At 47.6% G+C, this 96,203-nt stretch carries 72 protein-coding genes, 2 rRNA genes and 1 riboswitch; of the genes, 70 read left to right on the top strand and 4 right to left on the bottom strand.

Annotation, left to right across the window (positions count from 1 at the left end; all coding sequences use genetic code 11):
• Positions 1-76 (top strand): 5S ribosomal RNA (gene rrf / locus G9G57_RS26470); the annotation flags it as partial.
• A 235-nt stretch (positions 77-311) separates the two neighbouring features.
• Complete coding sequence (locus tag G9G57_RS22780; RefSeq protein WP_013368653.1) at positions 312-731, top strand: hypothetical protein; 420 nt, start codon at positions 312-314, stop codon at positions 729-731.
• Between the two features lie 372 nt (positions 732-1,103).
• Here the strand turns inward: G9G57_RS22780 and G9G57_RS22775 are convergent, their stop codons facing one another.
• On the bottom strand, positions 1,104-1,631 hold the full coding sequence (locus G9G57_RS22775) for a hypothetical protein (protein WP_016818935.1): 528 nt from the start codon (positions 1,629-1,631) through the stop codon (positions 1,104-1,106).
• 400 nt (positions 1,632-2,031) lie between these two features.
• On the opposite strand from G9G57_RS22775, the gene G9G57_RS22770 reads away from it, so the two are divergent.
• The 10 genes from G9G57_RS22770 to rsmI all read left to right on the top strand — a co-directional run bounded on the left by G9G57_RS22770 (position 2,032) and on the right by rsmI (position 10,051).
• Entirely contained in the window at positions 2,032-2,217 is a 186-nt protein-coding gene (locus tag G9G57_RS22770; RefSeq protein WP_016818933.1) for a sigma factor G inhibitor Gin, read from the top strand.
• A 144-nt stretch (positions 2,218-2,361) separates the two neighbouring features.
• On the top strand, positions 2,362-3,945 hold the full coding sequence (locus G9G57_RS22765; protein WP_019685729.1) for an aminotransferase class I/II-fold pyridoxal phosphate-dependent enzyme: 1,584 nt from the start codon (positions 2,362-2,364) through the stop codon (positions 3,943-3,945).
• 103 nt (positions 3,946-4,048) lie between these two features.
• The gene (gene tmk / locus G9G57_RS22760) at positions 4,049-4,696 is read left to right on the top strand and encodes a dTMP kinase (RefSeq protein ID WP_019685730.1); all 648 of its coding nucleotides are present in this window, start codon (positions 4,049-4,051) and stop codon (positions 4,694-4,696) included.
• A 74-nt stretch (positions 4,697-4,770) separates the two neighbouring features.
• Positions 4,771-5,100, top strand: coding sequence for a cyclic-di-AMP receptor (locus G9G57_RS22755; protein WP_007427998.1), 330 nt, complete (start codon positions 4,771-4,773; stop codon positions 5,098-5,100).
• A 197-nt stretch (positions 5,101-5,297) separates the two neighbouring features.
• The gene (locus G9G57_RS22750; protein WP_013368659.1) at positions 5,298-5,741 is read left to right on the top strand and encodes a YaaR family protein; all 444 of its coding nucleotides are present in this window, start codon (positions 5,298-5,300) and stop codon (positions 5,739-5,741) included.
• Between the two features lie 248 nt (positions 5,742-5,989).
• Positions 5,990-6,985: a DNA polymerase III subunit delta' gene (holB, locus tag G9G57_RS22745; protein ID WP_016818930.1), complete on the top strand. Its 996-nt coding sequence runs from the start codon at positions 5,990-5,992 to the stop codon at positions 6,983-6,985.
• Positions 6,986-7,123: 138 nt separating this feature from the next.
• Positions 7,124-7,924, top strand: a complete 801-nt coding sequence (locus G9G57_RS22740; RefSeq protein ID WP_013368662.1) for a PSP1 domain-containing protein — start codon at positions 7,124-7,126, stop codon at positions 7,922-7,924.
• Between the two features lie 27 nt (positions 7,925-7,951).
• The gene (gene yabA, locus G9G57_RS22735; protein WP_016818929.1) at positions 7,952-8,326 is read left to right on the top strand and encodes a DNA replication initiation control protein YabA; all 375 of its coding nucleotides are present in this window, start codon (positions 7,952-7,954) and stop codon (positions 8,324-8,326) included.
• A gap of 88 nt (positions 8,327-8,414) precedes the next feature.
• Positions 8,415-9,173: a tRNA1(Val) (adenine(37)-N6)-methyltransferase gene (locus G9G57_RS22730; protein WP_016818928.1), complete on the top strand. Its 759-nt coding sequence runs from the start codon at positions 8,415-8,417 to the stop codon at positions 9,171-9,173.
• The gene (gene rsmI / locus G9G57_RS22725; RefSeq protein WP_016818927.1) at positions 9,170-10,051 is read left to right on the top strand and encodes a 16S rRNA (cytidine(1402)-2'-O)-methyltransferase; all 882 of its coding nucleotides are present in this window, start codon (positions 9,170-9,172) and stop codon (positions 10,049-10,051) included. Before G9G57_RS22730 ends, rsmI begins: the two co-directional genes overlap by 4 nt.
• A 125-nt stretch (positions 10,052-10,176) precedes the next feature.
• On the opposite strand, the gene G9G57_RS22720 is transcribed toward rsmI, so the two are convergent.
• Positions 10,177-10,431: an AbrB/MazE/SpoVT family DNA-binding domain-containing protein gene (locus G9G57_RS22720; protein ID WP_007428005.1), complete on the bottom strand. Its 255-nt coding sequence runs from the start codon at positions 10,429-10,431 to the stop codon at positions 10,177-10,179.
• A 331-nt stretch (positions 10,432-10,762) separates the two neighbouring features.
• On the opposite strand from G9G57_RS22720, the gene G9G57_RS22715 reads away from it, so the two are divergent.
• The 13 genes from G9G57_RS22715 to G9G57_RS22655 all read left to right on the top strand — a co-directional run bounded on the left by G9G57_RS22715 (position 10,763) and on the right by G9G57_RS22655 (position 23,348).
• Positions 10,763-12,046, top strand: a complete 1,284-nt coding sequence (locus G9G57_RS22715; protein ID WP_017427068.1) for an HD domain-containing protein — start codon at positions 10,763-10,765, stop codon at positions 12,044-12,046.
• Positions 12,047-12,088: 42 nt separating this feature from the next.
• Entirely contained in the window at positions 12,089-12,859 is a 771-nt protein-coding gene (locus G9G57_RS22710) for a TatD family hydrolase (protein ID WP_019685732.1), read from the top strand.
• Between the two features lie 200 nt (positions 12,860-13,059).
• A riboswitch (cyclic di-AMP (ydaO/yuaA leader) is annotated at positions 13,060-13,339 on the top strand.
• 271 nt (positions 13,340-13,610) lie between these two features.
• A complete protein-coding gene (locus G9G57_RS22705) occupies positions 13,611-14,759 on the top strand; it encodes a 3D domain-containing protein (RefSeq protein WP_016818924.1) in 1,149 nt (382 codons plus the stop codon).
• 146 nt (positions 14,760-14,905) lie between these two features.
• Positions 14,906-15,451: a ribonuclease M5 gene (gene rnmV, locus G9G57_RS22700; RefSeq protein ID WP_016818923.1), complete on the top strand. Its 546-nt coding sequence runs from the start codon at positions 14,906-14,908 to the stop codon at positions 15,449-15,451.
• A 7-nt stretch (positions 15,452-15,458) separates the two neighbouring features.
• Entirely contained in the window at positions 15,459-16,343 is an 885-nt protein-coding gene (gene rsmA / locus G9G57_RS22695; protein WP_164965580.1) for a 16S rRNA (adenine(1518)-N(6)/adenine(1519)-N(6))-dimethyltransferase RsmA, read from the top strand.
• A 55-nt stretch (positions 16,344-16,398) separates the two neighbouring features.
• Positions 16,399-17,295, top strand: coding sequence for a sporulation peptidase YabG (yabG, locus tag G9G57_RS22690; RefSeq protein WP_025363644.1), 897 nt, complete (start codon positions 16,399-16,401; stop codon positions 17,293-17,295).
• A gap of 199 nt (positions 17,296-17,494) precedes the next feature.
• On the top strand, positions 17,495-17,776 hold the full coding sequence (gene veg / locus G9G57_RS22685; RefSeq protein ID WP_013308120.1) for a biofilm formation stimulator Veg: 282 nt from the start codon (positions 17,495-17,497) through the stop codon (positions 17,774-17,776).
• A 165-nt stretch (positions 17,777-17,941) separates the two neighbouring features.
• Positions 17,942-18,121 (top strand): small, acid-soluble spore protein, alpha/beta type, encoded by a 180-nt coding sequence (locus G9G57_RS22680; RefSeq protein WP_007428013.1) that lies wholly within the window; start codon positions 17,942-17,944, stop codon positions 18,119-18,121.
• Between the two features lie 144 nt (positions 18,122-18,265).
• A complete protein-coding gene (gene ispE, locus G9G57_RS22675; protein ID WP_025676573.1) occupies positions 18,266-19,120 on the top strand; it encodes a 4-(cytidine 5'-diphospho)-2-C-methyl-D-erythritol kinase in 855 nt (284 codons plus the stop codon).
• A gap of 181 nt (positions 19,121-19,301) precedes the next feature.
• The gene (gene purR / locus G9G57_RS22670; RefSeq protein WP_013368673.1) at positions 19,302-20,141 is read left to right on the top strand and encodes a pur operon repressor; all 840 of its coding nucleotides are present in this window, start codon (positions 19,302-19,304) and stop codon (positions 20,139-20,141) included.
• Positions 20,142-20,304: 163 nt separating this feature from the next.
• Positions 20,305-20,592: a septation regulator SpoVG gene (spoVG, locus tag G9G57_RS22665; protein WP_007428016.1), complete on the top strand. Its 288-nt coding sequence runs from the start codon at positions 20,305-20,307 to the stop codon at positions 20,590-20,592.
• Positions 20,593-20,937: 345 nt separating this feature from the next.
• Positions 20,938-22,335 carry a bifunctional UDP-N-acetylglucosamine diphosphorylase/glucosamine-1-phosphate N-acetyltransferase GlmU gene (gene glmU / locus G9G57_RS22660; RefSeq protein WP_164965579.1) on the top strand — a complete coding sequence of 466 codons (1,398 nt, stop codon included), beginning with the start codon at positions 20,938-20,940 and terminating at the stop codon, positions 22,333-22,335.
• Positions 22,336-22,394: 59 nt separating this feature from the next.
• On the top strand, positions 22,395-23,348 hold the full coding sequence (locus tag G9G57_RS22655) for a ribose-phosphate diphosphokinase (protein WP_013308125.1): 954 nt from the start codon (positions 22,395-22,397) through the stop codon (positions 23,346-23,348).
• Positions 23,349-23,416: 68 nt separating this feature from the next.
• On the opposite strand, the gene G9G57_RS26315 is transcribed toward G9G57_RS22655, so the two are convergent.
• Positions 23,417-23,617, bottom strand: coding sequence for a hypothetical protein (locus tag G9G57_RS26315; RefSeq protein WP_013368676.1), 201 nt, complete (start codon positions 23,615-23,617; stop codon positions 23,417-23,419).
• A gap of 74 nt (positions 23,618-23,691) precedes the next feature.
• On the opposite strand from G9G57_RS26315, the gene pth reads away from it, so the two are divergent.
• The 44 genes from pth (at position 23,692) to G9G57_RS22430 (ending at position 94,270) form a co-directional block, all read left to right on the top strand.
• Positions 23,692-24,252, top strand: a complete 561-nt coding sequence (gene pth / locus G9G57_RS22645; protein WP_016818918.1) for an aminoacyl-tRNA hydrolase — start codon at positions 23,692-23,694, stop codon at positions 24,250-24,252.
• Between the two features lie 86 nt (positions 24,253-24,338).
• Entirely contained in the window at positions 24,339-24,569 is a 231-nt protein-coding gene (locus G9G57_RS22640) for an anti-sigma-F factor Fin family protein (RefSeq protein WP_007428020.1), read from the top strand.
• 134 nt (positions 24,570-24,703) lie between these two features.
• Complete coding sequence (mfd, locus tag G9G57_RS22635; RefSeq protein ID WP_164965578.1) at positions 24,704-28,231, top strand: transcription-repair coupling factor; 3,528 nt, start codon at positions 24,704-24,706, stop codon at positions 28,229-28,231.
• A complete protein-coding gene (locus G9G57_RS22630; RefSeq protein ID WP_102997563.1) occupies positions 28,215-29,333 on the top strand; it encodes a peptidylprolyl isomerase in 1,119 nt (372 codons plus the stop codon). The genes mfd and G9G57_RS22630 overlap by 17 nt, the downstream gene beginning before the upstream one ends.
• 167 nt (positions 29,334-29,500) lie before the next feature.
• The gene (spoVT, locus tag G9G57_RS22625; protein ID WP_013368681.1) at positions 29,501-30,043 is read left to right on the top strand and encodes a stage V sporulation protein T; all 543 of its coding nucleotides are present in this window, start codon (positions 29,501-29,503) and stop codon (positions 30,041-30,043) included.
• Between the two features lie 139 nt (positions 30,044-30,182).
• The gene (locus G9G57_RS22620; RefSeq protein ID WP_016818915.1) at positions 30,183-31,841 is read left to right on the top strand and encodes a putative polysaccharide biosynthesis protein; all 1,659 of its coding nucleotides are present in this window, start codon (positions 30,183-30,185) and stop codon (positions 31,839-31,841) included.
• 167 nt (positions 31,842-32,008) lie between these two features.
• Positions 32,009-33,508: a nucleoside triphosphate pyrophosphohydrolase gene (gene mazG, locus G9G57_RS22615; protein WP_164965577.1), complete on the top strand. Its 1,500-nt coding sequence runs from the start codon at positions 32,009-32,011 to the stop codon at positions 33,506-33,508.
• Positions 33,509-33,841: 333 nt separating this feature from the next.
• Entirely contained in the window at positions 33,842-34,114 is a 273-nt protein-coding gene (locus G9G57_RS22610; protein ID WP_007428028.1) for an HU family DNA-binding protein, read from the top strand.
• On the top strand, positions 34,114-34,392 hold the full coding sequence (locus tag G9G57_RS22605; protein ID WP_017427057.1) for an RNA-binding S4 domain-containing protein: 279 nt from the start codon (positions 34,114-34,116) through the stop codon (positions 34,390-34,392). Before G9G57_RS22610 ends, G9G57_RS22605 begins: the two co-directional genes overlap by 1 nt.
• Before the next feature lie 179 nt (positions 34,393-34,571).
• Entirely contained in the window at positions 34,572-34,856 is a 285-nt protein-coding gene (gene yabP, locus G9G57_RS22600) for a sporulation protein YabP (protein WP_013368685.1), read from the top strand.
• Entirely contained in the window at positions 34,853-35,431 is a 579-nt protein-coding gene (gene yabQ, locus G9G57_RS22595) for a spore cortex biosynthesis protein YabQ (RefSeq protein WP_016818912.1), read from the top strand. Before yabP ends, yabQ begins: the two co-directional genes overlap by 4 nt.
• A 4-nt stretch (positions 35,432-35,435) precedes the next feature.
• Positions 35,436-35,765 carry an FtsB family cell division protein gene (locus tag G9G57_RS22590; RefSeq protein WP_013368687.1) on the top strand — a complete coding sequence of 110 codons (330 nt, stop codon included), beginning with the start codon at positions 35,436-35,438 and terminating at the stop codon, positions 35,763-35,765.
• A 123-nt stretch (positions 35,766-35,888) separates the two neighbouring features.
• A complete protein-coding gene (locus G9G57_RS22585) occupies positions 35,889-36,404 on the top strand; it encodes a S1 domain-containing RNA-binding protein (protein ID WP_013368688.1) in 516 nt (171 codons plus the stop codon).
• 506 nt (positions 36,405-36,910) lie between these two features.
• Positions 36,911-39,418 carry a stage II sporulation protein E gene (gene spoIIE / locus G9G57_RS22580; RefSeq protein ID WP_017427055.1) on the top strand — a complete coding sequence of 836 codons (2,508 nt, stop codon included), beginning with the start codon at positions 36,911-36,913 and terminating at the stop codon, positions 39,416-39,418.
• Between the two features lie 126 nt (positions 39,419-39,544).
• Positions 39,545-40,294: a vWA domain-containing protein gene (locus G9G57_RS22575; RefSeq protein ID WP_016818910.1), complete on the top strand. Its 750-nt coding sequence runs from the start codon at positions 39,545-39,547 to the stop codon at positions 40,292-40,294.
• Positions 40,278-41,216 (top strand): protein kinase domain-containing protein, encoded by a 939-nt coding sequence (locus tag G9G57_RS22570; RefSeq protein WP_016818909.1) that lies wholly within the window; start codon positions 40,278-40,280, stop codon positions 41,214-41,216. Before G9G57_RS22575 ends, G9G57_RS22570 begins: the two co-directional genes overlap by 17 nt.
• Positions 41,217-41,282: 66 nt before the next feature.
• A complete protein-coding gene (tilS, locus tag G9G57_RS22565) occupies positions 41,283-42,731 on the top strand; it encodes a tRNA lysidine(34) synthetase TilS (RefSeq protein ID WP_164965576.1) in 1,449 nt (482 codons plus the stop codon).
• 47 nt (positions 42,732-42,778) lie between these two features.
• Complete coding sequence (gene hpt, locus G9G57_RS22560; RefSeq protein WP_013368693.1) at positions 42,779-43,318, top strand: hypoxanthine phosphoribosyltransferase; 540 nt, start codon at positions 42,779-42,781, stop codon at positions 43,316-43,318.
• A gap of 97 nt (positions 43,319-43,415) precedes the next feature.
• Positions 43,416-45,455, top strand: coding sequence for an ATP-dependent zinc metalloprotease FtsH (ftsH, locus tag G9G57_RS22555; protein ID WP_017427052.1), 2,040 nt, complete (start codon positions 43,416-43,418; stop codon positions 45,453-45,455).
• Positions 45,456-45,735: 280 nt separating this feature from the next.
• The gene (gene nadB / locus G9G57_RS22550; protein WP_019685741.1) at positions 45,736-47,349 is read left to right on the top strand and encodes an L-aspartate oxidase; all 1,614 of its coding nucleotides are present in this window, start codon (positions 45,736-45,738) and stop codon (positions 47,347-47,349) included.
• On the top strand, positions 47,339-48,229 hold the full coding sequence (nadC, locus tag G9G57_RS22545) for a carboxylating nicotinate-nucleotide diphosphorylase (RefSeq protein ID WP_016818905.1): 891 nt from the start codon (positions 47,339-47,341) through the stop codon (positions 48,227-48,229). The genes nadB and nadC overlap by 11 nt, the downstream gene beginning before the upstream one ends.
• A 6-nt stretch (positions 48,230-48,235) precedes the next feature.
• On the top strand, positions 48,236-49,003 hold the full coding sequence (locus G9G57_RS22540; RefSeq protein WP_013308148.1) for a type III pantothenate kinase: 768 nt from the start codon (positions 48,236-48,238) through the stop codon (positions 49,001-49,003).
• Positions 49,004-49,220: 217 nt separating this feature from the next.
• Positions 49,221-50,105, top strand: coding sequence for an Hsp33 family molecular chaperone HslO (hslO, locus tag G9G57_RS22535; protein ID WP_016818903.1), 885 nt, complete (start codon positions 49,221-49,223; stop codon positions 50,103-50,105).
• Positions 50,106-50,125: 20 nt separating this feature from the next.
• Entirely contained in the window at positions 50,126-51,076 is a 951-nt protein-coding gene (locus G9G57_RS22530; protein WP_017427050.1) for a peptidyl-prolyl cis-trans isomerase, read from the top strand.
• Positions 51,077-51,316: 240 nt separating this feature from the next.
• Complete coding sequence (gene cysK, locus G9G57_RS22525) at positions 51,317-52,255, top strand: cysteine synthase A (RefSeq protein ID WP_019685743.1); 939 nt, start codon at positions 51,317-51,319, stop codon at positions 52,253-52,255.
• Positions 52,256-52,383: 128 nt separating this feature from the next.
• A complete protein-coding gene (locus tag G9G57_RS22520) occupies positions 52,384-54,006 on the top strand; it encodes an anthranilate synthase component I family protein (RefSeq protein WP_164965575.1) in 1,623 nt (540 codons plus the stop codon).
• A gap of 5 nt (positions 54,007-54,011) precedes the next feature.
• Complete coding sequence (gene pabA, locus G9G57_RS22515; protein WP_102997558.1) at positions 54,012-54,587, top strand: aminodeoxychorismate/anthranilate synthase component II; 576 nt, start codon at positions 54,012-54,014, stop codon at positions 54,585-54,587.
• A 3-nt stretch (positions 54,588-54,590) separates the two neighbouring features.
• Entirely contained in the window at positions 54,591-55,478 is an 888-nt protein-coding gene (locus G9G57_RS22510) for an aminotransferase class IV (protein ID WP_164965574.1), read from the top strand.
• Entirely contained in the window at positions 55,475-56,341 is an 867-nt protein-coding gene (gene folP / locus G9G57_RS22505) for a dihydropteroate synthase (protein WP_164965573.1), read from the top strand. Before G9G57_RS22510 ends, folP begins: the two co-directional genes overlap by 4 nt.
• Before the next feature lie 71 nt (positions 56,342-56,412).
• Positions 56,413-56,775 carry a dihydroneopterin aldolase gene (folB, locus tag G9G57_RS22500; RefSeq protein ID WP_013368705.1) on the top strand — a complete coding sequence of 121 codons (363 nt, stop codon included), beginning with the start codon at positions 56,413-56,415 and terminating at the stop codon, positions 56,773-56,775.
• Positions 56,776-56,784: 9 nt separating this feature from the next.
• Complete coding sequence (folK, locus tag G9G57_RS22495) at positions 56,785-57,333, top strand: 2-amino-4-hydroxy-6-hydroxymethyldihydropteridine diphosphokinase (protein ID WP_017427046.1); 549 nt, start codon at positions 56,785-56,787, stop codon at positions 57,331-57,333.
• On the top strand, positions 57,285-57,485 hold the full coding sequence (locus tag G9G57_RS22490) for a helix-turn-helix domain-containing protein (RefSeq protein ID WP_080561116.1): 201 nt from the start codon (positions 57,285-57,287) through the stop codon (positions 57,483-57,485). Before folK ends, G9G57_RS22490 begins: the two co-directional genes overlap by 49 nt.
• 46 nt (positions 57,486-57,531) lie before the next feature.
• On the top strand, positions 57,532-58,560 hold the full coding sequence (dusB, locus tag G9G57_RS22485) for a tRNA dihydrouridine synthase DusB (RefSeq protein WP_017427045.1): 1,029 nt from the start codon (positions 57,532-57,534) through the stop codon (positions 58,558-58,560).
• Positions 58,561-58,774: 214 nt separating this feature from the next.
• Positions 58,775-59,251, top strand: coding sequence for a transcription elongation factor GreA (greA, locus tag G9G57_RS22480; RefSeq protein WP_013308160.1), 477 nt, complete (start codon positions 58,775-58,777; stop codon positions 59,249-59,251).
• A 112-nt stretch (positions 59,252-59,363) separates the two neighbouring features.
• Positions 59,364-60,890, top strand: coding sequence for a lysine--tRNA ligase (gene lysS / locus G9G57_RS22475; protein WP_016818894.1), 1,527 nt, complete (start codon positions 59,364-59,366; stop codon positions 60,888-60,890).
• 87 nt (positions 60,891-60,977) lie between these two features.
• The gene (locus tag G9G57_RS22470) at positions 60,978-62,315 is read left to right on the top strand and encodes a TrkH family potassium uptake protein (protein ID WP_017427044.1); all 1,338 of its coding nucleotides are present in this window, start codon (positions 60,978-60,980) and stop codon (positions 62,313-62,315) included.
• A 288-nt stretch (positions 62,316-62,603) separates the two neighbouring features.
• Positions 62,604-63,137 carry a hypothetical protein gene (locus G9G57_RS22465; protein WP_016818892.1) on the top strand — a complete coding sequence of 178 codons (534 nt, stop codon included), beginning with the start codon at positions 62,604-62,606 and terminating at the stop codon, positions 63,135-63,137.
• A gap of 422 nt (positions 63,138-63,559) precedes the next feature.
• Complete coding sequence (fabI, locus tag G9G57_RS22460) at positions 63,560-64,330, top strand: enoyl-ACP reductase FabI (RefSeq protein ID WP_017427043.1); 771 nt, start codon at positions 63,560-63,562, stop codon at positions 64,328-64,330.
• A gap of 12 nt (positions 64,331-64,342) precedes the next feature.
• Complete coding sequence (locus G9G57_RS22455) at positions 64,343-65,803, top strand: class I adenylate-forming enzyme family protein (protein ID WP_019685748.1); 1,461 nt, start codon at positions 64,343-64,345, stop codon at positions 65,801-65,803.
• Between the two features lie 44 nt (positions 65,804-65,847).
• The gene (locus tag G9G57_RS22450) at positions 65,848-67,071 is read left to right on the top strand and encodes an aldehyde dehydrogenase family protein (RefSeq protein ID WP_016818889.1); all 1,224 of its coding nucleotides are present in this window, start codon (positions 65,848-65,850) and stop codon (positions 67,069-67,071) included.
• A complete protein-coding gene (locus G9G57_RS22445) occupies positions 67,068-68,768 on the top strand; it encodes a thiamine pyrophosphate-binding protein (protein ID WP_019685749.1) in 1,701 nt (566 codons plus the stop codon). Before G9G57_RS22450 ends, G9G57_RS22445 begins: the two co-directional genes overlap by 4 nt.
• A gap of 20 nt (positions 68,769-68,788) precedes the next feature.
• Entirely contained in the window at positions 68,789-70,033 is a 1,245-nt protein-coding gene (gene fabF / locus G9G57_RS22440) for a beta-ketoacyl-ACP synthase II (RefSeq protein WP_019685750.1), read from the top strand.
• A 4-nt stretch (positions 70,034-70,037) separates the two neighbouring features.
• Positions 70,038-70,445: a 3-hydroxyacyl-ACP dehydratase FabZ family protein gene (locus G9G57_RS22435; protein ID WP_019685751.1), complete on the top strand. Its 408-nt coding sequence runs from the start codon at positions 70,038-70,040 to the stop codon at positions 70,443-70,445.
• Positions 70,446-70,540: 95 nt separating this feature from the next.
• The gene (locus G9G57_RS22430) at positions 70,541-94,270 is read left to right on the top strand and encodes a non-ribosomal peptide synthase/polyketide synthase (protein WP_164965572.1); all 23,730 of its coding nucleotides are present in this window, start codon (positions 70,541-70,543) and stop codon (positions 94,268-94,270) included.
• A gap of 115 nt (positions 94,271-94,385) precedes the next feature.
• On the opposite strand, the gene G9G57_RS22425 is transcribed toward G9G57_RS22430, so the two are convergent.
• A complete protein-coding gene (locus G9G57_RS22425; protein WP_016818884.1) occupies positions 94,386-95,420 on the bottom strand; it encodes an alpha/beta hydrolase in 1,035 nt (344 codons plus the stop codon).
• A 611-nt stretch (positions 95,421-96,031) separates the two neighbouring features.
• Between G9G57_RS22425 and G9G57_RS22420 the strand changes: the two genes are divergently transcribed.
• Positions 96,032-96,203: ribosomal RNA gene (locus tag G9G57_RS22420) — 16S ribosomal RNA — on the top strand; the annotation flags it as partial.

The raw sequence follows: 96,203 nt of genomic DNA, 5'->3' as shown, positions 1-96,203 counted from the left end.
GAACACGACCGTTAAGCCCTCCAGCGCCGATGGTACTTGGACCGCAGGGTCCTGGGAGAGTAGGACGTTGCCAAGCAACAAGTAAAGAGGACCATGATCTTATTGAGATTATGGTCCTCTTTTTTGCATATAGATGTAATTTAGAAATATCCTTACAAAAGGAAGGTAACATTTTTGTTACGGAATGTAAGAGCAAACCCTGTATAATATAGGTATTGAATCCCATACACATACGCTGCTATATTGCAGAATTATGCAAACTCCATTATAGGATTTTGTATAGTCAATCAGGCTGGTAAGGAGGGAAGATCATGCGGCGAAATAAATGGCTTGCTCTATTGGTGCTATTCAGTGTCGCTGTCGCGATTCTTACCGGGTGCGTGGAAGAGGAGCCTTCTTGGACATCGTTTGAGGGTGCTGCTAACGAGAAGACGTTTCCAGTTCCCAAAGAAGCTAGTAAAACTGATCGGGCCAGTAGCAATTCGGACATGGACTATGTACGCTATGCACTGCCAGCGTTGAAGGAAAGCGATAGCCTACCTGCTCCTTATCTGGAGGAGATTGCAGCCTGGGGCTGGACTGAGGAACCGAATTTATCTACCTCGAATCAAAAGGTGTTCCAGAAAAATAAACACATGGTGCATTTGTCTGTGCATGATGGTTCTTTTACCGTATTGGTTCCAAAAGACAGAAAAGCTACTGTGAAGAGTAAAAGTGTAGACCTTAATTAAGAGTGCGATTTTCACTCAAGTATGCAACAAAGGATGTATTGTAAGGTCATAATTAACTCATAGCGTATTGGTTGCTGAGCGTATAATGATGAATGATGAGATGGGGAAGCACTTGAAACTGCCGTTGTGTAGAAAGTGGCTTCCTTTTGTATATTTCTGTATAGATCGGTTTACTACTTTTATGACATAGATAATGTGGGTAAATCCTATGTGGGTAAAGTTATTTAATGAGAGAACTAAGGGAATATAATTGTTAAATTATAAAAAAAAGAGCAACCCGACCCGGGTTGCTCTTTTTTATTGTTTTAAGGCTGAAGCGTTGGGGATGTATTAATTGAAGTTTCGATCTGTACAGATGGGAAGTGAATTGATTTACTGTTGATAGTAGGAGGCTTCTTCATCGGTGAACTTCAACATGCCGTCTTTTCTTTCGCCTATAAGCCGACTCAAGACGTATAAACGCGGTGCAATGAGCCATAGGTGCCAGAAGAGTAAGGATACGGTAAAGGCTGGCGGAGACCAGAGAATGAATACGGCTGAAAAGCAGATACCAATCCAGAGTGTATGTATGTGCACACGACGAAAAATCCTATAGCCTATGTATTGGTCTGTCATATAGCCTAGCCAAGGCAACCTGCGATGGAACGCCCAGCGTTTGCGGAAGGCTGTCCCACCACCTATGTATAGGACAGATCGCGAGATTACGAAGTGTACCCATAAGGTTAGGAAAAGGGCAAGAGCAAACAAAAATACACTAGTCCAGGAGAAGGCTAGAAGCAGAAAGAGAAGCATAATAACAGGCAGTGTGAGGTGACTCCATATCAGCTGACGTGGTATATTGATTTTTTTGATGAGCTTGTAGTGATAGTAGGTAGCTTTGGTTCCGGTTTCCTCTGTCATGCGAACAGTCCTTTCATTAATCTACTGCATCACAAGTGGCTTCCCGTCCACAGCCGGAAAAAGGGACGGTACTTCGCTCATGCGGCTTTAATAAGCATCAATTATTTTTTTGTAATAGTATAGAGCAAGGACATCTAGCGTTAGCTAACCTATTCTATAATTACAGGAAAAGCTCTCACTGATGAAGTGTGCAAAGGCTCCAATGAAAGGGCATCCATACATAGAAGCTTTTCTTATTATATCGGCATATGCGGCTGTTTTTTTAAACATACGGGGTACAAACACCATAATAGCCCAAGGGGAATATATATAGAGTATATCGTCGAATTGGGCCATGAAAAGGTTTAAAATACTAGAAAGTGACCCATACTAATAGTAAAAGAAACAAGGTGGGATGGATATGCATGATCAAGGTGACCACCGCTGCATCATATGCGGACAACACAAACATGAAGGCATTTTTATCGTTTCCGAGTTTATCTGTGATGCGTGTGAAGCCGAAATGGTGCACACGGATGCAACTGACGCCAAATATCATTTTTTTATTGATCAACTAAAGCAAATTTGGGTTCAGAAAAATGCATAATATCCTTCGCTAGCTAGCGTTTGAAGGATGGGCATTCCAAGGTCTGTCGATACGGGCCTTTTTTTCTGTGAGTAAAAGTAGGATTCCGCTTGATTTTACGATAAAATAGGGTAGATATAAAGCTTTGTTTGGAAGGATTGCAGAATGATGGGGAAAAAGGCGGTTCATGCACCATTAGTGGAAGCTCTAATACGTTACAGGTCTCAGGGAAACGCTTCTTTTCATGTACCCGGTCATAAAAACGGGCAAGTCTATAGGTATGAAGAAATGGCATCTCTGTTGCAAGAGGTGATGTCTATTGATGCGACTGAAATTACCGGACTGGATGATTTGCATCACCCAGAAGACGTGATTCGTGAAGGTCAGGAGCTGGCTGCGAAGTGCTTTGGTGCAGAAGAGAGCTTTTGGCTTATTGGAGGCAGCACGGTCGGTAATTTGGCCATGATTTTGACCGTATGTACGAAGCCGGGAGATGTACTACTGGTACAGAGGAATGTACACAAATCTGTTCTGAACGGTCTCATGTTATCGGGAGCCAAGGCCGTATTTCTAGATCCGGAAATAGATACACTAAGCGGGCTGGCGGTTGCTCCATCGACAGACACGATAAAGGCTGCTCTCAAGGCCTATCCATTGGCTAAAGGAGTATTACTTACGCTCCCTAACTATTATGGGATGGGGCATGATCTGACTGCTACAGCTAAAGTTTGTCATGCAGCCGATGTGCCGTTGATGGTAGATGAGGCACATGGTGCTCATTATGGACTGCATCCTCGTTTGCCAGTCTCTGCTCTTTCCTGTGGTGCTGATATAGTTGTCCAATCGACACATAAGATGCTTCCAGCTATGACCATGGGAGCCATGTTACATGTGCAAGGACAGAGAATTCATCGGGAACTGCTCCGTCAGCGGTTGGCTATGGTGCAAAGCTCCAGCCCTTCGTATCCATTAATGGCCTCGCTCGATTTGGCAAGATGGTATATCGATGCTTATGGCACGGATGCCTTTACAGAGGGCATAGCAGCAGCAGACGCTTTTAGAAAGGGGCTGGCGCAGCTCCCACGCTTTCGCTTGGTAGAACCTACACAGCAGGCAAGTGAACAGTGTGGCGCTCAGAAGGGGATCTCTGAGGCTCTGGAAAGGGCCGAGAAGAGAAGTGATGGGTACTCAACTCAGGATCCTTTTAAAATGGTGCTATATGATACATGGGGTGTATTAGATGGCTTTGGATTAAAACGTGAGCTGGAGACTTACAGTTGTATCCCAGAGATGAGCGACGAGAAACATGTGGTTTTATTGTTTACGTTAGGCTCTACAGCTAGGGATGCGAGTCACCTGTTGCAGGCTCTTGTGCATATAAATAATGATATAAGGTTTAAGTGGACGACTGATAAGCCGGAGTTAGCGGGGATAGAGCAGCAGAGACTAGAATTGGATTTTTCCACGTGGAACAATGAGGGAATGAAGGCTTACTCCAGTCCGGTGCAGTTTGGGCTTCAACCGATTAATCCAGATCAGATGGAGATCGTGCCTGTGGAGGAATCAGCTGGCAGGATAGCTGCTGAAATGATTATCCCGTATCCTCCAGGTATCCCGCTGCTATATGCAGGGGAAATGATCACAGAAGTGATTGCTCTACGGATGATTCGTCTACGTGAGCTAGGAGCTAAATGGCAAGGGATAGCAGATGAAAGTATGCTTACGATTCGGGTATTCCGTTTACAATAAAGATTAGATACTAGAGAATTAACAAATACAGAAGACTGGATAAAAGAAGCATACGCAGCCTGTGGATGACTTTTATTTTTCAGGCAGGAAAGCAGGGAATAACATGAATCGCAAAGGCATTTTTATTACGCTGGAGGGGGGAGACGGCTCCGGTAAAACAACCATGATCCAACGACTGGCGAAGTATATAGAGGAAGAAGGCTATCCAGTCGTCACGACGAGGGAACCGGGCGGCATTGAAATTTCTGAAAAGATTCGTTCTATCATTCTGGACCCTGCTCATACCAGTATGGATGCCCGAACAGAGGCGCTTTTATATGCGGCGGCGCGGCGCCAGCATTTGGTGGAGAAGGTAAAGCCGGCTATTGAGCAAGGAGCTATCGTATTGTGTGACCGTTTTGTGGACAGTAGCCTGGTCTATCAAGGGTTTGCAAGAGGGATTGGCATTGAAGAGGTAGCTTCGATTAATCGCTTTGCGGTGGATGATTGGGAGCCGGATGCCACGTTCTATCTGGATATTGAGCCCGAGTTGGGATTGGCAAGAATCAATGCGTCACGAGGAGAGGAAATGGATCGCCTAGATATGGAGAGCATATCGTTTCACCATAAGGTGCGAGAGGCTTATCTGGAGCTAGCTCGCGAATTTCCGGAACGAATTACGATTGTGGATGCCTCTCCCGCACCTGAACAGGTAGAGCAAGTATTGAAGGATTTGCTGAAAAAGCGGTTTATTCAGAATTTTAGCGTATAATTGTCGAAGGATATACGGTAAAATTGAGCTAGGGACAAGGCTGTCTCTAATATGACTTGAAGGAGGAATACAGGATGAAGCTGATTATTGCGATTGTACAGGATAAGGACAGTAATAGATTATCCAGCGGACTGGTGAAAGCTAATTTCCGTGCTACCAAATTGGCCAGCACAGGGGGATTTCTGCGTGCAGGTAATACGACATTTATGATTGGTGTCGATGACAATCAGGTAGACTCGTTGATGAATGTCATTCGCAGCAGTTGCAAGGTACGTGAACAGCTGGTCACACCCGTCACCCCTATGAGTGGGACGACGGACTCTTATCTGCCGTTGCCTGTTGAAGTGCAGGTGGGTGGAGCGACAGTTTTCGTGATGCCTGTAGACCGTTTCGAGCATTTCTGAATCTACACAATAGAACCTATTTTGCCGATATGATAGTGGAAATGCCTGTTTCTCGCTCATACGATGAGAATGAGAAGCAGATCCACTAAAACGGCAGCGCTACAGCGCAGCCCCCGGAAAACCGAAGAGACTCCCGAGTTCTCTATTGAACTGTTCGTTGAGGCAAAGGAAAGCATCCGGGGAGAAAGCAGGTTTATATGAAAATAAATCCGGGCTACCGCCCTTTACACAGTACATTGTCTACAAATGAAACGAGTGCCAAGCCAATTCAGCCGAAAAGCTTCTCCGATGTTATGCAGCAAAATGGGGAGCAGGCTTCGAAGGAGGAATTGAACCGGCGCTTTAAGGAAATTCAAATGCAGGGAGATCGTCTTGCTCGCTCAATGACGATTCGTGAGTTGAAGGCTTATAAGATGCTGGTTAAACGGTTTTTGGAAGATACGGTTCGGCGGGGCGTGTCTATGAAGGACACAAAAGGATGGGATCGTCGGGGACGCAGCAAGCGTTATAAGCTGATTGATGAAGTGGATGAGCTATTGCTCAAAATGGCAGATGAGCTGCTCGATACCGAGCAAGGGAAGATTGAGCTTTTGCAAGGAGTCGGTGAGATTAGAGGCTTGCTGATTAATCTCTCATTTTAATGCAGTCTTATGTTATAAATGAATACAGACGGGCTGTTGCCACGAAGAAATAATCTGCTTGCTGATCATGCTGGCAGATTATTTTTGACTATGTACATGTGGGCAAACGTAATATGCGAATAGCGGCACAGCTATACTGAAGAACCATGATTTGAGGGTGAGAGCATCACAACATCAACAAACTCGCCCGGGAAAACAATGATTTGCTGATGATTCATCGTTGTTTTCAGTGGAGAAAGTGAGGAAATATGTCTTTCCAACATATATTGGGACAGGATGTAGCCAAAAAAATGCTGCAAAGTGCATTGCGGAATCACACAGTCAGCCATGCTTATGTTTTTAGCGGACCGCAGGGAAGCGGACAGATGAACATGGCACAGACCTTTGCCAAGGCTTTATTCTGTGAAAAACAGACGGATGATGCATGTGGCGAGTGCTTGTCATGCCGCAAGGTAGAGCACGGGAATCACCCGGACTTGCACATTGTGGAGCCTGATGGAGCAACGGTTAAAATCGATCAGATTCGCGGGCTTCAACGAATATTTTCATACAAATCTGAAAGCTCCAACCCGAAGGTATATATCATTCGACAGGCGGATACCATGACAGTGCAAGCTGCTAACAGCTTGCTTAAGTTTTTGGAGGAGCCTCAGATTCCCGTGGTCGGTATACTCATTTCAGAGAATGGACAGGCGTTGTTGCCTACGATTCAATCGCGGACACAGCAGGTGCCTTTCCACGCTTTACAGCCGGAAATGATGATGCAGGTGTTAATTGGGGAAGGCTATACGGCAGGACTTGTCCGGTCAGTGGTTCATATGGCTTCAGGACTGGAATCATGTAGAGAAATTCTCCAGCAGAATTGGTTTGCAGAAATTAGAAACGTAGTGTTACAATTAGTGAAGGAGTCCATGAGCCGGGGGAGTTCGTCGATTATTCTGGCTCAACAGAAGATTTTTAAAACTGGACTTTCTGAACACCTGGATATTCTGTTTCATCTGTTTCATTTGTGGTTTAAGGATATGCTTCATTTCCGTTACGGAAGGCACGAAAGCATTGTTTTCATAGATCATTTGGAGTCCGTCTCCAAATTGGCAATCACCCGCAGCACGGAACAATGGGTCTCTTATATGGATTTGGCCGCGAATTGCAGGAAGAAGCTCCGTTTTCACGTCAACGGACAATTATGCGTGGAGCAGCTTCTGATTGGGTTGTCCGATACAAGCGGTTCTATCACCGGCTAACAGGAAGGCGCGCTTGTTCCACTCTGCACAATCCGCGACGCCAGGTTCCCGGTTTGTGCGACAGTGAGACTTCAATTGCGGCCATTCGTACAATGTCGGCTACAAATGAGGTTTAGTGGCATACAAGGGGGTTAATTTTTGTATAGTGTAGTGGGTGTCCGTTTCAAGAAGGCGGGCAAGACTTATTATTTTGATCCGCTGGACCTTCCAGTGGAGAAAGAAAACTGCGTCATAGTAGAGACCGCTCGCGGTATTGAATATGGCAAGGTTGTGGTGGGCAAAAAAGAAGTAAATGATTCGGATGTTGTCCTACCCTTAAAAAAAGTCATTCGTATTGCCGGAGATGATGATGCTCTTGTTGTAGAAGAGAATAAATTGGCGGCCAAGGATGCATTCGGTACGTGTTTAAATAAAATTAAAGACCATAACCTTAAAATGAAGCTGGTAGATGTGGAATTTACATTTGACCGCAATAAGATCATTTTTTATTTTACGGCTGAGGGTCGGGTTGATTTTCGAGAGCTTGTAAAGGATTTGGCCAGCATTTTTCGTACACGAATTGAGCTGCGGCAGATCGGAGTACGGGATGAGGCTAAAATGCTTGGTGGAATTGGACCTTGCGGACGTATTCTGTGTTGTTCCTCATGGCTGGGGGATTTTGACCCGGTATCTATTAAGATGGCGAAGGATCAGAGCTTGTCGCTGAATCCGACGAAAATTTCCGGGTTGTGCGGAAGATTGATGTGCTGTCTCAAATTTGAACATGATAACTACGAGAGCATGCGGGAAGAGCTGCCTCAGGTAGGTAAGATGGTTATCACCTCTCTGGGAGAAGGGAAAGTGGTAGGTGTCAATGCAGGCCATCGTACGGTACATGTTCAACTGTTTGAGATCAGTAAGGTCAAGGAACTTCCAATGGACGATGTAGTCGTCAAGTAAACCATTAGGTTGCTTCGGGGTGGAAACTTGGATAAATTAAATGTTTTTGCGCGTATTCACGAAATGGAAACCCAAATGGGACAGTTGCATAGTGATCTGGGTGAATTGAAACTGGCAGTAAAAGAGCTGCTGGAGGAAAATCAACGACTAACGATTGAAAACGAACAGGTGCGCAAGATGCTCAAACGTGAAACCTCTGGAGAAGAAAAGACGGCAAGCAAGCCGAAGCTTCCTCCTCCGATCGTCGTTAAGAATGAAGAGGAGACGGGTGAGGTCGTGGGCGAAGGCTACGACAATCTGGCAAGGCTGTATCATGAAGGATTTCATATATGCAACGTGTATTACGGACATTTGCGAACAGAAGGCGATTGCCTCTTCTGTCTGTCATTTTTGAATAAATAAAAACAAGCCGTAGGAGCAAGATGCCTACGGCTTTTTTGTAAGGAAGTATGAGTAAAAAGCGATTTAGGTTATAGGATAGGAGAGCATTATGTACGAAAATGAAAAGAAGTCTGAACGAATTGATGATCTGCTTTCACACAATCTGCGTATTATTCAGAGTGATGAAGTGTTCAGCTTTTCGATGGATGCGGTCTTGCTGGCACGGTTTGCTGGTATTCCGCTTCAGCGTGGGAAGATTCTCGATTTGTGTACGGGCAATGGGGTTGTTCCCATACTGTTGACGACACGCACCAAAGCATCTATTGAAGGAATTGAGATTCAACCACGCCTGGCAGATATGGCTAGACGGTCTGTCAGTTTGAATGGATTAGAATCTGCAATTGAGATTCGGGAAGGAGACTTGCGTGAGCTGGTTCAAATCACGGGACATGGCGTGTATGATGCGATTACCGTGAATCCTCCCTATATGCCGCTAAATGGTAGCGATATCAAGCTGAATCCTCACCAGGCCATTGCTCGTCATGAAGTGAACTGTACACTGGAAGAAGTCATCCAGGCATGTTCTCGGCTTGTCCGAAATGGGGGGAAAGTATCGATGGTTCATCGCCCACAGCGCCTGGGTGAGATTATATCCTTGATGCGCAGTTATAGCCTGGAACCCAAGCGGATACGTTTTGTTCACCCACGGATTCATATGGAAGCAAATATGGTACTTGTTGAAGCAATGCGTGACGGCAAACCGGAAGTTCGTCTATTACCTCCACTCATTGTATATCAGGAAGATGGGAACTATACTCAGGAAATAAGGGAAATCTATGGAGAAGTAAGCAAGGGGGATTCAGTGTGACAGCAGCTGTACAAAAAAGCTTTAGTAACCGTGAAGAGGAACGGGGAAAGTTATATCTCGTTGCTACCCCGATTGGCAATCTGGACGATATGACCTTTAGGGCAATTAACACCCTAAAGTCATGCAATATTATCGCTGCTGAGGATACGAGGCAAACACGCAAATTGCTCACACATTTCGACATCACGCCGGAAATGCTCTTCAGTTATCATGAACATAATAAAGCTGCCAGTGGGCCTGAGCTGATACGTTATATAATAGAAGGAAAAAATTTGGCACTGGTTAGCGATGCAGGTCTACCAGCCATTTCTGATCCTGGTTCGGATCTGGTCAAGCTGGCACTTGAAGCAGAAATCAGTGTTATTCCTATCCCAGGGGCAAATGCTGCACTATCCGCTTTAATTGCCTCAGGACTGGATACAGAGAGGTTTACCTTCGCTGGATTTCCACCAAGGGAGAAAAAGGATCTAGAGAAGTTGTTACAATCATTTCAGGTATCCCATGGCACGATTCTTTTTTATGAGTCGCCCCACCGTATTGTAAAGACATTGACAGTAATAAAGGAAACATTAGGATCACGCAACGTAGTACTTGCCCGTGAACTGACCAAGCTGCATGAGGAATGGGTGCGTGGAACAGTGGAGCAATGTCTTGCAAAACTAGAGGAGAACCCACCGATTGGTGAATATTGTCTGGTCGTTGAGGGGAAAAACGAAGAGGAAGAGGAACAGGAGCGTCAGGCATGGTGGCAGGACTTATCTTTGGAGTCTCACGTCGCGCATTACGAGTCAGAGGGGCTTACGCGCAAGGATGCCATGAAGCGTACAGCTACAGACCGTTCAATTTCCAAGAGGGATGTATACAACGCACTTTTATGAGTACGTGTGTAAACAAAAAAAGGGCCTTCCAACGGTTGGGTTCAAACCGTGGAAGGCAACAAGGAGTATATATGAAAAAGGTTAGAATTAACAATCTCTGATAAGTCTATTATATACTAAAATTCTCAGTTTGTCACAGGTGTTGGGATTTCGGAAATGCAATCTTGGCAAACAATTTTCCCTTTGAAGTAAATTACGTTCTCAGCATTGCCGCAGAAGATACAAGCAGGCTCGTATTTTTTAAGCATGATGCGCTCACCATCAACGTAAATTTCCAAAGCGTCTTTCTCTCCGATTCCCAGGGTACGGCGCAATTCGATTGGAATAACAACACGTCCGAGCTCGTCAACTTTTCTTACAATACCAGTGGATTTCATCATAATAAATCAGGCTCCTCTCGCCGTTTAAAATAATATAAGTGTCATCATTCGACAAAATTTTCTCTTTTCTGATATTTACTATACCAACGATTCCCAAAACAGTCAACCTTAAAAAAGTAGTAACAGCCTAATTATGCAAAAGTATTTAGAACAAAGAGCTTTATTCATGTGAATTACCTTATTTTACGGATGATTTGTCTTGTGTGTCGATTTGGAAATGTCGAAAAGTGATAATTCGACATATTACGACAAACAATGTCGAATAAGGGAGGGCGTTTAGGATTTTATTGTATTTTAATCCATTATTCCGAATATTAAAGGAGCTGATATCTTGCACCAGCCACTCAGTGAAGAAAAAGTTTTTAAGGACCCGGTACATAATTACATCCATGTTCAGGATACTGCGATATGGCGATTGATCAATACGCCGGAGTTCCAACGTTTACGACGCATTCGGCAGTTAGGCACATCTTATCTGACGTTTCATGGAGCGGAGCATAGCCGGTTTTCACATTCACTGGGCGTATACGAGATTACGAGACGCATCATTTCCCAATTTGAACGTGGAGACTTTCCCGACTGGCCAAAGGAAGAAAGACTGGTTGCTCTGTGTGCTGCTTTGTTGCACGATGTGGGGCACGGTCCATTTTCTCATTCCATTGAAGAAGCCTTTCATATGAACCATGAGGATTGGACATGCCGCATTGTACTGGGCGACACGAAGATTAACGCTGTGCTACGGCAAGTGGATGAGATGCTGCCCCACAAAGTCGCGGCGGTTATAGCCAAAACGTATGATAAGCCGATTGTTGTCAACCTGGTAACAAGTCCGCTCGATGCTGACCGTATGGATTATTTGTTGCGGGATGCTCATTCGACAGGTGTTAACTACGGAACGATTGATTTGGATCGTATTTTACGTTTGTTGCGTCCTCATAATGGGAGAATTGTCGTAAAAGAGTCGGGTATGCATGCTGTAGAGGATTATCTAATGTCACGCTATCAGATGTACTGGCAAATTTATTTCCATCCTGTAACACGCAGCTCGGAAATCCTGTTACGTAAAATTTTTAAGAGAGCAAAGGAATTGTTCAAAAACGGATATGAGTTTGGTTTTCTGCTTGATCCGCTGCCCGATCTGTTAAAAGGGGAACTAACAGTGGAGCAGTATTTGATGCTGGATGAGTCTTTGATTCAGACGGTATTTAGCCAATGGAAACGAGAAAAGGATGAAATTTTAAGTGATTTGAGTAGCCGTTTTATGGATCGTAGATTGTATAAATATGTAGAGATTGAAAATATGGATACAGATACCGTTGACCATATTCGAGAGGCTTTGAAAGAGGCTGGATTGCATCCTGAATATGATCTTGAAATTGATTTTCCAACAGATCTTCCTTATGATGTGTTTCGGCAGGGCGGTTCAACGGACAACCAGATTTTACTGCTTGGACGTCAGGGCGAGGTGCGGGAAATATCCGAAGTTTCAGAAATTGTACGCTCAATAAGTGGCATTCACCGAGGAAAATATCACATGTATTTTCCCCAGAATAAATTGAACGGGGTAAAAGACAGGCTTCCTGCCGAAATAAGGAATTATTTTGTCAAACAATAGACAAATATATAGAAATGTAAGTAAGAAAAGGAGATGAAAACCTTGGATTTATTCGACACTCATACTCACCTAGATGCGCCACAATTTGACGAAGACCGTGAAGAAGTTATAGCACGTGCTGTCGAATCAGGAGTAACACGGATGATCAATATCGGATTTAATCGTGAGACCATTCCATCCACCATGAAGCTGGCTGAGACGTATGATTTTATTTATGCAGCCGTTGGATGGCATCCGCAGGATGCCATTACAATGCAGGAGGGTGATTTAGAATGGATTGCATCGTTATGCAGTCATAAAAAGGTTGTAGCGATCGGAGAGATCGGTCTGGATTATTATTGGGATACATCACCAAAGGATGTGCAGCAGCGGGTACTTCGAAATCAAATTGGCCTGGCACGTGAGCTCAACATGCCAATTGTTATCCATAACCGAGATGCACATGAAGATATTGTGAGGATTTTACGTGAGGAAAAGGCGGGCGAGATTGGCGGAGTCATGCACTCCTTTTCTGGGAGCTGGGAGACCGCTAAAATGGTGCTGGATATGGGCTTTCACCTTTCCTTTGGCGGGCCCATAACGTTCAAAAATGCCAAGCAGCCAAAAGAGGTACTGGCCCTGGTTCCGCTGGATCGTCTGCTGATTGAAACGGACGCGCCATACTTGACGCCTCATCCGTTTCGCGGGAAGCGAAATGAGTCGGCCCATGTGAGATTGGTGGCAGAGGTAGCTGCCCAAATTAAGGGAATTACAGTGGAGGAATTGGTATCCATTACGACCCAAAATGCTTTGGAACGATTTGACATTCAGTGAAAAAGCGAAGAAATCAATCAAAATAAAGAGATAGACGGAGCTAATTATGATTTTGTTGCAGGAAACTCAAGAATATTACAATTTTTTAACCGAATATTTTAAAAAATGTACTTGAAACCTGCTTTACAACATGCATGGAAACAGGATATCATCTTTTCAGTGAATTGTTGTTGAGTGTAAACATCAACAAATCATTTCATGAACCAGTCTCGCTGAGTCCCTTTTGCAGGGAACGGGGGAACCGATATGGCTTACAGTACGTCCGGCGTATGTGCAAGAGAGAATGTCTCTTCAGCAGCCGGCTCAACCGAAATTCATTTCCCGAATGGGATGAACAGGTAGAGAAGCCGTATTTCGATTTCTTTCTGGGTCTTCGGGGTGAATGTGAAGGCGACCGCCATGAGCGGTTGACCTAAGCTAGGGCGACTCTCTACGTCCGAACCCGACAGCTAACCCCGTAAGCGTAACAAGAGAGAAGCCATCTCGTGCATGAGTTTTCCCGCATATTCACACATGTCGGAAGCCACGAAAGAGCTCTCTAGTCTCTTTCTTTGGCTTTTTTTGTTGTGAATAAAAGAAAATCTGTCATCATACTGTGGTTAAACAGGGGAGGACAGCATGCCGCGAAGACGGGTACATGGTGCAGGACAGTCGCAGTACGGGCTTGTCTTGTAGAAAATCTGTTATAGTCACGTCAACGATCAACTATGTCTTACTCCAGACGGCGGGCTATGTAAGGAGGACGGAGGAAATGGGCATTTTCCGAAAAGAGGAGACCCATGAGTCACGCTCATCCAGCATGTCTTACGTATTACGTTGGAAGCAAGAGAATGTGCGCCAGGCTGCTTTGGTTGCTATTTTTCTAATCGCACTAACGATTATGATTTCAATTCTGATGTACACGCAATCTAAAAAACAAGTCTTTTTTGTCATCGATGGTAAGGCATCTGCGGTAGAAACCCGGGAATCCAAGCTCCAAGATTTGCTCAATGAGCATTCTATTTCACTTCAGCCGCATGATACAATTTCCATGCCGCTAAATGGAGCAGTACAGGATGGGGATCGCGTAGTCATTAAACGTGCCAATCAGGTTAAAGTATCCTCAGGCAATAAGACGAAAAAGCTGTACACAACAGAAAATACAGTAGAGGGTGCCATTCGCACTTCGGGCTATAAATTATCATCAACGGATAAAGTTTACCCTGCGTTGGATGCCTCTGTTTCAGCTAACATGGACATAAAAATCGTCCGTGTGAAGAAACAGCAGGTCGAACAGAAAAAACAAGTGCCTTATCAGGTCATCAAAACGGCAGATCCAAGTCTCTATAAAGGCGATAATCGAGTCATTCAAAGTGGCAAATCGGGTGTGGTAGTCCAGCATGTTCAAAAGGTATACCATGATGGAAAATTGGTATCCAAACAGCTGGTCAACAAGGAAGTCGCACAGAATCGTGTGGATAAGGTAATTGCGGTAGGAACGAAGAAGAAACCGGTCGTTCTAGCTGCTTCCATCGGCCCTAAAGATGCGGTTAAGGCTACAAAGGTTAGTTCGGGCAGTGCTGTCCGTAAAGCAGGTATTAATTTTAATTATAGAAAAGTTTTACAAAATGTCTCCATGACGGCGTATTCCGCACAGGAGCCAGGTATCGGTACACGTACCGCCTCCGGCACGCGTGTCACGGAAGGACGCACCATCGCTGTCGATCCGAGTGTAATTCCAATCGGGTGGTGGGTGTATATTGAAGGGGTGGGCTTCCGCCGTGCGGAGGATACCGGTGGCGCGATTAAAGGCCACAAAATCGATGTGTATTATGAGAGTTTGAGCCGGGCCAACCAATTTGGTCGTAAGCACGGTAAAACCGTATATGTTATCGGACCTGTAAAGCCGGAAATCAACTAAAACAGGTTGTGTATGTTGAGGACAATGCGATAGTATTAACAACATAGTTATGCCATGCTAAGAAGAGGATACCCTCTTCTTATTTTGTTTTCAAAAGCAGGGAAAGATAAATATATGTTGCTGTGTAACAGTGGAGGGAAACGAAGATGATCAAGGAAGTGATCGTGGTGGAAGGCCGGGATGATACGGTAGCCATTCGCCGTGCTGTCGAAGCAGATACGATAGAAACTGGCGGTTCAGCCATTAATAAAATGACGCTGCGAAAAATTGCATTGGCGCAGGAACGGCGGGGGGTCATTATTTTAACTGATCCCGATCATGCAGGGGAGCGTATCCGTAAAATCATCGCCTCCAAGGTACCCGGCTGCAAGCAGGCTTTTATACCTGAGGCAGAGGCGACGCGCAAAGGGGATATTGGCGTAGAGAATGCCTCCCCGGAAGCCATCAGACACGCTCTCGCGCGGGTACATACGACAGTGGAAGGTGCCGAACCGCTGATTGAATGGGCGGACCTGATTGACGCTGGACTTATTACCCATCCCAATGCTGCTGCACGCCGTATGGCCTTGGGGAATGTACTGGGTATTGGCTATTGTAACGGAAAGCAGCTACATAAGCGGCTCTCTGTATTTCAGATCAGCCGTGAGGAATTTGCCAGTGCGCTGGCACAAATCGAAAGTGAAGGATTGTGATATCCGTATGACAGGGATTCAAGATATAGCAACACCGCGGCGTACGAAGGAAATTATTCAAAAGCACGGTTTTTCGTTCAAAAAGAGCTTGGGACAAAACTTTCTGATTGATCAAAATATTTTGAGCAAGATTGTAAATGCTGCCGGTTTGGATGATACAAAGGGTGCGCTTGAGATCGGTCCGGGGATTGGAGCTTTGACTGAAAGATTGGCGCAATCGGCTAAGGCAGTTACCGCTGTCGAGATTGATCAGCGGCTGCTGCCCATTCTTGAAGAAGTGCTGGCCCCTTACGAGCATGTAAAGGTTCGTCATGGGGACGTGTTAAAGCTGGATTTGCGTGAGGTGTTTGCAGTCGATTTTGCAGACGTGAGCAAAGTGAGTGTCGTCGCTAATCTGCCGTATTACGTCACTACACCGATTCTGATGCGTCTACTGGAGGACAAGCTTCCTTTGGAGAATATCGTCGTTATGATTCAAAAGGAGGTGGCTGAGCGCATGGCTGCGTCTCCTGGTACGAAGGATTACGGCAGCTTAAGCATAGCCGTGCAATATTACAGCGAGCCTGAGTTAGTCTGTACGGTGCCGAATACAGTATTTATTCCTCAGCCGAATGTTGATTCGGCAGTTATTCGGCTGCGTGTACGAGAAGTCCCTCCGGTAGAAGTGGTGGACGAGAAGCACTTTTTTGAAGTGGTTCATGCCGCTTTTGCCCAACGTCGTAAAACCATTTCAAATAACCTAAAAAGCCGCTTCTTCACCAAAGAGAACAGGGACACGCTCGAGCCGCTGTTGCAACAAGCTGATATTGAGCCTTCCCGTCGAGGGGAAACGCTGAGTATCGAGGAATTTGCGCGTCTCAGCGCCGTGCTATTGGAGGCCGGTATATCCTAAGTTGGAACCAAACTGTGCATTCACCCATACGATATAGGAGGGGTGATACAGTGTGATGAGTTTAGGAGACTTGGTCGTTCGGAAATCGTACGGCGGTGATGTCACGTTTCGCGTTGAGGACATCCAGCGGGATAAAGCGATCATTAAGGGGACGGAATTTCGGCTACTGGCTGATTCCCCGGTGAACGATTTGGTCAGAGTGCCGGCAGACCAGGTTAGCGGTAAGACTCAACAGGCCCACATTAAGGCCGGGGAGTCTCTTAATCTTTTGCAACGGGCACGCCAGCAGCAAGCTGCCCGTAGCCAGGCGGCTCTGATTGGAGAGTGGAGTGATCCGGTGGAGTCAACGTATTTTGAAATGCCAGGAAAGGTTCTTCATCTGGATGGAGACCCTGGCTATTTAAGGAAATGTCTCAGTCTATATGAACAGCTCCGTGTTCCCGCAGAGGGACATCACGTTCACGAATCGGCAATGGCGGATACGTTATACCGACTGCTTCCCCGCATTCGTCCTGATATTGTAGTCATCACTGGACATGATGGTGTGCTAAAGCAACCGCAGCCTTATGATTTGTACAGCTTGAAAAGCTACAAGAATTCGCAAAATTTTGTGGCAGCGATTCAGGTAGCGAGACAATATGAGCGTCATCTGGATTCACTGACAATTGTAGCGGGTGCGTGCCAGTCCCATTTTGAGGCGCTGCTACGTGCGGGAGCCAACTTTGCCAGTTCCCCAGGGCGTATCTTGATTCACGCTCTGGACCCCGTTTACGTGGCTGCCAAGGCCGCATTTACTTCGATCCGTGATACGGTCAATATGGGAGACTTGTTTCATCAGACCATCAGTGGCAGCCGCGGAGTGGGTGGAATTGAAACAAGGGGAAGCTACCGCATCGGTTTGCCGAAGCTTGAAAATTTGTCAACGCTTAAAGTAACGCCTTCAGCGATCTGAGATTCAAATGTGCCTAATAGGATTTATCTGAACAAAAGCCTCTTTTTAGAGGCTTTTTGTCATTTTTTATGTATATTATTCCTGTTCGCAAAAAATTAAATTGACAACTTATTTTTCGTGTTGTTATAATATTTAGCTTGATTTGACAATCCCTCTAAAATTCGTTATAATGGACAAGGAAAGAGGTGGTCGTTAGGCAATGGCTAAAAATACGCTGTTGGAAATCAAACGCAGTCTCGACGCACATGTAGGGCAAAAGATTTTGCTGCGGGCTAACGGCGGACGCCGTAAGACCGTCGAACGAACTGGTGTCTTGGAAGAAACGTACCCTTCTGTTTTTATCGTCAAGCTGGATCAGGAGCAACAGACGTTTAAACGTGTCTCCTACAGCTATGCTGACATTCTTACCGAGTCGGTGGAGGTCAGTGTATATGATCCCGACTCTCACACAAGTGTAGTCGAATATTTCGAAACACCTTAATTCTTTTTTACGTGATTTATACCAGCTTTGCAGGTTTAACGGCGACCTCGTCATTTTTAATGGCGGGGTCGTTTTGTATTTGCAGAGCAGGATGAAGCATGATATCTCTGCACATACTAAGGCGGGAATGATCTTCCTTATTCCATTGCCGAAGGAGGCGTATGCATGAGCCGAAGAAGACGGAGTGTTATGTCGGAAGAGCTGAAGTATGAACTGGCCAAAGATCTTGGGTTTTACGACACGGTTAAGGAAGAAGGTTGGGGAGGCATTAAAGCCAAGGATGCGGGCAATATGGTCAAGCGGGCCATTCAGCTTGCAGAGCAGGCGGCTTCTCGCAAATCGTAGCCATCGGTGGTGCTGATAAAAAGCGGGGATATCCGGGGTCATACCGGGGCATCTCCGCTTTTTTGAACCTCATGACTTGACAGGCTGAGTCTGATATAATATGTTAAGCTGTCTTGAGGGAAAAGTTGAAGGTGGGTGAACGCCTTGAAAATATATGAAAAAGCACCGGCGAAAATTAATTTAATGCTTGATGTTCTACGTAAGCGGGACGATGGTTATCACGAGGTCGAAATGATTATGACTATGGTCGATCTATCCGACCGATTGACGATGTCCGAGTTACCGCGTGATACCATTATTATTTCAAGCCAAGCCGGGTACATACCGTTAGATGAAAAGAACTTGGCTTTTCAGGCTGCACGTCTGATCAAAGAACGTTATAACGTGTCTACAGGCGTCCATATCCATCTGGATAAGCATATCCCGGTGGCTGCAGGATTAGCAGGCGGAAGCAGCGATGCTGCCGCAGCATTGCGTGGGCTGAACAAGCTGTGGAAACTTGGTATCTCGGATGCGGAATTAAGAGTACTGGGTGCTGAATTGGGTTCAGACGTACCTTTCTGTATTACAGGGGGCACAGCTTTAGCGAGCGGACGTGGAGAACTGCTTAAGCCACTGCCGAATCCGCCACAATGCTGGGTGATCCTCGCCAAGCCGCCGATTAATGTATCGACAGCTGAAGTGTATGGTCGTGTCAAAGCGGATCAGATTACGCACCACCCGTCTGCCCGGCAGATGGAGCAGGCGATTCGTAATGCTTCTTTTACCGATGTATGCAATGCCCTGGGGAATGTACTGGAGGATGTGACATTAAAGCTGTATCCAGAAGTGGAGCATCTTAAAAACTCCATGATCCGTTTAGGAGCTGATGGGGTGCTGATGTCAGGTAGCGGACCTACAGTGTTCGGACTGGTATCGAAGGAAGCCAAAGTGCCACGGATCTATAACGGACTAAGAGGCTTTTGCAAAGATGTTTATGCAGTACGACTTTTGACCTGATTTTAGATATTTTTTTCATATTATAGTGGCAATTGTTGTACAAATACGTACGAAGATGATATATTTACTATTAAATATTCGGATTTTACTATATCACTTACATTCCGCCAGCAACCGGCCAGTCCGCCGGTGCTTTATTGTACGAAGCGGGCGGCAGGAGAATAGATCGCGAGGAATTGTTGTGAAAAAACTTAAAAGAAGCTCACGATTGGTGGAAATGACGCAATTTTTATTGTCACGGCCGCATACATTGGTGCCTCTTACTCATTTTGCAGATCGATACGGGGCAGCTAAGTCGTCGATAAGCGAGGATCTGGCTATTATCAAAGAAGTATTTGAGGACGAGGGTACTGGCGAGCTTCTGACACTGGCGGGAGCGGCAGGGGGCGTCAAGCTGATCCCTAGGCTCTCCAAGCAACATGCGCTTGCGTTTGCGAACGACTTGTGCGCGCAGCTGGAGCAGCCTGATCGCATATTACCGGGAGGGTACCTGTATCTGTCCGATTTGCTGGGCCAACCAGCGATGATGAACGAAGCGGGTAAAATATTTGCGACCGCTTTTGCCGATCGTCAGATTGATGTGGTTATGACCGTGGAGACGAAGGGCATTCCGCTCGCATATGCAACCGGAGCACAGCTTAATTTGCCAGTCGTGCTTGTACGGCGTGACCATCAGGTGACAGAAGGCTCAGCTGTAAGTATTAATTATGTTTCTGGATCACAAAAGAGCCTTCATACGATGTCTTTATCCAGACGTGCAATGCGTGAGAAATCGCGTGTGCTCATCGTAGATGACTTTATGAAGGCTGGCGGCACGATACAAGGAATGGTCGACTTGTTAGCAGAGTTTGATGCTGAGGTAGCTGGTGTCGGTGTGCTGGTAGAGTCGGGCGAGGTGGAGAATGAAGAGCGCCTGTTGCACGATTATATTTCACTGGCAAATCTGACCGCAGTCGATTCTCGAAGCAAGCAAATAACAGTCAAGCTAGGGAATTATTTTGATGAGTTAACAGGGCAGTAAATTGTCACAATTCATCATAAAATACCTAAATATGTCGAAAAGAAATCTTTTCAAAAAAATTACCTGAATTTAGGATACGAATTGTCCAAAAAAAGAAGGAATTCGAAATGCTGTGTGGAATGTATACACCAAGTCCTATTTGGAAAAAGGTGGTGAAACACACATGCAGATTACGGATGTTAGACTCCGCCGAGTGAACTCAGAAGGAAGAATGAAGGCGATTGCATCCATTACAATTGATAACGAGTTTGTTGTCCATGACATCCGAGTTATCGACGGTAATAACGGGATGTTCGTAGCTATGCCAAGCAAACGAACCCCTGACGGAGAGTTTCGCGATATCGCTCACCCGATATCTTCAGGAACCCGTGAAAAGATTCAAGCTGCTGTATTAACTGAGTACGAACGTGCAGCTGTTGATGAAGAAGTTGCTATTGAAGAAGGCGCTTAATTCGCCTAAAGCAGGATTGGGGTACAAAAGAAAAAGAGAGCCACTAACTGTGGCTCTCTTTTCTTTTTGTCTGGAATGAGATATATTCTTTAGTGAGTTAACAGTCAGTTTTAAGGCAACTTGGAGCCATCCGGGCTGCCGAAGCGGCTTTTTCATAAGACAGGGACTAGGCAGCAATGCGTCCCGGGGATGAACGTCCAGCACAAGCTGGCCTGAAAAAATAGCCATTAACCAAAGGTTCGCCGTTATTTTTCAGGAGGATTGTGAAAAGTTAAGCAAAATCTGATCTGGGAATTAACGTTTTAGCCAAGGGGTAACTGTTATTTTCAGGATAGGAGGTTGGACTTGTTGGAAAGGTTGGCAGTCATTCTTGCCGCAGGGCAGGGAAAACGTATGAAATCCAAATTATATAAAGTTCTGCATCCGGTGTGCGGAAAACCGATGGTCGGACATGTGCTCGACACGGTTCGTGAAATCGGTGTGTCCCGAAGTGTAGTCGTCGTGGGTCACGGAGCAGAGGCGGTACAGTCTTATTTGGGACCGTCGGCAGAATATGCGCTTCAGGCAGAGCAGCTGGGAACGGGCCATGCTGTCAAGCAAGCCAAGGACCTGCTCGGCCAGGAACAGGGCACCACAATTGTCATTTGTGGAGATACTCCGTTGATCACAGCGGAAACGCTGGAAGGTTTGGTGCAACTGCACGAAAGCCGCGGAGCGGCTGCAACAATTCTGACCGCTGAGTTGGACAACCCGAAAGGATATGGACGAGTTATCCGTGATACTTCCGGGGCCGTGCTTAAGATCGTGGAACAGAAGGATTGTTCACCTGAGGAAGATGCTGTCCGTGAGATTAACACAGGCACGTATTGCTTTGACAATGCCAAGTTATTTGCAGCGCTGGACAAGGTAACGAACACCAATGCACAGCAGGAATACTACCTGACCGATGTCATTGGTATTTTGCATGGCGAAGGTGAGCAGGTTGAGGCGTATTTGACCAATGACGTGTCGGAATCTATCGGTGTAAACGACAGAGTTGCTTTGTCGGTTGCTGAAGGTTATATGCGCGAGCGTATCGTTCGCAAACATATGCTGAATGGTGTCACCGTCATTGATCCGTCTTCTACCTACATCGGGAGCGATGTTGTCATTGGTTCCGATACAGTATTGTACCCAAATACATGGCTGCATGGTCAAACACAAATCGGAGAAGATTGTGTGATTGGCCCGCAGGCAGAGATCCAGAATACGGTTATCCACTCAGGGGCAACAGTGAAACATTCGGTGTTGAACGAAGCGGAAGTGGGAAGCAGTACATCTGTAGGGCCGTTTGCTTATCTGCGTCCAGGCGCGAAGCTTGGCGAACATGTGAAAATTGGTGATTTTGTAGAGGTGAAGAATGCGACTATTGGAGATCATTCCAAGGTGTCTCATTTGAGCTATGTCGGTGATGCCAAGGTGGGTACAAACGTAAATATTGGCTGCGGGGCAATAACGGTCAATTATGATGGATATAATAAATCCATTACAGAAATTGAAGATGATGCCTTTGTTGGCAGCAATGTGAATCTGATTGCCCCAATTAAGATTGGAAAAGGTGCCTATGTTGTCGCAGGCTCCACTGTAACACATGCTGTCCCTGATAACGATCTGGCCATTGCCAGACCACGTCAAGAGAACAAAGCCGGATATGCGGACAAAATCCGCGCGCGTGCCAAAGCAAAGAAAAAAAGATCGGAATGACCTTAATCAGCAAGCTGTTGAATCTGTAATGAATGAACCAGCACGGAGGGTTTCTATTAATGACTTATTGCGATTCCAAACTCAAAATATTTACTTGTAACTCCAATCCGAAGTTAGCCCACCAGATTGCGGACTACATCGGAATCCCAATGGGGGAATCCCATACCACATCGTTTAGTGACGGTGAAATTCAGGTTAAGCTGTCGGAAAGTGTTCGCGGCTGCCATGTGTATATTGTACAGTCCACTTGTCTGCCAGTTAACGACAACTTGATGGAGTTATTGGTTATGATTGATGCACTTAAACGTGCTTCTGCCAAAAGTATCAATGTTGTTATGCCATATTACGGTTATGCTCGTCAGGATCGTAAGGCTCGTTCACGTGATCCGATTACAGCGAAACTTGTCGCTAACTTGATTGAAAAGGCGGGAGCTCACCGCGTAATCAGTATGGATTTGCATGCGATGCAGATTCAGGGATTCTTTGATATTCCAGTGGATCATATGCTGGGAGCGCCAATTCTGGCCCAATATTTCCGTTCCAAGCAAATTGAGAACCCGATTGTTGTTTCACCCGATCATGGTGGGGTTGTTCGCGCGCGCAAGCTGGCGGACTTCCTGAGTGCGCCGCTCGCTATTATTGATAAGCGTCGTCCAGAGCCAAATGTCAGTGAAGTGATGAATATCATCGGGAACATTGAGGGTAAGACGGCTATTTTAATTGATGATATCATTGATACAGCCGGAACGATTGTATTGGGTGCAAATGCGCTTAAAGAAGGCGGCGTAAAAGATGTGTATGCATGTTGCACACATGCCGTGCTGTCCGGTCCTGCGATGGAAAGACTGGAGAATTCGCCATTAAAAGAGGTGGTTGTGACGGATACAATCCCGATCGTTCACCCAAATCCGACAAGCAAGCTGAAGGTACTGTCTGTGGCTCCATTAATGGGAGAAGCCATCATCCGTGTGCATGAAGAATTGTCGATCAGCAAACTGTTTGAAATCGAATAAGCGCTGGCTCATTAAAAAAGGGGTTGCTTTTTCCATATGGAAAAGGTAACCCCTATCAGCATGTCAAGCTAAAAGCCTGGCCGAGATATGAATGTGAAGCGTTGACGATTGTATAGTGTGTCCTCGATTTCGACGAAATGCTCATTAAAACGCGCAACGATGCCAATTTGAACATGTACATTCCCGTCATAAATTTGGACAGGAACGGAATGTTTTAAATGATATAGAAAATGGCTGTCATATAAGAGGATATCACCTTGATTGAGCATATCGGCACGCACCTTCCTGTTCACTAAAACTATTTTACCAAAAAATCAAGACTTCGAAAGAGGTGTCAAGGCTAATGAAGTGGATTGTAGGATTGGGCAACCCCGGTCCCCAATACGAGAAAACGAGACATAATGTCGGATTTATGGCCTTAGATGCACTTGCCTCACGCCATAATATCCAGATTACCCAAAGCAAATGTAAGGCATTGATTGGTGAGGGGCACATTGGTGGCGTGAAAACGGTATTGATTAAGCCTATGACATATATGAATCTCTCAGGCGAGTCTCTACGTGCATACATGGACTACTATAAGGCCGATATGGAAGATCTGATTGTCGTTTACGATGATCTGGATACAGAGGTCGGTAAAATAAGACTGCGTTATCAAGGTAGCGCAGGCGGGCATAATGGCATTAAATCGATCATTCAGCATACAGGGACGCAATCCTTCAACCGGATTCGCATGGGCATTTCCCGCCCAGAGCCTGGACATGCTATTGTCGATTATGTTTTGGGCACCTTTCCAAAGAAGGAAAAGGAACTATTGACCGGAATGATAGAAGATACGTGCAACGCTTTAGAATACAGTCTAAATCATCCGTTTGAGCGGACGATGGCTGAATTCAACAAGTAAGTTCTGACGTAGGTAGACGGGCTTAAATGGAAGATTGTTGGACATACTGAAAGGTATAGAAAACTTTCAGGAGGCATATACATTACATGGTTGTTAATTATGTATGCAGACATTGTCGAACTTTCTTAGGGCGAATTGACTCCGCTGCAATAACCGAAGAAAGGTTGGGCTTCCATTCCTTGACCCCTGCTGAACGTAGAGATATAATAGCGTATAATTCGGGTGGTGAGGTGACCGTTAAGGTCATTTGCGAGCATTGCAGTCAGGCACTGGAGAATAATCCGGAGCTGAGTCTGCTCGTAAACCCGCTCCAATAACAGGTATTCAACTGGTCTGATGTACCAGCTTGAGAGGTGAAGCGGCAATTCCGCTTATGGAGCCTTGGCAGCATTGCTGAGGCTTCTTTTTCGGTTTACATGTAACTATTTATAAGCATAAAGGGGTGCCTTTTTTGTTACAAGCACTTATTCAGGCTTTTACGAAGGATGCTGATTATGCATCCATTGCGGCAGGTATTTCCTCAGGCATGAAGGAACAGCTGATATCAGGCTTGTCAGGCTCTTCAAGACAGGTCCTGATGGCCGCACTTGCTGAAGATACTGGACGACCGTTAATGGTCATGACGCACAATATGTTTGCCGCTCAAAAGATAGCAGATGATTTGCAGGAAGCGCTTTCTCCTGATCAGGTTTTATTGTATCCAGCTAACGAGTTGGTAGCTGCTGAAGCAGCCATATCCAGTCCAGAGACGTTATCCCAACGAATTGATGTATTGATCCGATGTGCCCAGGGTTTTCGTGGGGTTGTTGTCGTGCCGTTTTCTGGAGTCCGGCGTTTACTACCAATCCCGGAAACATGGCGTGAGGCTCGTGTTGAGCTGAAAGAGGGAGAAACGATTCAACTGGAAGCATTTTTGCTGCATATGGTTGAAATGGGATACCAGCGTGTAGAGCGTGTTGAATCCCGCGGGGAGATGAGTGTACGCGGGGGAATTGTTGATTTTTATCCAATGACAACCCGTTGGGGCTATCGTGTGGAGTTGTTTGATGATGAAATTGACTCCATCCGTATGTTTGATCCGCAAGATCAGCGTTCGGTGGAAAAGGTACAGGAAGTTACTGTAACGCCATGTAAGGAAGTTATTGCAAGCCACCAGCGTATGGATCAAGCTGCTGATGCCGCTGCTCTGTTGTTGGAGGAACAGCTGGACAAAATGACAGATCGTCAGGCTAAGCAGCATCTGAAAGAGGAAATTCATCGTGAAATTGAGCTGCTGCGGGAGCATGTGTATTTTGACGAAATCTATAAATATATCTCCCTGCTGTATCCTGAACGCAAAACCTTGGCTGATTATATGCCGGAAGATACGATTCTAATCATTGATGAACCAGCACGGATGCTAGAAACAGCCAGGCAGCTAGAGCGGGATGAGTCTGAATGGAATTTGCATTTGCTTCAAAACGGTAAAACTCTACCGCAACTGGAGCTATCGGATAACTCGGATAATCTGCTGTATAATCGGAGATTTCAAACGCTGTTCCTGTCGATCTTTCTTCGCCAGGTTCCGCATACACAGCCGCAAAATATTTTGAATTTCATCTGCCGTGGCATGCAGGATTTCCACGGTCAAATGAATGTACTCAAGGCAGAGATGGATCGTTGGCGCAAGGCAGGCACACAGGTTATGATGCTGGCGAGCGGAGATGAACGTCTGGATCGGATGCGGCGAGTGCTTCAAGACTACGGTATTGATGAGCCGACGATGGCGATTGGTAATCTGCAAAGCGGTTTTGAGATGCCGTCTATTCATCTGGCGGTGATTACCGAGGGTGAGATGTTCTCCCAGAAGCAGCGGAAAGCACGTAAGCAGGGGCGACATGTAGACAATGCAGAGCGGATTAAGAGCTATAGCGAGCTGAAGGTGGGCGATTATGTCGTACACCAAAATCACGGAATCGGGAAGTACATGGGAATCGGTACGCTGGAGGTTGGCGGTATCCATAAGGATTACATGCATATCCTCTATGCGGGCGGAGATAAGCTGTCTGTACCGATTGAACAAATTGATCTGATTCAGAAGTATGTGGGCTCCGAGGACAAGGAACCCAAGATTTACAAACTGGGCGGCAATGAGTGGACACGTGTTAAAAGTAAGGTGCGCAGCTCGGTTCAGGACATCGCAGATGACTTGATCAAGCTATATGCGGAAAGACAGTCAGCACCAGGCTTTGCTTTTGAAAAGGATTCACCAGAACAGCAGGAATTTGAGGATATGTTCCCGTATGATGAGACACGTGACCAGATTCGGGCTATTGAAGAAATTAAAAAGGACATGGAGCAGAGTCGTCCGATGGATCGTTTGCTGTGCGGTGACGTAGGCTACGGCAAGACTGAGGTGGCTATTCGTGCTGCTTTTAAGTCTGCTATTGAGGGCAAACAAGTGGCTGTGTTGGTACCGACGACGATTTTGGCACAACAGCACTATGAGACTTTCCGTGAGCGCTTTTCCGGGTATCCGTTCAATATTCAGGTATTGAGCCGTTTCCGCTCGCGCAAAGAGCAGAATGAGACGACCAAGGGAGTTCGACAAGGTACGGTGGATATTGTCATTGGTACTCACCGTCTACTTTCCCAGGATCTGGTGTTCAAGGATCTGGGGCTGCTTATTGTCGATGAGGAGCAACGTTTTGGCGTAACGCACAAAGAAAAGCTGAAAAAACTGAAAACGAATGTAGACGTGTTGACACTAACGGCTACACCTATTCCCCGTACGCTGCATATGTCCATGCTGGGTGTACGTGATTTGTCAGTTATTGAGACGCCACCAGAAAACCGTTTTCCGGTGCAGACCTATGTAGTTGAGCATAGCCAGACTCTAGTTCGCGAGGCCATTGAACGCGAGATGGCACGTGGAGGACAGGTGTACTACCTGTATAATCGCGTACAGGGGATTCAAGAGATGGCTGCCGAGATCAATGCACTTGTCCCAGACGCCAAGGTGGGCGTAGGTCACGGACAGATGTCTGAAACGGAACTGGAGAAAACCATTTTGGATTTCCTAGATGGTGAATATGATGTACTGGTTAGCACGAGCATTATCGAAACCGGTGTGGATATCCCCAATGTGAATACACTCATTGTGCATGATGCTGATAAAATGGGGCTCTCCCAGCTTTATCAGCTACGTGGGCGTGTAGGCCGTTCCAATCGGATTGCCTATGCTTATTTCACGTACCAGCGAGATAAGGTGCTTACAGAGGTGGCGGAGAAGCGACTTCAGTCTATCAAAGAATTTACGGAGTTGGGTTCTGGGTTCAAGATTGCAATGCGTGATTTGTCCATCCGCGGAGCGGGTAACTTACTTGGCGCCGAGCAGCACGGATTCATCGCTTCCGTTGGTTTTGACCTTTACTCGCAAATGCTGTCTGAGGAAATCAACAAACGTAAAGTCAGTGTGCTTGGAGAAGAGGATCAATCCAACCGGAATTGGAGTACATCGATTGATTTGGGTGTCGATGCTTACCTGCCGGGAGACTATATTTATGACAGCATCCAGAAGATTGAGATTTATAAGAAGGTTGCAGCGGTCAGTACCTTTGATGAGGCTTCCGAACTGGAGGACGAACTGGTCGACCGATTTGGCGATCTGCCAGAGGCTGTTCGTCATTTGCTTGCCGTGGCTCGTCTTAAAGTATATGGACGGATGTATGGAATCGAGTCCATTGTGCAGCGGGATGACAATATAGTGCTGAAATTCCATGAAGGTCGTCAGCACGCGGTTCAGACGGCCAAACTTGCCGAGATTGGCAATCGCTTTGAAAGACGTGTACAATTTGAACAGGGCACTTCTATGAGCGCACGCATAAAGGGCAAAGGTCTAAATGATCCACAGTTGCTAGAGCTGCTGGAGCAATTTTTGAGTGCATTGAAAGAAGCATTCACATTGAAGGAGGAACTGCAAAATGCCACAACTAAATAAAAGAAAACCTTGGAGAATGCTCTCCTTGGGCATGGCAGCGTTGCTAGCTATATCGGTGCTGGCAGCATGTACAAAGCAAGCGGATGAGAATAAGGTCAAGGATGAGCCGAAAGACAACAGCAAGGTTGTCGTGACCTATAAGGGTGGAACGATTACCGAAAATGAGTTCAACCAAGAAATCAGCATGATGAAATTTCTGTACCCAGAGTATGAGGCTGCTTTAGCTTCTGATCAGGTACGTGAGCAAATTGTAAAGCAGGAAGTAGTGTACAAGCTTTTGGCGGCTAAAGCGGACGATAAAGCCAAGGAAGAGGGCGCCAAACAAGGAAACGAGCAGTTGGAGCAGTATAAAAAGTCGGTTGGTGAAGATAAGTTTAAGACATTTCTGAGTGATCAGAAGCTGACCGAACAAGGTGTGAAAGATTACTTTACGCGTGTCATGACGGTAATCAACAGCGAAACCAATAAAGTAACGGATGATCAGCTGAAACAGGAATTTGAGAAAAATAAAGATCAATTCACGACAGCAACCGTGCGCCATGTATTGATTAATTTCGAAGATCCAAAAACAAAGAAACAGCGCACAAAAGAGGCTACTCTCAAGCTCGCCAAAGAAGTAAAGACGAAGCTGGACGGTGGAGCGGATTTTGCAACGATTGCCAAGAAGTATTCGGAAGACCCAGGTTCCGCATCTAATGGGGGGCTGTATGAGAATGCGTCCGTAGCACAATGGGTACCTGCTTTTAAAGAGGCTGCCGAGACTCAACCGATTAACAAAATTGGTGAGCCTGTGGAAACAGAATACGGATATCACGTGATCAAAGTGGAGTCCCGCAATGATCCAACATTTGATAAATTGAAGGACAACGAGAAGGCTGCCCTGAAAAATAAATTGGCTGGGGAAAGTATCCAAAACTTTACCGAAAATGATTTGGCGAAGCTTGATTTGAAAATCAATCTGCCGAAGGCACCTGCTACGCAAGAGAAAAGTGGTGCAACGTCCGGTGCGGGCAGCACAACTACACCGAGCGGAACAACAAGCGGTACGGGCGATAGCAAGGCTGGAACAGCCAAAGATGGAGTTACAAACGAAGGTAAATAACTGAACATGCATAAGGAATTGGGAACAGATGAATACTATGGTCAGATATCACCATAAACACCATGACCGCGACGTTCTTCGTGACCGCTTCTGGGGGAGTGGAAGCGTCTTTCGATACCGTCAGTAGTTTACTAAATTCTTCTTGAGAAAGTGGGGCAACATGTGAAATGAAAGCTACTGGTATAGTTCGCCGTATTGATGATCTTGGGCGGGTAGTTATTCCAAAGGAGATTCGCCGCACCTTGAGGATTCGTGAAGGAGATCCGCTTGAGATTTTTGTGGATCGTGACGGAGAAGTCATTTTGAAAAAGTATTCACCTATTGGTGAACTTGGTGATTTCGCCAAAGAATATGCTGAGTCCCTGTTTGAAAGCACAGGCCATATTACGATGATTACCGATCGTGACACCATTATTACGGTGGCTGGAGGCTCGAAAAAAGAGTTTTTGGACAAGCAAATCGGTAGCATTATCGAAGGTAGCATGGATAATCGCAAGACTGTGCTGGAGACAGCCAGCGGCTCTTATGAGCTGACGCGAGACCACGAAGAAACACTCTCGTCCTTTGTGACGGCTCCCATTGTTTCGGGTGGTGATCCCATCGGCTCTGTTATATTGTTGAACAAGGATGAAAATGTAAAAATGTCCGAAATGGAGGTCAAGATGGCTGAAACAGCCGCTGGCTTCCTGGGCAAACAAATGGAACAGTAACACCCCGTTTCACCCCTGTATGACGTACAGAACGGACAAAGCCGTTCAACGTTGTACAGGGATTTTTTTCTTTCCGGGAGAAGAGACGGTATAATAGGACTCGTAAAAATGCTTATCCAGGTGGGAGTGGAGACGGAGAATGCAGGAAAATCGCGCCGCTTCGCGGCTGCTACGGGGTGCTGTCATTTTGACAATGGCAGCGGTAGCAAGCAAGCTGATCGGCACATTGCAAAAAATCCCGCTGCAAAATATTGGCGGCGACGGCGTGTTTGGCATTTATAATACGGTTTATCCTTTTTATACGCTGTTCATTACCATTGCAGCTGCTGGATTCCCGGTGGCTGTATCCAAATTTGTAGCTGAGTATGAGGCTGTAGGGAACCGGGCAGCAGGGCAACGTGTTGCCCTGCTATCTTCGCTTGTATTGGGCATATTCGGATTGATTCTGGGGCTGCTGATGTATACGTGTGCGCCGCTAATCGGCCAGTGGATCGACAATGCTCACGTCATTCCATCGGTGAGGGCGGCGGCGGTTGCCTTCTTGTTCGTGCCGGTTATGGCGGGACTGAGAGGCTATTTTCAAGGTTTGCAAAATATGATTCCAACGGCAGTCTCTCAAGTGACGGAGCAGGCGATACGGGTAAGCGTGATGATCATATTGTTGCTGTTCATGCTGTCACAAGGAGCAGGGGCGGATATGATAGCCGCTGGAGCAGTGTTTGGCTCAGCAGCAGGCGGAGCAGCGGGCTTGGTGATCATGCTGTTGTATTGGCGAGGTCACAGAAAGAGACTTAGGCGGCAAGAGATGGCGATGACAACAGTGCAAGCCCAGACTGGTGAGCTTCACCCAACGGAAAGCAACGGCGCTTTGCTAAAGGCGCTGCTACGTTATGCCTTGCCTGTTTGCCTTGGAGCGCTAGCCGTTCCGTTAATTAACCTGGTAGATACATTTACCGTCCCTCGCTTGTTAAAGCAGGAGGGCTTGGACGATACGGCGGTTATGGTGGCCTTCGGCGTGTATAACCGGGGGCTTCCGCTAGTACAGCTGGTCATGATGTTTGCCACCACATTGTCGGCATTGTTCATACCCTCGCTGGCTGAGGCTCGGGTAACCGGAGGTACGGAGTTGGCACGTCGTCAGTGCGAGCAATCGCTGCGCTGGTTTTGGCTGTTGGGACTAGCCGCTGCGACAGGCTTGATCGTGCTGGCCGTGCCCGTCAATGTGATGCTGTATGCAGACGACACCGGCAGCACGGTGATGCGCTGGATGGCGCTGACTGCCGTAGGAGGTACGCTCAGCATCATCTCGGCTGCGCTACTGCAAGGGCTTGGCGCGGTTCGTGCGCCAGCTCTGGCGATGCTCGCGGCCGCGGCAGCCAAGGCGCTGCTAAACTGGCTGCTCGTGCCGCAGCTAGGCACGGCTGGTGCCGCCATTGCGGGGGCTGTCGCCTATCTGCTGGCGGCAGTGATCAACATCGCGCTGCTGGCCCGCTTGGTGGGGCTGCGCGGGAGCTGGTCCGCCAGTGTACTCAAACCGGCGGCATTGCTTGTCGCCTTGGCTGGTGCAGCCGGGGCGGCGATGTGGGGCACCAGTGCTGTGCTGGGTGCCTTGGGATGGGCTGCCGGAGGTCGTGCCACGGCAGCGGCGGAGAGCCTGCTGGGAGTAGCTGCAGGCGCTGTGGTGTTCGTGATCGGCCTCGCACGCTTGAGGTTGATCACGGAAGCCGAGCTTGTGGCAGTGCCCAAGCTTGGACGCCCGCTGGCAGCCGTGCTGCGCAGACTGCGTGTACTGGCTTAGCCGGGGTTATACGACTTGCCGCGCGACAGCTGCGCAAGCCATTTTATGAGCCTATACAACTTTGTGGTATAGTAAATGCCAAAGCAAAGGAAGCGGAAGCTGGATTGGATTGCGCCGGGTGTTTTTTCCGAGCATGAATCCTGCTTTTGCGGAACGGAGGATTGGATATGAGCGTAACATTAACGATCGTAGGTCTGGGCTCGGGAGATCCCGATCAGCTTACGATAGGGATATTGAACAAAATGCGGGGGGCTTCAGCGCTATATCTGCGAACCAAGGAACATCCGGCGGTTCAAGTGCTGGATGAGTTTGAAGTGGCCTTTGAGTCATTTGATGCGGTATATGAGACAAAGGAATCTTTTCCAGAGGTATACGAGGAAATTACCAGTCAATTGATGGCAACAGCTGCTAAGGCGGCAGACGGAAGCGAAATCGTCTATGCGGTTCCCGGTCACCCGATGGTGGCGGAAGCAGCGGTGCAGTTGCTCAAGGAGCGTTGTCCTGCGCAAGGGATTGAACTAAACATCTTGGGGGGCGAAAGTTTCCTGGATGAGGCTTTTGTGCGTCTTGGTTTTGATCCGATTGAGGGTTTCCAGCTGTTGGATGCAGGTACACTGGATGCGAGCTGGCTCCAGCCTCAGTTGCACACGCTGATCGGACAGGTATATGACACCTTTACGGCTTCCGATGTGAAGCTGTGCTTGATGGAGCGGTATCCTGACGATTATGAGGTGTACGTCGGCCACGCGCTTGGGGTAGAAGGTGAGGAAGCAGTCCACAAGGTGCCGCTGTACGAGCTGGATCGAGTAGAGGGCTACGGGAACCTATCCTTGGTGTACATACCTCGCAGTGAGGATGAGGCGCTGAAACGGCGTTCTTTTGACCGTCTACATGAGATTGTCGATATTTTGCGCAGTCCAGAAGGCTGTCCATGGGATCGCGAACAGACACATCAATCGATCCGCAAAAATCTGATCGAGGAAACGTATGAGGTCATTGAAACTATAGATGAGGATGATCCTGAGCATATGAAGGAAGAGCTCGGCGATCTGTTGTTGCAAATTTTGCTGCATGCCCAAATGGAGGAGGAAGTCGGAACCTTCAATGTGTATGATGTGATCCAGGGACTGAACGATAAGCTTATTTTCCGTCATCCGCATGTGTTCGGTGATAATCAAGCGAATGATGCGGAAGAGGCGCTGCAAAACTGGGAACAGATGAAGGCTGAGGAAAAACGACTTAAAGGTACAACGGCAGCAGACCCTTCCGTGCTGGATGGGGTTCCCCGTGATCTGCCTGCTCTTATGAAATCGTACAAGCTCCAGAAAAAAGCAGCTAAAGTAGGCTTTAACTGGGATAGCATTGAAGGCGTGTTTGATAAACTGGACGAAGAAGTGGCTGAGTTGAAGGAAGCGGTTCGGGAAGGGCATTCCGTGGAAGCTCAGTTTCTGGAGTTGGGCGATGTGTTATTTGTTGCCGTGAATGCAGCCCGGTTCATGGAAGTAGATCCAGAGGAGGCGCTGTCAGCCACTAATCGCAAATTTGTGAGCCGTTTCCAGTATATTGAGCAGAAGTTACGCGAGCAGGGACGTCGTCCCGAAGACAGCAGCGTAGATGAAATGGAGACCTACTGGCAGGAAGCGAAAAAGCTCCTTGACAGAAATTGACTCCATAGATTTGATCTTTGGCTGTATGGGCCAGTAAAATGAGACATAAGCAGGGTTGAAAACACGCCCAGCTTGAGCAGACTTGCCAATGGGCAGAGTTTTGTAGTAGGATGTTGGCTTAACTGGGGGTCGAATAAAAAACGCCTGTCATTGCAGGATTTTTAAGGACAAGCCCGAATAACTTGTAATAATTCTGAAAATAACTGTAGCCTATAGTTAACATGTTACAGTAGTATTCAGAAAGGCTACGGCCACAGTTGGACCTCACGTCTGCTCCATTTATGGATATGTAGCGTGATGATTATTTTTTGACATTTAGGAGGCTTTTATCTTATGAACAAGACAGATCTGATCAACAATATTTCCAGCAAAAGCGGTTTGAGCAAACGTGACGTTGAAGCTGTATTGAATGGCGTACTTGGTGAAATTACAGATGCACTTGCGAGTGGCGACAAAGTACAACTGATCGGCTTTGGTACTTTCGAAACGCGCAAGCGTTCTAGCCGTACAGGCCGCAATCCACAAACCGGCAACACGATTGAAATTCCAGAATCGACCGTTCCTGCTTTTAAAGCCGGTAATAAGCTTAAAGAAGCCGTTAACTAATGCGTCTTGATAAATTCTTGAAAGTCTCGCGGCTGATTAAGCGTCGTACAGTAGCCAAGGACGTCTCTGAACAAGGGAGAGTGCTGGTGAATGGACGCGAAGCCAAGCCGAGCAGTGCGGTCAAAGTGGGCGATGAAATTACCGTCCAATTTGGCCAGAAGCTGGTGACCGTGCGAGTGGAACGGCTCGCCGAAACTACACGCAAGGACGAGGCTGCAAGTATGTACACTTTGGTAAAGGAAGAGCCTATTGCCAGGGACAACGGTTTGAACTGGTAAGCAGACATCTGATTTTCTCATAACGTTGTACATAGAAGCATTCCTTCATATTTTATGAAGGGATGCTTTTTTCTTTTGGATAATGAGCTTTCGTCTAATATATGCTCGTGAATAACCAATGCGGTTCTAAATCATGCCCACCCCTTCATAAGCTAAGAACAGAAGGAGGGGTACATGCCATGATTGAACAAGGGAAGTCCAAGCACCATGATCTGCGCATGCAAAGCCGCAAGCAGCTCGACATTTCAGGCGTCAGCAATGTGGAGAGCTTTGACAGTGAAGAGTTTTTGCTTCAGACCGAGCTGGGCCATCTCACCATTCGCGGACAACATTTACATATCAAAAACCTCAGTCTGGAAGAGGGGCTGCTGTCCATTGAAGGTCTGATTACTTCCCTCGTCTACCTGGAGCCTGGGGCCCCGGCCAAAAACGGAAAAAGCCTATTCGGCAAGCTCTTCAAATGAACCCTTACACACAATGGCTGACATTGACGTGGATGCTATTGTCGGGCATAGCGATGGGAGTGGTATTTGACAGCTACCGGGTGCTGTCAATCCGCTTTCATTTTGCCCGTTGGAGTGTTCATATGTTGGACGTGCTGTATTGGGTGGCCTCGGCTTTGTTTATTTTCCGTGTGCTGTACGCGAGTAATCGCGGTGAGCTGCGGTTTTATGTCTTTTTAGGACTACTTTTGGGGGTTTGGCTCTATTTTTGGGCCTTTAGTGTTACAACCCAACGTTTTGTGGTAATGTTAATAGAGATCGTTCGCAGACTGACGTTGATCGTGAACAGCATACTGCGCATCCTGATTGTTCTTCCGGTGTTAGCGCTGTATCGGCTGTTACGCAAGCTGGTCGGATGGACATGGGCACTTATTGTGTTCCTAGGAAGGATGCTGATATACATCCTGATGCCGGTTTGGAAGCCGATTCTATGGTTGATCCGTCCGCTTATAGCGCGCTGGAAGACGCCAGATCCGCTCATAAAGCTAGGTATCAGACTGAAAAATACAGCAAAAAGATGGTTTGGAAGGGGGTAGTATCATGCGTAATTCGTCTGTAGATCGCCATTCATCTCCTACGTCCAAGTCCAATGCGGGCGGGCGCAGGCGAATCATGATTTGGTTGCTATCGCTTGCCGCCTTTGGTAGTTGGGCCATATTCACCTTTTTTTCTCAAGGCATGATCATGGCCGATCGAAGTGAACAGCTCACCCAGAAGGAAAAACAGAAGCAAGCTGCTACACAAACGGAACAACAGCTTCAAACCGAAGTGAATCGTCTCAAGGACCCTGAGTACATTGGAGAAATTGCTAGAAGCAAGTACGGTCTTTACAAACCGGAAGAGACGCCAATCATCGGAGATCAAAAATAGAGGCATTATCGGGCCAATGCTTAGTTGACCTTGGTTCCGCCATTTTGTATAATCAAATCACCACAGCGGGATTTTTTTGCAAAAAAATCGGTTGTATATTTTAAGGGAGGATCATTTTATTCTATGGCAATTGAAGTGGGCACCAAGTTAGAGGGCAAAGTGACAGGCATCACGCATTTTGGAGCATTTGTGGATTTGTCTGGAGGTGTCACGGGTCTCGTTCACATCTCGGAAATCGCCGATAATTATGTTAAGGATGTTAACGACCACCTGAAGATTAATGATGTTGTGACGGTGAAAGTCATTAATGTTGACAAAGATGGCAAAATCGGACTTTCCATTAAGCAAACGATTGATAAGCCGGCAAGTGAAGCCCGTCCCCCAAGAGCTCCAAGACCGGAGCGTACAGGAGGACCAGGCGGAGGAGACCGTTTTGGCGGCGGAGGTTCAGGTCCAAGTCAGGGACGCGGTGGTGGTTTCAACCGCGATCGTGGAGGCCGTTCTTTCAAGCCTGCACCGGGTAAACCTTCATTTGAGGATAAAATGTCACGCTTCCTGAAAGATAGTGAGGAACGCATTTCGTCGCTGAAAAAGAACACCGAAGGTAAACGCGGAGGACGCGGCGCGAAGCGTGTTTAATTCACTTTGACAACCGTATCAACCATACACGGAAAACCGTACAGTCGAAAGACTGCTACGGTTTTTTTGCGTTCTACCGACAAGAGATGCGACAAGCTGTGGCTGCGGGCAATACATTTGGGCGAAGGTGTACAGGCACATTTTTAAGATTAGTAGTTTCATGAAGAAGAGTAGAAGCATCGTACTGAAATGTTGGATGTTTTTTTTGTCGTGTGGGCATAATCGTCCGACAAACTCCAACGGTTTTCCGTCTATCTTCTGTGCAAATCGCTAGTCTGGGAATCAGGGTGGACGACATACAGAGGCCGTGCAAGGCGTGGAGTGATACAACTTCCATCTGCTTCCATACGGGCGCAGCTTGATGTACAGGGGGATGCTCCGTCCTTTCGCGCGGCACGTTTTTTTGTCGGAAATTTCTTGGAATAAGACGTGAGGTTCTGACAAACTTTCTCAATCGTTCCGGTTTAAGATGGGAACATCAAATTGATGAATGGGGTGCCTGACGCATGATGGAGAAATGGAACGTGGTACATTTTCCGGGGTTAAAATCTAGAAAGTCCAAATCCAAAGAGCGTACGGAAGGTTGGCCTTCCAGACTCAAGAAACGGCTCGATTCACATAAAATGGTGCAATGGGTAACCGCGCAAAGATGGATGCTGCTATTGTCAGCTATGGGAGTTCTACTGGGACGCGCCACTATTTTGGACGAGCTTTCTCCTTTTGCCCTCGCTTATTTTGCGGTCATTACGTTCCTTCGGCGTGATCTAATGCTGCCTGTAGCTGTATCCGTTGTGCTAGGCAGCCTGTTAGCTCCTTACCCATCGTTGTTCATGATTGGTGGTGAGCTAATCGTATTTTATCTCCTGTATCGCGGGCTACGTACCTTCGATCGTCTGGAATTATCCTATGCCCCGCTTATGGTCTTCTTGTCTGTGTTTATGGTCAATTTATTTAACGCCGTGATGGCTCCGGCTTTTACATGGTATGAGCTTGTCATTGTGGGAACGGATGCTGTGCTCAGTTTTATGCTTACATTGGTGTTCACACAGGCCATACCGCTGTTTACGTACCGCAAGAAGGCAAGCCAATTGAAGAACGAAGAAATTTTGTGTCTGATTATTCTATTAGCCTCTGTGATGACGGGAGCAGTAGGATGGACCGTTCATTCACTGTCTGTCGATCATGTGCTTTCACGATATTTGGTCTTGGTGTTTGCTTTGGTGGGAGGTGCTTCGTTGGGTGCTTCGGTCGGTGTGATTACCGGTTTAATTTTAAGCCTGGCCAATATGTCCGCAATTGTGCAGATGAGTCTACTTGCTTTTGCAGGTTTGCTGGCAGGAATGCTGCGTGAAGGGAGAAAAGGTGCAGTGGCCCTTGGCATGCTGTTGGGCTCCTCCATTTTGACGATCTATTTGGATGGGACTGGGGACGTGTTGACATCAACCTGGGAGAGCTGCGCGGCAATTCTATTATTTTTAATGACTCCAAAAAGTTTCTTTAAAGCGGTTTCTACCTATGTCCCTGGTACGCAGGATCACGCCAAGTCCCAGCATGAATATGCCAAAAGAGTTCGTGATCTCACTGCCGAGAGGGTGACGAAATTTTCCCGTGTATTCAGCCAGCTATCGCGCAGCTTCCATCAGATATCTGCGAGTGAGGGAGCAAAACCGGACGGAGAAATGGAACACTTTATGAATGCGGTGGCGGAAGGAACCTGTGCCACTTGCTTTAAGTGCGAGCAGTGCTGGGACGGCAAGTTTATGCAAACCCATCAGTATATGACGGAAATGATGAGTGCCATTGAGGATAATCCTGATTTGGAGCCGGAGCAGATGCCGCCACAATGGAGCAAGGCATGTGCCAAGACGGGCGCTGTCCTGCAGGTAATGAAGCAGCAGTATAGTCTCTACCAACATAATATGCAGTGGAAGCGCCAAGTATACGATAGTCGTCAGCTTGTTGCTGATCAGCTATCCGGTGTATCGCAAATTATGGAGGATTTAGCGCGGGAAATTCAGCGAGAAGGGCAGACCATGCATCGGCAGGAAGAGCAAATCCGAGAGGCTCTTGATCGACTCGGCTTGTCCATCCAATCCATTGAGATTATTAGCCTGGATGCAGGTCAGGTTGAAATAGAGATTGTCCATGCCTATACAAGGGGATTTGATGAATGTCGGAAAATCATTGCTCCACTGCTGTCGGACATACTGGACGAGCATATAGCTGTCATGCGCGAAACGGCGGCAGATCGCCGCCAAGGCTTGGCTACAGTCATGTTCGGCTCTGCTAAAACGTATGAGATTGCTACAGGAGTAGCTAGTGCGGCCAAAGGAGGCGATTTCTTCTCAGGAGACAGTTATAGCATGATGGAGTTAGGGAATGGGACTTTCGCAGTCTCTTTAAGTGACGGTATGGGGAACGGAGAGCGTGCGCAGCAAGAGAGCAGTGCAGCACTTAACATTTTGGAAGAACTACTGCAATCAGGTATGGACGAAAAATTAGCGATCAAGTCGGTTAACTCTGTCCTGATGCTCCGATCACCTGAGGAAATGTATGCTACGGTGGATATGGCGCTGATTGATCAGTATACGGCCCGGACAACCTTTATGAAGATTGGATCTACACCGAGCTTTATTAAAAGAGGGGAGGAGGTCATTCCTGTATCTGCCAGCAATTTACCGATTGGCATTATACAGGATATCGAAGTTGATTTGGTGTCACTGCAACTCCAGCCAGGAGATATTCTCATTATGATAACAGACGGTATATACGATTCACCGGGTTATGCAGTCAATAAAGAAATATGGATGAAACGCATGATTCAAGAGATTGAAAGTGAGGACCCGCAGGAACTGGCCGACTGTTTGCTAGAACGGGTTATTCGATACCAACAAAATCAAATCTATGATGATATGACTGTAGTTGTTAGTAAAATTGATCACTTTCGCCCAGAGTGGGCCACCCTTCATGTACCTGGCATGAGGTGGTTGGAACGTCCGCGGACGGTGAGCTAGACTGACATTGCCCGGGAAATTGCTTATTCATTTTTAAAAATCCGCATCCTTCGTTTGAATCGTTCCGGATTAGGCAAAGATAGAATCTATCGGAATAGATTAAGAGGAAGCGGAGGTCAAAAAGCGATGAAGCAAATTTTGATCATTACAGATGGATGCTCTAACGTAGGGGTTAGCCCAGTGATGGCGGCTGCCCAAGCTTTACGTGAGGGAATTACAGTGAATGTCGCCGGAGTCATAGATTATGGAACTATCGGCGAGCTTGGAAGCGCAGAGATTCAGGAAATTGCTAAAGCAGGGGGAGGGTTTAGCCAAATCGTCGGTACGAAGCAGTTGGCGCAAACCATGCAAATGATGACGCGCAAAACAGTGGTTCAAACGATTCAGCAGGCGGTTAATAGAGAGTTAACGCACATTTTGGGTGAGGGCGGCGCCCGGCATATCGGTGAACTGCCTCCGGCCAAACGAGCTCAGGTAGTTGAGGTAATGGATGAACTGACAGAAACAAGCCCTCTGGAAATTGCTTTACTCATTGATGCAAGTGCAAGCATGAAGCCTAAGCTGCCTGCTGTAGAGGATAGTATCCGCGATTTGCTGCTCAGTTTACAGTCCAGAAGCGGACTCAGCCGTATATCTGTATTTCATTTTCCGGGTGGACGAATGGGAGAAGACGCAGTCATGGATATCGGGTGGACCTCTGAGCTAGACCAGATCAAATCGATATTCGGACGCTTGCGGATGAAAGGAGCGACACCGACAGGACCAGCCATTTTACAAGTGATTGATTATTACCGATATGTTACACTAGGGGAACAGAAAGATCTGGAAGAATCCTATGGCAAAGGAGAAGGGATGCTCGGTGACTACGTCGTCTGATCCCGTTCTTGCACCCGGAACGGTCATCAAGGGCAAGTGGAAGCGGAGTAGCTATGTCATCCAGCGCTTGCTGGGCCGGGGAGCGAACGGAACTGTATATTTGGTAAAAGAAGCACAGGCCGATCGGCAATTTGCTCTCAAAATGGGAAAGAACACGCTTGATCTGCAATCGGAGATTAATGTGCTGACCACATTACAGTCTCAAGGGACTCAGGCTGCCCTCCAGCGGAATGGAAATCCTTCCTTCTTGTTTGAAGTGGATGATGTAGTGTTACGCAATGGGGAGATCCCCTTTTATGTTATGCGATACGTTAAAGGAGATCCGCTTCATAAATTTGTGGCAGCCAAAGGGTCTGAATGGTATGGTGTGGCTGGGACTGGCATACTGAATCGTCTGGCCGATCTCCATCAGGCAGGATGGGTGTTTGGCGACCTGAAGCCTCAAAATATATTGGTCAATGCCTATGGAGAGGCTGAGTTGATTGATTATGGTGGCGTGTCCCTTGCAGGTCGGAGTGTTAAACAATTTACAGAATGGTACGATAGGGGATTTTGGAATGCTGGTAGCCGAAATGCTGATCCCCAGTATGATCTGTTTGCCTTTGCTCTTTTAACGGTTCATATATTGGAGAGCGAATCGTTAAAGGCGGCTGCGAGTAGGCTGCCGCAGCTACGTAATACGGCAGAATTGACAGTCATCATTCGTCGCAGTCGTGTATTACGCCCCTACGCCGAATGGCTGCTGGGTGCAGTACGTGGAGAATATTCCGATACTCGTGCAGCAGCCCGAGCTTGGTCGCGTCTGGCTTCCGCGCATGTCAGGCAATCATCTGTCAAAAGAGGAAATCCACGCTGGTTGGGATATGCTTTCACGGTATCGCTTTTGCTGCTTGCTGGAGCGCTCTGGATTGCGTTAAGGTAGCAGCATGACTTACATAAGATAACATAGGATCATCATTTTTACGGTCGGGAGAAAAGAGGGTCGTGAATGGGAACAACAAAACCGACCGGTGTTGTACAGGAAGTGCTCGCTTTGGCGCGAGAACATTCCCTGTGGAGCCCCGGAGACCGCATTGTGGTTGCTGTATCCGGTGGACCGGATTCGGTGGCCCTTTTGCACATTTTACATGAAATATCCGTTATACATATGCCATTACAACTTGTCTGCGCTCATGTTCATCATGGCTTCAGGCCAGAGGAATCGGATGCGGAGGCTGAAGAGGTACGCAATATTGCCCGAAAGCTCAAGCTTCCATTTGAAATGATCCGGGTTGATGCACCCGCTTATATAAAGAAAAGCGGCAAGGGTCCACAGGAAGCGGCCCGTGAGCTACGGTACAGCTTTTTACATGATACGGCTACGAAGTGGGAGGCACAGCATATTGCTATGGCTCACCATGGCGATGATCAAGCGGAGACAGTCCTCTTGCACTTGCTGCGCGGTAGCGGACCGGCGGGTTTGGCGGGTATGCGTTTGGCACGCACCGAAAAAAATGTGCAACTCATTCGCCCGCTGCTTCGTATGTACAAGGCTGACTTGATTGAGTATTGTAACTTTTATGGTCTTTCCTATGTGACAGACAGCACTAATTTATCGACCAAATACCGTCGTAATGCCATCCGCATGGATGTGCTTCCTTTTTTGGGGCAATATAATGAGCAACTGACACCGTCCCTGAACCGGCTAGCCGAAACGATGGCTGACGAAAATGATTTTATGGAGGCAGCTACACTGTCGGTATACGAGAAAATGGTGCATTTCAATAATGGCAGGTACATGTTTTCCATCGCATCATACCGTGAGCTATCCGTTGCTTTACAACGGAGGTTGATTAAACTAATATTAAATTATCTGCCTTCGGACAGTGGAAATTTTGATTTTCGTAAAATTGAGACCGTTCGACTAAGACTTCTCCAGGAGACAACTTCTACATGGAGCTTGGACTTGGGCGGCGGTGCGGTTGGAGTCCGCGAATATGACCAGGCGGTTTTGTTTGACCGTACGCAAGTCGTTATGGGTGAATGGAGCTATGGACTGAGCGTATTGCCTATTTCCGGTGAGCTTGAGTTGCCTGAAGCGGGTGGTATACTCCGGTGGCAAAGAGCTTCCTATTTGGATGGACAACATCCGGCGAATGAGGAAGAAGCATGGTTCGACGCAGATGAATTGACTCTGCCGTTGACTGTACGCTCGCGATTACCTGGAGATACCATGTATGTAATGGGATTAAACGGAAGAAAAAAGGTTAAAGATATTTTTATTGATGAAAAAATACCTCCTTCAATGCGTTCCGTTATTCCCATCGTCTGCGACCATTCTGGAGTTGTTCTCTGGATTCCGGGCGTACGACGTTCTGTACATGCTGCGGTGCAAAAGCACACGTCTTCGGTTATATATATGTCATGGCAAAGACGAGAGAGTCCGGGGCACCGGTAATTGCGCAGGAACGGCTTTCATAGTATAAACTTAGGAGGTTTACACCGTTGCAAAATGATATTCAGGAAGTATTGATCAGTGAAGAAGAAATTCAGAGTAAAATCAAGGAATTAGGCGCACAGCTTAGCGTGAAATATGAAGGGAAAAACCCATTGGTGATTTGCGTGCTGAAGGGTGCGTTTATCTTTATGGCCGATTTGGTTAAATCCATTACAGTGCCGTTGGAACTTGATTTCATGGCTGTATCTAGTTATGGAGTATCCACCAAATCATCAGGTGTCGTTAAAATCATCAAAGATTTGGACGCTTCCGTAGAAGGACGCGATGTTCTGATTGTCGAAGATATTATCGACAGTGGTCTGACACTGACACATTTGATTGAATTGCTTAAAAATCGTAATGCCAATTCGGTATGTGTCGTAACTTTGTTCGACAAGCCTGCACGCCGAACAGTTAACCTTGAAGCTGATTACACCGGATTTACACTTCCGGATGCGTTTGTTGTCGGCTATGGTCTGGACTATGCCGAGCACTACCGGAACCTCCCATACATAGGGATTTTAAAGCCGGAAATCTACACCAGCTAATCTCAGCCTCCAGTCCTAGGACTAAATAGGGTCCTTTGTTGAGAAGGGCTTACAGGCTATGGTAAAATAACTTAAGTGTCTCGAGAGGAGGTAGGGGATGAATCGGTTCATCCGGAATTCTGGTTTTTATTTGATTCTTTTTTTAGTTGTGGTGGGTATCGTTCAGTTTGTTAGCAACAGTAACGAAGCCTCCGATCTCCCTAGATATGACCAATTACGGCAAGAGGTTAAAGCTAATAATATCTCTAAAGTAACGGTCCAATTTGACGGTTACGCCTATCTTGTAACCGGTGCATATAAGAAGCAGCCGGCTAATGCTAAATCAACCAATTTTTCCGTATACGTTCCGCCAACGGATCAAGCACTAAGTGAACTGGTGAATGCCAGCGAAACGAACGGGTTTGAATACGTACAGAAGAAAATGGAAGGCGAAAGCATTTGGCTGACATTTTTGACTTCTATCATTCCTTTGGTGATCATGTTCCTGTTGTTCTTCTTCCTGTTTAATCAGGCACAGGGCGGTGGCGGCAAAGTAATGAACTTCGGCAAGAGCAAAGCCCGTCTGTATAACGAAGAGAAGAAGAAAGTTACCTTCGAAGACGTAGCAGGGGCTGACGAAGAGAAGCAGGAGCTTGTCGAAGTCGTAGAATTCTTGAAGGACCCACGTAAGTTCGCAGCCGTGGGCGCTCGTATTCCAAAAGGTGTTCTGTTAGTGGGCCCTCCAGGTACGGGTAAAACACTCTTGGCGAGAGCTGTTGCAGGCGAGGCCGGAGTGCCGTTTTTCAGTATCTCAGGTTCTGATTTTGTAGAAATGTTCGTCGGGGTCGGTGCTTCCCGTGTTCGTGACTTGTTCGAGAATGCGAAGAAGAACGCACCTTGTATCATTTTTATTGATGAAATTGATGCTGTTGGACGTCAACGTGGTGCCGGATTGGGTGGCGGACATGATGAACGTGAGCAAACGCTCAACCAATTGCTCGTAGAGATGGATGGATTTGGCGCAAACGAGGGCATCATCATCGTTGCTGCTACTAACCGTCCGGACATTCTAGATCCAGCCTTGCTTCGTCCAGGACGTTTTGACCGTCAAATTACGGTTGACCGTCCAGATGTTAAAGGTCGCGAAGCAGTATTGCATGTACATGCACGCAACAAACCATTAACGAAGGATGTTAAATTGGACGTCATTGCGAAACGTACAACAGGCTTTACGGGCGCTGATCTGGAAAACTTGTTGAACGAAGCTGCCTTGCTGGCCGCTCGTCGCAACCGTAGAGATATTTCGATGCGAGAAGTAGATGAAGCTATCGACCGCGTGATCGTAGGTACTGAAAAACGAAGCCGCGTAATCAGTGACCGCGAGAAACGAATTGTTGCTTATCATGAAGCAGGGCATACGATTATCGGTTACTTCCTGGAGAATGCCGATATGGTTCACAAGGTAACCATTATTCCACGTGGACGTGCAGGCGGATATGTCATCATGCTTCCGAAGGAAGACCGCATGCTGACAACCAAGCAGGAATTGCTGGACAAAATCACTGGATTGTTGGGTGGACGTGTTTCCGAGGAGCTGTTTATTGGTGAGATCGGAACAGGGGCTTATAGTGACTTCCAGCAAGCGACAGGCATTGCGCGTAGCATGATCGTGGAATACGGTATGAGTGAGAAGCTCGGCCCGATGCAGTTCGGAACTTCCCAAGGTCAAGTATTCCTTGGACGTGATATCGGTCATGAGCAGAACTACAGTGATCAGATCGCTTATGAGATTGACCAGGAGATGAATCGCTTCATCACTGACTCCTATGAGCGTGCTAGAGAACTCTTGACGAAGTATTCGAAAGAGGTTCATTTGATCGCTCAAACCTTGTTGGAAGAAGAAACCCTGGAGCTTGAACAAATCAAACGTTTGATCGAGACAGGTTCTTTGAACGGCAATACGAATGAGGGAGAAGGAACACCGGAAAACGGTGAGCCTGTGATCGACAACATCGGTGATGTTCGTGTACGTATTCAAGGTAAGGATGACGAGCCTAAGAATACAACAGATCAACCGAACGATATCCCTAATCTGCAAAAACCAGAGGATGATAACAATTCAGGCAATTCCGGCGGTACTCCACCGACAACAACCTGATTATCTGATGGATAGTTGAATAAGCATATATGTAAGCTTCGGGGAACCAGATCCTATTGGTTTTCCGAAGCTTTTTTAAATGTGGAAGATTATTGCTGACGTGATTTGACAGACACAGGAACGTTGTGTACATTTATTGTTAAATAAACGGCTGTCGCCTTCCTAGCTTAAAAGGCCAACAGCCGCTGCAATCGACTTACTATCATTTTGAACATATCCGTGAGCGCATACTGTACGATCTATGGTGTGCGCTATTCTTCTGTGAAATCAGGTGAAAGGCATGATTCCAAGATATCTAGTTGATTTTGATGTAGCGGAATTGACCCAATACGAAGCCGACGTCTTAATCATCGGCTCCGGTATTGCGGGCTTATATACAGCGATTAAGGCTGCGGAGAATCGGAAAGTGTTGCTGATTACCAAGAAAACTTTAATGGAAAGCAACACACGTTATGCTCAAGGCGGCATTGCTGCTGTCACATCGGACGAGGATACACCGGCTTACCACATGCAAGATACTCTGATTGCTGGTGCAGGTCTGTGTGAACCCGAGGCGGTCAGAACGCTTGTTCATGAAGGCCCAGAAGGTATTAAAGAGTTAATACGATTGGGGACAGCCTTTGACCGTGTGAATGGTGAACTAGCGCTAACCCGAGAGGGGGCGCATAGTCATCGTCGCATTTTGCATGCAAATGGAGATGCCACCGGTTATGAAATCGTGCGTGCCTTGTCACAGCAGGTTGTCGCCCATCCCGGTATTGAGGTGTGGGAAGAGTGCATGGTCATTGACCTGCTGACTGAGCATGGTGAGTGTATTGGGGCCCTCGTTCAAATGCCAGATGGGGAAAGGTCGTATATCACTGCCAATGCAACCATTTTGTGCTCAGGAGGTAGCGGGCAATTATACCGTTACACGACTAACCCGGGTATCGCAACTGGGGACGGTATTGCTATGGCTTATCGTGCGGGGGCAGTTGTACGGGATATGGAGTTCGTACAGTTTCATCCTACGGCGTTGTGCCATCCGGGCGCTCCAAGGTTTCTAATTTCCGAAGCCGTACGGGGAGAAGGGGCCGTGTTACGCAACATTCATGGAGAACGCTTCATGGACAAGTACGATTCCCGACAGGAGCTTGCACCCAGAGATATCGTAGCTCGTGCGATCATCCATGAGATGGAACGCACTCAGTCTACGTTTGTATACCTGGATATTACACACGAGCCGCCTGAGCGGGTAAAGCAACGTTTTCCAACGATTTATCGGACATGTCTGTCATATGGGTTGGATATGACGACAGGCTGGATTCCCATTGCTCCTGCTGCCCATTATATGATGGGTGGTATCCAGACTAATCTATACGGGGAAAGCTCTGTTAGGCGTTTGTTCGCTTGTGGAGAGACTTCTTCCACAGGTGTTCACGGCGCTAATCGTCTGGCGAGCAATTCGCTATCTGAAGCTATTGTGTTCGCCAGTAGGATTATCGAGCGGCTGCATTCATTGCCACCGCTGGTCGGCCATACTTTGATATCTTACAGTGATAACCGTGCAGAGTTCCAGGCTTCATCCGTCGTGGGACAGCGACATAAGCTGCAAGAAACGATGGTTCATTATGCTGGAGTTCGTCGGCATAGTGAAGGGCTGCAAGCAGCTTTAGAAGAGCTGCACGGGCTAGTGCCTGTTTTTCAGGCTGTGATCACCAGCCGGGAAGAGATCGAATTCGCCAATTTGCTCACCTGTGCTTTATTAGTAGCAGATGGTGCGTTGCTGCGTGAGGAGAGCCGGGGAGCACACTATCGTGAGGACTTCCCTGAGACAGATGATCGCATGTGGCGAAAGCATGTTCAGCAGAGACGTGAGCAAGGCATAACGGAGGAGAGCGTTCATGACATCTAACAGCGAGCTTTATGGAGAGTTTAGCGGATATCAGGAAGAACTGACGGCACAAATTCGCAGCTGGCTGCGAGAAGATACAGGTTCTGGCGATGTGACCACACGTTGGACGATTGAGCCGGGTCACCAATCCAAGGCTGTCATTCATGCCAAAGAGAGCGGCGTGATTGCGGGTTTACCTGTGGCTGAACTTGTATTTCGAGTAGTGGACCCTTCCTTGTCGTTCACTCCGTTGGTGACCGATGGCCAATGGATTGAAAAGGGGAGCGTTTTGGCAGAAGTGAATGGGAGTACTCATGCGATTTTGACCGGGGAGCGATTGGCATTAAATTTACTTCAGCGGATGTCCGGTATTGCAACGCGGACGCGGACTTTTATAGATCAACTGCATGGACTTTCCACGCGCTTGGTGGACACACGTAAAACAACGCCAGGACATCGACTGTTAGAGAAGTATGCTGTGCGTGTAGGTGGCGGTTCGAATCATCGCTTTGGTCTGTACGATGCGGTTATGATTAAGGATAATCATATTAAGGGCGCGGGTGGGATTGCACAGGCGGTCAGCCGAGCGCGCGCGCATATACCGCATACAATGACGATCGAAGTAGAGACGGAAAACATGACGCAAGTCCGGGAAGCTCTGGAGGCTGGGGCGGATATTATTATGCTGGATAACATGTCCGTCCCAGATATGAAGGAAGCCGTTCGCTTCATTCGTGAACAGGCCCCACACGTCAAAACAGAAGCCTCAGGCAATGTATCGTTGGATACAGTGCGTGAGATGGCTGAGAGCGGCGTAGATGTGATTTCTGTAGGCAGGCTGACATACTCTTTTCATAACCTGGATATCAGCCTTGACCTTAACGCTAAGAAAGATAGGTGACACCGATTGATTCTTGTAGTGGATGTAGGTAATACCAATATTGTTCTGGGGATGTATGAAGGGCGCGAGCTGTTGCACCACTACCGGATCAGCACTTCCAGACAGGCAACAGCGGATGAATACGGCGTACTCATACATAATCTTTTTAGTATGGGCGGCGTATTAAAGGATGACATTCAGGGAGTTATTATTTCCTCTGTCGTTCCGCCGTTGGTCCGTGTATTAGAGGAAATGTGCGATAAATATATAGGCAAAACGCCGTTAATCGTCGGACCGGGAATCAAGACCGGTCTTAACCTGCGTTACGAGAATCCGCGTGAAGTAGGTGCGGATCGGATCGTGAACGCTGTTGCGGCTGTAGAACGGTTCGGCGGGCCTCTCGTTGTGGTGGATTTTGGAACGGCGACGACGTTTGATTGTATTGACGATAAGGGAAACTATCTGGGTGGAGTCATTGTGCCGGGTATCGGCATTTCGACAGAGGCACTGTATCAACGGGCTTCCAAGCTCCCTCGTATCGAGTTGGAGAAACCCAAAAAGGTTATTGGTCGGAATACGGTCCATGCCATGCAAGCCGGGATTATTTTCGGTTACGCTGGACAAGTGGATGGCATTGTGAGGCGCATTAAGGAAGAAATGCAGGCAGAACCTACAGTTATTGCTACCGGAGGTCTTGCAGAGCTAATCGCATCAGAGACAGAGAGCATTCAGAAAGTGTTGCCGATGTTGACGCTCGAAGGATTACGCATCATTTACCAACGTAACGCCGAATAAAAAGTGGATATAAGCTGCCGCTGAGTCAAGCCGATGATCTTATCGGTTTGGATTAGCGGCGTTTTTCGTCTATACTGAAATATGTTACGTTTTTGAACAATTCGGTGATCTGTTAAGACAGGTTGTTTATATAGTGGGAAATGATGTTTCAAGGATGAGGAAATACTAACGAAAATAAGCAGCATGGCTGCCTTGGATAATAGGGGAGGATATCAATATGGAAAATAAGCAGGATCGACTTATTCGCGGTACAGCCATGGATGGAAGGGTTAGAGCCTTTGCGGTTCGGACAACTCAATTGGTAGAAGAATTGCGGAGAAGACATGATACTTATCCTACAGCAACTGCTGCTTTGGGACGAACTCTCACAGCAGGTGCAATTATGGGTTCCATGCTCAAAGGCAAAGAAAGACTGACCATTCAAGTCAAAGGTGATGGGCCGATTGGTCAAATCGTCGTGGATGCCAATGCTGTAGGGGAAGTGCGAGGGTATGTTACTGAGCCCCATGTGCATTTGCCAAGCAATAGTATGGGCAAACTGGATGTAGCGGGTGCAGTAGGTACAGAGGGATTTATTCATATCATCAAGGATTTGGGATTAAAAGAGCCGTATCGCGGTAGTATCCCGATTATTTCAGGTGAACTTGGTGAAGACTTTACCTATTATTTTGCCAAATCCGAACAGACTCCGTCAGCGGTGGGTTTGGGTGTGCTGGTAGATACGGATAACTCCGTTATAGTGGCCGGCGGGTTTATTATTCAATTGCTTCCAGGTTTGAATGATGATGAGATTACTGCTATCGAAAATGCAGTCGGCTCCATTCCACCCGTTACCGCTCTGTTGGATCAAGGGCTAGAGCTTGACGAAATGCTGCGTTGGATGCTGCCGGACGTTCGAATCCTTGATGAAATGGATATCCATTTTCAATGTGAGTGCTCACGCGAGCGCGTAGAGAAAACGTTGATCAGTCTGGGAGAAAGTGAATTGAAGCAATTGATTGAGGAAGAAGGACAGGCTGAGGTCGTGTGTCACTTTTGTAACGAGGCTTATCAGTTTAATAAGGATGAATTGCAAAATCTGTTAGATCAAGCCAAGGCCTAACCGGATAGGCGGTGTAAGCGATGACTACACGGGAAAAGGGATTATGGACAGCTGTCATTATTCTGACCGTTAGCGTCGCCGCCTTGGGTGGTCTTATCATGCTTCGGGGGCTGTTAAAGCCGGGTGATGTAAGCAAGGATGACGGCGATCATACTGTGGCGGAGATGGGTCAGGAAGGCATATCGGAGGAACAGTGGGTAGCGGAACTGAAAAAGCGATATGGAACGAATACGCTGTTGCAAATGTTGAATCGTAAAGCCGTGCAGGCTGAAACCAAGCGTCTCGGTATCAAGATCACCCAAGAGGATTTACAGCAGGTGCTGGAGCAGGATAGCAAAGGGTACGACTCAGAACACGCCTACTTTGAGGAAATGCAGCGACAATTTGGCCTAGATCCGGTTGACTTGCGGAATGAAGCGGAGTACCGAATTGGCCTGGAGAAAATAGCCACGCAAGGTATTCAGGTTGAGGAAACGGAGATTGACGAGTATTGGGAACAGCACCCTGAGGAATTTGCCGTTGGTAAGCAGATCAAACTGGCAGCTCTTTATGTGGCCAAAGCAGAGGAAGCAGAGGTGTTGCTGGATCGGGTTAAGCAAGGAGAAAGCTTCGACACGCTGCTTCGGGAACATTCAGGCTCAGGTAATCTTCTCGGCGAGGATCATAGCGGACAGCTAGGATGGGTGGATGAATATGACCCATATCAACCGGAGGCGATCATGAAGGCGGCAAGAGAACTAAGCTCCGGGGACGTTGCAGGTCCCATCTCCATTAACGATGGCTATGCGGTCATTTATGTACAGGATGTCAGGCTAAAGAGTTCTTCGGATAAGCGGCAGATTCGTCAGCAAATTCGCCGGTCGCTTGCGCTTGCACAAGCCGCTCCTTTGGATGAGGTCGAGAAGAGTCTGCGTGATAAATATGGAGCTCGTATTTTATCTGGGAAAGAGGTACCTTCCGCTTCTCTATAGCGTCGTAAAAGAATCTAGATTTGAAGGAAGCACGGTGCGGATAACGCGGGCGAACAGCATTGTAGCTTATTTACTCGTATTGACAATGGAATTGAAGATTGTTATGATTAGCGTATAAAACCAACTATTTTTATCGGAAATTAAATGAACGGCATAACACGAAGAATGATTTACCTAGAATCATCTACAATATGTTTTCGCAATTTTTAATATATCATCTACAGTCAGGGAGGAATTATCATGGCTAAAGTTGTTAATAACATCACCGACCTTATCGGGGAGACTCCCCTCGTTCGCCTCAACCGGATCGTACCGGAAGATAGCGCCGAAATTTATTTGAAACTGGAATATCAGAACCCGGGCTCCAGTGTAAAAGACCGTATTGCGATTAGTATGGTGGAAGAAGCTGAGCGTGAAGGTCTGCTTAAGCCGGGCGGTACTATTATTGAAGCAACTAGCGGTAACACAGGAATCGGCTTGGCTATGGTTGCTGCTGCGAAGGGGTATAAAGCAGTAATTGTTATGCCAGAAACGATGAGTATAGAGCGTCGTAATTTGTTGCGTGCTTATGGAGCCGAGCTTGTGTTAACACCTGGCTCAGAGGGTATGAACGGATCTGTTAAGAAAATGGAAGAGCTATTGAGCGAAAACCCGGATTATTTCGCTGCCGAGCAGTTCAAGAACAAAGCTAATATCAAAATTCACCGTGAAACGACGGGTCCTGAGATCGTAGAAGCGATTCGTTCTATTGGCGGCACTCTGGACGCTTTTATAGCAGGTATAGGGACTGGTGGAACTATTTCCGGTGCTGGAGAAGTGCTTAAAAAAGAATTCCCTGATATTAAAATCGTGGCTGTAGAGCCCGCTTCTTCCCCATTGCTAGCAGGCGGCAAGCCAGGACCTCACAAAATTCAAGGGCTGGGTGCCAACTTTATTCCTGAAATTCTAAATCGCGATATCTATGACGAAATTTTTCATGTAGAAAACGATGAAGCTTTCGAGGTAGCGCGTAGAGTGGCCAAGGAAGAGGGCATTTTGTCCGGTATTTCTTCTGGCGCGGCTGTTCACGCGGCCTTGAATCTTGCTAAGCAATTGGGCAAGGGTAAGCGGATTGTTGTCATTATTCCAAGTAATGGCGAACGTTACCTGAGTACACCACTATACAATTTCGAGCTGTAATTATGTCGTAATTGTGTATACTATACGTAAGGAAACCCTCATTTCCCTGTAACCGGGGGATGAGGGTTTCTTTGTAAGGAGAAGAATGCAGACTTTTGGCAAAGTAATGGAAGGGGTAGCGCACACAGATGAAATGGACAGCTAGAGTGACGGAGGCGCAGTGGCAAACCTGGCAGAAGGAGGGCTGGAGTATGCTTCCCTATATTGCTAAGTACCCATTGCCCGGAGGCGGATTACCTTCATCGTGGCGGAGGGCTTGGGAGGATTCGGCGCCATATGCTTTCTTGCTGGAGAGCGCTAAAGGTGGAAGATATACGTATCTGGCCTTGGATCCGGTTGCTATATTGGAAGGCAAGGGAGAACAAGCAGTTTGGACTGATTTGCAAAGCGGGGAGCATGGTGCTATACATGGACAACCTCTGACAGTCATGAACGATTGGATCGCCCCTTACCGTGCGCCACGTGTACCTGGCATGCCTTTTTTCTCTGGGGGATTTGCAGGCTACCTGGGCTACGATGTAGCTCGCTCGTTAGAGCGTTTGCCAACTCAAGCTGCAGACGATACCGATATACCTGATTATGTGTGGATGCGGGTGGATGAGCTATGGATTTATGATCATGAAACATCATGCCTATACTGTGCTGTTCATATGCCTAACCCTGTCCGCTTCGGTGAATTCAGTAGTCAGACTGATTTGGCAAATGAGGTTATGTTGAATGAGACCGCATTGATACTTGGCAAGCATTATGCGGAAGCGGTCCAACGTACAGAACGCATGTTGACTCAGTGGAAGAACATTATACATGCGGGAGAGACTGATCCAGCTTACCCTCTTCGTTGTGCTCGGCTGTCCGAAAAAGGATTAGAGGCTGTTCATCAGGAATCTGAAGGCTGGAAAACGGCATTCAGTCAACAAGATTTTGAACATGCTGTGAAACGTGTGCAGGAATACATTGCTCAAGGAGATGTATTTCAGGTGAACTTGTCGATTCGTCAGCAACGTACGCTTGCAGCCCTTCCTGAGAGTATATATGAATGGCTTCGTCTGCTGAATCCTTCCCCTTATATGGGGATGCTGCGCATGCCAGATTTGCGGATCGTCAGTGGCTCACCGGAATTGCTGGTGAAGCTGGAAGATGGACGTGTGAGTGCTCGACCTATTGCAGGTACGAGAAGAAGGGGGCTAACACCGGATGAAGATGCCGCTATGGCTGCAGAGCTTCTATCAAGTGAAAAAGAACGAGCCGAGCATATTATGCTCGTCGATCTGGAGCGTAACGATATCGGACGGATTGCTGAATACGGATCGGTGCATGTTCCTGAATTGCTGACTGTCGAATATTATTCGCACGTTATGCATCTGGTTTCTCAGGTTGAGGGGAAGTTAGCCACGGGTCGTACAGCTATAGACGTAATTGCTGCTACCTTCCCGGGTGGAACCATTACCGGAGCTCCTAAGGTGCGTACGATGGAAATTATTGAAGAGTTAGAGCCCGTCCGTCGGGGTCCTTATACGGGGTCCCTTGGATGGATTGACTATAATGGTAATATGGAATTAAATATTATAATAAGAACATTAGCTGTTCAGGGCAATACTGCCTATTTACAGACAGGTGCGGGTATCGTCATTGATTCAGACCCGTACAGAGAATATCGGGAGTGTCGGAACAAGGCCAGAGCTGTCATGAAGGCGGTACAATGTGGGGAAGAAGAAGCCGCTTTGAGCAGGAGCGGTATCACAGGAGGGTGAGTCTAATGATTTTGGTGATTGATAATTATGATTCATTTACGTACAATCTTGTTCAATATCTGGGTGAACTTGGCGAAGAAGTAACCGTAAAACGGAATGATGAGATTGATGTGAAAGGCATAGAAGAGCTGGCACCAGATCACATTTTGATCTCGCCGGGTCCATGCACGCCGAATGAAGCGGGAATATCGCTGGATGTAATCAGCCATTTTAAAGGCCAGATTCCGATTTTTGGCGTGTGTCTCGGTCACCAGGCCATCGGACAGGCTTTTGGCGGTAAGGTTATCCGGGCTGATCGGCTCATGCATGGCAAAACATCACCGATTCTCCATCACAATACCTCGGTATTTGAAGGCTTGCCCTCTCCGTTTACAGCTACCCGATATCATTCATTGCTGGTAGAGCGCGAGAGCCTGCCTGAATGTCTAGAGATTACTGCTGAAACCGCAGAGGGTGAAATTATGGGTTTGCGGCATAAAGAATTTGCCGTAGAAGGAGTCCAGTTCCATCCCGAATCCATTATTACGGACTACGGGCATCAACTGTTGCGCAATTTCCTAAAACGCAAGGTAGGCGTCTGATTTATGAGATATATCGGAGTCAATGGCGTCCTCACGGAAGCCGCAAAAGCCGTGATTCACGTAAGTGATCACGGCTTTTTATACGGAATGGGCTTGTTTGAGACATTCCGCACCTATAACGGGGTTCCCTTCCTGCTGGATCGGCATCTACGTCGACTGGAGGAAGGCTGCCGAATGCTCGGCATTCCTTTTCAACCGGATAAGGAGCAGCTTACGAAACACATCCAGCATCTGATGGTGGCAAATGGGCTGGATGAAGCCTATATCCGCTACACCGTATCGGCGGGTGAAGAGGCACTGGGCTTGCCATCTGGTGACTACACGCGGCCCAACCATATTTTGTTCGCCAAGCCGCTGCCCTCTACAAATACACAAACCGGGCAATCCTCTGCGCTTCAGTTGCTACGAACCCCCAGAAATACTCCGGAGGGTGAGATTCGATTAAAATCGCTCCATTATATGAATAATATTCTTGCGAAGCGGGAACTTCAGCAGTATGCCGAGGCTGTCCATTATAAGGCTGAAGGAATAATGCTTACGGCCAATGGTTTTCTGGCAGAGGGAATAGTTAGCAATCTGTTTTTTGTGCGGAATAATAGGCTGTATACCCCTGACTTGTCTACAGGAATTCTGCCAGGCATTACACGTGAGTTCATTTTGGAGTTGGCGGACCTGCGGGGCATTCCATGTGAGCAAGGTTTATACCACTGGGATGAGCTGAAACAGGCTGATGAAATTTTTATGACCAACTCTATACAAGAAATACGACCCGTGGATTTATTGTTGGAGCCGGGAGGCGTAGCAAGTCACTTATCGGTGCCCTTGGCGCAGACCGAGTCCATAACAGCTTTGCTGTTGCATGATTATAGGCAGAAAGCAGGGATGAAGTGAATATACCAACTCTTTATGAACGCAGCTATCAAATGGGGGATGCCAAGCTTACACTCGGGCATTCCACCCAGATTATGGGCATACTTAATGTGACCCCGGATTCATTTTCGGATGGAGGATTACATTATAATTCAGAGATTGCTGTTTTACATGCATTGAAGCTAGTGGAGGATGGAGCGAATATCATTGATATTGGTGGGGAATCTACCCGTCCAGGTCATGAACCAGTAGGTGTGGAAGAGGAGCTGGCTCGGGTCATTCCGGTCGTCCAGGCAATCCATCGGATTGCACCGCATATCCCATTGTCTGTGGATACTTACAAAGCCGAAGTAGCCAGACAGGCGCTTGAAGCAGGCGCACACATCATTAATGATGTGTGGGGGTTTAAAGCAGACCCCGATATGGCACGAGTAGCAGCAGAATTCGATTGTCCGGTCATCTTGATGCATAATCGTCACGATCGTAACTATACCGATTTGGTTTCTGATATGCTGTCCGATTTACAAGAAAGTATCCAATTAGCACTGAAAGCAGGGGTCCGTAAGGAGCAGATCATTTTAGACCCAGGCATCGGTTTTGCCAAAGACTATGATGAAAATATTCATGCCATGACTTCTCTTGATACATTAAGTCAGCTGGGATTTCCGCTGTTGTTGGCTACGTCGCGCAAAAAATTTATCCGTACAGCACTGGATTTGCCAGTGGATGATGTAGTGGAGGGAACTGCGGCTACCGTGGCCTTTGGGATTGCCCAAGGGTGTCAGATTGTGCGTGTACACGATGTGGCACAAATCAAGCGCACTGTACGTATGTGTGATGCGATGGTGTACGGGTCTAAAAATCCACTGAGTTATGGTGGGTAAAGCCCGCTTCACTAATCCTTTATGTGGAACTTATATAGATAAAATCAAATAAACAGGGGGACTTACCTAAGATGGATAAAATGAAATTGCATCGCATGGAGTATTACGGATATCACGGCGTTTTTCCCGAGGAACGTAAGCTGGGACAGCGTTACTATATTGACTTGGAACTGGAGCTTGATCTGCGTGAAGCAGGGGAGCAGGACGCTTTGGACAAAACGGTTAATTATGCTGAGGTGCATTATACCGTGAAAGATATCGTAGAAAAGGAATCTTACCAATTGATTGAAGCTTTAGGCGAACGTATTGCATCTTCCCTACTGGACACTTATACTAGTGTCAATGCACTGACTGTCAAAGTGACGAAGCCGCATCCGCCGTTTGATATTCATTTTCAGGGTGTGACGGTTGAGCTTTATCGCGCAAGAAAGTAGGAACGATACATGAATGCACATTCGACCTCTGAGGCATCAGAGGCTTATATTGCTTTAGGGGCTAATTTGGGGGAGCGTGAGCATACCCTGTATGAAGCCATTACCGCACTGGACGAACATCCGGCGATACGAGTGCTGCGCTGCTCCAGTCTGTATGAAACAGAGCCTGTTGGATATCTGGATCAGCCTTCTTTTTTGAATATGACGGTAGCCGTATCGACAACACTTGCTCCAGAGGAGCTTTTGTTTTATATGCTGGACGTGGAGAGTCGTCTGGGAAGGGTAAGACATATTCCTAACGGTCCACGAACCATTGATCTGGACTTGTTGTGGATGGAAGCGGAACAACTGGCTACGACGGATTTGGAGCTTCCTCACCCTCGTATGTTGGAGCGTGCTTTTGTGCTGGTTCCCTTGGCTGACATTGTTCCGAACCAAGATTCGTCCGGTCTGTACAGTATCGTGCATACTGCATTGAATTCTGTGGATGGAAAGGACGGCATACAGCTTTGGAAAACTTGCAGCTGGCGCAACGACTCCGCGCCTTTCGGAAGCTAAAAGGGTTCACCCAGCAGGAGTTGGCAGACCGAACGGGCATATCTTTGACTGTATTAGGTGCTGTAGAGCGAGGTAACCGTGCAGTAGACCCAGACATGCTAAACATCATTGCCCAAACGCTAGAGATTGAAGTCCGGGAATTGACGGAATGAAGATAAGTATACGATATATAAAGAAGGAGTAAAGGAGGGAACGGATATGCTGAAAATCGGCGACATTGAAATGAAAAACCAAGTCGTCCTGGCACCAATGGCAGGCGTGTGCAACCCTGCTTTTCGCTTGATCGCCAAGGAATTCGGTACAGGCTTGGTATGTGCAGAAATGGTTAGTGATAAGGCCATCATTCACGGCAACAAGCGTACACGCGAGATGCTGTTTGTAGATGAGCGCGAGAAGCCGCTTAGCTTGCAAATTTTCGGGGGCGACCGCAAATCTTTGGTGGAAGCAGCGAAAGTCGTAGACCAGGAGACGAATGCAGATATTATTGACATCAATATGGGCTGCCCGGTTCCCAAAGTGACCAAATGTGATGCAGGTGCTCGTTGGCTGCTCGATCCAAACAAGATTTATGAGATGGTATCCGCAGTAGTGGAATCGGTGAGCAAGCCGGTTACCGTGAAAATGCGTATCGGTTGGGATAGCGAGCATATTTACGCTGTAGAGAACGCTCGTGCTGTTGAACGTGCCGGAGGTCAGGCCGTCAGCGTACATGGCCGTACACGTGAGCAATTGTATACGGGGCATGCGAATTGGGATATTATAAAAGAAGTTAAAGAAGCAGTATCCATTCCTGTCATTGGAAATGGTGATGTGTTAACTCCGGAAGATGCCCGCCGAATGTTGGATTTGACCAATTGTGATGGCGTTATGATTGGACGCGGCGCTCTGGGGAATCCATGGATGCTGTACCGTACGATTGAGTATTTGCAGACGGGTAAGCTGTTGCCCGATCCATCACCGGAAGAAAAAATCCGTATTGCCATTCTGCATATGGACCGTCTGGTGGCGCTGAAAGGCGAAGCAGTAGCTGTTCGTGAAATGCGCAAGCATCTGGCTTGGTACCTCAAGGGGATTAAAGGTTCTGCACGTATTAAGGATGTAATTATGGAAGAAACAAAGCGCGACGATATGGTACGTATTTTGAATCAATTTGTATCTCAATTGCACATGGTGGAAAACGAGGGGGCTTCTACAAGCGCTGCTTCTCCTGTTACTGTTGCGCAATAAGGAAGCAGTTCCGGCTTGTGCATGCGATTGACTTTTCCAATTGCTTGCCCTATAATCGTTCAGTATAAAATCTTGATGTATATTACAAATTGTATGCAGCTCTCAAGACAACAGCAGGAAATGTTCTCATTCCCTCAGAGTGGCATATTATGTTTTGAAAGCGTGCATTCCGATGCACTTTTAAACTTTTCCCATGACAGGAGAATCGGTTGAGATGAGCGATAAAGAAGTCATTCTGACACAGGAAGGCCTTAGAAAGCTCGAAGATGAGCTTGAGAACTTAAAGTCTGTCAAACGCCGGGAAGTGGCTGAACGGATTAAGGTAGCCATCGGATACGGAGATATTAGTGAAAACTCCGAATACGAGGATGCGAAGAATGAGCAGGCCTTTATTGAAGGCCGTGTAATTACTTTAGAGAAGATGCTACGTAATGCCCGTATTATCAATAGCGATGAAATTGACACCGATGTTGTGGGAGTAGGGGCAACTGTAACCGTTGAAGACTTGGAATTCGGGGATATTACAGAGTATGCTATCGTAGGTTCTGCCGAATCCGACCCGCTCCAGAACAAGATCTCCAATGAAAGCCCGGTTGGCAAGGCTATTCTCGGTAAGAAAAAAGGAACTGTTGTAGATGTAACCGTTCCAGCAGGTGTTATTCAATATAAAATCGTGGATATCAAGAAATAAAAACACGGACTTTGGAATTTAATGTAAAGGCTTCCTTGTGGAAGCTTTTTTTCTCTACACCCGAGACGGACCCCGGCCCGTCTATTCATATTGAAGGAGCTGATTTAGCACCATGTCGGATGAAACTACTAACCAGGAATTACAGGAAAATCGCGAGGAATTAAGTGAATTATTGCAAATTCGTCGTGCCAAATTGGACGAGCTTCGCTCATTGGGCATTGATCCTTTTGGACGCAAATACATACGCACGGATGAAGCGGGCGTACTACTGAGCAAGTATGACAGCTTGACCAAGGAAGAATTGGAAGAAAAAAATATTGAAGTTAGCATAGCAGGCCGCATTATGGCTAAACGAGTGATGGGGAAAGCCAGCTTTGCTCATATACAGGATCTTAGCGGACGTATTCAAATCTATGTTCGTCAAGACACTGTACCTGAAGCGAATTATAAAGCATTTGGTATTTTGGATCTCGGCGATATTGTTGGTGTTAAGGGCGTGCTCTTTAAAACCAAGACAGGCGAAACGACGATCAAAGTATTGGATATTGAAGTCTTGTCCAAATCCTTGTATCCATTGCCGGAGAAATATCATGGTTTGAAGGATGTTGAATTGCGTTATCGTCAGCGTTACGTAGATCTGATTATGAACCCAGAAGTACAAAAAACGTTCATTATGCGGTCCCGTATTATTCAATCCATGCGTCGTTATCTGGATTCGCTCGGTTATTTGGAAGTTGAAACTCCAACGTTGCATGCCATTGCTGGCGGGGCGGCGGCGAAGCCATTTATTACGCACCATAATGCATTGGACACACAGCTTTATATGCGTATTGCTATTGAACTTCATTTGAAACGACTAATTGTTGGCGGAATGGAGAAAGTATATGAGATCGGGCGTGTATACCGTAACGAAGGTGTATCGACTCGTCATAACCCTGAGTTTACGTTGATTGAGCTGTATGAGGCGTATGCTGATTATAAAGATATCATGCAATTGACGGAAAACATGATTGCACATATTGCGCAGGAAGTACTGGGCACACAGCACATTCAGTATCAAGGTCAGGAAGTCGATCTGACGCCGCAATGGCGCAGAGTTTCCATGGTGGATGCTGTTAAAGAAGTAACAGGCGTAGACTTTAGTGTGCAAATGAGTAATGAAGAAGCTCATCGCCTTGCGAAAGAGCATAAGGTTCCGGTTGAACCGCACATGACATTTGGACATATCCTGAATGCATTCTTTGAGCATTTTGTAGAGGAAACGCTCATTCAGCCGACCTTTATTACTGGACATCCGGTTGAAATCTCGCCATTGGCGAAGAAAAATGAACAGGACCCGCGTTTTACGGATCGCTTCGAGCTGTTCATGGTCGCTCGTGAGCATGCGAATGCGTTCACTGAGCTGAATGATCCAATTGACCAGCGCCAACGTTTTGAATCGCAATTGCTGGAACGTGAGCATGGCAATGATGAAGCTCATCAAATGGATGATGACTTTATCCGCGCCTTGGAATACGGTATGCCGCCAACAGGCGGGCTGGGCATCGGCATCGATCGTTTGGTTATGTTGCTGACAGATGCGCCTTCCATTCGCGATGTGCTGCTTTTCCCGCATATGCGTAACCGTACAGTAGAATAACATCACATTATGAATATAGAGGATCAGCCGGGGTTCCCGTGTCTAGTTCCTCTTTTTCATAAGAACGGATGGAGAGGAATAGTTCTGATGAAACGCAGCGTCAAGCTTAGTCGGTTCGCATCGCCTCCTTTTATATTGGTCATCGGATATGTATTGATTATTGCATTGGGTACTTTGCTGCTGATGCTTCCTATTGCCAATCATGGTGGACATGCTCCGCATTGGATTGATTCGCTTTTTACGTCCGTCTCTGCTGCTTGTGTCACAGGATTGGTCGTCGTTGACGTCGATTCGACCTATACGGTATTTGGAGAAACCGTCATTTTGGTGCTGATGCAGCTAGGTGGGCTAGGGTTTATGACCTTAGCGACCTTGTTTGCGCTATTGATGGGACGACGGCTATCGTTGAAGGATCGGCTGCTGCTTAAGGAAGCGATTAACGCTGATAGCATGGAAGGGATCGTGCGCATTATTCGCAAGGTGCTGATCTTTTCTTTTACCATTGAAGCAATTGCGGCTGTCGTCTTAGCTTTGCGGTGGATGCGAGAGATGCCGGTCGGACAGGCGATATATTATGGGATTTTTCATTCCGTATCCCTCTTTAATAACGGGGGATTCGATCTGTTTGGGACCAGCTTTCAACAATACGCTGGAGATTTTGTTTTCAATATGATTGCATCTGTGCTTGTGATTTCGGGAGGATTGGGTTTCCTTGTACTAAGCGACTTGTTCGATTTTCGTCGTACCCGGAGACTGACTTTACACTCTAAAATGGTGCTAAGCGTGTCGGGAGCGCTCATTGTCATTGGTGCGCTGGTTATATTTATTTTTGAGTTTACCAATGCACGAACCTTGGGCGGACTGAACTGGGAAGGCAAAGTATATGCCGCTGTCTTCCAATCCGTCTCCACGAGATCATCGGGAACAAGCACGGTCGACATCAGCGGGTTAAGGCAGGCCAGTCAATTTTTTATTATGCTGCTGATGATTATCGGTGCTTCTCCAGGCTCTACTGGAGGAGGAATTAAAACAACTACGTTTCTGCTTATGGTAGGTGCGTTAATTGCCGTCATGCGAGGACAGAAGGAGATTGTGTTTTTCCGTCATAGGGTTCCTCAGGATATCATGATGCGGGCGTTGACCATTATTGTAATGGCGCTATTTATATTCTCGATTGTGGTTATACTGCTCTTAATGACCGAGGATGCCCCATTTCTCTCTCTTGCATTTGAGGCGGCTTCTGCCATCGGAACGGTAGGGCTGTCTGTAGGAGTGACGCCAGGATTGTCTGACGCAGGCAAGCTGATTATTTGTGTGACGATGTTTATTGGTCGAATCGGTCCTCTTACGATCGCTTATGCCATTCGCCCACGTTCGACCAAGACGTTGTACCGTCGTCCTGAAGGACATATTGTAATTGGATAGCTTATCTATATAAAAGATGCACCCGTGCTGATGACAGGGGAGCATCTTTTTTTATTGCACATAACATAATCCTTTATTTGTAGCATATTATGAAAAATGCCCAATTTGAGAATAAGAGGAAATGGACTAAATAGCCGCAATTTTATTGTAAAAAAACGGCTATTTGTTTCCTTTTATGTAATTATAGACAAAATACTAGGAATATTATGTATAATATTGTATGATAGTGGGCATGAAGGGGGGGACTTAGGGAAATACCAATTTCAAATTTGAAAGGAATCGTCCATTATGTATTTATTTATTATTAGTGCTGAGGTTTTATTTTGGGTTTTTGTTGTTGCAGGGTTAGTCGCAAGGTATATGTTTGGGTTGAAGAAATTAGGGGGCCTTCTTTTACTCTTTACCCCAATTATTGATATCCTGTTGCTGATTGCGGTGTTCATCACGGTGAGAAGTGGCATGGAGATTACGACTGCTACTGGCCTGGCAGCCTGTTATTTTGGTATTACCGTAGCGTTTGGTCATAGGTTAATTAAGTGGGCCGATGTACGATTCTCTCATTGGTTTGGTAAAGGACCCAAGCCTGAACGCAAGTATGGTGCTGCTCATGCAAAAGAGGAGCGTATAGGTTGGTTGCTTCACCTGTTGGGGTGGGCTATAGGCAACGCTTTGTTGCTCGCCATCATTGTATATGTAGGTGATCCGCAGCGTACGGCGGCACTGGAGGGCATCATGCAAACATGGGCGATCGTTCTGGCAATCGACTTTGTTGTCTCCTTCAGCTATACCTTAGCTCCTAAAAAACATAAACATAAGGCTTAGCCAAGAGGAATAGAGCCGCAAGCTTGAAACGAATCAGGCTGGTCACTCAGGATGTTCAAATCGGGAGAGTCATTGATGGTGAAATGAAGTGGTTACTTTCGATAATGGGATGAGTCTATCGTCGGAATGGAAATATTTATAAGAGTATGATATTTTTATATTAAAATCGCTTTGACAGTCATCTTATCGTTGCCTCACCACTTTTTTCACACGCATGGACTCCTTTCGATTTGAACACAGACCAACAGAAACCACATTCACAATTTTTAAAATATTCTTGCCATCTGCCTAAAACGGCGCCTATATAAGTTTGGCAACTGACGAGATAATATTCCAGGAAAGATTATATATGTCTATATATGTAGACAAACTCAATTAAGTTGTTATTATGTTTAAAAATGTAAAAAGGAAAGGTGGTTTCTGTGGCAGTACTACTGAGTGGAAAGAACATTTTGATTATGGGTGTGGCTAATAACAGGAGTATTGCCTGGGGGACAGCCCAATCTTTAGCTGCGGAAGGAGCAAATCTCATTTTTACTTACGAAAATGAGAGGGTTGCAGAACGGGTGCTAAAGCTCGCTGAAACCATTCCGGGTTCCATTGTCTGTCCTTGCAATGTACAGAGCGATGAAGAATTGGATGCACTGGCGGACTTTCTCAAGGAGAAGGTAGGCGTCTTACACGGATATTTCCACAGTGTTGCGTTTGCTAAGGCTGAGGATTTGGAAGGCTCGTTCGTCGATACTTCTCGCGAGGGATTCGCGGTTGCTCAAGAAATCAGTGCCTATTCTCTGGCTGCTGTATCCCGCCGCGTATACCCGCTGATGACGGAGGGTGGAAGTATCGTCACCATGACGTATATCGGCGCAGAACGAGCCATCAAGAATTACAACATTATGGGTGTAGCAAAGGCCTCACTAGAAGCCAGCATGCGCTATCTGTCGAATGATCTGGGTACTTACGGCATTCGTGTAAATGCGATTTCGGCTGGTCCTATACGTACTTTGGCCGCCTATGGCATTAAAGATTTTAACACAATGCTAAAGCATATTGAAGAAACTACGCCCCTACGCAAGACGGTCGATACGTCTGAAGTCGGAGATACGGCGTTATTCCTATTTTCCCATTTATCGAGAGGCATTACGGGTGAAGTTATCCATGTAGATGCTGGATACCATATTACGGGGATGTAAGGAGGGAACGTTGTGCTTATTACGCATACGGATTGCCGTATTATCTCACCTGAAGGAATTATGAGCAGGAAACGTCTGGAGCGGGATGTGACGATCTTCTCACGGATGTTGGCTCTCAGAGGAATTCCTAAAGACGGTAGAGTGATTCTGAAAGCGGCCAATTCCTATTGGTTTGTTGTTTCTCTGTTTTCCCTGTGTCATCTCGCAGTTTCGGTAACTGTGGTGGACGAGCAGACGGTAATTGATGAGGTGGCCCAAATCTATGATGAGGCGGGTGCCTGTTGCATTCTGACGGATTCCGATTTAGAAGTTCCTCATGCTCTCGTTATTCTGATTCAAGATCTCATTCAAGAAGAAGCAGTACACCCGCATTGGGTGGGAGAGCCAAAGCCCGAAGCCCTCGACTTTAACAAGTGGTGCGAGAGACCGGATGCGCTCATTCTGTATTCTTCAGGTACGACGGGAAAACCCAAGGGAATCGTGAAAGCTGGATCAGCTTTTATGGAGAATATCAGACATTCCATACACGCTATGAACTACATACCGTCTGACCATATGCTCCCCGTAGTGCCTTTCTCTCATTTTTATGGAATTTCACTTATCTTCTCCTGGTGGTTAACCTCATGTTCTCTCATCATCTGCAATCCAAAAAAACTCTGGAGCGTCATTGCAAGTATTACGAAAGACCGGGCGACGGTCGTAGACGCTAACCCCTCTGCTTTTTACACCTTGTTGCGTATGCTAAGCCGAAAACCCGAACAACTGGAATTGATCAAGCAATCCCCAGTCCGCATGTGGTGCGTAGGCGGTTCTCCACTTACTCAAGACCTCGAAGAGAAATTTAACAACATATTTGGACAGCCCCTGCTGAATGGTTATGGCCTTTCTGAACTGGGCAACGTCACGCTGGGGACGCTGGAGTGTCCGAAGGGGTGTGGCAAACCATTACCTGGTGTGGATTTGAAAATACTTGATTCTACTGGCAACCATCAGGTGGACGGTATCGTAGGCGAAGTGTGGATACGAAGTGCCGGATGCATGGAAGGTTATCTGAATCGTCCCGACCTGACACAATCTGTTCTCCAGGATGGCTGGTTTAAGACGGGAGATCTAGGCTATCTGGATGACGGAATGCTGTATGTTATTGGTCGCAGTGGTAAGACAGTCAACCGGATGGGCTACATGGTCTCCCCAGTCTATATCGAAGACCGGATTGGTTCACTAGGTTACCGATCCTGTGTGATTACTTTGGAGGATGAGGCAAAAGGGACCTTGCTTGTTGCATTCATCGAAAGTGAATCCTCACAGGTCTTACCTGTGCTCCGCAAAGAGATGAATCGGGTACTCCCTTCTTATATGTTTCCCGATCTTTTGCTTCCGCTCGACCATTTTCCTTTAAATCGCAATGGAAAAGTAGATCGTCTGGAGATGGAGCGCACTGCTCTAGAGAAAGCTGCTTCTCGCAAAGCATAACAAGATATTTACCAAAATCGCATATAGGAAAGGGAGAATGTGCCATGAGTATAAATCCAGAACTGGCAGAAAACACGCTGTTTTTGAAAAGGCATGAATCTATTCTGAAATGCCTCAATTATTTGATTGAAAATCGGCAAGAAGTGATGGATATTCTCACACAATTTTCATCCTATCGGGCCGCCAATGCAGAAATTGACTCCACGATCCTCACACTTCAAGGTGCATTGCAAGAAGTGCAGACCCATCAGCCAAGCTGGCAACGATCTATGGCTGTATTCATGCCCTCCAACGTCATTTTGTACTCCTATGCATTATACCTCTTGATTCCATCCCTGTACGTTGAAAATATAGACTTTCGTCCTTCTTCTCACGTAAACGAGTATGTCGATATGCTGCATGAAAAGCTGCAAGCAGTACACCAATTACCTATCTATATTCGCAAAGTTAGCCAGAAGGTGTTCATGGAGAATTCCGTGATGCCAGCTGATATTGTGGTGTTCACCGGGAGCTATACCAATGCGGAGAAGATCAAAAAACAGATTCGCAAGGATCAGCTCTACATTTTTTATGGACAAGGGATCAATCCTTTCATCATTGGACCAGATGCCGATCTGGAGCTGGCGGTTACCGATGTGATCCGCATGAGATTGTTCAACTCTGGACAGGACTGCCTGGGACCCGACATCATCCTGGTACATCAAGAGGTGAGCGAGCCATTTAAAAACTTGCTGATTCAACGGATTGACGAACTCGTATTTGGGGCCAACAATGATCCGAACGCGAACTACTCCCCTATATTCTATAAAGACACGCTATATTCGGTTTCTGAATATTTTAATACGAACGATAAGTTTATTATTTACGGCGGCGGCATTGATTTCCGTACGAAAAAAATGGAGCCAACGGTTGTATATAGCGAATTGGATCAGAACTTGGAGATTATTGAGTATTTTTCGCCTGTGTTCAATGTAGTTAGCTACCAAGACGACGAGCAATTGATCAAGCGCATTTCCTCCAGTTATTTCAGCGAACGGGCAATGGGTTGCAGCTTATACGGGTCAGAGCATCTGGCAGACGTTCTACGAAAGAAGCACACATTGACCATTAATCAAACCCTTGAGGATGTGGATCAAGGCAATAAGCCTTTTGGTGGCTATGGCACGATGTCGAACTATATTTTTTACGATTATAAGCTCGTTTCGAAGCCGATCTTGATCTCGGAAATTGTCGCAGAATATTTGTCAGAAAAGAGGAGTTTGGTATGACCGCGAGCATATCCCCCTGGGATGCCATCATTGGCTACTTACAATCGGCTGGGGCCCAGCACCTCTTTGGATTACCAAGTGACGATCTCAATATTGTAGCGTCACTCCCCTCATCCGGTATGGATTTTATTTTGTGCAAAGATCAGCGTAATGCTGTGTTTATGGCTGCAGGCTATGCGCTCACAACTAACCAGATGTCCGTATGTGTTGTGGGAAAAGGTCCTGCGCTCAGCAATACACTTACGGGGCTACTGGAAGCCAAGAACCTGGGTGCCCCGCTCCTGCTTTTGGCGCTCGGTACCGGAGGAGACAAGCTGGGTACCCGATCCTTTCAGGAAGCCGATCAAATCTCACTCGTGAAGCCGCTCGTCAAATGGGCTTATCGTGTTGAGCATGTGGATCGGCTTGTATGGGCGATGGAGCGGGCTGCCTTTTTGGCTATCAATGGAGCACCAGGTCCTGTCTATATAGAATTACCCGAGAACCTGATGGACCAGTCTGTGCCAACAGGGATTCAGTTTGCCCCGCCAGAAAAGCTCTCGTGCTCTCCGTCTGTTCGGGAACTGGATGCGGCATGGAACATCATTGAGAATGCCCGTAGACCACTCGTTCTAGTCGGAGGCGGAATGAAGTCAGGGACAAGCGATGTGATTGAGCGGTTCGCTAACCAACATGGAGCGGCTGTGTTCGCAACTGCCTCGGGACGAGGTGTAGTGAATGAAGACCATGAACTTTTCTGTGGTGTTGCCGGTCTTTATACCGATCTTAGTCTGAGACAAATCTGGCAGGAATCCGATGTGGTCATTACGCTTGGTAGTCGATTGGAAGAAACGGCTACGTTCGAGTGGGATATTTTGCTACAGGATACGCCTTTAATTCAAGTCAATGTAGAGCTGGAGGATTTTGCGCACGAATTCAGAGGCATCAAGGTGCTTGGCGATGGATATGCGGCAGTGGAGCAATGGCTAGAACGGCGCGGACAGGAGCCCGGTGGAGCGTGGCTTGAAACGATCAGAGGATGTAAACAAAAGGCTTTTTCAGAGAGGACTAATTATTTGGAAGGGTTGAAAAAGGCCCCCGGCATCCATGTTCCAGAACTGTTGGACATGATTCAGACGGAGTTTCCTGAAGACCTAGTGCTTCTACAAGAGAACGGATTGCAGGATATGTGGTCCTACTTTTATCCATATTTCCGTTTTACCTCAGGCTCACTTTCCATTGTTCCCAGTGACCAAACGAGTCTTGGATTCGGTGCGGCCGCTGCTCTGGGGGCAAGTGTGGCGACAGAACGCCCGGTAGTAGCGCTTGTAGGTGACGGTGCATTCAATCTATTTTGTTCAGATTTTATGACGGCGGTACAGTATCAAATACCAGTAATTTATCTTGTACTTAATAATGGCGGCTACGGTTGGCTGCAAAACCAGATGAATTATAAGCATATCTCAGGACAAGCCTTCCCATTTGTTTCGGAGGCGGTCAAGACAGGAATCCAAATTCCCCAGTATGAATTTGTCGAAAGTCTGGCAATCCGCAGCAAGGGGGAGGCTCGGGAGCAGCTTCAGCTTGCTTGGCAAAAATACAAGGAGAACAAGCTTGTGGTCGTCGAGGTGTTTGCTGATCTTGCAGATGTGCATGAGAAAATTAGTCATGTATATGGCGACTTTCCTCTCTACGAGCAACAGGCTTCCAAGAATTAATTTCAGCGAAGGACGTGGGTATGGTGAGAAGACGTGTTGTAGTGACAGGACAGGGAGTCGTAACGCCGATCGGGCTTCATCTTACAGATTTCTGGAATTCACTGCTGGAAGGAAAGAGTGGAATCGGACCTGTCACTGTTTTCGATACAGCAAATATACCAACAAAAATTGGTGCACAAGTTACGGGCTTTGACCCGTTGGAGTATATGAGCAAAAAGGAAGCCCAAAAGGTTGCACAGTTCACTCAATTCGCTTTGGCGGCTGCCCGTCAGGCAGTCGAGCAATCGGGGTTAGTCATAGACGAACGAAATGCAGGTCGTGTGGGTGTCATCGTCGGCTCTGGAGCAGGCGGCCTCGATGTCATAGAGGAGAACTACAGAAAATTAACGGAGCTTGGTCCTAAAAGGGTCTCTCCTTATTTTGTTTCCTCGATGATGATTAATTCCGCGCCTGGCGAAATTTCTATTGCCATTGGTGCTAAGGGACCTTCGTTTGCTGTGGTCACTGCTTGTGCCACAGGAAGCAATGCCATCGGTGAAGCATTACGTACGATCCAGTACGGCACAGCTGATGTCGTAGTGGCTGGAGGAGCAGAGGCCAACTTTAGTCAGCTTGATTTGGCTTCTTTTGCGAATATTCACGCTCTTTCCAGACGTAATGAAGAGCCACAGAAAGCCAGTCGCCCGTTTGATACGGATCGCGACGGTTTTGTCATCGGTGGTGGGGCAGGGGTTCTAGTGCTGGAGGAGTTGGAACATGCCTTGAACCGGGGCGCAACCATTTTGGCCGAAGTAGCGGGTTATGGATGCACAACGGACGCATATCATATCACGGCTCCAGATCCCTCGGGCTCCGGCCCGGCAGAAGCGATCAATATAGCGCTGCAAGATGGGGGCTTAACACCGCAGGAGATTGACTATGTCAATGCCCACGGTACGAGTACGCCATTTAATGATCGCATGGAGATTAATGCTATTCAAAAAGTATTCGGAGAGCATGCGCCTCGGTTGGCAATATCGTCTATTAAATCCATGACAGGCCATTTAATGGGCGGTGCTGGGGCAGTCGAATTAATTGCAACGGTACAGAGCATGATCCACAGCAAAGTACCACCGACACTCAATTGTGACAATCCCGAAGCCCCTGAACTGAATTTTGTACCGCATGTATATCAGGAACGTGAAGTCCGTGCGGCGATTAGTAATTCTTTTGGTTTTGGGGGACACAACGTCTGTCTTGCCGTTCGTAAGTGGGAGGGGGTATAAGCCTGTGAGCGAAGAGCTAATCCATATCCAGGATGTGCTTCCGCACAGGTCCCCATTTCTTCTGCTCGATGGCGTGACCGGGTACGAAACGTCGCAATGGGCAAAGGGGTACAAGCTTGTTACCTCAAGCGAATGGTTTATTACAGAAGCTAATCCATACATGCCTCCTATGCTGATCGTGGAGTCGCTTGCACAATTAGCGGCATTCGCTGCGATTGACAAAAGAGGTATTTCATACCTAACCAACCTCAATGGCGTTCGCTTTCATAGCCTTGCGAAGCCTGGGGACCGAATAGATCTCTATTTTGAAGTGGTCAAGCGTCGGCGTGGTTATATTCTCGGAAGTGGCCGGGCTACCGTAGGCGAACGATTGGTGGCTGAGGCGGAAGAAATTGTTTCACTTGATCAATGACGGGGTGGAAGCGCGCGTTAAACTGTCTTTTTGTCCTCCTGACTGCCAAGTGCAGCGGGAGGATATTCACATCACGGAAATAGGAGTGAAATGAGATGAATAACATGCAGTTATTTGATTTAACGAATGCGCAAAAGCGTATATGGTATACCGAATTACTCTATCCAGATACATCCGTGTCACAGCTATCCGGTACAGCCAAGATGAAGGGTCACATCAATATCGCTGCCTTCATGCAGTCCATCAATTTGATTATCAAACAGTATGATGCGTTCCGCATTCGTATTACTTCAGTGGATGGAGTGCCCCAGCAGTATGTCGTTCCTTATGAAGAAAGACAGTTGGAGTGCTTGGATCTTACTCATATCGATAGTATTTCCGAGGTGGAAGCCTTACTTGAGCAGCACAAAAGCAAACCTCTGCCATTGCTGGACTCTGAACTCTTCCAGTTTTTGATTGTGAAGATTAGTGAGGAAGAGTATTGGATTAATATCAAAATGCATCATATTATTTCTGACGGGATCTCTATGGTGGTTTATGGCAATCAACTGACAGCCTTTTATATGGATTTAATTCAAGGAAATGAACCTAAGCTGAGCGATGATTGCTCTTATATTGAATATATTGCAGATGAGAACGCATATGAGCTTTCTGACAGGTACCAAAAGGATAAGGCATACTGGCTGGATAAATTCTCCGATTTGCCTGAACTCACAGGCTGGAAGTCATATAATCCGTTATCGCTAAGTACCCAAGCTGTTCGAGAACATTTTACTGTGCCGGAGACGCTATATAACGAGCTACAGGCATTTTGCCAACAAAATAGGATTTCTCTGTTCCAATTCTTCATGGGTGCGATGTATATCTACATACACAAAGTGACGAATCAGCCGGATGTGGTGATCGGTACCTCGTTCGCTAACCGGGGGAACAAGAAAGAGAAGCAAAAGATCGGTATGTTTGTCAGCACGGCTGCCGCCAGAACATACGTTGACAAGGATGTAGAGGTGTTAAGCTTCCTGCAGGAAGTAGCCAGGGACCAAATGTCAGTCTTGCGGCATCAGAAATATCCATACAATCAGTTAATTCAGGATCTTAGAGAAATGCACGGCAACAAGGATATCCAGCGGCTTTTTGGTGTTTCCATGGAATACCGCCTTATCAACTGGGTTGACTTGGATGACGTGCGCATTTTGACGGATTATGATTTTTGCGGCGATGAAGTGAATGATTTCGTGCTTCATATCGTGGAAATCTTGGATGAAGGCGAGCTTGTACTGGATATCGATTATCGGACAGAGCTGTTCGAACGCAGTGAAGTAACGGACATGGTGTCCCAGCTGCTTACGATCGCCGAGCAGATCATTCATACACCGCAGCTTTCCATTGCAGAAGTAAATCTATTGGGAGAAGCAGAAGAGCAATCCATTCTGGCTCTTTCGGAAGGCGATGTAGTGGATTACCCGCGTGATAAGACCATTCATGGCTTATTCGAGGAACAAGCTGAGCGCACGCCGGACCACGTAGCTGTTCAGATGGGCGAGCAGAGCATTACATACCTAGCTCTAAATGAGCAGGCTAACCAGCTTGCGAGATATTTGCGCACCGAAGGCGTTGGTGCAGATGTACTCGTGGGGATTATGGCGGATCGTTCCCTAGATATGGTCGTCGGCATGTTGGCGGTTTTGAAGGCAGGAGGGGCCTATGTGCCAATTGATCCTGAATATCCTGAAGAACGCATTCGTTACATGCTAGAGGATTCAGGAGTCCGTCTATTGCTCACCCAAAGCCATCTATGGGAGAGTACCACTTTTGACGGAAAGCTTGTGAGTTTGGACGAAGCGGCAACGTATACAGGAGATGCTTCTAATCTGGAGAGCATTTCGGGACCGAGCCATTTGGCCTATGTTATCTACACATCGGGTACAACTGGCAAGCCGAAGGGAACGCTGATCGAGCACAAAAATGTAGTTCGCCTGCTCTTTAACGATAACAATTTATTTGATTTCAGTTCCCATGATACATGGACTCTATTCCATTCGTTCTGCTTCGATTTCTCTGTTTGGGAGATGTATGGGGCGCTTCTTTACGGAGGAAAACTGGTGATTGTCCCATCCCTTACAGCCAAGAGTCCGGCAGCTTTCTTAGAGCTGTTGAAGGACAATCAAGTCACTATTTTGAACCAGACGCCAACATACTTTTATCAGGTTATACAGGAAGAATTAACGCACTCGTCCACAGAACTTAGCCTTAGAAAAATTATTTTTGGCGGAGAGGCCTTGAGCCCATCTCTTCTGAAAAACTGGCGGGCAAAGTATCCTGATGTGCAGCTGATTAATATGTACGGAATTACGGAAACGACGGTTCATGTCACTTACAAGGAAATCACAGAACATGAGATAGAAGCAGGCAAAAGCAATATTGGTAGAACCATTCCAACGCTTAGCGCTTATATTTTTGATGAGCACAGACGCTTGCAGCCTGTCGGGGTTCCGGGAGAGCTATACATTGCGGGGGATGGTCTTGCCCGTGGGTATTTGAACCGGCCAGATTTGACGGCTGAGAAATTTGTAGAACATCCGTATCGAGCGGGAGAACGCCTGTACCGAACTGGGGACCTGGCTCGCTGGTTGCCTGACGGCAATATTGAATATTTGGGCCGGATCGATCATCAGGTCAAAATTCGCGGCTACCGAATTGAGCTGGGCGAGGTCGAAGCCCAAATTCTCAAAGCTCCGGGCGTACGGGAAACGATTGTCCTCGCCCGGGACGACGAACAGGGACAAAAATTGCTGTGCGCCTACTATGTAGCCTCCAGCGATCTTTCGCCAGGGGAATTGCGGTCTCAGCTGGCAACGGAATTACCAGCTTACATGATTCCCTCTTATTTTGTTCGGTTGGAGCAAATGCCGCTTACACCTAATGGCAAGCTGGATCGCCGCGCGTTGCCGGCTCCTGAGGGTAGCGTACAATCCGGCGAGGATTATCTGGCTCCAAGAACTGCAGTGGAAGCACAGCTGGTGCTTATTTGGCAGGATATCCTGGGAGCTGCCCGCGTTGGCGTCCACGATAATTTCTTTGAGATCGGTGGTCACTCTTTGCGGGCAACATTGCTCGTTACGCGGATTCGCAAAGAGCTGGGATGCAGCATTTCGCTGCGTGAAGTATTTCAATCGCCTACGGTTGAATCCCTGGCGCGACTGGTGAAGGAACGCATTCCAACCGTGTACGAGTCCATTCCACAGGCTGAAGAAAGCGAAGCATACCCAGTGTCCTCAGCGCAAAAGCGGTTATACGTGCTGAGACAGATGGATGGGGGAGAGCTCAGCTACAATATGCCAGGTGCCTTCACCGTGGACGGACCGTTGGATCGCGTGCGGCTGGAGTCTGCGTTCAAGGCACTGATCCAGCGCCATGAATCGCTGAGAACCTGCTTTTATATGCAGGATGGAGAGCTTGTTCAGCATGTGCATAAGGATGTTCCGTTCACGTTGGGCTACACAGAGGCTTCAGCGGAGGAGACGGATACGCTCATTCACAGCTTTACCCGTGCCTTTGATCTGAGCCAGGCTCCATTGCTTCGTGTTAGCTTAGTGAAGCTGCAGGAGGAGCGTCATCTGTTGCTGTTTGATATGCACCACATCATTTCAGATGGGGTTTCCATTCAAATACTAGTGGAGGAACTCACGCAATTATATCAAGGAGAACAACTACCAGAACTGCATATTCAATACAAGGATTATGCGGTATGGCAACGGGAACAGTCGGAAAGAGAATGGCAAGACCTTGAAGCGTATTGGCTGCAAACCTTTGAAGGAGAGTTGCCGGTATTGGATTTGCCTACGGACTTCCAGCGCTCTTCGGTTCGGAGCTTCGAGGGCAGCCGTATTGATTTTACATTGGACGAGTCTGGCAATAAGGCGATACAAGAGCTTGCATCCCGTACAGGTACTACACTGTATATGGTATTGCTGGCCGCTTATTCGGTGCTGCTGCACAAATATACAGGGCAGAAGGACATCGTCGTAGGTTCTCCAGTAGCCGGCAGACCACAAGCGGAGCTTGAGGGCATCATTGGTATGTTTGTCAATACACTGGCTTTGCGCAGCTACCCGGCAGGAGAAAAAACCTTTCAGGATTATCTTCTGGAAGTCAAGGAAACAGCGCTCAAGGCGTTCGAGCATCAGGATTACCCTTTTGAGAAATTGGTCGAAAAACTGGGCGTAGGACGTGATGTCAGCCGCAATCCGCTCTTTGACACCCTGTTGGTATTGCAAAATACGGAGCAGGAAGAGCAAGACATGGATGGCGTGCACTTTACTCCTTACCCGATGGACACCGTCACAGCCAAATTTGACCTGTCCCTTAATGTAGAGGAGAAGGGCGCTGAACTAGCCTTTGGCCTCGAATATAGTACAGCTTTGTATCGGCGGGAAACTGTAGAGCGACTTGCAACCCACTTGCTTCGGGTTCTGCATGCAGTCGCGGCCAATCCTCAGTTGCAATTGGCCGAAATTGAAATGATCACACCGGAGGAGAAAGTACAGATCATTGAAGTATTCAACGCGACAGCTACTCCTTATCCAAGGGATAAGACCATTCATGAATTGTTCGCGGAACAAGTCAAGCATACACCGGAGCAGACGGCGTTGGTATTCGGCGATGTCCGGTTAACATACCTTGAGTTGGAAGACAAGGCGAGCCGCTTGGCCCAAACACTGCGTCGTTTGGGGACGCTAAGGGAGCAACCGGTGGCTATTATGGGCGGACGGAGTATCGAGATGGTGGTTGGTATGCTCGCCGTGCTTCAGGCTGGTGGAGCCTATGTGCCAATCGATCCTGATTACCCGGAAGATCGGGTTCGTTATATGCTCGAAGATTCCGATGTCAAGCTACTACTGGTACAAAAGGGCGAGCTTATAAATGTAGACTACGGTATACCGATTGTTGACCTCAGCAGTGAAGAGGCTTATGCGTCTGATCCTGTCCAAGCTGAGGAGACAGTTCAGGGACCACAGGGACTCGCTTATGTGATCTATACCTCGGGTACGACAGGTAGACCGAAGGGCGTTATGGTTGAACATCGGAACGTGGTCCGTCTGGTCAAAGAAACCAATTATGTGGAGCTGAACGAATCCACGCGAATTTTGCAGACAGGAGCCGTGGCCTTCGATGCCTCGACCTTTGAGATATGGGGAGCGTTGCTTAATGGTGGACAGCTTTATTTCGTAGAGAACGACGATATCCTGATTGCCGATCGGCTCAAAGCAGCTATTGCCAAATACGGAATTACGACCATGTGGCTTACTTCACCGCTTTTCAATCAGCTTTCACTGCAGGACGAGTACCTGTTCAGAGGACTGAAAGCATTGCTGGTAGGTGGTGACGTACTGTCCATATCTCATATAAACCGTGTCATTGAGGCTAATCCTGATCTTGTCCCTATCAATGGCTATGGTCCGACAGAGAATACGACCTTCTCCACCACCTACAAGATTCCGGGTCGTGTTGAAGGGGGCGTGCCGATTGGGCGCCCGATTAGTAACTCGACCGCTTATGTAGTCAATGGATCGCTGCAATTACAGCCCATTGGTGCTTGGGGCGAGCTGATTGTCGGTGGTGAAGGTGTAGCGCGCGGATACCTCAATCGTCCTGACCTCACAGCAGAAAAATTTGTCCCTAGTCCTGTTAAGGAAGGGGAACGCTGCTATCGAACTGGTGATTTGGTTCGCTGGCTTCCAGATGGGAACCTGGAATTTAAGGGAAGAATTGATGAGCAGGTCAAAATACGCGGTTACCGTATCGAACTCCCCGAAATCGAGGCTCAATTAGCCAAGGTGGAGTCAGTAGTTGAAGCCGTAGTCGTCGTTCGTGCGGATGAGCTTGGAGAGAAGCAGCTTTGCGCTTATTATGTGGCAGATCGTACGCTCACGGCAGGCGAAGTACGCCTTGCCCTATCGCAGGTACTTCCGGGCTACATGATGCCATCCTACTTTATCCAGATGGATCGAATGCCATTAACGTCGAACGGAAAAGTGGACCGCAGATCTCTGCCAGCTCCGCAAGTAGGTGCGCATACAGGACGGAAGTATACAGCTCCTCGTACACCGGCTGAGGAAGCTTTGGCATCTGTCTGGCAAGGAGTGCTGGGTGCCGAACAGGTGGGGATCCATGACAATTTCTTTGAATTGGGTGGAGACTCTATCAAGGCCATTCAGGTGTCGTCACGGTTACTGCAAGCTGGTTATCGGTTAGAGATGAAGCAACTGTTCAAATCCCCAACCATTGCCGAGCTAGGTGCAGAAATACAAACAGCCGTGCATATGGCTGAGCAGGGAGTTGTGCGTGGAGCGGCTCGCTTGACTCCAGTCCAGCAGTGGTTCTTTGGGCGGAAGCAGACAGAGCCCCATCACTTCAATCAAGCAGTTATGCTGTATCGTGAACAGGGATTTGAGGAAACGGCCTTGCATCAAGTGCTGAGAAAATTGGCAGAGCATCATGATGCCCTTCGCATGGCTTTTCGTCAGACCGAGCAGGGCTACGAGGCTTGGAACCGTGATCTTGGAGAAGGAGAGCTGTATAGCCTGATCACTGCTGATTTACGGAGCGAATCTAATCCGGTTGCAGCCATTACAACGCTGTCGGATGACATCCAGCGCAGCATCAATCTGGCAGAAGGTCCACTGATGAAGTTAGGGCTTTTCCATTGTCAGGATGGAGACCACCTTCTGATCGTGATCCATCATTTAGTGGTGGACGGAGTATCCTGGCGGATTTTGTTCGAGGACTTCGCAGCAGGCTATGAACAGGTGATCCAAGGACAAGCACTGACATTTCCGCAGAAAACGGATTCCTTCCGTGATTGGGGAGACGCTATTGCCCGTTATTCGGAAGGACCAGAAATCGAGGTGCATCGGGCGTATTGGAGCAAGCTTGGGGATCAGCCACTCGAGCAGTTGCCGAAGGATGAGGCTGTGGAAAGCCTTTTATTGCAGGATAGCGAAGTGGTGACAGCACAATGGACGGTAGAAGAAACCGATCAACTGCTGAGAAAAGCCCATCGTGCTTACCAAACGGAGACGAACGATCTGCTATTGACTGCTCTAGGCATGGCGGTATCCAAATGGTCTGGTATTGGTAAGATCGCTGTGAATCTTGAGGGGCACGGTCGTGAGCCGATTATATCGAATATCGATATTACCCGTACTGTTGGCTGGTTTACAAGCCAATACCCAGTCATTTTAGACTTGGGAAATGATCTTGAGTTGTCAGCCTTAATCAAATCAGTGAAAGAAGAGCTGCGCCGTATTCCGAATAAAGGTATCGGATATGGGTTGCTCAAAACGATGGCGAGTCAGGAGGACGCAGACAGTTTCAGCTTGCAGCCTGAGATTTCTTTTAACTATCTGGGGCAGTTTGATCAGGATTTGCAAGGAAGCTCGTTGCAGGTTTCTCCTTATCCGACCGGAAGCGCGCAAAGCCTGTTGGGAGAGCCAGCCTATACGCTAGATATTAATGGCATGGTGACAGACGGAGCCTTGACTCTGACGATGAGTTATAACGGAAAACAGTATAAGTCATCTACAATGAAACAGCTCGCTGGATATATTGAAGAAAGCCTACGGCAGCTTCTTCAGCATTGTGTAACCCAGGAAAGAACTGTATTGACACCAAGCGATGTGCTTGCCAAGGGGCTGAGCATTGCTGATCTGGAGGAGCTTTCTAAGCAGACCAGCCACATAGGCGATATTGAGAATGTATACAGCCTGACGCCGATGCAGAAGGGCATGCTGTTTCATGATATGTTCGAGCCGCATACAGGTGCTTATTTTGAGCAGGCCGCCTTTGACTTTAAGGGTAGTTTTGATCCGACCGCTTTCGGACACAGTCTGGATGCAGTGGTGGAGCGTCATGCCATTCTGCGCACGAACTTCTACAGTGGTTGGGGCAGTGAGCCTTTACAAGTCGTATTTCGGCACAGAGGCGCCAAACTGGTGTATGAAGACCTGCGTGAGATGAATGCACCGCAGCGTGAAGCTTATCTAAAGACATTTGCCGCTGAGGACAAAGCACAGGGCTTCAACCTGGCTGAAGATGAGCTTCTCCGTGTATCGATTTTGCAAACAGATGAAGAGAGCTTCCGTCTCTTGTGGAGCTTCCACCACATCGTCATGGATGGATGGTGTGTTCCATTAATTACACAGGAGGTGTTTGAACACTATTTTGCCCTCCTGGAAGGAAGAGAGCCTCAGCTGGCAGAGGTCCAGCCGTATAGCCGATATATTGAATGGCTGGAACAGCAGGATGAAGCAGCTGCGGCCGACTATTGGAGCCGATATCTGGCCGGTTATGAGCAACAGACGCTTTTACCTCAAGTCGGTGGAGCAGTCAAAGGAGAAGGCTATGTAGCAGAAAAGCTGAACTATCCTGTCAGCAGGGAATTGACTGAACGTCTGGAAAAGGTGGCCAGAGATGCTCATGTCACGATGAATATATTGCTGCAGTCCATCTGGGGCGTTGCGCTTCAACGCTATAACGGTAGTCGGGATGTTGTATACGGAAGTGTAGTGTCAGGCAGACCGGCTGAAATTCCGGGAATTGACCGGATGATCGGTTTGTTCATTAATACAATTCCAGTTCGTGTGAAGACGGAAGAACATCTCCCCTTCACAGTCCTGATGAAGCAACAGCAGGAGCAATATATGGCTTCTCATATGTATGACACCTACCCGTTGTTTGAAATTCAGGCTCAGACGGACCAAAAGCAGGATCTAATCTCACATATTATGGTATTTGAGAATTATCCTGTGGAAGAGGAAGTAGAGCGTCTAGGAGATGGCGAGGCTGCCTTTGAGATTGAGGAAGCGGAGCTTCTTGAACAAACGAATTACGATTTTAACTTAATTGTTCTACCGGGCAAAGAGATGAGATTGTTGTTCCAATACAATGCGCTCGTCTATGATCCAGCCACGATTGAACAAATCAAGGGTCACTTGTTTCACCTCATGGAACAAATTGTGGAGAATCCTGCAATTTCCGTGGATGCTCTGGAATTGGTTACGCCGCAGGAGAGAGAACAGATTCTGAGCGTATGGGGAGAAACGGAAGCCAGCTCCAAACACCGTACCACGTTTCACGGGCTGTTGGAGGAACAGGCGGCTCGAACGCCGGACGCGACTGCCATTCTGTTTGAGAACGAGATGCTGACCTATGCCGAGCTGAACGCAAAAGCCAATGGATTGGCGAGAAGACTGCGTGCTGAGGGAATCAAGACGGGAGACCTGGTGGGGCTGCTTGTTGAACGGTCAACGGATATGATCGTTGGGATGTACGGCATTATGAAAGCCGGGGGCGCCTACGTTCCAATGGATCCAGAGTATCCGAAAGAGCGAATCAACTACATGCTCGAAGATTCGGGGACGAAGATGATCCTTGCCCAAGCGCATCTTTTGGAGCATATAGACTGGATGGGAAATGTCCTGTTGCTGGAAGAACCGTCGACCTATGATGCCGATGAATCGAATTTGAAGGATACGGCCAACTCTGATGACCTGGCTTACGTGATCTATACTTCGGGCACGACGGGTCAGCCTAAGGGCGTGTTAGTAGAGCACCGCGGACTACGAAATCTGTCGGACGTATATCGGGGACTCTTCGAAGTTACACCGCAGGATCGGATCGTTCAGTTTGCAAGTCTGTCGTTCGATGCATCGGTTTCCGAGATTATAACGGCACTGAGCCACGGGGCTACTCTATGCATTCCTTCTACGCAAGATATTTTAGATCATGCCCTGTTCGAGCAGTTCATGAACAGCAAGGCAATTACGATAGCGACTCTGCCACCAGCTTACATTATTCACCTTGAGCCGGAGCGCCTGCCAGCACTGCGATGCCTGCTAACCGCCGGATCGGCCACATCGGTCGAGTTGATCGAAAAATGGAGGAAGCACGTACAGTACTTCAATGGCTATGGCCCAACAGAGGATTCTGTATGCACCACAATGTGGACTGTCCCGGACAGTGAAGAAACGATGGAACGGGTGTCCATTGGACAACCCATTGCTAACCATCGTGTGTATATCTTGGATGACCATTTCAGAGTGCTGCCTGTCGGCGTAGCTGGAGAGCTATGCATTTCAGGTATCGGGTTAGCCCGGGGCTATCATAACCAGCCTGCGTTAATGGATGAGAAGTTCGTGGACAATCCGTTTACTCCAGGAGAGCGTATGTATCGGACGGGTGATTTGGTTCGTTGGTTACCAGATGGAACTATCGAGTACTTAGGTCGGATAGATCACCAAGTCAAAATTCGTGGCTATCGGATCGAGCTGGGCGAGGTCGAAGCACACATGCTCAGAGTGCCGTTCGTTCAGGAAGTCGTGGCCTTGGCTGTGGAAAGTGAGGATGGCTACAAAGATCTAGTCGCTTACTTTGTAGCTGCTCAGAAGCTTGAGGTATCGGAGCTCCGGGCAGTTCTGTCGGAGATGTTACCTGGATATATGATCCCTTCCCGCTTCGTACAACTGGAGGACATGCCTCTGACGTCGAACGGAAAAATAGATCGAAAAGCGCTGCAGGGTGAGCAAGGATGGGCAGTTGCTTCATCTGAGGCTCCACAGACACCTGTAGAAATTCAATTAGCCGAAATCTGGCAAGAGGTGCTGGGTGTAGAGAGCGCGGGAGTAAAGGATAATTTCTTCCATTTTGGAGGCCATTCACTGCGTGCAGCTCTGCTAGTCTCGCGAATTCGTAAGGAGATGAACCGTGAGATTAGCCTAAGAGAAGTGTTCGAGTCGCCTACCATTGAAGGCTTGGCTCGTGCCATTGAGGGCTATACACCGCTGAATTTTGAAGAAATTCCTACAGCGGGAGCGCGAGAGCACTACCCATTGTCCTCAGCCCAAAAACGGCTGTTTATCCTTAGCCAGCTGGAAGGCGGAGAGCTGAGCTACAATATGCCAGGTATCCTTACGGTTGAGGGAGCCCTGAATCGGGAACGACTGGAGCAGGCATTCCGTCGTCTGATTCATCGTCATGGTTCACTGCGCACCCGTTTTGTGACTGTTAACGGTGAACCTGTACAGCAGATCCTACCGGATGTTCCGTTTACAGTGGAATATGCGGAGTTGAGCGAGACAGAGGCAGAAGCTGCCCTTCAGCAGTTTGTTCATCCTTTTGACCTTGGCGAAGCACCATTGCTGCGGGTAGGTCTCATTCGAATTGCACACGAGCGCCATTTACTGTTGTTCGATATGCATCATATTGTCTCGGATGGGGTTTCTATGAATATTCTCATAGAAGAGTTCCTTCACTTCTACCAAGAAGAGGACGTATTGCCTGCGTTGCAGATCCAGTACACAGACTATGCGGTATGGCAGCAAGAGCAGCTCGGAAGCGAGCGTCTCAAAGCCCAGGAAGCTTACTGGCTGGATGCATTCCGCGGAAGCTTGCCAGTGCTGGATTTGCCAGTAGATGAAGTTCGTCCTGCGGTACGAAGCTTTGCGGGAGATCGGATTGACTTCCAGATTGATGCTTCTCTGAGCGCTTCACTCCAGGAGCTGGCTACCCGAACAGGTTCTACGCTGTTCATGGTGCTGCTGGCAGCCTATACGACGCTCTTGCACAAGTACACGGGGCAGGAAGATGTCATTGTCGGTTCACCAGTGGCGGGAAGATCCCATGCCACACTCGAAGGACTCATCGGTATGTTCGTAGGCACAGTGGCACTGCGTACTTATCCAGAGGGCGAAAAGTCCTTCGAGGCTTACTTGAAGGAAGTGAAGGAAACAGCACTGCGGGCCTATGAAAACCAGGATTATCCGTTCGAGGAGCTGGTAGAGAAGCTGGAGCTTCAGCGTGACCTGAGTCGTAACCCACTATTTGATACTATGTTTGTTCTGCAAAATATCGAGCAGGGAGAACAAGAAATAGAGGGATTGCGTTTCACTCCTTACGATCAGGCCCATCCTGCTGCCAAGTTCGACCTCACGCTGACAGTGAGTGAAGCGGATGGGGCATTGAACTGCACGTTGGAATACGCGACTGCAATCTACAAGCGGGAGACCGCTGAGCGGATGGCAGGCCACTTTGTACAGCTTATTCAGGAAGCTATCGCCAATCCGGGATTGTCGTTGTCATCCCTTGATATCGTGACACCGCAGGAAAAGTCGATGCTGATGAAAGATGCAGACGAAGCCAAAGCAGATTATCCTCGTGACCAAACGATTCATGCACTGTTCGAGGAACAGGCTGTCCGTAATCCGGATGCAGTAGCGGTCGTATGTGAAGAGGCAACCTTGTCCTATAGCGAGCTGAATGAGCGAGCCAATGGACTTGCCAGAACGCTCCGCGAGCGTGGTCTGCAACCAGACGGTTTGGTTGGAATCATGGCGGATCGTTCCCTTGAAATGGTCGTCGGGATTTTGGCCATCTTGAAGGCAGGCGGGGCTTATGTCCCTGTCGACCCTGAATATCCAGAGGACCGCATTCGCTTTATGCTTGAGGATTCGGGAGCTAAGCTGCTGCTGACACAAGCGCATCTGGAGACACGTATCTCCTTCACCGGGGACATCGTTAATCTGGACGAGGCGGCTTCCTACAAGGGAGATGTCTCAAATCTGGAGCCTACGGCTGGACCGAATCATCTTGCCTACGTTATCTACACATCGGGTACGACAGGCAAGCCAAAGGGAACGCTGATCGAGCACAAAAATGTAGTCCGCTTGCTCTTTAATGATAAAAATATGTTTGATTTCGGTCCTCAGGATACGTGGACGCTGTTCCATTCATTCTGTTTCGACTTCTCCGTATGGGAGATGTACGGGGCATTGCTGAACGGAGGTCGTCTGGTCATCGTTCCATCGCTTACTGCGAAGAGCCCAGAGCGTTTCTTGCAGTTGCTTAAGGACCAGAAGGTTACCGTGTTGAACCAGACGCCAACATACTTCTATCAGTTACTACAAGAAGAACTTAGTCATCGCGCGGCAGAATTGAGTCTTCGCATGATTATCTTCGGCGGGGAGGCATTAAGCCCGGCCTTGCTCAAGGACTGGAGAGCGAAATATCCGCAAGTGCAGCTCATCAACATGTATGGCATCACGGAAACGACCGTGCATGTAACGTATAAGGAAATTACGGAACTGGAAATTGAACAGGGCCGCAGCAATATCGGTATCCCGATTCCGACACTACGTGCGTACATTCTGGATGAACAACGCCGTCCACAACCGATTGGCATTCCGGGTGAACTCTATGTGGCGGGCGAAGGCCTGGCGCGTGGCTACCTGAACCGACCGGAATTGACGGCAGAGAAGTTTGTAGCTCATCCGTTTGAAGCGGGCGAGCGCATGTACCGCTCAGGTGACTTGGCACGCTGGTTGCCGGATGGCAGCATGGAGTATTTGGGACGGATTGACCATCAGGTTAAAATCCGAGGTTACCGTATCGAACTAGGAGAAGTGGAGGCGAAGTTGCTCCATGCTCCGTCTGTGAGGGAGGCCGTTGTGCTTGCCCGGGAGGATGGAAGTGGACAAAAAGTACTGGTGGGCTATTTCACTGCCGATCAGATGCTGACAGTAGGCGAATTGAGAAAAGCCTTGGCTGCTGAGCTGCCGGCTTATATGATTCCGTCTTACTTCATGCAATTGGAACAGATGCCGTTGACACCAAATGGTAAGCTGGATCGCAAAGCACTTCCAGCTCCTGAGACCAATGTGCAGACTGGAGCGGTTTATGAAGCGCCGAGGAACGCAGCTGAGGAAGCTTTGGCTTCTGTATGGCAAGGTGTGTTAGGAGCACAGCAGGTCGGCATCCATGATCACTTCTTCGATCTGGGTGGTGACTCCATCAAGGCGATTCAGGTGTCCTCTAGATTGTTCCAATTAGGATATAAATTAGAGATGAAGGATCTCTTCAAATATCCGACAATTGCTGAGCTAAGCCCGTATCTTCAAGTAGCCGGACGCACAGCAGAGCAGGGTGAAATCAAAGGTGCAGCGGAGTTAATGCCAATTCAGCGCTGGTTCTTTGAACGTCACACAGCGGAGCCACATCATTACAATCATGCTGTCATGCTCCATCGGAAAGACGGCTTTGATGAGGCTGCACTCCGGTTGACAATGGACCAAGTTGCGATTCATCATGACGCGCTACGTATGGTTTTCCGTTCTACAGAAGCTGGATATGCAGCTTGGAATCGGGGAATTGACGAAGGCGAACTCTACACATTGGACATCGTCGATATGAGACAGGTAGAAGACCAGGCAGCTGCTGTTCAAGCGCAGGCCGATGCCATCCAGGCAAGCTTCCACTTGGAAGACGGCCCTCTGTTCAAGCTAGGCTTGTTCCATTGTAATGATGGCGATCATTTGTTGATTGTCATTCATCACCTCTTGGTTGACGGCGTATCCTGGCGCATCCTGTTTGAAGACATTGCAACAGGATACGAGCAGGCATTGAATGGAAAAGCGATTGTTCTTCCGCAAAAGACCGATTCGTATCTTGTATGGTCCGAGCAAGCGGCGAAGTATGCAGCAGGCCCTGCCCTGGACGAGGAACGTTCATACTGGCAGCAGATTGAGGAGACGATGCTGGCTCCACTGCCAAAGGATGAGGATCAGGAACCGGGCACCATTCGGGATACCGAGTCGGTTACGGTAACGTGGTCTGCTGAAGAAACGGACCTGCTGTTGCGACAAGCAAACCGGGCTTATCATACGGAGACGAATGATTTGCTCTTGACTGCGCTGGGAGCAGCTATTCAGCGCTGGACAGGCATGGAACAGATTTTGGTTAACCTTGAAGGGCATGGCCGGGAAATGATCGTACCAGATCTGGATATTACCCGTACCGTGGGCTGGTTCACCACCCAATACCCTGTTCTGCTGAACGTGCAAGGTGGGCAGGAAGTATCTGCCCAAATCAAGCGCATCAAGGAGAATTTGCGAGAGGTTCCGCACAAAGGCATCGGCTACGGTTTGCTGAAGTATATGGCACCGGAAAAAGGTACTCGATTCAGCGTAGAACCGGAAGTTTCCTTCAACTACCTTGGACAGTTTGATCAGGATTTGGAAGGCAATGCTCTTAGCCTGTCTACACATTCAGTCGGTAAGGCGCTCAGTGATCACACACCACAGCAATATGCTCTGGATGTGAATGGCATGATTGCCGAAGGCCAGCTATCACTGACGATTACGTACAGCAACAGGCAGTACCGTAAGGAGACGGTAAGTCATTTTGCTGAATTATTACAGTCAAGTCTTAGCGAGGTCATCCAGCATTGTGTGACTCAGGAGCGTTCGCAGCTTACGCCGAGTGATGTTCTGTTCCAAGGACTGACCCTGGAGCAGCTTGATCGACTCACAGCCCAAACGGCCCATATTGGAGAGATTGAGGATGTGTACAAGCTAACGGCAATGCAGAAGGGCATGCTCTTCCACAGCTTGCTGGAGCCGGACTCCTCTTCATACTTTGAGCAGGCAACGTTTGAGCTACGTGGCAGCTTCGATGTAGATATCTTCTTCGAGAGCTTCCAGGCTTTGGCGCAACGACATGCCATATTGCGTACCGGCTTTTACAACAATATCGCTGATGTACCGCTGCAAGTTGTCTTTAAGCAACGGCCAATCCCTCTGAACTACGTAGATTTGCGTGCCGGTACGTTGCAGGAGCAAGAAGCCCAAATTCAGGCTTATACTACTGAAGATATGGCTAAGGGATTCAGCTTGTCAGAAGATCCGCTGATGCGAGTGACTGTTTTGCAAAAGGAACAAAGCTGCCTTGTATTGTGGAGCTTCCATCATATTGTCATGGATGGCTGGTGCATCCCGATTATTACACAGGAGCTGTTCGATTATTATTCTGCCCTGCGTCAGCAAGTACAGCCTGTACTACCACCGGCTCAGCCCTACAGCCGTTATATAGAATGGCTTGATGCACAGGACGATCAAGAGTCTTCAACATATTGGAGCCAATATCTCGAAGACTATGACGGTAATACTGTATTGCCGGAAGCTAAAACGAAATCTCAAGCTAAAGTAGAGGGTTACGTTCTGAATGAGCATGTTCTCCATTTGGGCGCGTCCTTGACCCATAAAATGGATGTTGTCGCGAAGCGCAATCATGTGACCGTCAACACACTCATGCAGACAGCCTGGGGCCTGATTCTCCAACATTACAATGCCAGCTCCGATGTTGTTTTCGGTGGCGTTGTATCAGGTAGACCTGCTGAGATCGCGGGGATCGAGAATATGGTGGGTCTGTTTATTAATACAGTACCTATCCGCGTACAGACATCCAAAGACGAGGCCTTTGTCGATGTGATGAAACGTACACAAGCACATTCGTTGGCTGGTCGTGCCTACGACACCTATCCGCTGTATGAGATTCAGGGGAAAACAAGCCAAAAGCAAGACCTGATTTCTCATATTATGATCTTTGAAAATTATCCGCTCGACGAACAGGTAGAACAGTCGGGTAATCACACAGAGGACAATCTCGAAGTCGCCAACTTCGCCATGTTTGAGCAAACCAACTATGACTTTAACCTCGTTGTCATTCCAGGCGAGGACATTAAGGTCTGCATTCGCTACAACGCTTCGGTCTACGAGCAAGAAAGCATTGCGCGAATCGGAGGACATTTGTTGCAAATGCTCGATCAGGTAGCTACTCGTCCGCAAGCGACGATACAGGAGCTGGAGATTGTAACACCGGAGGAACGGACGAAGCTGCTTGACTGGGGTGGCAAGGCTCATGCCTATCCAAGTGATCAGGGTCTGCATACCTTGTTTGAGGAACAGGTTGTCCGTACGCCAGATAATATCGCAGCAGTAAGCGGCGATATCCAGATCACGTATCGGGAGTTGAACGAGCGGGCGAACAGACTGGCTTCGACCTTGATAGACCAGGGACTGCGGAGTGAACAAGTAGTGGGTCTGTTGGCGGATCGGTCAGTGGAACTGCTGGTTGCCATCATGGGTGTACTCAAAGCGGGCGGAGCCTATGTACCTATTGATCCTGAATATCCGCAGGAGCGGATTCAGTATATTCTGAAGGACTCCGGCGCTGAGATTCTGCTCACACAGAGCCACCTGACGAAGCTGGCCTCCTTTGAGGGAATGGTTATGGAATTGGATTCTCCGCACATCTACGGAACCGGAGTGGATAATCCTAATATTCCTGTAAGAGGAAACGACCTAGTGTATTTAATCTATACCTCAGGTACAACAGGGAATCCGAAGGGAACCATGATTAACCATAAAGGGATCGTGAACTACATCTGGTGGGCCAATAAGGTCTATTGTGCAGGGCAACCAACGGACTTCCCGCTGTACTCATCCATTTCGTTTGACTTGACGATGACATCAATGTTTACTCCGTTAATAAACGGAGGAATAGTACGGATTTATGATGGTATAGATAAGGCAGAGGTCGTTCAGCATATTTTGCGCGAAAATGCGGTCGATATTCTCAAGCTGACGCCGACGCATCTCAGTCTCATAAAAGACATGACCATTCCAGCGGAGAGTCGTATTCAGCAGCTTATTGTGGGTGGAGAGAATCTGACCACTCATTTGTCCAAAACGATTACCGATCTCTTTGGCGGCAACATCAAAATTTACAATGAATACGGCCCAACCGAAACCGTCGTTGGCTGCATGATTCACCTGTACGATCCTGCGAAGGATACACGGGAATCTGTACCGATTGGATTGCCGTCCGACAACATATACATTCATATCCTGGATGAACAGCTTCGTCTTGTACCGTTAGGTGTGGAGGGCGAAATGTACATCGCCGGGGACGGAGTAGCCCGTGGATACCTGAATCGTCCAGATCTTACCGCAGAAAAATTCATTAGGGATCCGTTCGCTGCGGAAGGAAATATGTATCGGACCGGAGATTTGGCTCGTCGCCTTCCTAATGGAGACATTGAGTACATTGGGCGTATTGACCATCAAGTTAAAATACGGGGCTATCGTATTGAGCTCGGTGAGATTGAGGCCAAGTTGCTGGATATGCCACTTGTGGAGGAAGCTCTCGTTGTTGCGTGGGCAGACGCCAATGGACAGAAGTCTCTATGTGCTTACTTTGTAGCTGATCGGGAAATGTCTGTCAGCGAGCTGAGAAATGAACTGTCTGCCGAACTGCCTGCATATATGATTCCGTCTTACTTTGTCCAAATGGACGTAATGCCTTTGACACCAAATGGCAAGCTGGATCGTAAGGCACTGCCTGAACCAAACTTGGGTGTGAAAGCAGGAGCCGCCTTTGCTGCTCCGCGGACGGATGTGGAGAATATTTTGGCTTCGATTTGGCAAGGTGTGCTCGGCGTACCGCTTGTTGGCATACATGATAATTTCTTTGAACTTGGAGGCGACTCGATCAAATCGATTCAGGTTTCATCAAGACTTCTCCACGCAGGCTACAAACTGGAAATGAAGAATTTATTCAGCTATCCAACAATTGCGGAACTGGCTCAGCGTGTTAGCGCAGTCAGCCGAATTGCAGATCAGGGCGAGGTACACGGAACGGTAAAACTGGGACCTGCCCAGCGCAGATTTTTCGAAGAGCAGTCAAAGGATCTACATCACTTTAATCAGTCGGTCATGCTGTACCGACGCGAAGGCTTTAATACCGATGCGCTCGCCAAGGTTATTCAAAAAATTGCAGAACACCATGATGCGCTGCGACTGGTATTCCGCCAAGGAGAGCACGGAGTAGAAGCGTGGAACCGCAGTTTGGGCGAAGGTGAGCTGTATAGCCTCCAAATCCACGATTTGCAGGATGAAAAAGACCCGGCTTTGGCAATAGAAGCTGGTGCAGAAGCCATTCAGCGCAGCATCTCTCTGGAGGATGGACCGCTCTTTAGACTAGGTTTGTTCCGTTGTGCGGAAGGCGAACATTTGTTGATCGTTATTCATCATTTAGCTGTGGATGGCGTATCCTGGCGTATTCTCTTTGAGGACTTGCAGGAAGGCTACGAACAAGCAGCACGTGGAGAAGCGGTCAAGCTCCCACAAAAGACGGATTCGTACCGGGCATGGGTTGATGGGATCACGCAATATGCCAACAGCCCGGCGGCTGAACAAGAACGCAGCTTTTGGGCAGAGGTGGAAGGAAAGGGATTTGCCCTTCTTCCAAAAGACAAGGTAGACGGCGCTCTTCTCATAAAAGACACCGAGGCTGTTACGGTAACATGGTCGCCAGAAGAGACAGAGCAGTTCCTGAAAGAGGCGAATCGCGCTTACAATACGGAAGTTAACGATCTGCTCTTGACGGCCCTAGGTATGGCTGTTCACGAGTGGACAGGGATCGAACGTGTAGGCATCGTGCTGGAAGGACATGGACGGGAGCCTGTTGTACCGGAATTAGATATCACTCGCACAATAGGCTGGTTTACAAGTCAGTATCCTGTCGCCCTTGAGATGGGAGGCGAAATGGAGATCGGCGCCAGAATCAAGCGTATTAAGGAAGGCCTGCGTCGTATCCCGAACAAAGGTGTAGGATATGGTATTTTGAAATATTTGAGTGACGTATCCACTGGCTCCTCCTTCTCGGCAGAACCGGAGATTACCTTCAACTACCTGGGGCAGTTTGACCAGGATCTTGCAGAAGGAACGATGGAGGTGTCCCCTTACTCGGCAGGGTCTGAGGTCAGTGAGGAGATGGTGCAGCATCAGGCCTTGAATATTAATGGACTGATTACCGAAGGACAGCTTCAGCTTTCGGTCAGCTATAACCATCAACAATTCCATGTGGATTCGGTAGAAAAGTTTGCCGGTATCTTGAAGGAACGTCTCAGTGAAGTCATTGGACACTGTGCAGGCAAGGATAGAACCGAGCTTACACCAAGCGATGTACTCCTCAACGATATCAGCTTGGAGGAAATCGAGGAGCTGGAAGAGCAGACACGGCACATCGGTAGCATTGAAAATGTGTATAAACTGACACCGATGCAAAAGGGAATGCTGTTCCACAGCTTGCTGGAGCCTCATTCAGAGGTCTACTTTGAGCAGGCCACATTTGAAATTCAGGGAGTATTCTATCCTGAGGATTTCAAACGCAGCTTACAGCATCTGATGAAACGGCATGCCATACTGAGAACGAATTTCCATGCTGGATGGGGCGACTTCCCTATACAGATTGTGTTCAAAGAAAGAGCATGCGATTTCGTATACGAGGAATTGCATGAGCTGGAACCGGGCGAAATGGAAACGCGTCTTGCAGCTTATATGGACCAGGACAAAGCGAGAGGTTTTGATCTGACGAATGAAGCCTTGCTGCGTGTTGCTATTCTACGTACTGCAAAAGAGCATTACCATCTGTTGTGGAGCTCTCATCACATCATTTTGGATGGCTGGTGTATGCCTCTTGTGCTCCAGGAAGTGTTTGAAACGTACGGAGCTCTGCGTGAGCAAAGGGAGCCTGAACTTCCTGTAGCAGCATCGTACAGCCAGTACATTCAATGGTTAGAGAAACAAGGCGAGGAAGAGGCATCCTCCTACTGGAGAGGGTATCTGGAAGGCTACGAGCAGCAGACGAAGCTGCCACAGGCCATCACACAGCCATCGGCAAAAGCAGAAGCCTACGTGTCGGAGAAGCTGGTATTCACGTTGGATGCGGATTTGACTGAGCGCTTGGAACAAGTGGCCAAACAGCATCAAGTGACGATGAACACGCTGATGCAAGCTGCTTGGGGAATCGTATTGCAACGCTACAATAGAAGTCAGGATGTCGTCTTCGGAAGTGTGGTTTCGGGGAGACCTGCCGAGATTCCAGGCATCGAAAGCATGATCGGTCTCTTCATTAATACAGTTCCAGTTCGAGTTCAGGCCGAAGGAAGCGAAACGTTCTCTCATGTGTTGAAGAGACAGCAGGAATTATATTTGGCTGGGCATGCTTATGATTCCTATCCGCTCTATGAGATTCAGGCACAGAGCGAACAAAAGCAAGATTTGATTTCCCATATCATGGTATTTGAGAATTACCCGGTAGAAGAGCATCTGGAAGAGAAAATTGCCAATGATGAGGCTGAATACAAAATTACGGATGTTCAGATGTTTGAACAGACAAATTATGATTTTAACCTCATTGTGCTGCCGGGACGTAGTCTGGAGTTCTTGTATCGTTATAATGCCCGTGTCTATGACCGGGAGAGCGTGGAACGGATTCAAGGGCACTTGACGAAAATTCTGACAAGCGTATCTGTACAACCTGCTATCCGTATTGATGAGCTGGAGCTGATAACGCCAGAAGAGAAATCACAAATTATAGAGGTATGGGGAGACACAGCAGCTCCTTATCCGCGTGAGAAGACCCTTCACGGCATATTTGAGGAAAAAGCTGCACTCACACCGGATCATACAGCACTTATTTTCGGCGAAACGGAGCTTACCTACGGAGAACTTCATCAGCAGGCCAACCGCCTCGCACGTACGCTGCGTGCGCAAGGGGTCAGACCAGATCAGCCAGTCGGCATCATGGTCGAGCGTTCGCTTGAGATGATCATAGGCATCCATGCCATTCTAAAAGCGGGCGGCGCTTATGTTCCGATTGATCCGGAATTCCCTGAGGATCGTATTCACCACATGCTGGAGGATTCGGGAGCGAAGCTTCTGCTGACGAAGAGCCATCTCAAGGATCGTTTCCCATTCACTGGCACGATCCTGGCACTGGATGATCCGCAGGCGTATCATGCGGATGACTCCAATCTGGAGCCAATTGCAGGACCAGAGCATCTGGCGTATATCATTTACACGTCAGGTTCAACCGGCAAGCCGAAAGGTGTAATGATTGAGCATCGCTCCGCCGTCCATACACTGAGCCAGTTGGAAGCTGAATATCCGATGTTGGCAGGTGACCGATTCCTGCTCAAAACGACATTCACCTTTGACTTCTCCGTACCGGAGCTGTTCTGTTGGTTCTTTGGACAGGGGACGCTTGTGATCCTGCCGCAGGGCGTGGACAAAGATCCGGTTGCACTGCTGGAGGCTGTGGATGCGAACCGAATCACGCATCTTAATTTGGTACCTTCGATGCTCAGTGTGCTCGTTCAATATTTGAAAGAAAGCAGTACCCAAGGATTCCTTACTCTGAAATATCTGTTTGCCTGCGGCGAGACGCTGCCTGCCAAACTTGTGGAAGAGTACTATAAAGTATCACCTTATGCCGTACTGGAGAACATCTACGGTCCTACGGAGGCGGCTGTATATGCGACTCGATATACAACGAGTCGTGAGACTGCGACTCTAACGCATGTGCCTATCGGCAAACCGTACGCTAACGTCCAAGTATGGATGATGGATAGCGCTTCTCAGGTATCACCAGTAGGTGTGCCGGGGGAACTCTGCATTGCAGGTGGAGGGGTAGCGAGAGGGTACTTCAATCAGCCGGAACTGACAGCAGAGAAGTTCATTCCTCATCCGTACAAGTCGGGTGAACGGATTTACCGAACGGGCGATTTGGCTCGGTGGTTGCCTGACGGGAATATTGAGTACTTGGGACGGATTGATCACCAGGTAAAAATCCGCGGTTACCGCATTGAGCTGGGAGAAGTGGAAGCACAAATTCTGAAGGTACCATCGGTGCAGGAAGCGGTTGTTCTAGCACTGGCTGACTCCAGCGGAAGTACTCAGCTTTGCGCATACTTTGTGGCCGAGGAAGGGCTCGCAGCTGGCGTTCTACGCGAGGCACTGGGCAGCGAGCTGCCAAGCTATATGATTCCGTCTGCTTTCGTACAGCTCGCACAAATGCCGCTGAATCCAAATGGCAAATTGGATCGCAAAGCGCTACCGGCACCGGAAACACTTCTGCGGAGCATAGCCGAGTATATCGCGCCGCGTACGCAGACAGAAGTAGAGCTTGCTAAGATTTGGTCCGAGGTGCTCGGCGTACAGGAAATCGGGATCAGGGATCAATTCTTCGAACTTGGCGGTCATTCACTGAAAGTATTGGGCTTGATCCAAAGGATCTCGTCCAGTATGGGTGTTCATCTCCCACTTCAAGCCGTATTTAATCTGCCGACTGTGGAAGAAATGGCGCATGAAATTTTCAAGCTGCAGGCAACAACTGCTGCCGATGAACAAGAAATGGAAATTATCCGCTTCCCAGGAAAAGGAGCGCTTAAAGTATTTTGCTTCCCTCCTCGGGTAGGTCACTCTCTGGGGTACTATGAGATGGCCAAGGAGCTGGATGGGCTTTGCGAAGTGTACGGGATGGAATTTATCGGCGACCGTTTCCAGGGTCAAGATATGTTGGATCGATACATCGATGCCATCGTGGGTATTCAAGCAGAGGGTCCGTATATATTCTTGGGATACTCACTTGGAGGAAATCTTGCCTTTGAGGTAGCTAAAGCCATGGAAAGCCGAGGTTACCATGTTGGGGACATTATTATGGTAGATGCTATGAGAAAGATGTCCAAGGATGAATCGACACCTGAGGAGCTTGAAGAGATTGTCGAGACGGTGCTGGACAGCATTAGGGAGCAGTACAAAGCATTCCTGGCCGATCCAGCCGACAGGGAGCGAGTCATGGACAAAATGTTGGTTTACTCCAGCTACCGCGATGAGCTTATTAACGCAGGTGAAGTTCATGCGAATATCCATGCTATGATTGCAGAGGATGATAGTGTTGGTCCGGATACATCATTAGATAAATTGTTATGGCAACAGGCAACACTTGGCCAATACAAAGAATACGGGGTCATCGGAACGCACGATGTGCTGCTTGATTCCGGTTTTGTTGGGGAGAATGCTAAAGTACTGAGACAGATACTTGGTAAAATTGCAGAAGCCTCATCTAAAAACAAGCCTATTTTGTCTTAATATCAATCAACCAGAATAGTAGTGGGCAACAAAGACGCCCGGGTTCCTTTATAAAGGAGGGACCCGGGCGTCCTTTTTATTTTATGAAATCCGCAACATGCAGAGAGTAGTGCCCTTAATGATCAGTGTTTGTTTTAGCAATGGTTGACCGAGAATAATGGATATTGGAGATGAGATCACGGATGACTTGAATGACGAGCTCAGGTTGATCATGGATAATCATATGTTCGCTCTTTTTGGCGACAATAAGCTTGCTGTTGTTAGAGATGTGGAGCATCTCGCGCTGCCCGATTTGCCAGCTTTGTTCGATCTGATCATTTCCACGTTTACTTATACCGAACTGAGTCAAATTTTGCTGAATGCCTCGGGCAATTACGCGTACAGGGAGGTTGCCCAAATGCTGGCCGCGTATGGCATCTTCGGTAGTGCTCGCCAGATCACCCTCCTCGGCAACAGAGCGAAAGTACTTGGGGGAAGCAACAATGTTCACGAAAGATTTTCTATCTCGATACTCCACCCGACCGTTTAGCATTAAGTTGGGGAACAGACGAAAAGCCCCCGATCTTTCTAGGAGAATGGATATGAGCGGCGAGGGATTAACCTTAGGCCGTTCTTTGGCATAGATCTTATTTGTCCGGCGGGCATCATTCTCGGGCCTAGCATCCACCAGAACCAATCCTGCGACTTCGTCTCTGTACGTCTGTGCATAGAGTCTTGAGTACATCCCCCCGAGGGAATGGCCTACAAGGATATATGGAGCTTGGATGTCTGCATTTTTTAGAGCGGTATGAAGCTCCCGAACGATGTTTTCGCCGGTACGTGGAGTATTTGCCTCTTCGCTCCATGCATAGCCTGCCCGATCATAGGATACAACGGTGGCAAAGGATGATAGCTTCTCGGGAATATCTCTCCAAGAAAGGCTACTTTCCCCGCTCCCTGATTCAAGCACTATCGTTGGAGAGCCGGCACCCATTTTATGAATATGGAGACGATAACCTCCAGCGTCGACCATTCTCCCCAGAGGAGGATGTTGCGACTTATCATGTTTGGATGCAATCCACTCATACACAAATCCAGAGATAACAACAAGCAGTAAGCAAGAGATAACCCAAAACACAACTTTCGTCCAGGTCAGCCTTCGTTGTTTCATATAACATCTACTCCTCTATAAGGTCATTATTCAATTCACAAAATCTATTTCATATGAGGTAAAATTGCTTTGGTGTGGTTGGGCCATGATGAACTTTCATGTAAACATTAAGTTGGAGTTCTGTAGTATCTACCTATTCACTATTAAAGGCTGGGGGGAATGGCGCGGGCGTTCCTTATCATTTATACCCATCCTTTGTTTGTCAAATCATCAATATTAAAGAAAAAATGAATATACAATTAGGAACCATTTGAACAAAAGCCTAGGGCCTAGTTACAAATATATAGGTGTGAAAACAATTTAATAAAAAAACTTGCATTTAAAAATCCAGAATGATATACTCTAATTCCGGCCAAGAAGACATAGTAGTTGCGAGCGAGAGATACAAAAAAAATGTTTTAAAAAATGCTTGCAAAGTTGGTTCGGAAGTGATATGATATAAAAGTTGATGAGGCGATGAGTTGATTCAACGAAAGAAATGTTTGATCTTTGAAAACTGAACAACGAGTGAGTAAATTGATTTTGTTCGCAAAATCAAACAAAGAGATATTTTATCTCGTCAGTTTCAAAATGAGCTAATCGCTCTTTCTATAACCAACTTCGGTTGGTCTTTAATGGAGAGTTTGATCCTGGCTCAGGACGAACGCTGGCGGCGTGCCTAATACATGCAAGTCGAGCGGGGTCAGTTAGAAGCTTGCTTCTAATCAACCTAGCGGCGGACGGGTGAGTAACACGTAGGCAACCTGCCCACAAGACAGGGATAACTACCGGAAACGGTAGCTA

This window comes from Paenibacillus sp. EKM211P, assembly GCF_011066175.1.
GTDB lineage: Bacteria > Bacillota > Bacilli > Paenibacillales > Paenibacillaceae > Paenibacillus > Paenibacillus polymyxa.
This window is presented reverse-complemented; position numbering and strand designations above follow the sequence as displayed.

What these genes read in the sequence shown, in the direction of transcription:
- G9G57_RS22585 (WP_013368688.1), top strand. Translation starts at nt 35,889, where the DNA reads ATGGCAATTGAAGTGGGCACCAAGTTAGAGGGCAAAGTGACAGGCATC.
- G9G57_RS22730 (WP_016818928.1), top strand. Translation starts at nt 8,415, where the DNA reads ATGTACGAAAATGAAAAGAAGTCTGAACGAATTGATGATCTGCTTTCA.
- G9G57_RS22520 (WP_164965575.1), top strand. Translation starts at nt 52,384, where the DNA reads ATGAAATGGACAGCTAGAGTGACGGAGGCGCAGTGGCAAACCTGGCAG.
- rsmA (WP_164965580.1), top strand. Translation starts at nt 15,459, where the DNA reads ATGACAGGGATTCAAGATATAGCAACACCGCGGCGTACGAAGGAAATT.
- G9G57_RS22450 (WP_016818889.1), top strand. Translation starts at nt 65,848, where the DNA reads ATGAGTATAAATCCAGAACTGGCAGAAAACACGCTGTTTTTGAAAAGG.
- folK (WP_017427046.1), top strand. Translation starts at nt 56,785, where the DNA reads ATGAATGCACATTCGACCTCTGAGGCATCAGAGGCTTATATTGCTTTA.
- fabF (WP_019685750.1), top strand. Translation starts at nt 68,789, where the DNA reads ATGGTGAGAAGACGTGTTGTAGTGACAGGACAGGGAGTCGTAACGCCG.
- G9G57_RS22780 (WP_013368653.1), top strand. Translation starts at nt 312, where the DNA reads ATGCGGCGAAATAAATGGCTTGCTCTATTGGTGCTATTCAGTGTCGCT.
- G9G57_RS22465 (WP_016818892.1), top strand. Translation starts at nt 62,604, where the DNA reads ATGTATTTATTTATTATTAGTGCTGAGGTTTTATTTTGGGTTTTTGTT.
- pth (WP_016818918.1), top strand. Translation starts at nt 23,692, where the DNA reads ATGAAGTGGATTGTAGGATTGGGCAACCCCGGTCCCCAATACGAGAAA.
- pabA (WP_102997558.1), top strand. Translation starts at nt 54,012, where the DNA reads ATGATTTTGGTGATTGATAATTATGATTCATTTACGTACAATCTTGTT.
- yabG (WP_025363644.1), top strand. Translation starts at nt 16,399, where the DNA reads ATGAGTTTAGGAGACTTGGTCGTTCGGAAATCGTACGGCGGTGATGTC.
- G9G57_RS22445 (WP_019685749.1), top strand. Translation starts at nt 67,068, where the DNA reads ATGACCGCGAGCATATCCCCCTGGGATGCCATCATTGGCTACTTACAA.
- mazG (WP_164965577.1), top strand. Translation starts at nt 32,009, where the DNA reads ATGAGCGTAACATTAACGATCGTAGGTCTGGGCTCGGGAGATCCCGAT.
- G9G57_RS22470 (WP_017427044.1), top strand. Translation starts at nt 60,978, where the DNA reads ATGAAACGCAGCGTCAAGCTTAGTCGGTTCGCATCGCCTCCTTTTATA.
- G9G57_RS22575 (WP_016818910.1), top strand. Translation starts at nt 39,545, where the DNA reads ATGAAGCAAATTTTGATCATTACAGATGGATGCTCTAACGTAGGGGTT.
- G9G57_RS22430 (WP_164965572.1), top strand. Translation starts at nt 70,541, where the DNA reads ATGAATAACATGCAGTTATTTGATTTAACGAATGCGCAAAAGCGTATA.
- nadC (WP_016818905.1), top strand. Translation starts at nt 47,339, where the DNA reads ATGACATCTAACAGCGAGCTTTATGGAGAGTTTAGCGGATATCAGGAA.
- G9G57_RS22640 (WP_007428020.1), top strand. Translation starts at nt 24,339, where the DNA reads ATGGTTGTTAATTATGTATGCAGACATTGTCGAACTTTCTTAGGGCGA.
- G9G57_RS26315 (WP_013368676.1), bottom strand. Translation starts at nt 23,617, where the DNA reads ATGCTCAATCAAGGTGATATCCTCTTATATGACAGCCATTTTCTATAT.
- lysS (WP_016818894.1), top strand. Translation starts at nt 59,364, where the DNA reads ATGTCGGATGAAACTACTAACCAGGAATTACAGGAAAATCGCGAGGAA.
- cysK (WP_019685743.1), top strand. Translation starts at nt 51,317, where the DNA reads ATGGCTAAAGTTGTTAATAACATCACCGACCTTATCGGGGAGACTCCC.
- G9G57_RS22680 (WP_007428013.1), top strand. Translation starts at nt 17,942, where the DNA reads ATGAGCCGAAGAAGACGGAGTGTTATGTCGGAAGAGCTGAAGTATGAA.
- greA (WP_013308160.1), top strand. Translation starts at nt 58,775, where the DNA reads ATGAGCGATAAAGAAGTCATTCTGACACAGGAAGGCCTTAGAAAGCTC.
- G9G57_RS22425 (WP_016818884.1), bottom strand. Translation starts at nt 95,420, where the DNA reads ATGAAACAACGAAGGCTGACCTGGACGAAAGTTGTGTTTTGGGTTATC.
- G9G57_RS22655 (WP_013308125.1), top strand. Translation starts at nt 22,395, where the DNA reads ATGACTTATTGCGATTCCAAACTCAAAATATTTACTTGTAACTCCAAT.
- dusB (WP_017427045.1), top strand. Translation starts at nt 57,532, where the DNA reads ATGCTGAAAATCGGCGACATTGAAATGAAAAACCAAGTCGTCCTGGCA.
- G9G57_RS22720 (WP_007428005.1), bottom strand. Translation starts at nt 10,431, where the DNA reads ATGATGAAATCCACTGGTATTGTAAGAAAAGTTGACGAGCTCGGACGT.
- G9G57_RS22630 (WP_102997563.1), top strand. Translation starts at nt 28,215, where the DNA reads ATGCCACAACTAAATAAAAGAAAACCTTGGAGAATGCTCTCCTTGGGC.
- rnmV (WP_016818923.1), top strand. Translation starts at nt 14,906, where the DNA reads ATGATCAAGGAAGTGATCGTGGTGGAAGGCCGGGATGATACGGTAGCC.
- spoIIE (WP_017427055.1), top strand. Translation starts at nt 36,911, where the DNA reads ATGATGGAGAAATGGAACGTGGTACATTTTCCGGGGTTAAAATCTAGA.
- ftsH (WP_017427052.1), top strand. Translation starts at nt 43,416, where the DNA reads ATGAATCGGTTCATCCGGAATTCTGGTTTTTATTTGATTCTTTTTTTA.
- G9G57_RS22620 (WP_016818915.1), top strand. Translation starts at nt 30,183, where the DNA reads ATGCAGGAAAATCGCGCCGCTTCGCGGCTGCTACGGGGTGCTGTCATT.
- G9G57_RS22530 (WP_017427050.1), top strand. Translation starts at nt 50,126, where the DNA reads ATGACTACACGGGAAAAGGGATTATGGACAGCTGTCATTATTCTGACC.
- G9G57_RS22750 (WP_013368659.1), top strand. Translation starts at nt 5,298, where the DNA reads ATGAAAATAAATCCGGGCTACCGCCCTTTACACAGTACATTGTCTACA.
- tilS (WP_164965576.1), top strand. Translation starts at nt 41,283, where the DNA reads ATGGGAACAACAAAACCGACCGGTGTTGTACAGGAAGTGCTCGCTTTG.
- holB (WP_016818930.1), top strand. Translation starts at nt 5,990, where the DNA reads ATGTCTTTCCAACATATATTGGGACAGGATGTAGCCAAAAAAATGCTG.
- G9G57_RS22590 (WP_013368687.1), top strand. Translation starts at nt 35,436, where the DNA reads ATGCGTAATTCGTCTGTAGATCGCCATTCATCTCCTACGTCCAAGTCC.
- hslO (WP_016818903.1), top strand. Translation starts at nt 49,221, where the DNA reads ATGGAAAATAAGCAGGATCGACTTATTCGCGGTACAGCCATGGATGGA.
- folB (WP_013368705.1), top strand. Translation starts at nt 56,413, where the DNA reads ATGGATAAAATGAAATTGCATCGCATGGAGTATTACGGATATCACGGC.
- spoVT (WP_013368681.1), top strand. Translation starts at nt 29,501, where the DNA reads ATGAAAGCTACTGGTATAGTTCGCCGTATTGATGATCTTGGGCGGGTA.
- tmk (WP_019685730.1), top strand. Translation starts at nt 4,049, where the DNA reads ATGAATCGCAAAGGCATTTTTATTACGCTGGAGGGGGGAGACGGCTCC.
- G9G57_RS22770 (WP_016818933.1), top strand. Translation starts at nt 2,032, where the DNA reads ATGCATGATCAAGGTGACCACCGCTGCATCATATGCGGACAACACAAA.
- G9G57_RS22605 (WP_017427057.1), top strand. Translation starts at nt 34,114, where the DNA reads ATGCGTCTTGATAAATTCTTGAAAGTCTCGCGGCTGATTAAGCGTCGT.
- G9G57_RS22510 (WP_164965574.1), top strand. Translation starts at nt 54,591, where the DNA reads ATGAGATATATCGGAGTCAATGGCGTCCTCACGGAAGCCGCAAAAGCC.
- G9G57_RS22765 (WP_019685729.1), top strand. Translation starts at nt 2,362, where the DNA reads ATGATGGGGAAAAAGGCGGTTCATGCACCATTAGTGGAAGCTCTAATA.
- G9G57_RS22755 (WP_007427998.1), top strand. Translation starts at nt 4,771, where the DNA reads ATGAAGCTGATTATTGCGATTGTACAGGATAAGGACAGTAATAGATTA.
- spoVG (WP_007428016.1), top strand. Translation starts at nt 20,305, where the DNA reads ATGCAGATTACGGATGTTAGACTCCGCCGAGTGAACTCAGAAGGAAGA.
- G9G57_RS22775 (WP_016818935.1), bottom strand. Translation starts at nt 1,631, where the DNA reads ATGACAGAGGAAACCGGAACCAAAGCTACCTACTATCACTACAAGCTC.
- yabP (WP_013368685.1), top strand. Translation starts at nt 34,572, where the DNA reads ATGATTGAACAAGGGAAGTCCAAGCACCATGATCTGCGCATGCAAAGC.
- veg (WP_013308120.1), top strand. Translation starts at nt 17,495, where the DNA reads ATGGCTAAAAATACGCTGTTGGAAATCAAACGCAGTCTCGACGCACAT.
- G9G57_RS22610 (WP_007428028.1), top strand. Translation starts at nt 33,842, where the DNA reads ATGAACAAGACAGATCTGATCAACAATATTTCCAGCAAAAGCGGTTTG.
- G9G57_RS22705 (WP_016818924.1), top strand. Translation starts at nt 13,611, where the DNA reads ATGGGCATTTTCCGAAAAGAGGAGACCCATGAGTCACGCTCATCCAGC.
- nadB (WP_019685741.1), top strand. Translation starts at nt 45,736, where the DNA reads ATGATTCCAAGATATCTAGTTGATTTTGATGTAGCGGAATTGACCCAA.
- yabQ (WP_016818912.1), top strand. Translation starts at nt 34,853, where the DNA reads ATGAACCCTTACACACAATGGCTGACATTGACGTGGATGCTATTGTCG.